Here is a 115343-nt window from a genome sequence, read left to right as displayed (position 1 = left end):
CGCAGCATCTGCGCGCCGTCTCGCCATGCCCGAACTGCCGGCGCAGATGTTCATCGATTCCATCACCGAACTGATCGACGTCGATCTCGACTGGGTTCCCGCTGCCGGCGGCGAGGACGCGCTCTACCTCCGTCCGTTCATGTTCTCCACCGAAGCCGGACTCGGCGTCCGTCCCGCCGACGAGTACCGCTACCTGCTGATCGCCTCGCCCGCCGGGGCGTACTTCCCGCGTGGGGTGAAGCCGGTCAGTGTGTGGCTGTCCACCGAATACGTTCGCGCGGCCCCCGGCGGGACCGGCGCAGCCAAGTTCGCAGGCAACTACGCCGCTTCGCTCCTCGCCCAGGCGCAAGCTGCCGACGAGGGTTGCGACCAGGTGGTCTGGCTCGACGCCATCGAGCGCACGAACGTCGAGGAAATGGGTGGAATGAACCTGTTCTTCGTCTTCGGCTCCGGTCCCGACGCTCGCCTCGTAACGCCGTCGCTGTCCGGTTCGTTGCTGCCCGGCATCACGCGCAACTCGCTGCTCGCCCTCGCTGCCGATTCCGGCTTTGCCGTCGAAGAGCGCAAGATCAGCACCGACGAATGGCGGACCAAGTGCAAGAGCGGAGAAATCACCGAGGTCTTCGCTTGTGGCACAGCAGCAGTCATCACCCCCGTCGGACGCGTCAAGTCTGCCGAGGGTGAGTTCACCATCGCCGACGGCGAGCCGGGTGAAGTGACGATGGCACTGCGCGACACCCTCACGGGTATTCAGCGCGGCACCTTCGCCGACACTCACGGCTGGATGACCAAGCTTCACTGATCGCTGGTTCGTTCCGCGAGCAATCGCTCGCGGAAGAACAGCAGAATCTCGTCTCGAGCGACGGTGGTGGGCGACCCTGCCTCGTCGACGAGATGAGCCGTCACCACGCTGTGTGGATTGGCGATGACGTGTTCGAAGAACGGTGACGTTGTCGCGTTGGCCGCTTCGTCGGGGAGTACCGTCCCGACGAAGCGCTCGCCCAAGGCCTTCGAGTAGGCCGCGAATCGTTGTGCGCGGCAGAACGGGTCACCTTGAAAGCGGTATGCCAGCACCGTGAGGTCTTCGGCCTCGAGTCTGGAGCGCACGGCTTCGAGTTCTTCTGGCCCGCTGTCGGTTTCGTCCGGTCGATCGAGCGGTAACGACGGTTGGGCGAGAACCGGTGCAACGACCGAAGGTTCTAGCATCATCGACAACGCGAAGTTACCGGTGAAGCACATCCCGATCACTCCGACGCCAGGGCCTCCGCATTCCACATGGGCCGAAGCGGCGAGTGAACGCAGCCAACGGACCGCCGGGCTCGGTTCGTCGGCAGCGAGGGCGCGAAACTCCGCACTGACGCAGGCCCTCTTGAATACCGTCAGCCCCTCGTCCACTGTGGGGACTGCTCCGTCGCGGCCGAACAGTGACGGAACAAAGACAGTGAAGCCGGCGTCGCGCACCCAGCGGGCGAATCGTGCAACATGCGGGCTGATGCCCGGCATTTCCGGCATGACAATTACCGCGGGACCGGTGCCCGCCACGTACACGGACTTCGTCACTGCGTCGATGGTGATCGTTCGACGGTCGAAGTCGTCGAGCGGATCGTCTCTGGTCATGCTCCGGTTCGGCACGGTGAGCCCTCTCGGTAGTCGAAACAATTCCTCTGCACAGTCTTTCGGCGAGGGATCAACTACAGAAGAGGGCGGTTCGCCACGTTTTCGGGCGGGCTCGCCACGTAGGGCCTATCCGGCGCCGCCGTTGCGGAATCGCTTTCGGTAGTCGGCCGGGCTCATGCCGACGCGGTCGGTGAACAGGCGACGGAAGGTTCCAGGATCCTGATAGCCGATGTGTCCCAGGATCTTTCCGAGAGGCAAGTCGGTCGATTCCAACAACCGTTTCGCTTTTCGGATCCGTGCACGCCGCAGGTAGCTGCGCGGCGACTCCCCGGCCTCGTCCTTGAACTTCCGAAGCATTGTTCGGGTGCTGAGGTGAAAAGCATCCGACAGCAGATCCAGGTCGTAGGGCTCCGCGATCCGTTCGACCAGCCAGCTTCCGACGTCGTCGGCGAACTGTGTGTGTTCGACGGGCAGTATCGAGTCGACGATGTACGGAGATTGACTGGTTCGGTTTTCCGGCGCCAGAGTAATTCTTGCGGTCGTTCGCGCAATCGTGTCGCCGAGATGCTCGCGCACGAGTGCCGTTGCGAGGTCGAGCGCGGCAGTGAACGCCGCAGTGGTGGTGACGCCGTCGTCCTGGACGATCAACGAGTCGGTTCGAACCGTCGCACCGGGGTAACGACTCGCGAGGTCGGTACCGTACAGCCACGACGTCGTACATCGGCGTCCGTCGAGCAGTCCGGCCTCGCCCAGTAGATACGCGCCGACGCAGACCGACGACACCCGAACGCCGCGAGCCTCACTGGCACGGATGAACTCGATTTCTCTGTCCCACAGCGACAAACGCGTCGTAGGGTCTTCGGACGGCACGAGGTCGAACCCCGGCACAACCAGGTGATCGAAGTCGTGATGCCAGTCCTGTGCGCCGATCGAAAATCCGCCTGCCGTAACGACGGACGTGCCGGACGCCGAGATGACCGATACCTCGAAGGGGTCCGTGGACGCTCCGTCAGCGACGCGATTGGCGATCAGGAGAAGGTCGGTGAGAACGAAGATCTCGGCCGCCAGGCAACCTTCGTACGCAAGGACTCCGACTCGCACGACGTCGGATCACAGTCCGAGAGTGAGGCCGACGGCCGTCAGCGTCACCGTGAGTTCGAGCGCGAATCCGAGAACATCTCCGTTGAGTCCGCCGAATCTGCGGACGCAGTGACGCACGCACAGCACACTGACCAGCAGCGCCGACGCGGTCACGAGAGGGCCGAGCCACCACCGGTCGGTGGCAAAGGCAGAAGCGGCGATCAGCGGAACCGACCATACGATTGCGACCCACAGCGGTTGCGAATCGGCGACGAGCGCACCGAATCCGCTCGGGCTCGATGCGAGAATGCCTCGGCGGCAGGCGAACACGACGGCCACACGACCCGCGGCGACAGATACGAGCACCGCGATCCACTGCGTGGGGGAATCGGCAACAGCGAGGACGCCGAAGGAGACCGATTGCAGCCCGAGGAAGATGAAGAGTGCCGCGACCCCGAACGGTCCGGCGCCGCCGCTGTGCATGACTTCGCGGGCGCGCTCCGGGGGACCGTAACAACCCAGTCCGTCGACGGAGTCTGCCAGTCCGTCCACGTGCATCCCGCGGGTGCCGAGAGCGAGCGCACCTACTGTCAGCAAGCCTGCGAGATAGGGATTCAGGCCGATACTGGTTGTGCCCCAGAGGACGAACGCCGCGGCAATGCCGAGAGCGATTCCGGTGAGCGGAGCTGCCGCGATGGCGCGACGACCGGCCGTGCGATCGATGTCGGAGGGGCCGCGAACCGGAAGAACCGTCAGCCACGAGAATGCGAGCGGCACTCCGGACAGCGGGCCCGCCACGCTCACTCCGCCGTATCGGTCTTGGTCAGGTCGATCGACTCGGATTCGTCGGCAGGTGCGCTGCCCTGAGTGCTGACACCGGCTTCGGAGAATGTCGCCATCTTGCTCAGGATTGCCACGGCGCCCTGAAGAATCGGGAGCGCAGTCACTGCACCTGAACCCTCGCCGAGTCGCATGTCGAACTCGACGATCGGGTCGAGACCCATTCGCGTCAATGCGATGGAGTGTGCGGGTTCGGTGGAGCGATGCCCGGCGACCCACCATTCACGTGCGCCGAAAGCCAACTCGTCGGCGACCATGGCGGCTGCGGTGACGACAACTCCGTCGAGGATCACCGGTGTACGACGCGAAGCTGCCTGGGCCAGGAAGCCGGCCATTGCAGCGAGGTCGGCACCCGAAGACGTGCGCAGCAGCGCGACTGTGTCGCGAACGTGCGGACGGGCGCGCCGGAGAGCGTCGCGAATTGCGGCGGTCTTGCGGATCCACCCGGCGTCGTCGATACCGGTACCTCGACCCACGACCGCGACAGGTTCGCTGTCCGTGAGGGCGGCGATGAGTACGGTGGCGGGCGTCGTGTTGCCGATGCCCATGTCGCCGGCGATGAGAAGATCTGCGCCCCCGTCGATTTCCTCGTCCGCGATCGCTCGGCCGGCGGCGATGGCCTTCAGTGTTTCCTCGTTCGACATGGCGTCTTCGCGGTCGATGGACCCGGAAGATCTGCGTACCTTGTGGCTCGAGACGGACGGATCGGTATCGCCGTCCACTGCGATGTCGACGACGCGAACAGTGGCGCCGGCAACCTCGGCGAGGACGTTGACCGCCGCGCCGCCTCCGAGGAAGTTCGCGACCATCTGTGCGGTCACTTCCGGGGGATAGGCGGAGACACCGTTGCGGGCGATTCCGTGATCACCGGCGAAGACGACGACGCGAGGCCGGGTGAAAGCATGTGGGGGACAAACACCTTGGCAGGCTGATGCCCAACCGGCGAGAGCCTCCAATCGGCCCAATGAGCCGGCCGGCTTGGTCAGATCACGCTGTCGTGCGTCGGCCTGCGCGCGCACGTCACGGTCGGGTGGGGTGACGGGTTCGAAGTCGGCGCTACTGACAGAAGCGACGTCAGGGTTGGCATCTGGACTGGCCTCGGTACTCACATCGCGCCTTCCGGTTGTGCAGCAGTATCTTTCAAGATGAGCGGTAACCCTGCAACCACTAGTACGACACGATCGCACACCGCGGCGATACGAGCGTTGAGGGTGCCGATCTCGTCGCGGAACAATCGTCCCGACCGAGTCTCGGGGATGACGGCCAAACCCACTTCGGGGCTGACCAGCACCAGGGGACCGCGGTAGTTCGCGACGCTGGCGACAAGGCTGTCCGCCGCGGGAGTGATGGTGCCGCGCGGTGCGTCCCAGGCGCTCTGACGATCGAATTCCGTGGTCAGCCACGTTCCCAGATCGTCGACCAACGTCGCTGTGTGTGAATCGCTTTCGAGTTGCGCCGCGAGGTCACCTGCGTCTGCGGTTTCGACCGTCGACCAATGAGAAGGCCGTCTGTTGCGGTGCTGGTCGATCCGGCTTTCCCAGTCTGCGTCGGAGACATCGCGTCTGGCTGTCGCCAGGTACCGGATCGGCGTCGAATGCTCGGGTAATTGGCCTGCACAAACCAAATCCTCGGCGTGCGCGGACTTACCAGACCGCGCGCCGCCGAGGACCAAAGTTCTATACGTGTTCGTCACGCTCAGATTGCGTCGCCCGGCCCCACACGAGGCTTCGGTGCGCGCAGCTTGCGGATCTGCGACGCGCGAACGAACGCGTACCAGCCGAGCTTGAATCCGCCGTCGGTGCTGTCGGGGAAGCGCTCGGCGACGCGGTTGTTGATCATGCGACCGAGCCAGATGCCTTCACCGACCATGAAGAGCATCATCACGAGCATTGCCAGCGTGACGATCTGCTGGAGCGCGGGCGTGACGAACATCGTCATGATGAGGATCAATGCGAGCGGCATGAACAGCCCGACGAGGTTGCGGCGAGCGTCGATGAAATCACGGACGTAGGCGCGAACCGGTCCCTTGTCGCGGGGGAGCAGGTACTTGTCCTCGCCGGCGAGCATGCGGGCGCGGCGGTCTGCCGACGAAGCGCGACGCTCGGCGGCTTCGGCCTTGCGGTCCTCCTTGGAGCCGCGGGTCGCCTTGCGGCGGGCGCGGGCTTCCTTCGCGGTCAGCGGGGCAGGAGCAACGGGGCCACGCCTCTTCGCCTCGGCGTCACGACGCTTGGGTGTAGGGCGGCCCTTGCCCACCTGCTCGATGGGTGCCTCTTCGGAGGCCGAGGATGCCTCAGTGCCCTCGACGTCACGTTTGTCGGAGTTGTCTGAGTCACCGCGGCGTAGCAATTTCACACCTCCAGGCTATTGGATAAGTGCATGGTCTGGGAAACCGACCTCGGTCTTTCTGAAAAACTCGATCGCCCGAGACGTTGAAACGCGCGAGATCGTGAAACATCGGGGTCATTCGGGACTCTTAGACTTCGGTTATGCGGGTAATAGTTGCTCCGGATTCATTCGGCGAAACCCTGACTGCCGTCGCGGCGGCCGAGTCCATTTCTGCCGGTTGGCGGCGCGGTCGACCCGGCGACGACGTCGTCACCGCGCCACAATCCGACGGCGGACCGGGATTCGTAGACGTGTTGGCAACAGCCGGAGGGGCCGTCCGGTCCGCGCGGGTGTCCGGACCGTTGACCTCGCGCGTCGACGCGCAGTGGCTGTTCGATTCGGGCACGGCGTACATCGAGTCCGCTCAGGCCGTCGGGCTCGGTCTACTCGAAGGACCGCCGACGCGCGAGAGTGCGCTCGCAGCGCACAGTCGCGGCGTCGGAGAACTGATCGCGCTCGCCCTCGATGCCGGCGCGAGGACGATTGTGGTCGGACTCGGCGGGAGTTGTTGCACGGACGGGGGACGTGGGCTGGTGGAGGCGCTGGGCGGCGTGGAGGCGGCGACGGCGGCCACGGAGGGCGTTCGGTTGGTCGCAGCCACCGACGTCGAGCACGTTCTTCTCGGCGAGCATGGTGCGGCAGCGGTGTTCGGCCCGCAGAAAGGTGCCGACGCCGCGGCTGTTGCCGTTCTCGAAGCGCGGAATGCGACGTGGGCCGAGCAATTGGAGTCCGTCACCGGACAGCGAGTGTCGGAATTTCCGGGTGCCGGCGCCGCGGGTGGTATCGGTGCTGCGTTGTTCGCGCTCGGTGCACAGCGGCGATCCGGGGCCGACGTCGTCGCCGAGCGCACCGGGCAGGCCGCGTTATTGGCATCGGCTGACCTGGTGATCACTGGTGAAGGTAAGTTCGACCACCAATCTCTGCGAGGCAAACTCGTCACTGCGCTCGCGTCGGCCGGGGCGGCGCATAGCGTTCCGACGCTCGTCTTTGCCGGTCAGGTGACGCTCGACGAGACGAACTATGGGTCGACCTCGATAGCCGCGGCGAAATCGGTGACGGAGTTCGCCGGGTCGGTGGACCGTGCGATGAAGGAAGCGTCGGCGTGTCTCGAGGGACTCGCCGAACACACGGCACGCGAGTGGAACATCTGGCGCGGCGGCCCGAGCTGAGGATCCACGAGGGTCGACGCGCCGTTGCCGTGTCGGGAAGACCGGATAGGATGAAGACGAATCGCACCCGGTAAGGACTGGCGGGAATAAGTCGGCAGCGGCGTACCGTTGAAGCGTTCACGGGTTGGTACGAACATTAGGGAGAGCCCATGACTGTGCAGAACGAGACCGCCACCCACGGCGTCAAGATGACCGAGGCCGCATCCGCCAAGGCGAAGGCCCTCTTCGATCAGGAGGGGCGCGACGACCTCGCGCTGCGTATCGCAGTGCAGCCCGGCGGCTGTGCCGGACTGAAGTACCAGCTGTTCTTCGACGACCGCACACTCGACGGTGACCTCACCGTCGACTTCAACGGCGTCAACCTGGTTGTCGACCGGATGAGCGCGCCGTACGTCGAAGGTGCGTCCATCGACTTCCTCGACACCATCGAGCAGCAGGGCTTCTCGATCGACAACCCCAATGCAACAGGCTCTTGTGCCTGCGGTGACTCGTTCAACTGAGTCCGTCGATCACAACTCAATTCACGAACAACTGGCGCGGAACCGACATTCGGTTTCGCGTCAGTTGTTTGTGGTGACTCGTACGTAGACCGTTCCGAACTGACGGCTCGGGCGCCGAAGACGGCGCTACGGGCGGTAACGTGAACTTTTGCTTCTCTTTCATTCTTGTACTCACTTCGCTGAAAGGCCACGATCCGTGACTATTGCGGTAACCGGTTCCATCGCCACCGACCACTTGATGCGCTTTCCCGGCCGCTTCGCCGATCAGCTCCTCGCCGATCAGCTCGCCCACATTTCTCTGAGTTTCCTGGTGGACGACCTCGTGATTCGCCGCGGTGGCGTCGGCGGCAACATCGCCTACGCCATGGGCGTGCTCGGTGGATCGCCGCTGCTCGTCGGCGCGGTCGGTGCGGACTTCGCCGAATACCGCACGTGGCTCGAGGACAACGGCGTCGACTGCAGTGCCGTCCGCATTTCGGACAAGGCGCACACCGCGCGTTTCGTGTGCACCACCGACGAGGACATGGCGCAGATCGCGTCGTTCTACCCCGGTGCGATGAGCGAGGCCCGCGAGATCGAACTCGCTGCGGTGTCCAAGACCGCGGGTGCGCTCGATCTCGTACTGGTCGGCGCCAACGACCCCGAGGCCATGGTTCGCCATACCGACGAATGCCGCGCGCTCGGGATTCCGTTCGCAGCGGATCCGTCGCAGCAGCTTGCCCGCTTGTCCGGTGACGAGGCCAAGGCGCTCATCCACGGCGCGAAGTACCTGTTCACCAACGAGTACGAGTGGGGTCTGCTTCAGCAGAAGACGGGTCTGAGCGAAGAAGAGATCCGCGCGCAGGTCGGTATCCGGGTCACCACCCTCGGCTCCAAGGGTGTGGAAATTGTTGATGCCGAAGGCAATTGGGTGCGCGTCGACGTAGTGCCCGAGACCGGCAAGGTTGATCCGACGGGCGTCGGCGACGGCTTCCGTGCCGGCTTCCTGCTCGCCCACGGTGCCGGCCTGAGCTTCGAGCGTGCCGCACAGCTGGGATCTCTTGTTGCTGTATTGGTCCTCGAGACCGTCGGAACCCAGGAGTGGGTGTTCAACCGCGACGAGGCGCTCAAGCGTCTCACGGAGGCGTACGGCAGCGCGGCAGCGGACGAGATCGCGACGATCCTGCCGAAGTAGCGCTCCGCCCCGTGAGTGGTTGAGGAGTCTGGAGACTCCCTAACCACTCACGGGGCCGAAGGCCTAGATGTTGACCGGGTACACCGGTTCCTGGATCTGCGGCACGATGCGCTTCTCCACGAAGATTCCGTGCCAGACCATGAAAGTCAGGACGGTCCACAGGCGTCGGCTGTGGTCGGACACGCCCTCTCGGTGATCGTTGAGCATCTTCACCACGGCCTGCTTGTCGAAGATGTGGTCGGTTCCCGACTCCTCGATCTGCAGATGTGCCCAGTCGAAGAGTTCGGTGCCGCGCAGCCAGTGGCGAAGCGGAACCGGGAATCCGAGCTTGGCGCGGTGCAGAACATGGTGCGGCACAATGCCTTCCAGGGCCTGACGAAGCGCGTACTTGGTCGTGTCCTTCGTGATTTTCTGATCGAGCGGTACGCGTGACGCGACGTCGAAGACCTCGGGATCGAGGAACGGCACACGCAGCTCCAGCGAGTTGGCCATCGTCATCTTGTCGGCCTTGACGAGGATGTCGCCTCGCAGCCACGTGAACAGGTCGAGATGCTGCATCCGGGCAACCGGATCCCAGTCCCGGGACTGCGCGTAGATCGGCGCGGTGACGTCCTGGTGAGTCCACTCGGGACGGAAATCGCGCAGGACGGCGCGGAGCTGAGCGTCGTTGAAGCTACGAGCGTTGCCGTAGTAGCGCTCCTCGAGGGTCAACGAACCGCGGTTGAGCAGACTCTTGCCGCGGGTGCCGTCCGGGATGCGTTCGGACAACTTGCCCGCAGCCCGACGCAATCCCTTGGGAAGGTACTCGAAAGGCTTGAGCGACAACGGCTCACGGTAGATCGTGTAACCGCCGAACAGCTCGTCGGCGCCCTCGCCGGACAGCACGACCTTGACGTGCTTGCGTGCTTCCTTCGCGATGAACCACAGCGGAATCAATGCCGGATCGGCCACCGGGTCGTCGAGGTACCAGACGATCTCGGGAATGGCAGCGGCGAACTCGGCGGGGGAGACCACCTTGACGACGTGCTTCGCGCCGATCGCTGCGGCGGATTCGGCCGCGACGTCGACCTCGGAATAGCCCTCACGTTCGAAACCGGTCGTGAAGGTGATCAGGTTTGGGTTGTGGCGCATCGCCAATGCCGCGATCGCGGTGGAGTCGATACCGCCGGAGAGGAACGAGCCGACGGTGACGTCGGCGCGCATGTGCTTGGCGACCGAATCCTCGAGTGCTTCGGCGATTTCCTGGTAGCGCGCCTTCTCAGTGCCCGGTGCGAAAGGCTTGGCCGGGAACTTCGGCGTGAAGTACCGCGTGAACGTGGGCTCCTCGCCCGGACGCACCCGAGCGAAGCTGCCCGACTCCAGGCGTCGGATCTCCTTGTGCAGTGTTTCCGGCTCCGGTACGTACTGCAGAACGGTGTAGTGCTCGATGGCTCGCGGATCCAGCTCGGTGCCGATGCCGATCAGATCGGTGAGTTCGAGCAGACTCTTCTTCTCACTGCCGAACGCGGTGCCGCCCGCTCCGGTCGCAATGAAGAGTGGCTTGATACCGAACGGATCGCGTGCGATGAACAGCTCGCGTGTGTCGGTGTCCCAGATCGCGAACGCGAACATTCCGCGCAGGCGCCGGACCGCATCCTCACCCCAGTAGTGGAATGCAGCGACGATGGCCTCGGAGTCGCCCTCGGTGAAGAACTTGGCGTCGTGGTCCTTGACCAGTTCGGCACGGATCTCCAAGTAGTTGTAGATCTCGCCGTTGAACGTGAGCGCATAACGCTCCGGGTTCTCCGGCGGGCCCCAACGCAGCGGCTGGTGGGAATGAGCGATGTCGATGATCGCCAGGCGGTTGAACCCGAAGACGAGGTGGTCGTCATTCCACGTCCCGTGTTCGTCCGGCCCGCGGTGACGAAGGCAATGCATCGCCTGGTCGACCCGCGAGACGGCGTCCTCGCTGGTTCCGCCAGATGTCAGTAGCCCGAGCAGTCCACACACAGCGTCCGGTTCCTCGATTCAGAATTTTTGTACAGAAGGCTCCCGGACACGAGTGTCGGGGAGAGGTCAACGAACTCTTGTCGAAAGTATGCCGCAGATCGACGTCGCTGCCGATCGCGGCGGAACGAATCGACGTGATGTGCGTCGCCGAAACGACCTGAGCCGTTCCTGAGCAGCACCTGAGAGAGCTGTGTGACGTCCGCCGCGACACGGGCGAGGACCCGAGGATGGATAGCGCCCGGCTTTGGTCTACGCTGCGTAGTAATTGGGCCTTCCCTCCGGGCATGCCCTAGTTGAATTTTGTGGCGATCAGGAAGGCGTGAACGTGGCGCAAGGTCGGATCCTTCGGCGAGCGGGGCTGGCAGTATCTCTGGGCATTGCTGCCTTGCTGCTGTCGGGTTGCTCCATCGACAACGAAGTGCTTCGTTTCGGGTGGCCTTCGGGCATCACCCCGGAGGCGACGCGCATGCGTGAGCTGTGGACGTGGTCGGTTGTAGCCGCCCTCGTCATGGGTGTGCTGGTGTGGGGGCTGGTCTTCTGGGCCGTCATCTTCCACCGTAAGAAGAAGGACTCGCCGGAATTCCCGCGCCAGACGGCATACAACGTGCCGCTCGAACTCGGTTACACGGCAGTTCCCTTCGTCATCATCGCGGTTCTCTTCTACTTCACCGTCATCGTTCAGAACCATGTTCTGGACAAGACGGACAATCCTGACGTCGTCGTAGACGTCACGGCCTTCCAGTGGAACTGGAAGTTCGGCTACCGCTCCATCGAGTTCGGTGACGGCTCCGCCAAGTACAACGGAATCGACGTCGAGGCCGAAGAGGCTGCCAAGACCGAGGGCTCCACTGTCAACGATCACGGCGAAGAAGTTCCCGGCCCGATCCACGGCAACAGCACCGAGGATCTGAGCTACCTGCACTACGACAAGATCGAGACCGTCGGCTCCAGCCAGGAGATCCCGATCCTCGTTCTGCCCACCGGCAAGCGGATCCAGTTCGAACTCGCTTCCTCGGACGTCATCCACGCTTTCTGGGTGCCTGAGTTCCTGTTCAAGCGCGACGTTCTCCCGAACCCCAAGGAGAACCACTCGGACAACATCTTCCAGATCAGTGAGATCGAGAAGGAAGGCGCGTTCGTCGGGCGTTGTGCAGAAATGTGTGGCACGTTCCACGCGATGATGAACTTCGAGGTTCGTGCGGTTTCGCCCGAGGACTTCGCCAAGTACATCGAACTGCGCAAGGGTGACGCGGAGGGCAAGGGTGGTCTGACGACCGCTGAGGCTCTGCAGGCAATCGGTCAGTCGCCGGTGGCTACGTCGACCACGCCGTTCAACACCGACCGCGAGTACCGTCAGGCAACCGTCGCCACTGCAGGCAACTGAGCCGGCCAGCCTCTTCACTGAACAAGGACAAGTGCTGATATGAAGATCGAAGCCAAGCTCTTCGAGATCCTGACGATGTTCTTCATTCTCGTCGCGATCATCTACGGAGTGTTCACCGCTCTGTCACGCACAGGTATCGAGTGGGCCGGACTGACGGCCATCGTCCTGTCTGCAGGTCTGACGCTCATCGTGGGTACCTACTTCCGCTTCGTCGCTCGTCGTCTGGACACCCGTCCCGAGGACTACGACGACGCTGAAATCTCGGATGGTGCAGGAGAACTGGGCTTCTTCAGCCCCGGTAGCTTCTGGCCGATCCTGCTTGCTGCCGCCGCTGCACTCGCAGCAGTGTCGCTGGCCTACTTCCAGCCGTGGCTCATCGCAGTCGCAGTTGTCTGTGTGCTGGCCGCCGCTGCAGGCCTGGTGTTCGAGTACTACACCGGACCCGAGAAGCACTAGTTTCACCCGCACTCGAACAGAGGCGCCGCACCCACCCGGGTACGGCGCCTCTGTTGTCGTATATGAGAGTTTCGGTGGTACGAGGGTGCGATCGACAACCGCTCAATGGTGGAGCACGTATTCGAGGTCGTAGCGATGCAGCCCGTCGACGATCTCGAGCTCGAGAGTGCCCGAGATACCCTTCAGCTCACCGGTTCCGGACCCCGGCACGATCTCGTACAGAAGCTTCTGCGTTCCGTCGATCATCTGACCGAACTGCTGCAGTGCGAACGATCCCACAGCTTCGTCGACCTGCCCGGTGACTACCTCCAGGGCGACGTAGCCGGCTTCACCGCTGCTCGGATCGCCGGCGGACAGCATGAGGCCGGTCGATGTACCTTCGATGCCGCCGATGAACGTCTTGTCGAACTCGAAGCGCCCGACGCGCCCGGAGAGCTCAGGATCGGCAGGTCGAAGATCGATCTCGAAGGTGCCGCGTGCATGAGATGTCATGGTCCGAGTATCTCACCAGCCGGCAAGGCTTCGAGGGGACTCGAGAGAACGTGCAACACTCCGTAGTTGATCCTCGAACATGCCGTCCTGCAGGTCGATCCGTCGCAGTCAGCGCAATTCGAGGCCGCGTTCGACGTGGCCCGAACCATCATCTCCGAGGTTCCCGGATTCATCAGGCTGCGGCTCTCGCACTGTCTGGAAGCGCCGGAGCGGTATCTCCTGCTCGTCGAGTGGAGCGACCTGGAATCGCACACTGTCGGGTTCCGTCAGTCCGCGGGCTACCAGCGGTGGCGAGAACTCCTCCATCACTTCTACGAGCCGTTCCCGACAGTGGAGCACTATTCGCCGGTGCTCGAAGCCTAGAAGGGTGTAAATCCCGCTGCTGCCGGGACTCAGACGTCGCGGCGGGGGAGTGGTGACCCAATGGGGGGCGTCCATACCGAATTGCTCAGAGAACGAGTGAGGCCCCGAACCGGAATCCGGTTCGGGGCCTCACTGGTCAGCTGTCGTTCCTAGTGGAGTTCTCCACTGGAACCATCGGACTTGCCGTTGGTTCGGTTCTGGTAGTCCAGAAGGATCTGAAGCTGCTCGTGCTCAGCTTCGTGATGAGCGGCTTCGAGAGCCTCACTCTCCTCGACTGGGTCAGCGGTGATCAGGCTACCGCTGCCGGGCTTGCCGGCGAGGCCGAGCTTGTTCATCTTCTTCGGGACGGCAGCACCCTGGTACTCGAGCGGGATCGGGTGTCCGTGCTCGTCGACGGGGCCGAGCGGCTGGTGGATCTCGATGTACTGGCCGTTCGGCATCCGCTTGATGATGCCGGTCTCGATGCCGTGCTCGAGGACTGCACGGTCACTGCGCTGCAGGCCGATGCAGAACCGGTACGTCACGAAGTACGCGATGGGCGGAAGGATGACCATGCCGATACGGCCGATCCACGTCATTGCGTTCAGCGAGATGTGCAGGTGGTACGCGATGATGTCGTTGATGCAGGAGATCGTGAGCACCAGGTAGAACGCGATGGACATCGCACCGATAGCGGTACGGACCGGCACGTCGCGCGGGCGCTGCAGAATGTTGTGGTGAGCGTCGTCTCCGGTGAGGCGCTTCTCGATCCACGGGTACGCGATCAACAGTGCGAAGACGAGACCCATGATCAGGGCGACGGCGAACACTGCGGGGATCGTGTAGCGGTTGAACAGGTAGATCTCCCACGCCGGCCACAGTCGAGCGAGGCCGTCCGTCCACATCATGTAGATATCGGGCTGGGAACCAGCCGAGACCTGAGACGGGTTGTACGGACCGATGTTCCACACGGGGTTGATCTGGAACAGACCACCGAGCAGTGCGAGCACGCCGAAGGTCATGGCGAAGAACGCGCCACCCTTCATTGCGAAGACGGGGAGGATGCGGACGCCTACGACGTTCTGTTCCGTACGGCCGGGGCCGGGGAACTGCGTGTGCTTCTGGTACCAGACCAACGCGAGGTGGCCGGCGATCAGGGCCAGGATGATGCCCGGGAACAGCAGCACGTGAGCGACGTAGAGGCGCGGAATGATGAGGTCGCCGGGGAAGTCGCCGTCGAAGATCAGCCAGTGCATCCAGGTACCGACGATCGGGATACTCATCGTGATACCACCGAAGGCGGCGCGAAGGCCGGTGCCCGAGAGCAGGTCGTCGGGGATGGTGTAGCCGAAGAAGCCTTCGAACATCGCCAGGATGAGCAGCAGGCAGCCGATGACCCAGTTCGCTTCACGCGGGCGACGGAATGCGCCGGTGAAGAAGATGCGAGCGAGGTGAACGATGATCGACGCCGCGAACATCAGTGCAGCCCAGTGGTGAATCTGGCGAACGAAGAGACCGCCGCGCACCTCGAAGGAGATGTTCAGGGTCGTCTCGTAGGCGCGAGACATCGTGACACCGCGAAGCGGCTGGTACGCGCCCTGGTAGACGACGTGTGCCATCGACGGATCGAAGAACAGCGTCAGGAACACACCGGAGATCAGCAGGATCACGAAGCTGTAGAGCGCGATCTCGCCGAGCATGAAGGACCAGTGCGTCGGGAAGACCTTGTTGATCTGCCGGCGCATGCCTGCAGCGAGGTGGTAGCGGGAGTCCATAGCCTCCGCTTGTCCAGCCGCTGCCGCGCTGATCTTGGACGGTTTGGTTGTTGTTGTGGTCACGGTCGACGCTCCCAAAATGCCGGGCCGAGTGCTTCGATGAAGTCACCGTCGGCGACCAGGAAGCCCTCTTCGTTCACTGTAATAGGCAACTGCGGAAGTGCGCGAGCAGCGGGACCGAAGATCGGCTTGCCGTAGGTCAGTGCGTCGAACTGCGACTGGTGGCAGGGGCACAGAATACGGTTGCTCTGCTGTTCGTAGAGCGAGGTGGGGCAACCCAGGTGGGTGCAGATCTTCGAGTACGCGAAGTAGTCGCCGTAGTTGAAGCTTTCCTGGCCCTTGCGCTTGGTGACACGTGCGGTGTCTTCCGTGCGGAGGCGGATGAGCATCACCGAGTTACGAATGCCGCGCAGTGCTGCGAGCAGAGCATGCTCGTCGCCACGGTCGGACTCGCGGAACGGGAAGACCGTTTCCATCGAACCGGCATCGAGATCTTCCGGGCGAACGAGGACGATGTCCTCGGGACGGCCGGTGTCACGACGCAGGTAGATGGTCTCGCCCGGGTAGTTCGGGGTCCAGCCGGACACCCACAGTGGTGAGTCGTCGCCCTTGGCCCACGGGTTCTTGATGAGTCCGCCGAGAGGCATGACCATCATGACGCCGAGTGCGCCGCCACCGAACATCAAGCTGCGCTTGATGGCCTTGCGGCGGGGGAGGGTGGACGTCTCGAGGGTGTCGCCGAGTTCGGCGACGATCGTGCGACGATCGACCTCGGTGGAACCACCGTCGTGGCGGTCCTGGATCGAGACCTCTTCGGGGATGAACTTCTTGGTGAACTGAACGGCACCGATGCCGACGCCGAGAATCGCCAGACCCATGGTCAAGCCGATCAGCGGGGTGTACAGGCTGTACTTGCCGTAGTTCTCGTCACCGGCGCCTGCGTACTCCCAGGGCCAGAACAGGTAGATCGCGATGAACGCGATCGCCGACACACCGGCGAGGCCGAACCAGAAGGCGACGTTGCGCTCGGCGCGCTTTTCCGCCCTGGTGCCCTTTACCGACCAACGATCACGGCGGTAGACGACGTCGACGCCATCGAGATTGGTACCCAGCTTGACCAGGTCGTCGCGTGACATCGCGTCGAGCTCTTCATCTGTGTACTTCTTAGGCGTATCGCCGCCATGCTGGCCAGCGTCGCTCATGACCTTGCTCCGATCCACAATGCTGCACCGACGACAGCGATGATTCCGACGGCCCACATGGCGAGACCCTCAGAGGCCGGACCGAGGCCACCGAGCCCGTACCCACCGGGGTCCTTCGACTCGCCCGACGACTTGACGTAGGCGATGATGTCCTTCTTCTCCTCGATCGTCAGCTGACGATCCGAGAACTTCGGCATGTTCTGGGGGCCGGTAACCATGGCAGCGTAGATCTGCTGCTCGCTGGCCGGATCCAGGACCGGGGCGTACTTGCCCGAGGACAGTGCGCCACCGCGGCCGGTGAAGTTATGGCACGACGCGCAGTTGAGCCGGAAGAGCTCACTGCCGCGTCCGACGTCGCCACCGCGCAGCGAGGACTGGGCGATTTCGCCGTTCTCGTCGCGGATGAGCGTCGGGCCGCCGCCGTTGGCCTGGATGAAAGCGCCGAGGGCGTCGGTCTGCGCAGCATCGAACTTGGGGTCCTTGCGTGCAGCCTGGGCCTCGTTGCGAGCTGCGGGCATACGACCAGAGGAGACCTGGAAGTACACGGCTGCTTCGCCGACGCCGATGAGGCTGGGACCGCGGTCCTGCACGCCCTGCAAGTTCGCGCCGTGGCACGTGATGCATGACGTGTCGTACAGCTGCTTGCCTTCACGAATCAGGGCTGCTGAATCGTCACTGGCGGTCGCAACCTGCGGAGCTGGTGTCAACGCCGAAGCGAGGAAACCTGCGCTGATCAATCCCATCATCAATACGAGCGCGCCAGTGACGCGCCGGCGGATTTTCCGCTGGCGACGCGACTTCGCGGCATTCGCTGAGTTATCGGATGCGGGAGGGGGGGATGAACTCATCTGTATCCCTTTGGTATGTCGGGACGGAACTGGACGTCAGGGGCTGCCTGGGGCGTACAGCTGATTAACGGATGAAATAAATCGTGGCAAACAGCGCGATCCACACGATGTCGACAAAGTGCCAGTAGTACGAAACAACGATCGCGGCGGTGGCCTGGGCGGGCGTGAACTTGCTGACCCGGGTACGTGCGATCAAGAAGACGAAGGCGATGAGACCGCCGATGACGTGCAGACCGTGGAAGCCGGTGGTCATGTAGAACACCGAGCCGTACACGCTGCTCGAAATCGTGGTGCCCTCGTGCACGAGGTGGTAGTACTCGTAACCCTGGCCGGTGACGAAGAACGCCCCCATGACCAAGGTGATGGTGTACCAGCGACGAAGTCCGAAGACGTCGCCACGCTCAGCCGCGAAGACACCCATCTGGCAGGTGAACGACGATGCGATAAGCACCAAAGTCACCGGCACGGCCAGATACAGGTTCAATTCGGTTGGCTCCGGCGGCCAATTTCCGTTCGCCTGAGCTCGTGCCACGAAGTACATGGCAAAGAGCCCTGCGAAGAACATGAGCTCACTTGACAACCACACGATGGTGCCAACGCTGACCATATTCGGCCGGTTCAGCGAGTGCACGCGTTGGGTGATTGCCGATCCTGAAGTCCCTACTGCGCTCGTCACAGACAGAAGTATGACGCTTCGTCGTAAGAGACGACCACTCGGGTCCACCATCGGCGCGTCGCTCGGCTCGAGTTCGCGGGATCGGGCGGCGAACGCGCTGGTGGCGTGGTCGGAATATGCTGGCGCGATGGCAGCTACACACAAGAGTAGACCGTGGTTCCTGAGAATTTTCGGCACGAAGATTCCGACACCGCTCGATGCAGGGCGGTCGGATCTGGTCGTCGTCGCCGAAGGCTTCGACGACGCCGAGGCGAGCTCGACGGCTCTCGAACGTGCCGCCTCCACCGAGCCGGAGTTCATGGCGGAGTCCGAAGTGGTTCTGCGGCACCATCTCGACCTTCCGGAGGACTCGGTTGCCGATGCCGAGAGCATCGTCGCCCAGGACGGATACGTGCGAGGCGTGAGTCGGCCCGAGGACGTGGCTCAGGCGGTCGAGAATTCGGTTCGCGTCATCTTCGAGCGGGTCCAGGTGCTCGACGCGCTGCATTGCTCCCAGGAGCGTTCACGAATGGCCGGTCTGGCGCAGCGGCTCGGTGGTTCGGTCGCCGGGTGGGACGCGCTCCAGCCCCCGGTTCTCGCGGAGGCGCCGCCCAAACGCGGTCGCCGAAAGTCCTGAGTGGCCCTATTCGGTTTCCTCGCTACCTCACTGACTAGGCTGCGAGGGTCATCGACAGCTCGAAATGAGCACGAACACAGCCCACATGGACGACAGGGGACCAAGGCACTATGGCCGGCACCGACGCAACCAACGCCGTGAACGTCGATTCGAGTGCAGTGGTGCGGTCATGGCCGATGATTCTCGGTTTGCTCACGGACGGCAGTGACTTGTCGGAAGCCGACAGTCGCTGGGCGATGGGCGAGATCATGTCGGACAATGCCACCTCCGCTCAGATCGCGGCTTTCGGCGTCGGCTTGAAGATGAAGGGCGAAACCCCCGCGGAGTTGGAAGGGCTCGCCGCCGCGATGCTCGAACACTCCAGACGCGTGCCGGTTGATTCCGACGTCGTCGACATCGTCGGCACGGGTGGTGACCGCTCCAACACGGTGAACATCTCGACGATGGCCTCGATCGTGGTTGCCGCGTCCGGTGTCCGAGTCGTCAAGCACGGCAACCGCGCTGCTTCGTCCAAGAGTGGTGGCGCTGACGTGCTCGAGGCGCTCGGAGTTCGCATCAACCTCGGGCCGGAGCAGGTTGCGAGGTGCGTCGAAGAGGTCGGCATCGGCTTCTGTTTCGCGCCGGTCTTCCATCCCGCACTGCGCTTTGCGGCGGTACCTCGCAAGGAAATCGGCATCCCGACGGCATTCAACGTGCTCGGTCCGCTGACCAATCCGGCTCGTCCGCGTGCCGGGCTGATCGGGTGCGCATTTCCGAAGCTGATCTCGGTCGTCGCGGGAGTCCTTGCGCAGCGCGGTAATTCAGCGTTGGTGGTGCGTGGGGACGACGGACTCGACGAACTGACCACATCGACGACTTCGACGGTTCACATCGTCGGGGGTGGAAGTGTGCGAACTGTCACGCTGGATCCGCGTGACCTCGGAATCGACCGCGTTCCTCTCGAAGAGTTACGCGGAGGAGACGCCGACATCAACGCCACCGTCGCCCGAACGCTGCTGTCCGGGCAGAAGGGGCCGGTCCGGGACGCGGTCTTGCTGAACGCGGGAGCCGCCATCGCGGCGTTCAACGGTGTCGGTGACGATCTCGAGGGTGCGATCTCGGCCGGGATGACTGCAGCCGCTGCCGCGATCGACAGCGGCGCGGGCGCTGAACTGCTTCACAAGTGGGCGGCACTCACCGCCCAGCTGGCCGACCAAGCCTGATCGACGGACTATTCACCCAGAGAGAATCCGGCCTCGACGTCTGCGCTGGAAAATGACTGGAAGGCAATGTGTGTGGCGGTTCGGAGAACGCCGGGCACCTTGTTGATTCCTCCGGTGACGACGTCGGCGATCTGGGCGTGGTCACGTACCTTCACGATGGCGATCAAGTCGACGTCACCTGCGCACGAGTAGACCTCCGTCACCCCGGACAGGTCGGCGACGGCCTGCGCGGTTTCCGGGATCCGAGCGGACTCGGCGTGAATCATGACGATGGCGTTGATCATTTCTCTCCTCGATTTCCCGGTGGGTTGTGATGACCCGGTGGTTTCGATCGAGCTTAGGGGTGCCGCCACCTCGTTACGTCATCGATGTTCGGATTCGGTACCGGCCCGCGCGAGTCGGCACCAGGCTTCCCACTTGCCGGCGCCGCGCACAGGTTCGACGTAGCCGGACGTCGCCGACACGATTCGGACACCGTCCGACGCGAGCCACCGTGCGATCAGTCCCAGTTCTTCGGGTGACGCGCCGCGAAACGGTGCGTCGTCGGGTAGGACGGTTTCGGCCGCCGCGGTGATGGCGTCGACGACGGGCATCGGGTGAGTCCCACGTCTGGCGAGCCCGGCCGACGCGAGACGCCCGGAACGGATCACCGACAGCTCCCAGCCGCCGTCCCCAGTGGGTCGGGCGAGTACGAGTTGTTCGATCGCAGCGACTGCGGCGAGTCGCTGAGTGCGCCGCACCGCGGTAGCGACTGCGACCGTTCGGTCACGCAGACGAGCAGCATTCTCGAACAACGCGTGTGCGGACAGCTCGTCTATCCGGGCCTGCATCTGTCGAAGGGGAGCGTCGTTGGTTCCTCGGAAGAAACCACGCACGGCCTCAGGGGCGGCCGCGTAGTCCTCTGCGTTGATTTCCGGGGTCCAGGAGGCCGGACACGCCCCCAGCTCACGAGCGGGGCAGTCAGGGCCGTGAACGGCGCCGCGCCCGAGACGCTTGGTACACGTGCGCAGACGACTGAACTCTGCGACGGTGTCCGCGACCTCGACTGCGTCGGCGCGAGAGGTGAACGGGCCGATCGAATCGATCGTGGGCGTGCGAACCACGGACAGTCTCGGAAACGCCTCGTCGGTGAGGGTGATCCACCAACCTCGCTTGGGAAACTTGGAGCGACGGTTGTACGGCGGCGCATGCGCGCTCAGCAGTCGTAGTTCACGCACCCCGGCTTCGAGAGCGTGCGCGCACTCGACATGGTCCACACGGGTGGCCAGCGCGACCATTTCCTTCATTCGGCCGCGGGTCTCCGAACCGGTGAAGTAGTTGCGGACGCGGCGTCGAAGGTCGGTAGCAGTTCCTATATAGAGGGCTTCGTCGGAAGGGCCTCGGAAAAGGTAGACACCGGGGCTTCGCGGCAGATTTGCGGCGAAGGACCGTTTGGCCCGCTGATGTGAGGAAATGTTGGGCAGGTAGTCGACGAGTTCGCTGTAACTGTGGACGCCTTGGTTCCCGACTCTGTCGATCAACCCGTGGAGGACATCGACTGTCGCACGCGCGTCGTCGAGCGCGCGGTGCGTCGGTTGGGTGGTTACCTGGAAGAGGTGGGCGAGGGCGGAGAGTTTGACCGAAGGCGCCTCGTCGCGTGTGAGCACGCGCCTGGCGAGCTTGACAGTGCACAGCACACGGAACGCAGGCCACGGGCGTGCACTGCGTGACGCCGCTGCTTTGAGAAAGCCGATGTCGAAGGGCGCGTTGTGTGCCACCAGCACCGCGCCCTCGGCGAATTCGAGAAAAGCTGGTAGGACACGTTCGATGGGAGGTGCGCCGATCAGCATGGCCGTGGTGATTCCGGTCAGTTCGACGATGTACGGCGGAATGGACCGGCCGGGATCGACGAGGGTTGCCATTTCACCGAGTACCTCGCCACCGCGGATCTTGACGGCGCCGATCTCGGTGATGGAGTCCTGGTCGGCGCTTCCACCTGTGGTCTCGAGGTCGACGACGACGAACGTCGTCTCGCTCAGCGGTGTGTCCAGCTCGTCGAAGCTCAGTTGCCGCCCGACGTCGACTTTCTCCCCGTCGGAGAACGGGGGCGGAGACGGAGATTCTCGGGCCGAGGCGGGACTCACATCGCAGACAGTAGAAGGACCCCCCGACAGGAATTGGAGAATGCCGACGCGGAATCCGGCTCACTCCGACTTCCATTGCGAAAGCAGCGGATCGGCCCCCGACAAAAGTATGAGAGACGAGGATCACACTTGCGGTGGGAACTCGCGAATGCGGACTCCTGCCTACTTGCCGGTAGGGCGATTCGGAGGGCCTTTGCTGCGTTGATCGGTGGCTGACTTCGCGCCCGTGAACGGAACAGGTTCTAGTTTCAAGTAATTGTCGTTGAACTGCGCGGAAGATCGGATTGTCGGGTTTGGTGAGCCTTGGCAGTGGGTAACGGGTGCACGTTTGCGGGCCGAGGGTGGGGCGCCGAACCGACCTGTTGTTATCTCCTCGTGACCCGCCGGGCGTATCGCGGGCGCGGCACCACGATTTCCGGCGAATCGGGCGCGATTGTCACGAAGCGGTCGACATCGTCGCGATCATTTCGTAACCTTCCTGAGACCTAACGAAGTCTTGCCGGACCAAACAGGACCGGCATCGTCAGGAACCGCCTAATCGGGATCTCCGCGAGGAACCCGAACCGGGAACCCAAGTTTCCACTGGGGTGAATCCCGCCTGGGGTGCAGCACGCAGGATCGCTGCAGACCACGCGGGTAGGGCTGATCTTCCCAGCCCGAACCCGTCAGCTAACTCGGTCGGCGGATGAATGGAAGAAATGGAGCACCCCTTAAGTGGCGTCACAGAGTTTCAAGCGTTCAGCGCAGTTGGCGGTAGCCGGCGCGCTCGCAGTCGGAGCATTCGCTGCAACCGCTGCACCTGCCTCGGCAGACCCCATCACCATCCCCGGCGTCGGCACGTTCGAGGTTCCGGGCGTTTCTATTCCTCAGTTGCCGGTCATTCCGGGCATCACCGACATCGCACCGGCTGCACCGGCCGCTCCCATCTCCAGTGTTGGTGAGCAGGCAGTTCGCGCCGCAGAGAGCAAGCTGGGCTCCCCGTACGTGTACGGCGCAGCCGGCCCGGACGCATTCGACTGCTCCGGTCTCGTCCAGTGGGCATACAAGCAGGCCGGCCTGAACCTGCCTCGCACGAGCTACGACCAGGCTGCAGCCGGCGTCGCCGTCGCACAGTCCGATCTTCAGGTCGGCGACGTGATCTCCTTCTACGGCGGATCGCACTCGGGCATCTACGCCGGCAACGGCAATGTCATCCACGCGTCGACCGCTGGTCAGCCCGTGAAGCTCGCTCCGGTGTCCTCGATGCCGTACGACGGTGCTCGCCGTTACTGATTTCTGATCACGCTCGACGGCTGTCGCCGGTAGGCAGTCGGAACGATCCGCCGCTGCAAGGTGGCGGAGCTCGGGGGAGCTCCGGATCTTCGAATGTGGGCCTCGAATCTTCGATTCGAGGCCCACATTTCTATTTCTCGACAATTCGCCCGGTACTTCACCCCGACACGCCTACCGGCGAGTAGACACAAACGTATGCCGTTCCGTAACCTTATCGAGACATTACGCGGGCGAGACAGGTACTGTAGATAGTTGACAGCCAGCTAACAGATCGTCGACCGGTCCCGGTCGACGTCGCTTCACCGAGACGGAGAGTTGCATTCCGTGGTTTCATCGAAAAACAACAGTCGAGTACGCGCCGCAGTGACCGTGGGAGTGCTGGCGTTCGGACTCGTCGCAGGGCCTTCGATGCAGGCCGGTGCCGACCCCGTCATCACCAACCCGACCGAGGCACTCGACAAGCTCGGTGAACTCTCCCGGGTATCCGAGCAGACCAACGAAGCGCTGCACAACGCGCAGATCGATCTCGACGCGAAGCTGGGCGTCGCCAACGATGCGGACGCGCGATCGGCAGCCGATCAGGGTGTTCTCGACGAGGCTTCGGCACGTGTCGCCGAATTCGCTCCGGCGGTAAACCGCATTGCCACAGCGAATTACCAGGGTGCACGAACCAATCGCCTCTTTGCGTTGATGGTCAGCGATTCGCCGCAGCAGTTGCTCGACCAGATGTCTGCGCTCGACGTGATTTCCAACGACGCGGCAGTGCAGGTCTCCCAGTTCAACGAAGCCACTGCCGCTGCCCGTGCGGCCTCGGAAGCATCGAAGCGCTCGGCCGAAGAAGCGCGGACCGCCGCCGATCAAGCCCGCGCGCTCAGTGACGACTTGCAGCGCAAGCAGAGTGAACTGCAGACGCAGATCGCCGACGTGACCAAAGCGTTCCAGAACCTCACCGACGACGAGCGTAACCAACTGAGCGGTACGCCGTTCCCTCCTGACGTCGATCTCAGCAAAATTCTAGCTAACCTTACGCCCGGCTCCGGTGCTGCAGCGCTTCAGGCAGGCCTCACGCGGATCGGTGACCCGTACGTCTGGGGCGCGACCGGCCCGAACGAGTTCGACTGCTCAGGTCTGGTCGTGTGGGCCTACAAGCAGATCGGAAAGACTCTGCCGCGTTCGAGCCAAGCGCAGGCGCAGGGCGGTGTACCGGTGTCGCGGGATCAACTACAGCCCGGTGACGTCGTGACTTTCTACAGCGACAACTCGCATGTCGGTATCTATGCCGGCGACGGAAACATTCTGCATGCGTCGACGTTCGGCGTGCCGGTGAAGGTTCAGTCGATGGCAGGCATGGAGTTCTCCACTGCGCGTCGTTACTGACGGCTTGCTGCGCCCGAGCGGCGTGTGGCCAGCCGCCGTGAAGCGTCGAGTCGAGTTCTCCTACACTCGGCACCGTGCCGACTGAACCGATGACGACGCCCGACGTCGGCGCAGATCGACCACGCCGTTGGGAGTATCCGGCCCTCGTGGCGCTCGGCGTAGCCGTGGTGCTCGTTCTCGGTTTGACGATCTTCCTGACGAACAGGTCCGATTCCGACGAAAGTGCGGCCAGCGAGCAGGACGCCGAACGAACCGCGCAGGTACAAGCATTTCTCGACGCATGGGCTGCATCGCAGATGTCCGACGATCCGTCGGGGCTGGCGAAGTTCGTCGACAATGCTGCCGCACCCGGTGTGCTCGAGGCGGAAATTCGACGAGCCACTGCAGCGGGAGCGCTCGATTTCTCCGACTGGGGATACGAGATCCCCAGCGGCGGTCTGACTCCGGCGCCGCGAACCGGTGCACCGGACGGAGACGTCGAAGTCTGGAATGCGCAAGTTCTGTTTCGGTACGCCCTCGACGGCGTCGACGCATTGCCCACTCGCAAGGCAGTGTCCATGACGCTCGCGAAACGCGGCGATCAGTGGTCGGTTCTTGCGGACGGGTCGATCGTCGGACTGGACGGCGCCCGAACGGCAGGCGAATCCTGGAACGGCCCCTGGGACTTCGGCCCGCTGGCCGTCGCCGAAAACACCGCGCGCAATGCACTCGTGATCGGTCACCCGGGTCAGCAGGCGTTCGTCGACGCTTTGGCTGCAGATGTGGACTCAGCCATCGAGAACACAACGCAGTTGTGGGGGCCGTGGTGGTCCGAGCGCGCGGTGCTCATGGTGGCGGGGTCCTCGGAGGAATTCACCGCACTGGTCGGCTCTCATCACGACGGCGCTTCGATTGCCGCAGTGTCGGTCGCGGATGCAACGACGGACGGGTCTTCCGACGTGAGCGGCCAGCGGGTGGTCTTCTCACCCGCCGCGGCTTCGAGGTTGACCGACATCACCAGGCGAACGGTATTGCGCCACGAACTCATGCACATAGCCGCCCGATCGAAAACCCGTGACGGGTCGCCGATGTGGGTGTTGGAAGGGTTCGCCGAGTACGCGGGAAATCGTGGATCCTCGCGGGCCTGGGGTGAGATAGCGCCGACTCTGGCAGCAGCGGTCCGTGCCGGCGACACACCGACGGAGTTTCCGGACGACACACAGTTCGGCGGTGTCCCGGTTGTGAGTTCGCTGGCGTACGAATCGGCGTGGTCTGTCAACGCGTATATCGCCGATCGATTCGGCGAGGCCAAGCTGACCGACCTCTTTCGCGCCCTCGCTTCCGGAAAGATGACGGCCGAAGATCTCGACTCGCGAATCCGAGCGGTCCTGGGCGTCGGAACCGAGGAACTGCGACTCGGATGGGTCGACTGGACCGACAGCCATCTGGGCTGAGTAGTTCGCGGCTGGTTGATAGCAGCGGCAGCGTGCCCTTGTCACGTCTCGAAGCGCAGCGTGCCCTTGTCACGTCTCGAAGCGCAGCGTGCCCTACGGTGGACGAATGCGCCGGACCCTCTTGGTGACCAACGACTTTCCTCCTCGCCCCGGAGGTATCCAGTCTTATCTCCACACGTTCGCCGGGCATCTGCCGCCGGACAAGTTGGTGGTGTACGCACCGCGGTGGCGGGGCGACTCGCACAAGAAGTTCGATGCGGCACAGCCTTTCGAGGTCGTTCGGCACCCGACGACACTGATGTTGCCGTCGCCCTTCGTCGCTCGTCGGGCTGCAAAGCTGGTCAAGAAGCACGACTGCGAGTCGGTCTGGTTCGGTGCGGCAGCGCCGTTGGCGTTGTTGGCGCCGGTTGTTCGGCGCGCCGGTGCGAGCCGAGTGATCGCGAGTACTCACGGCCACGAGGTCGGATGGTCGATGATTCCCGGTGCGCGGCAGTCGTTGCGTGTGATCGGTGATCACACGGATGCGGTGACGTTTGTCAGCAAGTACACCCGTGGGCGGTTCTCGGCGGCTTTCGGTCCGCAAGCGGCGCTCGAGCACCTTCCTTCCGGAGTGGACACGTCGGTGTTCCACCCGGACTCGGTTGCCCGCGCAGAACTGCGTAAGCGATACGGGCTGGGAGAGCGGCCCACGATCTTGTGCCTGTCGCGGCTCGTGCCACGCAAGGGGCAGGACATGCTCATCAAGGCGCTGCCGACGATTCGGAAGAGCATCGACGGAGCAGTGCTGGTGATCGTCGGCGGTGGGCCGTACGAGGACCATCTCCGTCAATTGGCGCGCAAGACCGGGATGGACGATCACGTCGTCTTCACCGGCACGGTGCCTGCCGCAGAGTTGGCGGCTCACCACACTGTTGCCGACGTGTTCGCCATGCCGTGCCGCACCCGAGGCGCCGGATTGGACGTCGAAGGGCTGGGAATCGTCTACCTCGAGGCCTCGGCTACCGGTGTGCCGGTCATCGCCGGGCGCAGTGGTGGCGCTCCGGAAACCGTGCAGCAGAACAAGACCGGGCTCGTGGTCGACGGCACCTCTGTTCGTGACGTCGCCGAATCCGTGATCGAGGTGCTGTCCGATCGTGATCGAGCGGCCGCGATGGGAGCAGCCGGCCGGGCGTGGGTTGCCGAAGAATGGAAGTGGGACACGCTCGCTTCGAAGCTGCGTAATCTCCTCGGCTGAGTTACCGGGACTCGAACGCGAACGGCCCGCACCGAATTCGGTGCGGGCCGTTCCTGTCGGCAGAGGACTGATCGACGAAAGGCTACTTGGCGTAGATCTTTTCGATGTCGGCGGCAAAGCTCTCGTGCACGACGTTGCGCTTGAGCTTCATCGTGGGCGTGAGTTCGCCTGTGTCCTCGGAGAAGTCGACCGGAAGAATGCGGAACTTCTTGATCGCCTCGGCGTGTGAGACGAGCTTGTTGGCCTCGTCGATGGCGTCCTGGATTTCGCCGACCAGTTCGCCGTCCGAAACCAGGTCGGCAGCTGTGGTTCCCGCGGCCTTGTTGTTGCGCTCGTTCCAAGCGGGAAGAGCTTCGGCGTCGATGGTGATGAGGGCGCCGATGAAAGGCTTCTGGTCGCCGACCACGATGGCCTGGCTGATCAGTGGGTGGGCGCGAAGGGAATCTTCGAGCTGAGCGGGGGAGACGTTCTTGCCGCCCGCCGTGACGATGATTTCCTTCTTGCGACCGGTGATGGTGATGTAGCCGTCCTTGTCGACGGTGCCGAGGTCGCCGGTGTGGAACCAGCCGTTCTCGATCGACTCGGCAGTCGCCTTCTCGTTGCGCCAGTAGCCGGTGAAGACCACCGGTCCCGAGAGGAGGATTTCGCCGTCTTCGGCGATGCGAACGGAGTTGCCGGCCAACGGCTTTCCGACCGAGCCGACCTTCTGTGCGCCGATGGTGTTGACGGCGAACGCTGCGGTGGTCTCGGTCAGTCCGTAGCCCTCGTAGATCGTGACGCCGATACCGCGGAAGAAGTGGCCGAGTCGAGCGCCCAGAGGTGCACCACCGGAAATGGCCAGCTGGCACTGCCCGCCGAGTGCAGCGCGAAGCTTCGAGTACACGAGCTTGTCGAAGAGAGCGTGCTTGGCCTTGAGAACGATGCCGGCGCCGCCCTTGTCCTGCGCCTCGCTCCAGGCAACAGCGGTGTCTGCGGCCGCGTCGAAGATCTTTCCCTTGCCGTCGCCGTGCGCCTTGGCACGTGCGCTGTTGTAGACCTTCTCGAACACTCGCGGCACCGAGAGGATGAAGTCGGGCTTGAACTCGCCGAACGTCGGAACGAGGTTCGGGATGTCGCTCGTGTGCCCCAATGTTGCACCGGCGTCGAACGACGCGATGCTGACTGCGCGAGCGAGAACGTGCGCGAGCGGCAAGAACATCAGGGTGCTGACGCCGGGAGTCTTGAGCAGCGTGCCGAGGTTGGAGTCGAGGATGCCCTTCGACTCGGCAATGAGGTTGGAGTGCGTCAGCTGGCAGCCCTTGGGTCGGCCTGTGGTGCCCGAGGTGTAGATCAGGGTCGCGGGATCGGATGCCTTCAGTGCAGCGACGCGGGCGTGGACGTCCTCGTCGGAGATGTCGGCGCCCAGTGCGGTCAATTCCTCGACTACACCTTTACCGCCTGCCGCCGCATCGATCTGGTAGACCGTACGCAGCGCGGGTGCCGCTGCAGCGACGTCCTTCACGGTCGCGGCATGCGCGTCGTTCTCGACGATGAGGTCGATTGCTTCGGAGTCCTCGAGTATCCAGCGAACCTGCTCGGCTGCGGAGGTTTCGTAGATCGGAACCGTCACGCCGCCGGCCGCCCAGATGGCGTAGTCGACGAGCGGCCATTCGAAGCGAGTCGCCGACATGAGGCCGACGCGATCGCCCTGCTTGACTCCGATCGCGATCAGGCCCTTTGCGACGCCAGTCACCTGAGCGGCGAAATCGCCTGCAGTGACATCGACCCATGCATTTCCGACTTTGCGCTTGTAGACAACCGCCGCCGGCTTCGTCTTCGCGAAGGCGAAGACCGAGTCGACCGCGGAGGCATCCTCGGGAATGGTGAACGTCTGGGGTGCGCTGAACTCAGGCACGAAATACCTCCGACACTGCGAAATACTGACGAGTAGGGTTTTCGTCTCCTACTGTAGTCGCATGTCCGACGCAGTTGTGGCCAGGCTTACAGTCTGTCCGGTATGTAGTGTTGCGACACCCCTCGACGCTTCGCCGACGCGATATGTGAAGCTACTTCGGTGAGCAGCATTCAGGTCGCAGACCAGACTTTCATCGCCGCCCCGCCCGAGCGGGTCGCCGAACTGTTGTCCTCGCGCGCGCAGTGGCGTCGCTGGTTCAGTGATCTTGCGCTCGAAGTCCGGGAAGATCGCGGTCCCGCGGGATTCCGGTGGGGAGTGTCCGGTCAGTTGGTCGGCACCATGGAGGTGTGGCTCGAACCGGTGATGGACGGGACGATCACGCACTACTTCCTGCACTGTGAACCGGTCGGCGTATCACCGTCCGATCTGGCGAACCTCGACCTCGCCGGGATGAACCGCAAGCGTCGGGTCGACGGCAAGGTCATGTCGTTCCAGCTCAAGCGCGAACTCGAAGCGGGACGCGCCGCCGGAGTAGCACCGGACTGATAATCGAAGCAGTGCACGTTGTGCAGGTTCTGGACTCTTGACGAAGGAAGGTAGCGCAGTCGTATGGCCGAGAAGACCAAGGGGTTGATCAGCATCGACGCTCCTGCCGACGCCGTGATGGACGTCATCGCCGATTTCGAGCGATACCCCGAATGGGTGGCCGCGGCGAAGTCCGTCGAGGTGACGGCGCCGGGGCAGGGCGGCCGCGCGGACCGAGTACGTTTCGTCCTCGACGCGGGGATGGTGAAGGACACCTACGAACTGCAGTATTCGTGGGCACCTGACGGTATGGCGGTGAGTTGGGAGCTGATATCGGGTGAGATTCAGAAGTCCCAATTCGGTTCGTACACACTCGAGCCCGGCCCGAACGGCACCACGTCGGTCACCTACGAGTTGACGGTCGACCTGACGATTCCGATGATCGGTCTCTTCAAACGGAAGGCCGAGAAGATCATCACCGACACAGCTCTGAAAGAACTGAAGAAGCGAGTCGAGGGCTGAGTGCCGGAGCAACGATCGCGCGTCCAACTGTTCGTCGGTAAAGGTGGAGTAGGCACGACGACGCTTGCCGCGGCGACGGCTGTGTCGGCGGCGACCTCCGGGGCCCGAGTGCTGCTGGTGTCGATCGATCAGGCAGGTTCTCTCGCGGACGTCCTGGGCGTGCCGAATCCGCGAACGACTACACCTCTCACCGAGCGCCTCGACGTCCGGCAACTCGACACGTCAGCGCTCCTCGAGGACAGGTTCCGAGGATTGTCGGGGTTGATCGACGCTGCAGGAACTTTCGGAGCGGGAGATCACGAACACGGTTCGTCGTTCGAGGGGTTGGAACCGGAAGAGTTGACGGGATCCCTGGGAATCCAGGACATGCTCGGGCTCGCCGAAATCGTCGACTTCTCGGACAGCGGTGACTACGACCTCGTGATCGTGGACTGTCCGGCTGCAGCCGAAGCGCTTCGGATACTGGGTTCGCCGTCGATGGTGTCGGAGTATCTCGAGCGATTGTGGCCGCGGCACAGGCGGATGGTCGCTGTGACGGGTACGGACATGCGGTTGCTCTTACTCGTGTCCGTCGTCGAACGTGTGCTCGCGTCGGTGGATCGAATCGCGGCTCACCTCTCGGATCGCGCGAACACCAGCGTGCGTGTGGTGACGTCGGCCGATGGCGTGTCGGTCGCGGCGACTCGTCGGACGTTGTCCGGGCTGGCTCTTGCCGGTCTGCGAGTGGACGGGATTGTGGTCAACAACCTTGTCCCGCAGTTCAACTCGCCCGCTGGGAAGGCGGTCGACGATTCGCCGGCGGCGCGGTGGCTCGCTTCGATCCAGGCGTCACAGGCGCTCGTCGTCGACGAATTGCGTGGATCAACCGATGGAATGTCCGTCACAACGGTCGAACGCGCCTGCGCCGAACCGGTAGGGTTGGCCGCTCTGGGCGAGATCGCGGCCACGTTCGAGGGTGGAACGGGCACGGATTCGGGCACCGTCGGCACCGCGGACAACATCGTGGTGTCCTTGGAGTCGGGGACCGGAGTCGATTCGGTGTACGTGATGCGGATGTACCTACCGCTCGTGGATCCGTCGTCGTTGTCGTTGGGCCGGGTGGAGGACGATGTGCTGGTGGGAGCAGACGGCGTACGACGCAGAGTTCGTTTGGCGTCGGTGCTGCGTCGTTGTGTCGTGAACGGGGCGGAGTTGGACGGCAGTTACCTGATCATTCGGTTCAGCCCGGATCCCGCGGTGTGGCCGGTATGAGCGAAGAGCACGAGCGCCTCGTCGCGGAATTTCGCGCGTTGGCGGAAACCGTTCTGACGCGCCTGGAACCGGTGTTGCTCAAGGCCGCAGCAGCGACGGCCGATGTTGCGAGTGACTCGGCGTCAGCGGACACGCAGCCGGTGTTCACCGGCTGCAGTTGGTGCCCGGTGTGCGCCCTCGCTGCACTGGTTCGCGGTGAGCACCACGAACTGTTGGCATTCCTCGCGGGTCAAGCAGCGGTATTCCTTGCGTTGCTTCGCGAGATTCTCGACGAGTTTCTCGGGGGGCCGTCAGGCCCCGATCGTGGACCGGACGGCGGCCCGACGGCGCCGGGTGCGGAGCGAACTCGGACTGCGGCATTTGTCCCGATCAACGTGACGGTCAAGGACTGACTTCGTACCCCGGGTAGAGCGAACGGTCCGCGATGAGCACAATCGACACAATGGTCACCGACGCACGAGGCACCGATACAGGGTGCGCACTCCAGCGGGCGACGCTCGCGCGGGAATTGTCGCGATGAGCGCGCGCCGCTTGAAAGCGGTCTCCGACTCCACCATGGACGACATCTTGACGGTCGGCATCGACGTCGGCGGGACGAGCATCAGAGCCTCCGTCGTGGACGTGGACGGACAAGTGCTCGAGATGATTCAAGCCCCGACCCCGCAGTCGGCCAGGGCACTCGAAGACGGTCTCGATCGCGTCGTGCGCGAATTGGTCACCAGGCACGAGGTGTCGGCCGTGGGGTTGGCGGTCGCCGGCTTCATCACCTCCGATCGAAGCTCGGTACGGTTCGCGCCGCACTTGCCGTGGGTGGACGCGCCGGTCGGAAGTGACCTGAGCAAGCGACTCGGGCTGCCGGTCGTGCTCGAACACGACGCCAACGCAGCAGCCTTCGCGGAGCACCGATTCGGAGCGGCCGCCGGGGGCCGAAATGTCGTGATGGTGGCAATCGGGACCGGAATCGGTGGTGCGCTGCTGATCAACGGTGAGTTGTACCGGGGGAGTCACGGCGTCGCCCCCGAACTGGGCCACATCCAGGTCGTTCCGGGCGGGCGTCAGTGCGCGTGTGGCAAACGTGGGTGTTGGGAGCGCTATTGCAGCGGAACGGCGCTCGTCGACACGGCCATCGAACTGCTCGCCGCCGACCCCGCCGCGTCGACCGTTCTGGCGCGTGAGGTCGCGGTGGATCCGGGTTCCCTCACCGGCCGCCGGATCGCGAACGCCGCGCAGGACGGTGACCCACTCGCGCTGGCAACCATCGCCGAGTTCACCCGTTGGCTGGCCGTCGGACTCGCCATGGTCGGTGACGTCTACGATCCCGATCTGGTGGTGATCGCCGGTGGCGTCGCGAGTTCTGCCCCACTGTTTCTCGACGACGCCCGTGAGCAGTACGCGACATTGCTGACCGGGGCGAAGCACCGACCACTGGCCCGAATCCGTTCCGCTCAGCTGGGCGAAGCTGCGGGCATGGTCGGCGCCGCCGCTTTGGCCCGATCGGTGGTGCCTCAGGATCTCGGTGGGGTCGACGGCGCTGGAACCACGTCTGCCGGACTGTGATCGGGTCGATCCTGCAGGGGCGTGTGTAGCGGGGGTTACGGGTCGGCAGTAAGGTCGTACTCAGCGAAATTCAGCTGTGAATGGGAGGGACGCCGTGTGGTATTGGCTCTTCAAGTATGTGTTGCTGGGGCCGATTCTCTGGCTGCTCGGGCGTCCGACGGTCAAGGGTCACGAGAACATTCCGACTGACGGGGCGGCCATCCTGGCCAGCAATCACCAGGCGGTTCTGGACTCGTTCTACCTTCCACTTCGCGTCAACCGCCGCATCACGTTCCTTGCCAAGAGCGAGTACTTCACCGGTTCCGGTCTCAAAGGCGCATTCCAGAAGTGGTTCTTCACCGCGGTCGGACAGGTCCCCATCGACCGAACCGGCGCGGACGCAGCGCAGGATGCGCTCAACGCCGGTCTCAAGGTTCTCGGTTCGGGCAGTCTGCTGGGTATCTACCCCGAGGGAACGCGTTCGCCTGACGGTCGCCTCTACAAGGGCAAGACCGGAATGGCGCGCCTCGCGCTCGAATCGGGCGTCAAGGTGATCCCGGTTGCGATGGTCGGTACCGACAAGATGAATCCGATCGGCTCACGGATGTGGCGTCCGGCCAAGGTCACCGTGATCGTCGGCGAACCTATCGATTTCTCCCGCTTCGAAGGCATGGGCGGGAACCGCTTCGTCGAGCGCGCTGTGACCGACGAGGTGATGTACAAGCTGATGAAACTCTCCGGCCAGGAGTACGTGGACATCTACGCGGCCAGTCTCAAGAACCAGGCACCCACGAAACCCGAAGCTGCCGTCGACGTTCCGGCGGAAAGCGGCGAGTCGGTTGTCGATCTCGTGGCCTCGGCCGAGTCCAAGGAATCCGCGAAGACCGACAAGGATTCGCTCCCGGACGCACAGGCCAGCTAGAGATTTCCCACACCTGCCGCACGCGCATTGGCCCCAGAGCCTGCGCGTGCGGCATAGTTTTCGGACGTGCGCTACTTCTACGACTGCGAATTCATCGAAGACGGTCGAACCATCGATCTCGTGTCCATCGGCGTCGTCTGCGAGGACGGCCGTGAGTACTACGCGGTCTCGACCGAGTTCGATCCTGCCCGCGCCGGTAGTTGGGTGCGCAAGAACGTGCTGCCGAAATTGCCGCAGCCGTCGTCTCCGCTGTGGAAATCACGCGAGAAGATCCGCGACGATCTCTTGAAGTTCTTCGTTCCGCGGCCGATGGTCGTTCCGGAGCTCTGGGCGTGGGTCGCCGCCTACGACCATGTCGCGCTGTGTCAATTGTGGGGCGATATGACCGAACTACCGCAGTCGATGCCGCGGTACACCCGCGAACTCCGACAGTTCTGGGAAGACAACGGCAGTCCTGCCCTCCCGTCAGCGCCCGCCGACGCACACGACGCACTTGCCGACGCCAGGCACAACCTCGTGAAGTTCGACGCGATTTCGGCAGCTTGTTCACTTCGCTGACCCAGGTTTCGGTGCGCGGGAAGTGTCCCGATTGGGCTGCGATCGAGAGCCTGTGTGACGCGCCGGCGGGCGAGCGAATATCCTGTAGAGGTGAACTGGACTGTCGACGTGCCGATCGACCGCTTGCCCGAACTCCCGCCGCTGCCTGCCGGACTGCGTAAGCAGCTCGACGAGGCGCTCGCGAAGCCCGCTGCTCAGCAGCCCTCGTGGCCCGCTGACCAGGCGGCCGCCATGCGGACTGTGCTCGAGAGCGTGCCTCCCATCACGGTGGCCAGCGAAGTCGAGGCGCTGCAAGAGCGTCTCGCGCAGGTCGCGCGTGGTGAGGCGTTCCTGCTCCAGGGCGGTGACTGCGCCGAGACCTTCGCGGACAACACCGAGCCGCACATCAAGGGAAACATCCGCACGTTGCTGCAGATGGCCGTCGTGCTCACCTACGGTTCCTCGATGCCGGTCGTCAAGGTCGCTCGCATCGCCGGCCAGTACGCCAAGCCGCGCTCTGCCGACATCGACTCGCTGGGTCTGAAGTCCTACCGCGGCGACATGATCAACTCGCTCGTCGCCGACGAGGCAGTCCGCGCCCACGATCCTTCGCGACTGGTGCGTGCATACGCCAACGCCAGCGCCGCGATGAACCTGGTTCGCGCACTCACCGGCGCCGGCATGGCCGACCTGCACAAGGTGCACGATTGGAACCGCGAATTCGTCGCAGCGTCTCCCGCGGGCGCACGCTACGAGCAACTGGCAGCCGAGATCGACCGCGGCCTGCAGTTCATGAACGCGTGTGGCGTCACCGATCCGAGCCTGCACCAGGCACAGATCTTTGCCAGCCACGAGGCCCTGGTTCTCGACTACGAGCGCGCGATGCTGCGTCTCGACAACGACAGCGATCACCCCAAGCTCTACGACCTGTCGGCTCACTTCCTCTGGATCGGTGACCGCACTCGTCAGCTCGACGGCGCGCACATCGCCTTCGCCGAGTTGGTGTCCAACCCGATCGGCCTCAAGATCGGCCCGAGCACGACGCCGGAAATGGCGGTGGAATACGTCGAGCGTCTCGACCCCACCAACAAGCCAGGTCGTCTGACTCTGATCTCGCGCATGGGCAACGGCAAGGTCCGCGACCTGCTGCCGGCGATCATCGAGAAGGTCCAAGCCACCGGTCACCAGGTCATCTGGCAGTGCGATCCGATGCACGGCAACACCCACGAAGCCTCCACCGGGTACAAGACGCGCCACTTCGACCGCATCGTCGACGAGGTCCAGGGATTCTTCGAGGTCCACAACGGTCTCGGCACGCATCCGGGTGGCATCCACGTCGAGCTGACCGGTGAGAACGTCACCGAGTGCCTCGGCGGCGCGCAGGACATCTCCGACCTCGATCTCGGCGGTCGCTACGAGACGGCGTGCGACCCCCGATTGAACACCCAACAGTCGTTGGAGCTCGCGTTCCTCGTGGCCGAGATGCTGCGAGGCTGAAACCTTGCTTCGCCGAAGCTGATTCGCGCCGGCATAGATTTTCGGCAAACGCCCTCACCCGCTCGCGCAGGTGGGGGCGTTCGCTATTGCGTGAATCGTGCGACGAATCGGCGCTGCCAGGGCATTTCGACGGCGCGAGGTGAGTAACGTGCGCGAACGTACGCGGTGGCGTCCTTACTGGGCACTCCGTCCATGACGGCAAGAGCGGCCAACGCTGTTCCGGTGCGGCCGTATCCACCACCACAAGCGATCTCGACTCTTTCGGTTTCCGAGCGCACCCACACTTCCTGCAAGGCCCTGCGCAGCGCATCGGGATCGCTCGGCAACCAGAAATCTCGCCAGCGGACCCACTCCGACTCCCACTCGGTGTCGGGAGGTTCTTTACCGGTCAGATAGACGCCGAAGGTGGGGAGAGGTCCGGAAGGAAGTGGATTGCGGAGTCCTCGACCCCGAATCGATCTCCCCGACGGCAAGTCGAGTATCCCAATGCTCTCGGGTTCCCACGTGGCCATGAATTCAGATTAGGCCGAAGCGGACTGTCAGGGAATTGCGACGACGCTGATGTCGGTGCCCTTGGCAACGAGATCGTTCTTGACGCTCTGGCTGATGATGACCGAGCTGTCGTTCTGGGTGAGCTGACGCACGGTGATCTCGAGGCCGAGGCGGCCGAGTTCTTCGCGTGCTGAGGAGACGGAGCGGCCGATCAGCGAGGGAACCTTGACGGAGTCGGAGATGAGGAGAACCACGGAGGTGCCGGCGTTGACGGAGGACCCGACTGCGGGATCGGTGCCGATCACGCTACCGCCCTCGACGGCGTCGTCGAACGTTGTTCTGGTGGTGCTGACGGAGATACCTACCTTGTCGAGGGCGGCGCGCGCAGCGTTCTCGGACATGCCCTTCACATCGGGAATGTCCACGGGCGGTGACCCTTTGGATGTGATGACCTTGACCGAGGAGCCCACGGCAACTTCGGTTCCCGGTGCCGGGTCGAGCGCGGCCACGCCGCCGATCGGGATCTTGGAGCTGAATGTGTCCCCGCCGTCGACCGCGACGAGAGTGCGATCGGCGAGTTGTGCGCCCAGGGCCGAGACGTCGCCGCCGGCCGGAATGGGCGGGACAGTCGGACGCCCGAGCGAAGTCAGCAGCGCGACGGTCGAGCCTTTGGTAACCCTGGAGCCGGAGGCCGGGTCTGTCCCGATCACCGTGTCGATGGGTTGGGCGTCGGAGTACTGACCCTGGACGTCGGGGGAGAGCCCGGCGTCCTGCAGAGCGGTGACCGCAGTGTCCTTTGTCAGCCCGTCGATCGAGGGAACGGCTGTATAGCGACCCGATCCCATCCACCATCCGCCGAAGCCCAACGCGAGCGCGAGGACCGCGATGACGAGCAGCCAGATCAGGGTGGCTCGTCGCGATTTGCGTCGTGCCTCGACAAAATGAGCATGCGGATCGTCGTGCCCCGGGTGGTCGTCGCCGAAATCGGAACCGTCGTCGAAATCCGAGTCGCCGTCGACCGTCGCCGGACGAGCAGTTTGTGCGGTGACCGCGCGAGTGTGCTGGATACCGCCAGGGGGAGGAGAGCCCGTGCCGAGCGCCGCGGTGGCTGCCACAGCCGGGGCCACGCCGGACGCCAATACCGTCGTGGCAGCAGGGTTCGGGCGCGCAGCAGAGTTCGGGTGTACCTCCGTGGGAGGCGCAGGCGCCGGTTGTGGCCGGGCCGGGGCAACTTGCGCGCTCTGGTGCTGGGCGCTTCGACGCGGAGCGGGAACGCGGTATGACGGAAGTTCCAGTTGCTCGCTCACACTGCGAAGTGCAGCTGCCATCTCACCGGCGTCGGCGAAACGATGTGCCGGCTCGCGGTGAGTGGCTTCGGCAACCAGACGATCGAACTGCGCCGGTACACCGGGGATACGTGAACCTGGGCGCGGGACATCGTCGTGGATGCGTTGGTAGGCGATGGAGAGTGACGTATCGCCGGTGAACGGTGTTGTACCGGTGAGAAGTTCGAACATCAACACGCCGGTGGAATAGACGTCGCTTCGAGTGTCGGCAATTCCTGACGTCACCTGTTCCGGCGACAGATAGGCCGCGGTGCCGAGGATCACGCTGTTGGAGGTGGTGGTTGCTGCCGCAGCTGCACGCACCAATCCGAAGTCGGCGATCTTCACTTCGCCGGTGTCCGAGATCAAGATGTTCTCGGGTTTGACGTCACGGTGCACCAGTCCCGCTCGATGCGCCACCGCCAACGCGTCCAGGACAGGTGCCACGACTGCAGCGACTGCGTGTGGCGGCATCGGTCCGCGCTCACGAAGGAGTTCACGCAAGGTTCCACCGTCGACGAGTTCCATCACGAGGAACACGTGATTGCGATCGCTGCCTTGGTCGTAGACGGCCACAAGGGCCGGATGCTTGAGTCGGGCCACGGCCCGGGCCTCGAACTCGAAACGAGTCAGGAACGCTGGATCGCCGGCGAATTGCGGGTCCATCACCTTGATCGCGACAGGTCGATCCAACCGTGTATCGAGGCCTCGATACACGGTCGACATACCGCCGCGCGCGATCGGTGCGTCCACTCGATAGCGGCGCTCGAGCATTTCGCCGATCAACCCTCGACCTCCGTAATGACTGTTCCTCCGTGCTTGCGATCTGCGTGCTTGCGATCTGTCTGCTTGCGGTCTGGGTGGTAGCTGTCAGCAATGTGGGTGGTTGTTTACCGCGTACTGGCTCCCGCAGTGAGGGCACCCATTTACATCCACCGCGAAATCCCGGTTACTGATACGCCGCATCCCGTCCATCGTAGCCAGCGATACCGACGCGGAAGTCTCGAGAACGTCACAGAGCGCTGTGACCTGAGCGGAGCGGCAGTTTCGAGCACTGCACCGGGCGGTACACAGCGGGCTCGCCGGACCGGATAAACTTCTCGCGGTGAGCGCGATTCCTTATTGTGATGATGTCCTGGATTCTTCGGTTTCCCTGTTCCAGCTGGTGGATGTGGCGAAGAACGTCGGGTTGCCGGTGAGCAAGGTTCACCAGTTGCTTCGCGATCACAAGATCATCGCAGTCAAGCGGCATGGCGTTCTCGGTGTCCCCGAAGTGTTCTTCGGCGAGGACGGCCAGATCGTCAAGTGGCTGGCCGGTCTGCTGGCGGTGCTGCACGACGGCGGCTACACCGATGTCGAAATCCTCCGCTGGTTGTTCCTGGCCGACGATTCCCTGCCGGGGCGCCCGGTGGACGCACTGCATGGTGATCTCGCGCGTGAGGTCATCCGCCGCGCACAGGCCATGGCTTTCTGAGCTGCCGGCCTTCTGACAACTCACCGCATGCGGTTTTTCGCCGCGTAGGTTGCCGACCGGACCAGACCCGGCGCAGCGACTCGAAGTCGCGTGCGTCCGGGAACGGACACACGTCGATGCAGTATCCGGAAGTCGGCGCGCTCGACCTGGTCGAGAATTGCTCCGTACAACACGAAAGCCGTGCGGATCGACGGCTGGACCCGCCGATCGAGCATCGGGATGCCAGATTCGGCAGACCGATACCGCCCCCGCGTCACGGCAATGAAGTGTGCCAGCGCGCGCTTGACCCGAACGTCCACCGTTCCGGTTCTGCGCCCGCGCTCGAGCATCTCGATGTCGACCCCGAATGCGGCGAACTCGCCCGCCGGTAGATACAGACGTCCCCGGTCGAGGTCTTCACCGACGTCGCGGATGAAGTTGGTCAGCTGAAACGCCTCACCGAGATTCGACGCGGGCACTACAGCTTCCTGCTGCGGAACGCTCACTCCGAGAATCGGGAGCATCTGCAAACCGATGACGACGGCAGAGCCGTACATGTACTCGCTGAGTTCGTCCATCGTGTTGTAAACGGGTCGAAACTTCGCCGTGTCGGGGGCGTCCATCCGCATGGACTCGAAGAAGGCGTCGAAATATGCGCGCGGGATGTCGAACGTCTTCACAGCATCCGCGAAGGCCGGGAGTACGCGTGTCAGGTCGAGGGGAACCGTCGACGGGAAGCCACCTGTCGCAGTGGGGTTGTCGAGTGCGTTGACGGCTGCACGTTCGACGTCGGCGAGCACCGTGCCGCGTTCATGCGGACCCGACGGTTCGTCGACGATGTCGTCGACGACGCGAGCAAATGCGTAGAGTGCGTGGACTGCGCGGCGTCGAGGCTCGGGTAGCAACCGCGCGGCCAGATAGTACGTTTGGCCGTGTTCCCTCGTCACGCCCTCGCAGAATCCGTAGGACGCGGTCAGCGTGTTCATGACACGTGAATCACGCGGATCATGACGTCGACGTCGCCGAGGCCGCTGTCGGGACTTCGGCCGGCTTTTCATGCCGGCGACCGCGAAGCCGGAGTGGATCTTCCGTCTGCAAGGACAGAGCCGCGACCACAGCGGCGAAGACGGCCAGAGCCACGTGCGGGAACGTGTAAAGGCCGATGGATCCGTCCGGCTGGAATACCAGCATGAGCCAAGTGGACAGTCCGGTCAGGACTGCGAGGGTGGTCGGCGACATTGCGAAACCGGCTGCTACTGCCAGCGGCCAGGAGTAGTACCAGGGGAGTGCGGCGGGGGAGAGAACGACGATGGCGACCATCACGATCACGATGCCCATGACGGCGTCGCGCTCGGTCTTGCGGTAACGCCACCACACGACGGCGATGATCGCGATCAACACAACCGCCGAGATGGTCCGGGAGACTTCGAGGATGTCGTTGAAATGGTCACCGGCGAACCAGGAGGTGGCCATGGTTCCGATGTGCGCCACGATCGTGGGCAGCGAGAGCCAGTTGATGATCTTTGCCGAACCCGAGAGTGCCGTCGTCCAGCCGAGGCCGACTCCGGCGATCAGTGAGGTGGATCCGAGTACCGCCACGAATACCGCAAAACCAGCACCGGCCGTCTTGACGAACGATCGGATCGGTGACGCCGGTTCTCGCCCGGCGGCTGCGGCGTCCTCCCGCTCGTGGATCATCCAGATCCAGACTATGAAGGGAAGTGCGACGCCTGCGGTTGCCTTGATCGCGACGGCGAGCGCGATGAGCCCTATTCCGAACAGGTGCTTGCGTTCGAGAGCGAGCGCAATGCCTGCGGCCATGAGGCCGACCATGAGCATCTCGTTGTGAACGCCGCCGATCAGGTGGATCAGGACGAGGGGATTGAGTACTGCGAGCCACAGGGCGATCGAGGTGTTTCCGCCGAGCTTCGTCGCGAGATGGGGAACGGCCCACATCATCAGGGCGAGTCCGGGGAGCATCGTGATCCGCAACAGCATCGTGCCGGCGATGACGTTCTCACCGGTCAGCCGAACGATGGCGTCGGCAAGGAGAAGGTGAACCGGACCGTACGGGGTCGTTGTCGTCGTCCACACGTTGGAGACGTTGTCGAGCAGGATTCCCGGATTGACGACCGGCCCGACGGCGTACGGGTCGAAGCCGTTGCGCAACAAGGCGCCCTGTGCCAGGTAGGAGTAGGCGTCGCGGCTGAACATGGGAACCGCGAACAGGAGCGGAAACGTCCAGACCGGAACGACGTAACGCAGACCGCGCAACGAGACGTCGCCGCGCAGAGTCGAGCGACCCAGCCGAACCCAGGCGCCGATCATGCACAGGACGCCGATCCAGACGATCGCCGCCGACAGAATCGATCCGTGTCCGAATCGGAGCCAGGACAGATGCATCGACTCGAGCAGCGGATCCTGGCGCCGGACGCTCCCGGCACCGAATCCGCCGAAAGTGATCATGGCGGCGCCGACGAAGCCGAGCAGTGCACTGTGACCTTCGGGGGTCCGAAGGAAGTTGGCGGCCCTTAGGTGCCACGGTCTTTCAGTGGCTGCGGCAGAGGACGTCATCGGTGCAGGTTCCTCCCCCGAGGAGATCGGTGTCGATCGGCGCGTGCAGCGCCCGAGTCGGTGAATCGTGGATGAATGGTCGGTTACGAGGGGCTAGTTTAGTTGCTCGCACGAGTGCTCACCGCGCTGGCTCGCTCGCGTGTACCGGTAATACGTTCGGCAGCGAGCCGTCCGGACAGCAGAACGGTCGGTACCCCTACCCCCGGAACGGTTCCCGATCCGGCGAGTACGACGTTCTCGAAACCCCGGGCGAGGTTCTTGCGTCGGAACGGCCCCGTCTGGGTGAAGGTGTGTGCTGCCGCGAACGGACTACCCGCGGCCATGCCCTTCTCGAGCCAGGTCTGTGGGGTGTCGACGTGATCGATCTCGAACCCCTCGACCAGTCCCGTATAGCCACGTTCTTGCAGCGTGAGGATGATTTCGCGCACGTAGGCCGGGCCGAGAGTCGACCAGTCGAGCGGCGCACTGTCCAGATTCGGGCACGGCGCGAGGACTGACAGCGGTTCACGGATCCGGCCGTCTCGCGAGAAGGCCAGACTCGGATCGGTCTGTGCCGGTCGGGTGACGAGCAGTGACGGATCACTCATCAATTGCCCGCGGCCGCGGCGTGCCGTGATCTCGGCGAAGGTACGCTTCCACGCCTCGCCGAAGTCGATCATGTGGTGTCGCTGCGCGGGCCATCCGTCGGCGACCGCAGAGGAAACAGTGCCGTGAATCACGACAGCCGACGGCGATGTCCGCACCGGGCGCGGTCGCAATCGCGTATGGGGACGCAGGAGCGAGTTCGTGACGGCCATGTCAGGGGTCAGGACCGCGGCGTCACAGTGGAATCGCTCACCGTCGCGTGTGTGGACGGCACGCACGCGACGATCGCTCACTTCGAGGCGTTCGACCGTGCGGCCGAGATGCAGAATTCCACCGGCGTCGGTGAAGGCGTCGGCCATCGACTCGGCGATCGTGTGCATCCCACCTTCGGGGAAGTAGACGCCGAGTGAGGTGTCCATGTGAGCGATCGCGCCGTACACCGCGAGGGCTCGAGACGGAGCAACGCCCGCATACAGCGCTTGGAAGGTGAAGATCCGCCGGAGGCGAGGGTCGCGGATCTTGCGATCCACCTGCCCGCCCAGTTTCCCGAATCCGCCCAGCGCGACGAGACGGCTCAGATCCTTGATTGCGTCACGCGAATTGACCAGTCCGAGGGGAGAATCGAAGTCGGCGTCCATGAAGCGATCGAATTCGGCGTCGAAGATACGGCTCAGCCATCGGCGCAAGGCGCGGTATCGCTGCGCTTCTTCCGGCCCGCAAACACGGGAGACTTCGGCAGCCATGTCTTCGGGGTCGGCATGAACATCGAGAGCGGTGCCGTCGGCGAATCGCGCGTGGTACGTCGGATCGAGCTTGTGCACAACGAATTTGGGGTTCGTCGAGTCGGGGTCGGCGCCCACGGCCGCGAGGGCGTCGTCGACGAGTTCGGGCATCGTGAGCACCGTTGCGCCGTTGTCGATGCTGTAGTCGCTGCCCTGGTAGACACCGACCCGCCCGCCGACCGAGCTGTTGCTCTCGAGAATCGTGACGTCGCGTCCGGCGCCTCGCAGATACAACCCGGCGGAGAGTCCCGCGAGTCCCGCACCGACGATCACGACTCGATCGGTCGGCGAGCTGACGGTTCGAGTGCGGTGCACGTCTGCCACGGTCAGTAGCTTCGCTTCGTGGCCGCGATCGCCATGTCGGTCAGACGTGACTTGGCTTCTGCCGTTGCCGTGCTCGCGTCGAGGGCGTTCGCAGCTGCCTCGACGAGGGCGTCGATCTGCGTTTCGACGTCGGTGACGGCGCCGAGATCGGTGATCGCCTGGCGCAGGCTGTCGACCTCGTTGTCGGTCAACTGGGTGCCGATTCCGTTGCGGAGCAGTTGTGCGGAGGCCGGGTCTGCGGCGTCGGCGCGGGCGAGCGCCATCGCGAACAGCACCGTCCGCTTGCCGGCAATGAGATCGTCGCCCGACGGTTTGCCCGTGACGGACGGATCTCCGAAGACACCGAGCAGGTCGTCGCGAAGTTGGAAAGCGACACCGATGTCGGTGCCGAACGTCCGGTAGGCATCGATCAACTCGGCGTCTGCACCGAACAGTGCGGCGCCGAGGTGCAGTGGGCGTTCGATCGTGTACGCGGCGGTTTTGTAGCGGTTGACCCGCATGGCTGCCTCGACGGTCTCGTCTCCTCGGGCTTCGTTGCTGATGTCGAGGAATTGGCCACCGAGAACCTCGGTGCGCATTGCCGACCAGACCGGACTGACTCGAGCGGCCGCCTCGGGGCTGATCCCGGATTCTCGGATCATGTCGTCCGCCCAGGCCAAGGCCAGATCGCCGAGAAGAATGGCGACGGCCTCGCCGAAGTGCGCGGAGTCGCCGCTCCACTCCTGGCCTCGGTGCTGGTCTTCGAATTCGACGTGAACGGTCGGGAAGCCGCGTCTGGTCGTGGATGCGTCGATGATGTCGTCGTGGACGAGCGCGCAGGCCTGCACCAGTTCGAGGGCGGCGCACGCACGAATCACAGCGTCTGCGTCCTTACCGTTCGGGTCGCCTCCGGCACCGAGCCATCCCGTCCAGGCGAAGGACGGCCGAACGCGCTTTCCTCCGCGCAGGACGAAGGCCTCGAGGGTACTGACGGCCTTCTCGTAACCACCGCCGATGGTCGAGACGAGTTCGCGGCGTGAATCGAAGAAGTCGCGGAGCGCTCCTTCGAACAGGCCCGGCAGTTCGAGTGAGGTCGGATGCGGTGCGGTGTTGGTCGAACTCTGTCCAACGCGCGCGGTTCCTGCGGACAGGGTGGCCTCCAAGATCGGTATGTTCTCGCGCCGGAGGGGTACACGGAAGCGAGCTTGGGGCCCAGCTTAGTGGGGGTTGGAATCAACGGCGGTTCGGGCCGTGAACTGCGTGATCCTGACATTCGGGATACGCAGTACTGGGCGATGAGCTTGTTTGCAGGTGGAAAACATATGCTTGACCGGTGACATTCGATCCAGTCAGGGGCCGCTCCAGCGAGGGGTGGGCCACCCGAACACCGTCGATCGTCGATCGGATCGCTTCCTCGACAGGTAGCCGTATTCCGTTCTCGGTCGAGTTTTCGCCGCCGCGTGACGCGGACGCCGAAGCGCGCCTGTGGCGTGCGGTGCGTACCTTCGAGCGGCTCGGACCGGCGTTCGTCTCGATGACCTACGGCGCAGGTGGCTCGACGCGCGATCGTACGGTGCGCGTCACCGGTGAACTGGCCGAAGAGACGACCCTGCTGCCGGTTGCTCACCTGACTGCCGTGTCGCACAGCACCGAAGAACTTCGCGCCATGGTCGGTGCCTACGCCGATCGTGGCATCAGCAACATCCTCGTGTTGCGCGGCGATCCGCCCGGCGATCCCCTCGGCGAGTGGAAGAAGCATCCCGAAGGCGTCGAGTACGCCGAGGAACTCGTGCGGATGGTCCGTGACCTGGGCGACTTCCACGTCGGCGTCGCGTCGTTCCCGGAGGGGCACTACCGCGCTCCGGACTTGGCATACGACACGAAGTACCTGGTGTCGAAGTTGCGTGCCGGCGCCGAGTACTCGATCACGCAGATGTTCTTCGACGTGGAGGACTACCTGCGTCTTCGTGACCGGGTGAGTGCTTACGACGCAGAACAGGGCGCCAAGCCGATCATCCCGGAAATCATGCCGGTCACGTCGCTGCGCTCGGTGCGGCGCATGCTCGAGCTGTCGGGTTCGTCGTTGCCCCCCGCTCTCGAGCGTCGATTCGACGCCGCGGCCGGCAGCGGCCCGGAAGAGAACCGTGCAGCCGTCCGAGAGCTCGGCATCGATCTGGCCACCGAGATGGGAGAGCGGTTGATCGCCGAAGGCGCTCCGTGCCTGCACTTCATCACGTTGAATTTCGCGCGTGCAACCAGTGAAGTCCTCGAGCGCCTCGGTCTCACCCCCGACACCTCTGTCGGGACAGCCCAAGCGGTCTGATCTCCGGTTGCCCGATCGACGACATTCGGGCAACCGCCAGAGGCTACTTCGTGGTGTTTTTCGGATTCTCGGGGTCAGGCCTCGTGACAGGTGACTTCATGGCCGGTGCTTTCGCGGCGGACGCGCGCTTGATCGGTGCTCGATTGCGCGCCATCCAGGCCATTGCGCCGACGATAATCGCGACACCGAGCGCCAGCCCGGCCATGATTCCCGCCCACCCGGCGAAGCTTCGGGTGCTGGGGTCCGCGTAGTTGACCTCGGCGCGCATCGTCGACACCTCGCCGGCGGGCAAGGTCCACGACACCCGGGAATCGCCGTCTCGTGTTCCGTTGGTCGTGCCGACCCGTGACGGGAAGGCGATGCTGACCTGGACGTCGGCGCCCTGAGTTGGGACCGTCTTCAGGTCTGCCTTGCCGTCGAGCGTGACGGTGTCCCCGGATCGCTTGAGGGTGATCTGGAACGACCCGGATCCCTCGGCATACATGGAGCCCAGTTGGGCGACGTCACCGAAGGACAGGTCGCTGAAGAACGCCTGGCTGCCGACGTATCCGTCCTTCTTGTATTCCTGAACCCGTATCTTGTCCTCGAGTGACGAAGGCGGGGTCAGCTGCGGACCCTTGTCCGCCTCGTTCGCCGGAATAGCGGCAGCTACCACCTGTCCGGTCACACGATCGTTCGCGGACACTCCCATCGACACCTGCACGCGAATACACCCTGCAAGCAAGGGAACAAGCATGAGGGCGAGCGCGGCAACCGTCAGGAATCGTTTCCGACTGGTCGGCTTGGCGGCGGGATCGGTGGACTGTTGCACAGTGGTCATCGTGCCAGCCGTGGCGTAGCCAGTCGTCGAGGCGGGGGCGTGTCGGCGGGTGAAGTTCGGCGGGTGGAGTTCAGGGCCCGCTCGTTCGACGCAGCCACCGACTCGCCTTACCCCGCCGGCTGTCGGACAGTGCGATTCGAGCGGCACTGCGACCGCTGGCTCCGGACACACCGCCACCGGGGTGTGTCGATGCTCCGGTCAGATACAACCCGTCTGCTCCCGGAACACGATGGCCGGACAGTTCCGGAAGCGGTCGCCACAACATCATCTGATCGAGTGACATCTCGACGTGCATGACATTTCCGCCGATCATCCCCAATTCCGACTCGATGTCGCGTGGAGTCTGAATGAAGCGGTCGAGGACGGAATCGGCGAATCCGGGTGCACAAGCCTCCATCTCGCCGACGATCCGGTCGGCCTCCGCCTCGGCGAGCGACGCCCAATCGCGATGACCGCTGAGGTGATACGGCTGCCACTGCGACCACAGCGTCACCTGATGCCGACCGGCTGGGGCGATCGTGGGATCGATTCCGCTGAAACTCATTCCGAGAACCGCAGGGCGAGGAGGAAGTTCCCCCGCCAGTGCTGCGCCGTGTGCAGTGCGCAAGTGGGCGCGATCGGAAACGAGTAATTGCAATCCCGAGGTACTTTCCCGTGTCGTGGCGTCGCCGCGGTAGGAGGGGAGCGCAGATGTCGCCAGTCGCAGTACCGCACCGATGCCGGGGCCGACCCTGATTTTCCGCCGCCAGTGATCGAGCGTGGTTCGGTCGAAGCCCCCGCGGCCCAGAAGGTCGAGCGTGGTCAGGATGTGGCACCCGGCGATCACCTTGCGAGCGTGAACTTCTCGACCGCTCTCGGTTGTGGCGGTCCAGTGATTCGAGTTCGGGCGGATCGACGTCACGCCGTCACCGAGCGCGACGGTGGCGCCGTCGACGGCCATACGGGAGGCCAACGCAGCACTCAGTGCGCCGCTCCCACCGACTGCTCGCCCTGGCGGCAAGACGTGCATGAGGGCCGCGAAGCCGACCATCGGAGCGGTTCCCGGTTCCGACATCGGAGGCCCGGACTGGGCGCCGAACCACGCCAGCGCAGCCTTGAGTGCCTCGCTGTCGAAATACTCGTCCAGCAGTGCGTCGCCAGGCGCGAGGAACTGCCGCGACAGTTCGCTGTTGCCGCGTGCGGTGGCAAGACCTCCGAACGCACCGATCAGGTTCGATCCTGTGGGCGGTGCGGAAAACGCTTTCATGACATGTCGACTGCGCTCCGACCAGACGGCGACGAATCGCCGGTAGGAGTCGGCGTCCTTTGTCCCGCATGCTCGTTCGATGGACCGGCAGGTTGCGTCGAGGTCGCGGTGAAACACGATGCCCGGCCCGTCGGTGCCCGGGGCGGGCGGCGCGAACGCCCACGGGTCACAGTCGATGTAGCGCAGTCCGTGCGCGCCGAGTCCGAGTTCCTCGATGATGCCGCTGTGTCGGATCATGAGGTGCGCCGACGAACCCCGGTCCACCTTGTATCCGGGAAATCGCTCGACGGTCGAGACGGCTCCGCCGAGAACCGTGTCCTTCTCCAGAACCTCGACCGACCAACCCTCGCGTGCGAGGTAGGCGGCCGAAACGAGCGCGTTGTGTCCGGAGCCGACGACGACGGCGTCGAGAAGCGCGCTCACAGCGGCAGTCCACGGCCGAGGACTGCGAACGGTCGGTTGTCGCCGGCGAAACGAAATCTGCGGAGCACGTCACGAAAGCCGAGACGACGGTACAGTCGCCAGGCACGATTGTCCTCGTCGTACACCTCGGGTGTCGACAACAGAACGCTACGTTCGGGTCGATCGACGAGGAGATGACGTAAGAGCGACTCGCCCAATCGGTGACCTTGTCCGTTCGGATGCACGTGAAGTTCGGTGAGTTCGAAGTAGTCGCTCAGAATTGCGTCGATCTCGCTCTGAGGGCGACCCGAGCGCCGAAGCCCGTGCAGTACCTGTTGATGCCACCATTGGTCCGGGCTCCCGCGATAACCGTAAGCGATCCCCACCAGCGGCAGATTTTCGTGTGACGGTTGCTGGGGAACCGCCAATGCGCCGACGGCCTTCCAGCCAGGCCGGTTCGCGTGCTCCTGCCACATCGGTGCGCGATGGAACTCGGTTCCTCGCGGATAGTCCATCGCAGTGACGTACACGGCCAGTGCCTCGTGGAGTCGACTCGCGAATTCTGCGCGATCGAGGTCGACCGTATGTGGTGTCCAGGCGATCTGCGGGTCGACCGGTCTCACCTCTTCTCTTGACGGCGTGTCGGTGGGTGCAGTTATATTGAATAGGTCGAACAGATGTTCGATGTGGGTGATCCGGAGATGCCCGAAGGGAAGCGGGCATCTCCGGCCCACCTGGTCTTGGATCCTTACGGTGCAGGAGGTGCCCCGATGTCCGAGCGTGTGAAGCCTGAACGTGTGAAGTGCCAACGAACTCTTCCTGCCGAATTGTCGAGTCCGTCGGATGCCGCAATTTCTCGATTGCCGATGTCGGCGAGGCGGTCCTTCGGCGCGACGGACGCCAGCCACCGCACTGCTCGAGCGGGAAAGTCCGGTGTGGCGTGGGGACTGCTCCGGAAGGCGGATGCGCTTCTCGAGGAAGCGATTGGGGCGGGCGATCCTGCCGACCGGTTCCGGTGTGCCTACCTGGCCGCGCTACGTGGTGCCGGGGCAGTGTTGGCCGCAGCTCCTGCCGGTGCCGGCTCGAAGCGCAAGCGAAGCGGAAACGCGTGGGTTTTGATGGACGCCGCAGCGCCCGCGTTCGGAGCGTGGTCGAAGTTCTTCGCGGGGTGGTCCGCTACGCGTGCGGCCGTGGAAACCGGTGTGTCGATCGTGATCACGGACTCCGATTCCGACGCATTCTTCGCCGAGGTCGGCCGTTTTCTCACGGCGGTCGAAGATTTCATCGGTCAGGACACGTCCGAGCATTTGCGAGCGTCGTGAACAAATGGTCCGTGTCGGCAGTTGTTTCCGGGGAATTTCCTGGTCCGTACGGGCAAATGGTGCCGAATCGGGGCCCTTCGGCACGAATACGTACGCTTGTGGCGGAACTCGTACCCGGAGTTGGTGGTCCGAGACCTAAACTGCTCGTATTATGAAAACAGGTAATCGTCCAACTTGATTACCCGCCGCCCCACACCGTGGGGTGGTTGCCAAACTTCCAGTGCCGGGGGAGGTACCGTGCCACTCTCCGAGCACGAGCAGCGCATGCTCGATCAGATCGAGAGCGCTCTCTATGCCGAAGACCCCAAGTTCGCCTCCAATGTGAGGGGCGGCCGTATGCGGGCGCCGTCGAGTAGACGGCGGTTCCAAGCAGCGGCTCTATTCGTGCTGGGTCTGGTCCTGCTGATCGCGGGGGTTGCCCTCCCGCTCAAGCCGGGCGGTTTTCCGATCATCAGCCTGTTCGGTTTCTTGTTCATGTTCGGCGCAGGGGTGTTGTTCCTCTGGGGTGGTGGACGTAAGTCCGCGCCGGCTGCCGACTCCGCTTCCGAGGGTGGCAATCATCCCTCCGGTCCGCCGGGTAGGGGTAGTGCCGGCGGATCCGGGCGGGGACGCGGCCGCAAGTCCGGCGGCGGATTCTCGTCGCGGATGGAAGATCGATTCAAACGCAGGTTCGAGCAGGACTAGCTCTCCCGCCCTTGGTCGGGCGTACTTCGAGAGTGATGCAGTTCGGACATGACGCCCTGTGTAGGGGCACGGACGACCACACGTGTGGCGGTCGGCAACCAAGGTTGCCGACCGCCACACGCCGTTGTTGTGGGTGTTGTACGTGTGTGCCGGCAATCCATCCAGTGAATCAGTGACGCGCGAGCGAATCACTCGCCACCCCGGCCGCCTCCAGCCGTTCCCGCAGGCTTCCTCCACTTCGCTCCACTCGGCCCTCCACTTTCCTCCACCCTGGTCGAACTGCGACGCGCGACGAGACATCGTCCCGCTCACGTCTATTCGAAAACCGCGCTTGTACTGCGATTTTGCCTGGGGGAGCGACAAATCGTGGCGTGCGGGGCCGATATGACGGCGGTGTGGGCCGGGACACGGTTACAAATTTCCCCCACGTCTCCCCACCTGCGCTGACCTGCTATTTGTCAGCAAATGATGCTGAATAGGGACCATGTGCTCCTTGTTTGTGGGGGAAAGTGGGGTACTGTGGGTTCGGGCGGAGAGCTGAAGCACGATCCGCTCGATAGGGAGGGTTTCAGCGCAAGCTCGCAGGAGGTGTCGAGTGTTCCTCGGTACCTTCACGCCGAAGCTCGACGACAAAGGTCGGCTCACGTTGCCGGCAAAGTTCCGAGACGAACTGGCAGGAGGATTGATGATCACCAAGAGTCAGGATCACAGCCTCGCCATCTACCCCCGGGACGAGTTCGTCAAGCTTGCTCGAAAGGCAGCGGCAGCTCCACGCAATGATCCGGCAGCTCGGGCGTATGTACGTGCCCTGGCCGCCGGCACAGATGAACAGCACGCCGATGCCCAGGGGCGAATCACCCTCTCGGCTGATCATCGGCGTTACGCAAACCTGTCCAAGGAATGCGTAGTGACCGGCTCCGTCGATTACCTCGAGATCTGGGATCTAGCAGCCTGGGAGAGGTATCTCGGAGACAACGAAGAGGACTATTCGCAGGCAACAGGCGAATCTCTCAGCGAGATCGTCTAGGCGAAGAGCCCCCGGCGAATGCCGCGAGGCCTCTGCCCGGAAAGACCCTGACGCACTTCCCCAGCGCCAGGTTCTCCTTCGGGCAGGGACCTCGAAGCATTCTCCTTCTCGAACAGTCATCGCCTTCTCGGAAAGTCAGCACCTTTTCGAAAAGTCATCGGAAATCATGAAAGTAGGAGCCGGAGCAATCATGGTGGATCACGAGGTGAACGAACCCTCGGATGCCGATGGCTTCGCGCACGTCCCCGTACTTCTGCATCGCGCCGACGATCTTCTCGGTCCTGCCATTACAGCCGTTGGCGACGGTGGCGCAGGCGCATACATGATCGATGCGACGTTGGGGCTCGGTGGCCACTCCGAATTCTTCCTCGGCAAGTACCCCGGCCTTCACCTCATCGGTCTCGATCGCGACACCAACGCACTCCGTATCGCTTCCGAGCGTCTGGCGCCGTTCGCGGACCGAACGACGTTCGTGCACACCACGTACGACGGGATCGAGGACGCGCTGGAACAGGCCGGCCTGCCGTCGACGGAGTCGGTTCACGCGATCCTTTTCGATCTGGGTGTGTCGTCGATGCAGTTGGACGAAGCCGACCGAGGTTTTGCGTACTCGATCGACGCTCCGCTCGACATGCGGATGGATCAGACGGTCGGGCTGACCGCGGCAGAGGTCCTGAACACCTACAGTCACGGCGACCTTGCTCGCATTCTGAGCACGTACGGGGAAGAGCGGTTCGCCGGAAAGATTGCGTCCGAGATCCTTCGGCAGCGTGAGCGTGAACCGTTCACCACCAGTGCAGCTCTGGTCGAATTGCTGTACCGAACAATCCCGGCAGCCACACGGCGTACGGGTGGACACCCGGCCAAGCGCACCTTCCAAGCGCTGCGGATCGAAGTCAATGCCGAGTTGGATTCGCTTCGTGCCGCCGTTCCTGCCGGACTCGACGCACTGGCAGTCGGTGGGCGAGTGGTGTTCATGTCCTACCAGTCGCTCGAGGATCGAGTTGTGAAGGCGGAGTTGGTTCCCCGCTCGAAGTCCACCAGCCCCGAAGGTCTACCGGTCGAGTTGCCGGGTATGGGGCCGGAGTTCCGCATTCTCACCCGTGGCGCAGAACGTGCGTCAGAGCAGGAAATCGAAGAGAACCCACGGTCAGCTCCGGTGCGTTTGCGTGCCGCAGAACGCATTTCCAGGAGGCGGGCATGAGTCGTCAGGGCAAATCGGGTGCAGCGCAACGCGCATACGACAAGCGCACCGCACGGGCGGCAGGCCGGACCGGAACTGTCGCTGCTGCCGGCCCGTCTATCTCTCCTCGGGCGATGCTCAAGGGGCGAGTACCGTTCGTGGCCTCCGTTATCGGACTTCTGTCCATCGGTCTCGCGGTGACTCTGCTGCTGACCACCCGCGCTGCCGAGGATTCCTACCAACTGAGCGACGCGCGTGCATACAACCAGTCTCTGGTCGAGCAGAAAGCAGCGCTCGAACGCGACTTCCAGTCGCGTAACTCGGCTCCGGAGTTGGCAAATCAGGCAAGCGCTCTCGGCATGGTCCCCGCCAAGGACCCTGCACGCCTGGTAGTTCATCCCGATGGTTCGGTCGAGGTCGTCGGAACGCCGACTCCCGCGACTGCCGGAGCGATGCCGCCGCTCGATGCGCCCACATCGGTGCCCGCACCGACCGCGACGCCTCCGCGCACAACGACACCCGTTGTTCCGGGAGCCACGCCGAGCGTTCCGAATAACACGCGAAACCTCGCGCAGAGTGAACAATTGGTTCCTGTGATCCCCACGACGACAGCACCCGCCACCACGACGGCGGTGCCTGCTCCGCCTGAGGAACGTCGGTGAGTCAGAACTCCCGTAACAACCCCGGTCGGCGTCCGCGCCGCGCGGCTACCGCTTCCTTCCCGTTTCGTCAGCGAGTCGGTCGCATCACCATGTGTGGTGCGCTCGCCGTTGCGGCATTGCAGCTCTTGTGGATTCAGGGAATCGACGCGCCGAGCCTGGCTGCGGAATCTGCCAATCAACGAACCACGACGCAGGTCGATCCTGCCGTACGCGGCTCGATTACCGATCGCAACGGAAACCCTCTCGCATTCACGATGGAAGCCAAGGCGCTGACCTTCCAGCCGGTGCGGGTACGCAAGGAACTCGAGGAAGCGCGCGCCAAGAGCATCGAGCAGGGTGCCGAGGGTGACAAGCAGGCCCCGGAAGTGAGCGATCGCCTCGCTGAGATCGCCGCCGGAATCCACGCCAAGCTCGGCGATACCGTTCCGGAAAAAGATCTGCTTCAGAAGATGAACAGCAACGAGACGTTCACGTACCTCGCACGCAGCGTGGATCCGGCAGTTGCTGCCGAGATCTCGGACAAGTTCCGGGAGGTCGGCCTGGAGCGACAGGACATCCGCGAGTACCCCGGTGGCTCCCTGGCTGCGAATCTCGTCGGCGCGACCGGCTGGGACGGGCACGGTTTGCTCGGCCTCGAGGATTCGATGGACTCCACGCTCGCCGGAACCGATGGATCCGAAACGTACGACCGCGGTTCCGACGGCGCTGTGATCCCCGGTAGCTGGCGTGACAAGCAACCGGCAGTCAACGGTTCGGGCGTCGAGCTGACCATCGATTCGGACCTCCAGTTCTACGTTCAGCAGCAGGTCCAGATCGCCAAGGACAAGTCGGGCGCAAAGAACGCTTCGGTGGTGGTCATGGACTCCAAGACGGGACAGGTGTTGGCCATGTCCAACGACAGCACCTTCAACCCCGCGATCGGCATCGACAAGAACGCGCCGACAGCCGAAATGGGCAATCCGTCGGTCAGTACGCCGTTCGAGCCCGGATCGGTGAACAAGATCGTCACCGCGGCAGCGGCCATCGAGGACGGTAAGACAACTCCGGACGAAGTTCTGCAGGTCCCGGGCAGCATCACGATGTCCGGTGCCACAGTCAAGGACGCGTGGGATCACGGTGTGGCTCCGTACACCTCTACCGGTGTGTTCGGAAAGTCCTCGAACGTCGGCACCTTGATGCTCGCTCAGCGAGTGGGCGAGGATCGCTACGCAGACATGCTGAACAGGTTCGGCCTCGGTCAACGCACCGACGTCGGGCTTCCCGGCGAGAGCGCGGGCAGCGTTCCGAGTCGTGACCAGTGGTCCGGCGGAACCTTCGCGAACTTGCCGATCGGGCAGGGTCTTTCGATGACAACCCTGCAGATGACCGGGATGTACCAGGCCATTGCCAACGACGGCGTGCGAATTCCTCCGCGGATCGTGAAGTCGACTGTCGATTCTTCCGGCACTCGGACCGAGACGCCGCAGCCCGAGGGCGTCGAGGTGGTCAGCGCCCAGACAGCGGCGACGGTTCGGGACATGTTCCGATCGGTCACTCAGGAAGACACCGGCAACCAACGAGGAACCGGTGTTGCCGCGGGCGTCGAGGGATACCAGGTCAGCGGAAAGACCGGTACCGCGCAGCAGGTGGATCCGGCATGCAAGTGCTACTCCAACTCCAACTACTGGATCACCTTCGCGGGAATCGCGCCTGCGGACAATCCTCGATTCGTGATCGGAATCATGCTCGACGCACCGGTTCGCGGCGTGGACGGCGGCGGCGGTCAATCGGCAGCACCGCTGTTCCACAACATCGCGTCGTGGATGCTCCAGCGTGACAGTGTCCCGATGTCGCCGGACCCCGGTCGCAAGTTGGTGTTGCAGGCGGACTGATTGCGGTGTGTCGGTTTCGACACGGTCTTCGGGTGAATCCCGGACACGGTAATCTCAAACGTCGCAGTAACCTCATTCATCGCAGTGCGCGGAACTTTGCTTGCGCTGCGACCGCCATAGACCTATGACAGCCATAGACCTACGACAGCCTTAGAACAACGACAGCCGTAGAACAACGACAATTGCCAGGAGTCGAGTGACAGTGCCGAATCGTTTGCAATCGTCGAACTCGGACGGCGCTCCCGGGACGCGTCCGACACAACCGGTTGCTACCGCGATCACGGCGCTCTCCGAACTGTCCGGGGCTCGCCTCGAATGGGTCGGGCAACCGGGATCACAGTCGTCCGAGGTCGTCGTCAAGGGCGTGGACCTGCGTGCGCAGGGAATCGTGAGCGATGACCTCTTCGCCGCTCTGCCCGGCGCAAGGACCCACGGCGCTCAGTTCGCCGTCGACGCTCTGGGGCGTGGTGCGACCGCGATCTTGACCGACGAGGCCGGCCTCGAATTGATCGAGGCCGCTGACAAGGCGCCCGACCGGTCCGTCCCGGTTCTCGTTCATCCGAACCCGCGGGATGTGCTCGGTGAGATCTCAGCGGAGATCTACGGACGGCCCTCGGAGAAGATGCAGGTCGTCGGCATTACCGGCACATCCGGCAAGACCACGACGTCGTACTTGCTCGAAGCGGCGATTGCCGGAGCCGGCCGCAAGCCGGGGCTGGTTGGCACCATCGAGACTCGGATCGACGGCCGTCGGGTGCCCAGCGCTCTGACCACTCCGGAAGCTCCGCAACTCCATGCTCTGTTCGCCGTGATGGCAGAGCAGGGGATCGATACCGTCGTCATGGAGGTGTCCAGTCACGCGCTAGCTCTCGGACGCGTCGACGGCATCCGCTTCGACATCGGCGCGTTCACCAATCTTTCGCAGGATCACCTGGACTTCCATCGGGACTTCGAGGAGTACTTCCAGGCCAAGGCTCGGTTGTTCGATCCCGAGTCGACGGTGCGAGCCGAGCATGCCGTCGTCTGTGTCGACGACGTCTGGGGTCGACGGATGGCTGAGCTGGCCGCGACCGACGAGAGCGATGCGGTGACCACGGTCTCGACCTCGACGGCCGAGGCCGAGTGGAAGGTCGGCGCAGTCGAGGTTGCCGAGGACGGCTCGCAGACCTTCGAATTGGTCGGGCCGGACGGACAATCGTGGCCCGTCTCGCTTCGCCTCCCGGGTCGATACAACGTGGCCAACGCAGCCTTGGCGCTGACTGTCAGCTTCGCGGCCGGACTCGATCCGGACGCTGCTGTTCGAGCACTCGGAACGGTGGATGTCCCCGGACGCGTCCAGCGGATCGACCGCGGGCAGAGCTTCTTGGCGGTGGTCGACTACGCCCACAAACCGGCAGCGCTCGAAGCCGTGATCGCCACCCTGCGCAATCAGGTTCCCGGTCGAGTGGCTGTGGTCGTCGGTGCGGGCGGTGACCGCGACGCCGGCAAACGCACCCTCATGGGCGAAGCTGGTGCGAGGGGCGCAGACCTGCTGATCGTCACCGACGACAACCCGCGCACCGAGGATCCGGCGAAAATTCGCGCTTCGGTGATGCGAGGCGCCGTCGACGTTCCCGAATCCGAACGCGGCGAGGTTCGCGAAGTGGGGGACAGGGCGCTCGCGATCGAGCAGGCGGTTCGGTGGGCGCAGCCAGGCGACGTAGTTCTGGTCGCAGGCAAAGGCCACGAAGTGGGTCAAGAAATCGACGGGGTCAAACACCCATTCGACGACCGCGAGGTGTTGGGCGAAATGATCGGCCGATTCGCGATCAACACAGCACATGGAGGCAAGCAATGATCCCGATGACGCTCTCTCGGATCGCCGAGATCGTCGGAGGAACCCTGCATGACGTCGACGATCCGTCGACTCAGGTGACAGGAACCGTCGAATTCGATTCGCGCAAGGCTGGTCCAGGTGGACTGTTCCTCGCACTCCCCGGCGCACGCGTCGACGGTCACGATCATGCGGAAGCGGCGGTGGCAGCCGGTGCTGTGGCGGTGCTCGCGGCGCGGCCGGTCGGGGTTCCGGCGATAGTTGTCCCGTCGGTACCGAACGACGGTCCGAGCGCGGTGATGTTGCTCGAACACGACACAGACGGATCGGGGGCTGCCGTCTTGCATGCCCTCGGCCTCCTGGCCAGGGCCGTGGTCGACGAACTGGCGGCGGAGGGGTCGGCTTCGGGGGGCGGGCTGACGCTGGTCGGTGTCACCGGTTCGGCAGGCAAGACCTCGACCAAGGACCTGATTGCGGCGCTGCTTCGCGAGCGCGGCGAGGTGGTCGCTCCACCAGGCTCGTTCAACAACGAACTGGGTCTGCCGTGGACCGTGCTCCGCGCCGACGAGAAGACCCGCTTCCTCGTCCTCGAGATGTCGGCCCGTGGGGTCGGTCACGTCGGCGAACTGACCAAGATCGCGCCGCCGAAGATCGGCGTCGTTCTCAACGTGGGTACCGCCCATCTCGGTGAGTTCGGTTCGCGTGAAGCGATCGCGGTCGCCAAAGGTGAACTGGTGGAAGCACTCCCGTCGGCAGCCGACGGTGGAGTTGCGGTGCTCAACGCCGACGATCGCATGGTCGCCGCAATGGCGAGTCGAACCAAGGCCCGGATCGTATTCGTCGGTCAGTCGGAAGACTGCGACGTTCGGGCGACCGACGTGGTTGTCGACGACCAGGCCAGGGCTTCGTTCACGCTGAACTGTTCAGAGGGTTCTGCACGTATTCGATTGGCCGTTCACGGCGAACATCACGTGAGCAATGCTCTTGCCGCTGCGGCCGTCGCACTCGAGAACGGCCTCACGGTTGCCGACATCGCACGTGTCCTCGAGGGCACGAGGGCAGCGTCCGCGAGGCGGATGGAAGTCACCGAGCGCGCCGACGGCGTCACCGTCGTCAACGACAGTTACAACGCCAATCCCGATTCCATGCGCGCCGCCCTCAAAGCGTTGGTGTCCATGGCGCGATCGGATCGGCACTTCGGGCGCCGTAGCTGGGCTGTGCTCGGTGAGATGGGTGAGCTCGGACCGGAATCGGTTGTCGAGCACGACGCGATCGGTCGCCTTGCCGTCAGACTCGATGTGAGCAAGTTGATCGTCGTCGGAACGGGCCGCACTTCGCGTGCGATGCATCAAGGAGCGGTGATGGAGGGGTCGTGGGGTGACGAGTCCGTCGTCGTGCCCGACGCAGCTGCGGCAATCGCCATTCTCGAAGCGGAACTCGAACCGGGCGATCTCGTCCTGGTGAAGGCGTCCAAGTCGGTCGAACTGTGGACGGTCGCCGAAGCGATTCTGGCCGCAACACCCAGCGCCGACAGCGACAACACCGGTGACGAGAACAGCGATGGCGAGAACGGCGGGGATTCGCAGTGATCCAGATTCTTCTCGCCGCAGGCATCGCGCTGGCGGTCTCCATCATGCTCACGCCGATCCTGATCAAGGCGTTCTCGAAACAAGGTTTCGGGCAGGAAATCCGAACCGAAGGTCCAGCCAGTCACCAGGCCAAGCGCGGCACTCCGACAATGGGTGGCGTCGCGATCCTGACCGGAATCTGGGCCGGCTATCTCGGCTCACACCTCATCGGTCTCGGCATGGACAACGCGGAGGGGCCATCGGCGTCCGGCCTACTCGTTCTCGGTCTGACCACCGCGCTCGGTGGAGTCGGTTTCCTCGACGACTTCATCAAGATCCGCAAGCAGCGCAATCTCGGACTGAACAAGACAGCGAAGCTGGTCGGCCAGTTCGTCGCTGCCATTGCCTTCGGAATCTTGGCCCTTCAATTCCGCGGTGACGACGGGCTGACTCCGGGCAGTGTTCATCTGTCGTACGTTCGCGACATCGCCACCGTCTCACTCGGGTCCGTGGTCTTCATCGCCTTCTGCTACCTACTGGTCAGCGCGTGGTCCAATGCCGTCAACCTGACCGACGGCCTCGACGGACTGGCCGCCGGAGCAATGAGTTTCGTTCTCGGCGCCTACGTCATCATCACGTTCTGGCAGTTCCGCTACTCGTGTGAGACCAACCCCGGCAAGGGTTGCTACGACGTCCGAGATCCCCTCGATCTTGCGGTGCTCTGCGCGGCCGGCGCCGGCGCGTGCATCGGTTTCCTCTGGTGGAATGCCGCACCCGCCAAGATCTTCATGGGCGACACCGGTTCTCTTGCCCTGGGCGGCATGCTCGCCGGATTGTCGATCACCACCAGCACGGAACTGTTGATGGTTGTCATCGGTGCGCTGTTCGTCGCGGAGGCCGCGTCGGTGGTGATCCAGGTAGCGGTGTTCCGGTCCAGCCGACGGCGGGTCTTCCGAATGGCGCCGTTCCATCACCACTTCGAACTCGCCGGGTGGGCTGAAACCACGGTGATCATCAGATTCTGGTTGCTGGCTGCTATCGCGTCGGCTATCGGATTGGCACTCTTCTACAGCGAATACCTCGCAGCGCTCGGAGGCTGAAAACCATGACCAGCTCAGCGGATTCCGAGAACGATCTGTCCTGGCTCCGCGGTACGCGAGTGCTGGTCGCCGGTGGGCGGGTGTCCGGTCAAGCGACCATCGAACCACTCGTCGCTCTCGGTGCTGTCGTGACAGTGGCCGATTCGACCTTGGACTTCGCGCAGCGCTGCGCCGAGCTCGGTGCGGACATGGTGACCACCACCTCGATCGAGGATGCCCCGGATTCGATCACCGAGTACGGGCTCGTCGTCACCAGTCCTGGCTTTCGGCCGGATGCACCGATCCTTGCAGCTGCCGCCGGTCACGGGATTCCCATCTGGGGAGACGTCGAGTTCTCGTGGCGCGTCGACCACAGCGGACACTTCGGCGGGCCCCGTAAATGGCTCGTCGTGACAGGGACGAACGGAAAGACCACGACGACGTCGATGCTGGCCTCGATTCTCGACGCCTCCGGAGTCGTCGGCCGTGCCTGCGGAAACATCGGACTGCCGATTCTCGACGCACTCGCCGAAACGTCGCCGCGCGTGGAGTACCTCGCTGTCGAACTGTCGTCGTTCCAATTGCACTGGGCACCTTCGGTGCGTCCGGATGCCGGCGTGGTCCTCAATGTCGCCGAGGACCACCTCGACTGGCACGGCGGAATGAGCGCGTACGCCGAGGCCAAGTCGCGGGCGCTGAGTGGAAAGGTTGCGGTGGTCGGCCTCGATGACGCAATCGCTTCCGAACTGGGAACTCGCGCAACGGCAGACATTGTCACCGGATTCAGATTGGGTGAACCGGGCGAAGGAGAACTGGGTGTCGAAGCGGGACACCTCGTGGACAACGCTTTCGGCGATCACGTCCGCTTGGCCGAAGCAGCTTCCATCGATCCGGCCGGCCCGGCAGGCGTCATGGACGCGCTTGCCGCTGCAGCCTTGGCGCGGGCACTCGGATTCGAAGCAGACGTCGTCGAACGCGGCCTGGCCGCACACAAGGTCGGCCCACACCGCGGCGCCCTGGTCGGCCGTGTCGGATCCGTTGTGTACATCGACGATTCCAAGGCCACCAACCCGCACGCAGCCAGACCGTCGATACTCGCGCACGACCGCGTCGTCTGGGTTGCAGGCGGTCTGCTCAAGGGAGCAAGCGTCGACCAGTTGGTGAGCGAAGTGGGACCGCGGTTGTCCGGCGCTGTACTTCTCGGCCGTGATGCCGGTGTGATCGAGGACGCGCTGGCGCGACACGCGCCCGATGTTCCCGTGGTGCACGTGCTGTCGGGGGACGATGAAGCGGTGAGCGAAACAAGCAGCAACTCGACTCTCACCATCCGGCTGCCGTCGGGTGCCGACGCGGATGCCGTCATGGCGGCAGTGGTAGTCGAAGCTGCCGAGTTGGCGTCCCCCGGTGATGCAGTTGTACTCGCCCCGGCCGCCGCGTCGCTGGACATGTTCGCGAGCTACGGACATCGTGGTGACAGCTTCGCCGCCGCAGTAGCAGCATTACCCGATCCGTTCACCGATTCGCCTGGCGAAGCCGGGAACTTGCGATGACCAAGGGTCCCAAGACCCGAATCGGTGCCTGGTTGGCGCGGCCGTTGGCGTCGTTCCACCTGGTGGTGACGATTGCCACGATGTTGACCGTCTTGGGGCTCGTGATGGTTCTCTCGGCGTCGAGCGTCGAGCAGTACGTGTCCGGTGGATCGGCATATTCGCTGTTCACTCAGCAGTTGATCTTCGCGATTCTCGGGGCGGTGCTCTTCTACGTCGCGCTGCGCATCCCGGCGAGAGTGCTCCGGCAGTATTCGTTTCCGCTGTTCGTCGTCGTGCTCATCATGCTGGTACTCGTCCTGATTCCGGGCATCGGCACCGAAGCGCAGGGCGCGCGTCGCTGGTTCAACGTCGGTGGGTTCTCGGTGCAGCCGTCGGAAATCATGAAGGTCGCATTGGCGATCTGGGGCGCGCATCTGTTGGCCTCGAGGCGGCCGGACGACCGATCCGTGAAGTCGATCCTGATTCCGCTCGTGCCCGCTGCGATGCTGGTCTTCGCCCTGGTCGTCGCGCAGCCGAACCTCAGTACGACCATCGCATTGGGAATCATCGTCGGCGCCCTGCTGTGGTTCGGTGGGCTGCCACTGAAACTCTTCGGGTCGATAGCAGTGACGGGCGTCGTCGTGGCGGGCGTGCTGGCCATGACGGCTGGTTATCGTTCCGATCGAGTTCAGGCCTTCTTCAACAAGAGCGACGACCTGCAGGGCAACAACTATCAGGCCAAGCAGGCTTTGTATTCGCTCGCCGACGGGGGCTTTTTCGGACGCGGACTCGGTCAGAGCGTCGCAAAGTGGAACTACCTACCCAACGCGCACAACGACTTCATCTTCGCGATCATCGGGGAAGAGCTGGGATTTGTCGGCTGCGCGGTCGTGATCGGTTTGTTCGCCGTATTCGTGTACACGGGATTGAGGATCGCAGCGCGCAGCATCGATCCGTTCTGGCGCCTCCTGTCGGCTACCGCGACTACGTGGATCGTCGGCCAGGCGATGATCAACATCGGTTACGTCATCGGACTGCTGCCGGTGACCGGACTCCAGTTGCCCTTGGTCTCCGCCGGTGGTTCGTCCCTGGCGATCACGCTGTTCATGTTCGGCGTCATCGCCAATGCAGCACGACACGAGCCGGAAGCAGTTGCCGCTCTGAACTCCGGGCAGGACGGCAAGATCTCGAAGTTGCTCAGACTGCCCAAGCCGGTGCTGTACCACCCGCCGTCAGGGGGTCGGCCGATCCGTCGACCGAAGCCCGCACGGCAGATCGAACCGGCACGCGGACGCGACGGCCGGCGCGCGATCGAGACGGGTGATCGACACAAGCGGGCAGATCAAGGTGCTCGCACATCCGCGGATTCCACACGAGGTGCGGCCGCTGGGTCACGGAAGCGCGCCGCGGGAGGGCAGAATGGTCAGCGTCGGCAGGCGCCGACACGTAGGGCACAAGATCCACGAGAAGTTCGAGAGCGAGGAATTCGTAGGTGAGCGGCAACAAATCGGCTCTGTCGGTAGTGGTGGCAGGGGGAGGCACGGCTGGTCACATCGAACCCGCACTTGCGGTCGCGGACGCGGTCAAGGCCGCTCAGCCCGACACCAGGATCACCGCACTCGGGACATCGCGTGGTCTCGAAACCACCTTGGTTCCTGCTCGCGGGTACACCCTCGAACTCATTCCGCCGGTTCCGCTTCCCCGTAAGCCCACGATGGATCTGGTGAAACTGCCGACACGCATCCTGGCCTCGGTGCGCAAGACGCGCGAGGTACTCGATTCCGTCGACGCTGACGTGATCGTCGGTTTCGGCGGCTACGTCGCGCTTCCGGCCTACCTTGCCGCCCGTGGTGGTGTTCTTCGGCGCCGCCGCAAGATTCCGATCGTCATCCACGAGGCGAACGCCAGTGCCGGCATCGCGAACAAGATCGGTGCCCGCTTTGCGACGCGCGTGCTTGCTGCCGTTCCGGGGTCGGGTGTGAAGAACCGCGGCGATCAGGACGCCGAGATCGTCGGCATTCCGGTGCGGGCGTCGATCGCGAATTTCGATCGAGCAGGTCTCCGCTCGCAAGCGCGCGAGTACTTCGGACTGCCGCAGGACGGTCCCGTTCTGCTCGTCTTCGGTGGATCGCAGGGCGCGAAGTCGCTCAACGACGCGGTGTCCGGAGCAGCGGAAGAGCTGGCCAAGGCCGGGATCTCGGTGCTGCACGCTCACGGTCCCAAGAACTCTCTCGAGGTCACGCAGTACTCGGAAACGGCACCGTACGTGGCTGTTCCTTATCTTTCACGGATGGATCTCGCGTACGCCGCAGCCGACGCGACCATTTGTCGTTCCGGCGCGATGACGGTTGCCGAGGTCTCTGCGGTCGGGCTTCCGGCCGTCTACGTTCCGCTGCCGCACGGCAATGGTGAGCAGGAGCTCAACGCGAAACCCGTTGTCGCAGCGGGCGGCGCGATCATCGTCTCCGACAACGAGCTCACGCCGACGTTCGTCGCCGGTACTGTCGTGCCGATGCTGAGCGACAGCGCGCGCCTCGACAAGATGAGCAGTGGCGCTGCCAATGTCGGACACCGCACCGCGGCAACCGAGATCGCACGGATAGTGCTCGACATCGCGGCAAAGGAAAACGCCGTCCAGGAAAACGCAAGGGGAAACCGATGACCGCGCTGCCCGCCCACCTCGAGCGAGTACACATGGTCGGAATCGGCGGTGCCGGTATGTCCGGCATCGCGCGAATTCTGCTTTCCCGCGGGGGCCTGGTATCGGGTTCGGACGCGAAGGAGAGCCGAGGAGTCCTGGCGCTTCGTGCACGCGGGGCGCAGGTTCGGATCGGCCACGACGCCGATGCTCTCGACCTGCTGCCCGGTGGTCCGACCGTCGTCGTCACGACGCACGCAGCCATCCCGAAGGACAACCCGGAACTCGTCGAGGCCGCTCGCCGCGGAATCCCGGTGATTCTTCGACCGGCTGTCCTTGCTTCGCTCATGCAGGGCAATCGCACGTTCCTGGTTTCGGGTACACACGGCAAGACGTCGACGACCTCGATGCTCGTGGTCGCCCTGCAGCACTGTGGTTTCGACCCGTCTTTCGCCGTCGGTGGCGAACTCAACGAGGCGGGAACGAACGCCCATCACGGTAGTGGTGACGTCTTCGTCGCCGAGGCGGACGAGAGCGACGGGTCACTGCTTCAGTACGACCCCAACGTGATCGTCGTGACCAACATCGAGGCCGATCACCTCGACTACTTCGGCAGCGTCGAAGCCTACGTGAAGGTGTTCGACGATTTTGTCGACAAGCTACGTCCGGGCGGACTCTTGATTGCCTGCCTCGACGATCCGGGATCTGCAGACCTCGCGAAGCGAATCGTGGCCTCGGGTCGTTCGGACATCCGGGTACTCGGTTACGGATCAGCAGACGCGCAGGAAGTGGAGGCGGGCACTGCCTTCGAGCCTGTCGACGGCGTCGAGGTCGGAGTCCGACTACTTGGCTTCCATGCACACGACGTCGGGGGAGTCCTGCAGTTCCAGCTCGCCGGCGAGAGCGCTGCGCGAACCGTGCGGATGGCAGTGCCGGGTCGTCACATGGCGCTCAACGCACTTGCCGCTCTGCTGGCCGCCCGTGACGCCGGCGCCGAGACGGAGGAAATCGTCGAGGGGCTCGCCGGATTCGGCGGCGTCCACCGCCGATTCCAGTTCACCGGCCGCGAGCGTGGTGTCCGGGTGTTCGACGACTACGCCCACCATCCGACCGAAGTTCGCGCGGTCCTCGGCGCGGCGGCGGATCTGGTTCGACCGGAAGACGATTCGTCGTCGACCAATTCGGCCGCCGGACGCGTGATCGTGGTCTTCCAACCTCATCTCTATTCGCGCACAGCCGCGTTTGCCGAGGAGTTCGCGCAGGCACTGGACTTGGCCGACGAGGTAGTGGTTCTCGACGTCTACGGCGCTCGCGAAGAGCCGATGCCGGGCGTCAGCGGTGCGCTGGTCGCTCAATCGGTCACCAAACCTGTTCACTATCAACCTGATCTGTCGCAGGCGCCGAAGCAGGTTGCGGCGTTGGCTCACCCCGGCGACATCGTCATCACGATGGGTGCCGGCGACGTCACCATGCTCGGCAAACAGATCCTCGATGCTTTGCGTTCGGCGCCGCATCCCGCGCCGCGATGACACCCGACGCACGAAGTCGGCGCGGGCGTCGAGACCCTCAAGCCAGACGCGCCACCAGCACGCGTCGGCGTAGTACTCGCACCGAATCGCGATACTCGACGCGGTCGACGGAGCCGGCTCCCGAACCCACACCGACTCGTAAGTGGTTCAAGCGACCGCTGATCGTGGCACCGCTGGCAATCGTGCTGGTGGTGGGGATCGCGCTGACGGCCTGGTTGTCTCCGGTGCTCTCGGTCCGGGGCACCGAAGTTCTCGGTGCGACGACCGTCAGTGAGGAACAGATCCTTTCGCTCCTGGCCGTACCGACCGGTCAGCCGTTGATGCGGGTCGACACCGGCGCCGCCGCGGCACGTGTCGCGACGATTCCGAAGGTGGCCTCTGCTCGTGTGCAGCGGATGTATCCGTCGACCATCCGCGTCACCGTCACCGAGCGGGTACCGGTTGTCTTCGTCGATTCACCTGAGGGCGCACACCTGCTGGACGAGAAGGGTGTCGATTTCGAGATGGGCGTCCCGCCGCCCGGGGTTCCGCGTCTGGTGACACCGACGCCCGGGTGGAACGACGAGCCGACGCTCGCTGCTCTCGAGGTGTTGTCGGTGTTGCCGCCGGATCTGAGATTTCAGGTGGGAGAGGTTGCCGCTCGGTCGATTTCGAGTGTCACGCTGACCCTGCTCGACGGTCGCGTCGTAAACTGGGGCGGTGTCGAGCACTCGGATCGTAAGGCTGCCGTGACGCTTCCGCTGTTGACTCAGCCGGGGCAGACGTACGACGTGTCCAGTCCTGATCTGCCGACGGTCCGATAGCGCGCGGTGCACTCGTGCGTCGGTGCGTGGCAAATACTTCGGTGTGTCCCGGCGCGCCTAATGGCGGAACGCGACGACGGTGCATAGCGTTTCGTTTCAGATCGAATACTTGACATAACTCTAACCCTGTGGTTGAGGTTTAGAGTTTATCTCGAACACCAGCAGTAACAAAGACCCAGCAGTAACTAAGACCCAGCAGTTACAAAGACAGCAGCAGTACCAAAGACAGCAGCACTGACAAGCAGCGTGAAACACGACACGGAAGGCGAGAGCCGATGACGCCCCCGCACAACTACCTCGCCGTAATCAAGGTCGTCGGCATCGGCGGCGGCGGCGTGAACGCAGTCAACCGCATGATCGAACAGGGACTCAAGGGAGTCGAGTTCATCGCGGTCAACACGGACGCGCAAGCCCTTCTGATGAGTGACGCCGACGTCAAGCTCGACGTCGGTCGTGAATTGACCCGTGGCCTCGGCGCCGGTGCTGACCCTGAAGTGGGTCGCAAGGCAGCCGAAGATCACAAGGACGAGATCGAAGAGGTCATCAAGGGCGCCGACATGGTGTTCGTGACCGCAGGCGAGGGTGGTGGCACCGGAACCGGTGGTGCCCCTGTCGTGGCAAGCATCGCCCGGAAGCTGGGCGCACTCACCGTCGGCGTCGTGACTCGGCCGTTCTCCTTCGAGGGCAAGCGTCGTGGGGGACAGGCGGATACCGGAATCCAGGCGCTCCGCGAGTCCTGCGACACGCTGATCGTCATTCCCAACGATCGCCTGCTCCAACTGGGTGACGCGGCCGTCAGCCTCATGGATGCCTTCCGCAGCGCCGACGAGGTTCTCCTCAACGGCGTCCAGGGCATCACCGACCTCATCACCACCCCGGGCCTGATCAACGTCGACTTCGCGGACGTAAAGGGTGTCATGTCCGGCGCCGGCAGCGCTTTGATGGGCATCGGATCCTCACGTGGTGAGGGACGCGCTATCAAGGCGGCAGAATCCGCGATCAATTCCCCGCTCCTCGAAGCATCGATGGAAGGCGCCCGCGGCGTTCTCCTGTCGATCGCCGGCGGCAGCGATCTGGGTCTGTTCGAGATCAACGAGGCGGCTTCGCTGGTGCAGGAAGCTGCGCACATCGACGCCAACATCATCTTCGGAACGGTCATCGACGATTCACTCGGCGACGAGGTTCGTGTGACGGTCATCGCTGCAGGATTCGACGGAGGAGCTCCGGCTCGCCGTCCCGTGGAGTCGACCGCGCAGGGACGTGGAGCAATCGGTGCCGGGCGCGCAGGTGAGGTCGGCCGGTCACCGGTGGCCGCCGAACCTGCTGGCGAGCAGCCGATTTCCGCAGCGCGCGAGACCACCGGTTCGGGCAGCTTGCCTCCGATCGGTGGCCCACGCCATGCGCCGGTCCAGGAAGACGACGGCGACGACGACGTCGATGTGCCGGTCTTCATGCGTCGCTGACGTAGGGCTACAAACAGTTTCGCGAACAGGGTGCCCGGAATTTCTGGGTACCCTGTTCTTGACTGGATGTCCGGTCACGTCTGAGCCGGACGACAACTTTCGACGTTTGTGAGCACACATATCTTGAGTACCGAGAAGTCGACCACCCGCACCCGCATTCGCCGCGTCGTGACCAGCCGAGCCGGTGGTGTTTCCGCGTCACCGTACGAGTCGTTCAATCTCGGCGATCACGTCGGAGACGATCCGGCGGCCGTCGATGCGAATCGCCGTCGCCTGGCGCGCGAAATAGGCGTCGAGCCTGACCATCTCGTATGGATGGAACAAATCCACTCGCGCAACGTCACTGTCGTGACGGAACCGACCGACGAAGTGATTCCGGTGACGGACGCTCTGGTCACCACCGTTCCCGGCCTGGCGCTCGCCACCCTCAGTGCTGACTGTGTTCCCGTTCTGCTCTCCGACGAGGAGGCCGGTGTGATCGCGGCCGTTCATGCCGGACGGATCGGTGCCCGCATCGGTATCGTCCCGCGCGTCCTCGCGGAGATGGTGCGACAGGGCGCGGACGTCTCACGTATCGGCGCCTTCCTCGGTCCGGCAGCCAGCGGACGCCAGTACGAGGTTCCCGCCGCGATGCGCGCAGACGTGGAAAAGCACTTGCCGGGCAGCGCAACTCGCACCGAGAAGGACACGCCGGGACTCGATCTACGTGCGGGACTGCGTAAGCAGTTGCTCGCCGCGGGTGTGTCCGGTGTCGCCGAGGACCCCCGGTGCACGATCGAGGATCGCGCGTTGTTCAGTCATCGCCGAGAATCTCTGACCGGGCGTCAAGCTGCAGTGATCTGGATGGAAGCGCCCGCAGCGCAGGAAACCGTCTAGGCAGAAATGCGCCAGACGGATATGCGGCTGACAGAAATATCGACGGCACTCGACTCGGTGAGGGCGCGACTGGCGGCCGCCTGCCTTGCCGCCGGTCGTGAAGTTTCCGACGTAGCACTGCTGCCAGTTACCAAATTCTTTCCGGCGTCCGACGCCCGAATCCTGTACGAACTGGGTTGCCGTGAATTCGGTGAGTCTCGTGAGCAGGAAGCAGTGGAGAAGGTTGCGGACTTCGACCGCGCTGCAGAGAGCGGCGCGATCGACGATCCGGTTCGCTGGCACATGATCGGGCAGTTGCAGCGCAACAAAGCGCGTTCGGTAGCGAAGTGGGCCTACGCAATTCACTCGGTGGACAGTGCGCGACTGGCCGATGCGCTCGATCGGGCGGCGCTCGGAGCTTTGTCCGACGGAGTGCGCACAGCGCCGCTGCGGGTGCTCATCCAGGTAAGTCTGGACGGCGACCCTGCGCGTGGCGGAGTTCCGACGGGAGAGCTAACCCCTCTTGCCGAGCGGATCGAATCAGCCGAAGGTCTCGAATTCGCGGGACTGATGGCCGTCCCGCCGCTTGGGTCAGAACCGGACGAGCAGTTCGAAATCCTCCGCAGGGCACATCTTTTGATTCTCGAATCGCATCCACGGGCAACCGAACTCTCGGCAGGAATGACCGGTGATCTGGAGGCCGCAGTGCGCCATGGATCAACCTGCGTGCGTGTCGGAACCGCACTGCTCGGCTCACGACCAGTAATCTCGAGGTGATCGCTCAGGTGATCGCCCAACCCGTCCACACCGCTGCGACCGGTCGCAGTCGGATTGATTCCGCCGCGCCAAGGAAGGTCGATCAATGAGCAACCTGCATAAGTTCAAGGCTTACTTCGGCATGGTTCCCCTCGATGACTACGAGGACGAATACGTGGAGGAGCCCGATCAGGCTCGCCGCGCACCCCGTCGTAGTCACGACGGCTATGCCGAGCGCGACGACCGCGAATTCGTCGAACCTGCCTTCTCGAAGGCGAGCTACGCGCCCAGTCGTCGTGACGAAGAGGACGCGGAGTTCGATCGCTACGATTCCCGGCCCCGCGTCGACACCGTTCCCAGTCGCAGTAGCCGCCCGGCGATGGCGCCGCGCCCGGCAAGCCGCGGCAACCTCGCGGTCGACGCTCGTGCAGAGCGTCCCGAAGCGCGACGTGCACCTGTTGTCGATGACGGCGGCCCGCTCGCCAAGATCACGACGCTGCGTCCGCAGAGCTACGCAGAGGCCCGCACCATCGGTGAGCGGTTCCGCGACGGCACTCCCGTCATCATGGATCTGGTCGACATGAGCAACGCCGACGCGAAGCGTCTGGTCGATTTCGCGGCCGGCCTGGCGTTCGCATTGCGTGGTTCTTTCGACAAGGTAGCCACCAAAGTGTTTCTTCTCTCACCGGCCGACATCGACGTTTCCGCTGAGGAACGCCGTCGGATCGCCGAGACGGGTTTCTACAGCCAGAAATGATGGTCTCGACCGCAGTCCGGCCCCTGAGCAGGGGTGACGTGAGCACATTCGAACGGCGGCCCGTCTCGGCGGGCGCCGCATTCGGACCCATCGCCGGCCGTTACAAGGCGGGCGCGATGCGGACCGGTTCCGGAATTGCTGCGGTGTGTCTGTTTTGGACACAACGCAGAAGTCAGGCAGAGTGAGGGTGTGGACGCGCTTCTCTCTGTGATCTATCTGGTGCTGGTTGTCTTCTGGCTGTTGCTGATCGGCAGAGTGATCGTCGAGTTCGTTCGTTCGTTTGCCAGAGATTGGCGACCGACCGGATTGGTCGCTGTCATTCTCGAAACCATTTTTACGATCACCGATCCTCCGGTGAAACTGCTCCGCAGGTTGATCCCCCCGATCAACCTCGGTGGAGTTCGCTTGGATCTATCCATCATGGTCTTGCTTTTCATCGTCATCATCCTGATGTCGGTTGTTCGCTGAGCGCAGTCCGAGTGAGTGGTGTGCCAGAATGGAACCCATAACTCATACGGTGGTTCGCCACTACGTAGACTGTGTTGCAACTGAATGCTTGCTAGACCGCCAAATGACGCGTGAAGGGATCCTTCCATGCCGCAACTGACTCCAGCTGACGTGCACAACGTTGCGTTCAGCAAGCCGCCTATCGGCAAGCGTGGCTACAACGAGGACGAGGTCGACGCATTCCTCGACCTCGTGGAACAGGCGCTGTCGCAGCTCATCGAAGAGAATGCGGACCTGCGCCAGCGCGTAGGTGAGCTGGATCAGGAGCTCGCGGCTGCCAAGAAGTCGCCGGCACCGGCTCAGCAAGCGGCACCCGTCGCAGCGCAGCCCAAGCCGGAGCCCGCTCGGGTCGTCGAGCCGCCCAAGCCTGCACCTGTTGCAGCACCGGTTCCCGCCGCTGCTGCCGTTGCAGCGCCGCAGAGTGGCGACACCCACATGCAGGCCGCGAAGGTCCTCGGACTGGCTCAGGAGATGGCGGATCGCCTCACCAACGATGCGAAGACCGAGTCCGAGCAGCTGCTCGGCAGTGCTCGCACCAACTCCGAGCAGCTCATGAGCGAGGCTCGCAGCAAGGCCGACGGCATGATCGCGGATGCGCGCAACAAGTCGGAGGCAATGCTCACCGACGCTCAGACCCGCTCCGAGACCCAGCTTCGCCAGGCTCAGGAGAAGGCAGACGCTCTCAAGGCGGACGCCGAGAAGAAGCACACCGAAATCATGGCGACCATCAACCAGCAGCGTTCGGTCCTCGAAGGCCGTATCGAGCAGCTGAAGACGTTCGAACGTGAGTACCGGGTGCGCCTGAAGTCCTACCTGGAATCGCAGCTCGAAGAGCTCGAACAGCGTGGCTCGGCCGTTCCGGTCGACGGCGGACAGGATTCCTACAGCCCGTCCTTCGCCAAGGGGAACAGCTGACCGAGAGCGCCCCGTCGGCTCAGCTATCGGACCGGACAAAGGTTGATACGTGCTGGTCGTGACGTTGGTTCTCGCGGGAGTTGGCTTCGCACTCCTGATCGTTGCCCTGACCACAGGGTCGCTGATCTGGGCGTGGGCATGTATCGCGATTTGTGTAGCAGGTGCCGTCCTTCTGCTGGTCAGTGCGCTGACCAGCAGGAAGGCGGTTCCTTCGTTGGATGACCCGGTATCGGGCCTTGGCATGTCGTCGCCGTACGGTCGAGGCGAGAGTTCCTCGGATTCCTCGGCCGGTGATGCAGCCACTGTCAACGACGACAATCCGGGAAACCATGGCGAAGCGTCGGGCGGCAAGACCTAAGCTCTACCGAAGTCCTAGGCTGTACCGAAGTCCTGGCCATACCGAAGTCCTGGGCATACCGAAGTCCTGGGCAGTACCGACACGTCGTAGGACAAGTATTAGACTGTCGATCACGAATACCTGGCTTTGATCCGGCAATCACCGGGGAGCTTTCGGAAGAACGGTTCTTGCCGCTTCAGGCGACGAGAACTCAGTAGAACCGAACGGGTGAGCCCGTCACAGCTCGATCGAGTGGCACCTCGGGATCCAAGCGCGGATCGGCGGGGTGCAAACGGGGTGGTACCGCGGTGTCGGCGCACAAGCGCCACGTCGTCCCCGTGCCGAGTCCGACTGGCACGAGGAGATCGCCATGGCGAGTAACGGGTATCCCAAAGTCGACTACGGTGTCCCCGCCGACACCGGAGTCAAGTTCCCCGATCTGGAACAGAAAGTCCTGAAACAGTGGGACGACGACGACACCTTCCGTGCGTCGGTTGCCAATCGGGACGGTAACGAAGAGTTCGTTTTCTACGACGGACCGCCATTCGCAAACGGTTTGCCGCATTACGGTCACCTGCTGACGGGGTACGTCAAGGACCTGGTGCCGCGCTTCCAGACCATGCGTGGACGCAAGGTCGAGCGACGCTTCGGCTGGGATTGCCACGGCCTGCCCGCGGAACTCGAAGCGGAGAAGCAACTCGGCATCAAGGACAAGGCCGAGATCGAAGTCATGGGTCTGGCCAAGTTCAACGAGTACTGCAAGGCCTCGGTGCTCAAGTACACCGACGAGTGGCGTGACTACGTCACTCGCCAGGCACGTTGGGTCGACTTCGACAACGACTACAAGACCCTGGACGTCGACTTCATGGAGTCCGTCATGTGGGCCTTCAAGGAGCTGCACGACAAGGGCCTGATCTATCAGGGCTTCCGCGTGCTGCCGTACAGCTGGTACGAGCAGACTCCGCTGTCCAATCAGGAGACTCGTCTCGACGACGCGTACAAGATGCGTCAGGATCCCGCAGTCACGGTCGACATGCCGCTGGTCGCTCCGGGTTCACCCCTCGACGGCGCAAACGCGATCATCTGGACCACGACTCCGTGGACCCTGCCGTCCAACTTGGCGACTGCGGTGCATCCCGAGGTCGACTACGTTCAGGTGCTCGGTGAGGACGGAAAGCGGTATGTGCTCGCGGAAGCGCGGGTGGCTCATTACGCACGTGAGCTGGGGGAGGACCCCGAGGTCGTTTCGCGTCACAAGGGCACCGAGTTGGTCGGACTGTCTTACACGCCGCCGTTCGACTTCTTCCTCGGACATCCGAACGCACACGTCGTGCTCTCGGCCGACTACGTGACAACCGACTCCGGAACCGGAATCGTCCACCTCGCACCGGCTTTCGGTGAAGAGGATATGGATGTCGCCACGGCAAACGGCATCGAGGTCGTGCAGCCACTCGATCCGGGTGGAAAGTTCACCTCGATGGTTCCGCCGTACGAGGGCTTGATGGTCTTCGACGCCAACCCCGTCATCATCAAGGACCTCAAGGCTGCCGGAAAGCTGCTGCGGCACGAGACGATCGAGCACTCCTACCCGCACAGTTGGCGCAGTGGGCAGCCGCTCATCTACATGGCGGTTCCGTCGTGGTTCGTCGCGGTCACCAAGTTCCGCGACCGCATGGTCGAGCTGAACAAGGACATCACCTGGGTGCCCGAGCACATCCGTGACGGCCAGTTCGGCAAGTGGCTCGAAGGTGCCCGCGACTGGAACATCAGCCGAAACCGCTACTGGGGCAGCCCGATCCCGGTGTGGGTGTCGGACGATCCGCAGTACCCGCGTACGGATGTGTACGGATCGCTCGACCAGTTGGAGGCAGACTTCGGTGTGCGTCCGGCCGATCTGCATCGGCCGATGATCGACGACCTGGTCCGCCCGAATCCGGACGATCCGACCGGGAAGTCGATGATGCGCCGTGTTCCCGAGGTGCTCGACTGCTGGTTCGAATCCGGTTCGATGCCGTATGCGCAGGTGCACTACCCATTCGAGAACCGTGAATGGTTCGAGGGCCATTTCCCGGGCGATTTCATCGTCGAGTACAACGGCCAGACTCGCGGCTGGTTCTACACGCTGCACGTGCTGGCCACCGCACTCTTCGATCGTCCGGCGTTCAAAACCGTTGCCGCGCACGGCATCGTGCTCGGCGACGACGGACTGAAGATGAGCAAGTCCAAGGGCAACTATCCGGACGTGAAGGAGGTGTTCAACCGCGACGGTAGCGATGCGATGCGATGGTTCCTGATGTCTTCGCCGATCCTGCGCGGTGGAAACCTCATCGTGACCGAGCAGGGTATCCGCGAGGGTGTGCGTCAGGCGTTGCTCCCGCTGTGGAACGCCTGGAGCTTCCTGCAGTTGTACGCGCCGGAATCCGGTGTCTGGCGTACCGATTCGGAGAACATCCTCGATCAGTACATCCTGGCCAAGCTCGCGACCACCCGCGACGTGATCACCGAGGCCCTCGAGGTCAACGACATCGCCGGCGCGTGCGACGAGCTTCGGTTGTTCTGTGACGCGCTCACCAACTGGTATGTGCGACGTTCTCGTTCGCGGTTCTGGGACGAGGATCGCGACGCGATCGACACCTTGCACACCGTGCTCGAGGTCGTGACGCGTCTCGCCGCGCCGCTGTTGCCGTTGGTGTCCGAGGTGATCTGGCGCGGGCTGACCGGGGAGCGCTCGGTTCACCTGGCTGATTGGCCGGAGGCGTCGGAGCTCCCGGCGAACCCCGAGCTGGTATCGGCGATGGACGACGTCCGGACCGTGTGCTCCACGGTGTTGAGCCTGCGCAAGGCACAGAATCTGCGTGTTCGTCTTCCGCTGCCTGAGGTCACGGTCGCGGCGCCCGACGCCGAGCGTCTGCGTCCTTTCCTCGGACTGATCGCCGACGAGGTCAATGTCAAGAAGGTCGATCTGACCGATGACGTCGACGTGCACGGGCGCTTCGAGATCGCGGTGAACGCGCGTGCTGCAGGACCGCGTCTGGGCAAGTCCGTTCAGACCGTCATCAAGGCGGTCAAGGCGGGCGACTGGACCGAGAACGCGGACGGCGTCGTGGTTGCGGCGGGCATCGAACTCCTGCCAGAGGAGTACACGCAGAAACTGGTTGCAGCCGAGCCGGATTCGACGGCTGCACTGCCCGACGGTGCGGGACTGGTCGTACTCGACTCCGCTGTGACGGAGGAACTCGAAGCCGAGGGCTGGGCCAAGGACCGTATCCGTCAGTTGCAGGATGCGCGTCGTGCCGCCGGTTTGGATGTCTCGGACCGGATCAACGTCGTGCTCGAGGTTCCGCAGGACTGCAAGGAGTGGGCGGAGCGTCATCGCGAATTGATCGCCGGTGAGGTTCTGGCCACCTCGTTCTCGGTGGGTGAAGCAGGAGACGACGCCGTCGATCTCGGTGACGGTATCCGCGCCGCGATCACGAAGGTCTAGTACCGACGCGACTACTCCGGCTCCCGATGACTGTCTGTATGTCGGGGTGCCGGAGTAGTTTGCTCTCATGGGTACGAGCAAGGAAACCGTGGCGCGCATTCTCGAGCAGTTGGAACCGCTCGACGTGCGGGCAAGGGCGATGTTCGGCGAGTACGGATTGTATTGCGACGAGAAGATCGTGGGCTTGATCTGCGGAGACGTCTTGTTCGTCAAACCCACCGAGGTCAGTGCTGATTTCGGGTCAGAGGCCGATCTGGCTCCGCCGTACCCGGGGGCAAAGGATTACTACCGGGTGCCGGAGGAACGGCTGCAGGACCTCGATCATCTGCACGCCTTCATCCAACGGACTGCTGACGTATTGCCCCTGCCGAAGAAGAAGTCGCCCAAGAAGAAGGCGCGGACGTAGATTCTGCACCTACTTTTGAGAGAACCGTAACTCCCGATGAATCAAGGTGATCCCACACGAAGTCGCAGGTGGGTGCTGCATCTCGACATGGATGCCTTTTTCGCTTCCGCCGAGCAGTTGACCCGTCCCACTCTGCGAGGTCGCCCGGTGCTGGTCGGCGGCTTGGGCGGGCGCGGAGTGGTCGCGGGGGCAAGCTACGAAGCGAGAGTTTTCGGTGCCCGTTCGGCAATGCCGATGCACCAAGCACGCCGGATGGTCGGTGGCGGAGCGGTGGTGTTGCCGCCTCGGATGTCGTTGTATTCGGTTCTGAGTAAACGCACGTTCGACGCTTTGCGCCTGCGCATGCCGATCCTCGAACAGTTGTCGGTGGACGAGGCCTTCGGAGAACCGGTGGAGTTGGCCGGCGTCGGGGCCGACGAGGTGCGCGCGTTCTGCGAAGACCTGCGGGCGTTGATCAAAGCCGAGACGGGGTTGGTGGCCTCGATCGGCGCCGGCGCAGGTAAGCAGGTTGCCAAGATCGCGTCAGGACTGGCAAAACCCGACGGCGTCGCAGTGATTCCTCCCGGGATGCAGCACGAGTTGCTCGATCCACTTCCCGTGCGAAAGCTGTGGGGGATCGGCCCTGTTGCCGAGGAAAAGCTCAAGCGTCTCGGCATCGAAACCATCGGAGGGTTTGCCCGCACCCCCATGGCGGAGGTGGCGTCGATACTCGGAACCACTGTCGGACCGGGGTTGCATCGGCTCGCGCAGGGGATCGACGACCGGCCGGTCGCCGAGCGTGCCGAATCCAAGCAGATCAGCGCGGAATCCACGTTCGCCGCAGACATCGTCACGATGGCACAATTGCGCGCGGCCGTCGAAAGTAGTGGTCGTGCAGCATTTTCCAGGCTGGAGAAGGACGGAAGAGCTGCTCGCACCGTCGTACTGAAGCTCAAGAAGTCCGACATGAGTATCTTGACTCGATCCGTGACGCTGCCGTTCGCCACCATCGACCGCCAGATCCTGATCGCGACAGCGCAGAAACAGGTCATCGATCCACAGGAATTGGGGCCGATTCGCCTGGTCGGTGTGGGATTCGCCGGTTTGTCCACGGTTCGGCAAGGATCACTTTTTCCCGAGTTGGATCAGGATGTTCCCGGCTATCCGGTCGAGACGCTCACTGGAGCTCTCGATGAGGCCGAACTCGACGCGCCGGTGGCCGCACGAGTCCCTCAGCGCTACTGGCACCCTGGTTTGGACGTGAAGCATCCAGAATACGGACACGGTTGGGTACAGGGTGCGGGGCACGGTGTGGTCACCGTTCGCTTCGAAACCCGTTCCAGCGGAACGGGAATCGCCAAGACCTTCGCCGAATCCGACGAGGTGCTCGAGGTTGCAGATGCGGTCGACAGCCTTCTCTGAGGATGTCCTTAGACTTTTTCCGCTTACCGTTGGGTAATGTTGTCGACGATCCTCGAGCAAGCACGATGTTCGACTGACGCTCGAATGTGAACACCCGAAATGGATAGGACTGAGAAGTTGAAGCTTCAGAAGATGACCGTTGCAGCCGTGGCGATCGCAGCAGCCCTGACGATGACCGCTTGTGGGTCGGATGACAAGACCGACTCACCCACAACGTCGTCCAAGACCACGACGACCACGACGGCCTCGGACTCGACAGATGCACCAGTCGCGTTGCCGACCGCCCCTGAGCTCAACGCGAAGGTCGCCCAGGCACTCGACGAGAGTGTTCCGGCCGCAGACAAGGTCAACCTCGTCCAGGGAGCTGAGGCTGATCCCGAGCTGATCAACCAGGTGGCCGCTGCCGCCAAGGCTGCCGGCGCGCAGGTCGAGATCCTCGACCCGGTCACCGACACGGGTAGCGAGACGGCCGCAGCTTCGCTGAACATCGTCGTCAACGGCCAGCCGCTGCAGCAGGGTCTGCAGGCTTCGTTCGTCTACGAGGACGGCGTCTGGAAGCTCTCGAAGACCACCGCTTGCCAGATCGTCGGCGTTGCAGGTCTGACCTCGCCTGCTTGCGCTGCTTGATCTCTGCGCAACACCTGAAACACCAGAGCGGCCGTCGACTCCCGAAAGGGAGTCGGCGGCCGCTCTTCATGCAGTGAGCGTCGTCAGTGATGGAATCCCTCGGTGACGCGTGGCCGCGGCATCGGGCTGTCGAGTTCGTCGAGGAACGCGGTTTCTTCTTCGATGATGCGCAGCAGATTGGCTGCCAGGTCCATGCTCAGTCCGTTACGAACCACGATGCGCTGCACTGTCAGATCCGCGAGATCGTCCGGCATGGGATAGGCCGGCACCAGCCATCCCTTGCCGCGTAGTCGGTCCGACAGGTCGTACAGCGTCCAGTTGGACGTGTGGCCCTCGGCGAGGCGCCACGCGAAGACCGGGATGTCGGAACCGTCGTTCCACAGTTCGAACGCGTCGAGCTTCCCGATCCCTTCGGCGAGGAATTTCGCCACGTCCTGTGAGGACTGCTGGATCGCGCGATAGCCGTCGTGGCCGAGACGCAGGAACAAGTAGAACTGCAGGATCACCTGAGCACCGGGTCGCGAGAAGTTCAGTGCGAAGGTGGGCATACTGCCGCCGAGGTAGCTCACCTTGAAGACGAGGTCGTCGGGAAGTAGATCCTGAGACCGCCACACCACCCATCCGAGGCCCGGGTAGACGAGCCCGTACTTGTGCGCCGAGGTGTTGATGGAGTGCACGCGCGGGAGGCGGAAATCCCATTCAAGTTCGGGCTGGAGGAACGGGGCGATCATTGCACCGGAAGCGCCGTCGACGTGTATGGGGACATCGAGGCCCGTCTTCTCCTGAATGGCGTCGAGAGCCTTCGAGATTTCCAGGACCGGCTCGTACATCCCGGTGTACGTGACGCCCATGATCGCGACGACGCCGATGGTGTTCTCGTCGACGTACTTGTCCAGATCGTGACCGTCGAGGGTGCGGTGTTCCTCGCTGATCGGCACGTAACGCGCTTCGACGTCCCAGTAATTGCAGAACTTCTCCCAGCACACCTGGACGGCGGAACTCATGATGAGATTTGGCGTTTCGGTGGACTTGCCCGCGGCTTTTCGCGCGTGCTGCCAGCGTCGTTTCATCGCCAGGCCACCGAGCATGCAGGCTTCGGAAGAACCGATCGTCGAGGTACCGATTGCGTCCTTGGGGGACGGTGAGTGCCAGAGATCGGCAAGGATGCGCCAGCAGTAGGTTTCGATCGCGGCGGTCTGCGGATACTCGTCCTTGTCGATCATGTTCTTGTCGAACGACTCGGCATACAGTTTGGTGGCGTGATCGTCCATCCACGTGCTGACGAACGTCGCGAGATTGAGCCGCGCATTGCCGTCGAGCATCGTTTCGTCGTGGACGATCTGATAGGCGGTCTCGGGAAGCATGCCGTCGGGTTCGAGTGTGTACTTCGATGCAACCGAATCCTCGCCAGGCCTCGAGAAGATCGGATTGACGGCTACGTAATCGGTGTGATCTGACCTTCTGGGTTCCGGCATGAACTTCTGCTCCTCACATCAGTGTGTCGCGTTGGTCTGTTTCGTACCTACTCTCACCGTTCAGTGTGGACGGGCAGTTGTCAAAGGGTCTGTGGTCCCGAATCATTCGCGTCAGGCCGAGACGGGACGAATCCGCTCGTTGTCAGGGCGTTTGTGCGCGCAGGCGATCTGCGGCGGCCGACGCCATCGAGTGCAGAACATCGGGGGCGATCGGACTCGGCGCCGTCGCGGACACCTGAGTCAACGTGGTCCCGACTGCGGCCACGATCGCATCGGCGACCAAGGTGAAACCGCCACTCTCCGTAATGATTCGGAAGGCGAAAGACGCGTCGCCGACGTTCGGGTTCGTGGCTCCGCCGACGCGATAGGTGATTGTCGTTCCGTCGGCATCGGTTCCCGAATATTCCGCACACCCGGCCAGCGTGGTCTGAAGTTTCTCGAAAGCTGCTGCTGCCGCAGCGCCGTCGGCGTACGAAGCAGAGTCCTGGTCGATGCTCGTGAAATCGGGACCGGTGAACATGTCGGAGAGGTCGGCGACCGATCCGGCAGCCTGGGTGGCTATCGGCGCCAGAACCTGGGCGCAGACGGCGGGGTCGGTGCTCGACTTGTCCGCCTCCGAACTTTCCGGCGCCGGTGCGAGGCCGAGGTCGTCGACCGGGTCGGGAACGACGTCGAAGTCGGCAGGTAGTTCGGAAAGGGTGAGCGCTGCTCGTTGCAGCGCGTCACGGTCGAGCGGAGCCCCGCTCAGCGGTGCGGCCGGAGCAGCCGTGAACGGCGCCAGACCGACGTGTGGGGCGGAAACCGGCGTCGTCGCTTCGGCACTCGGGGATTCGCCCGAGCCGCAACCGGTCACGACGAACAGTGCTGCCGTTGCCGTCAGGCCCAGTGCGAGAAGCGATCGGCGTGTCACGATTCCCACCGAATACTGTTGGAGATGGTCTGCCGGATCACCGAGGAACTGTCCGGGTCGCCGTACGCCTGGTCGCCGCCGACGGTCATCTGCCCGTCGATCGGCAAGGGGAGTGCGAGGTCGACGGTGAGGTTGCCTGTGCCGGCCATGACGTACTGATCGATGTTGAGCGTTCCGGCGTCACCGGCCAGGTTCCAGACCGGGCTCTGCGGGGTCTGCGATACGTCCACCGCGAGCGAAAGCCGATTTCCCTCCCGCGCGGTGAGCGTGACGGTGGTTGTCTGATCGAGCAGGATCTCGCTGCTGACTTGCTGCCGAACCACCCAACGTGCGCCGACACCGACCGGAGCGTCGGGGAGTGCAACGGTCCGGTAGACCGCTTGGCCCAGCGCCTGTTCGATTGCAGCGCGGGCAGCATTGGCCGAGTTGGCGGACGGCTTCAACCGTAGGGCGGTGATGGCGCCCGAATCCGTGACCGACAATCCGGCCGCAGATCCGTCGGCCCCGCTCAGCGCTGCCTGCAGCGTTGCGTCCGGCGAGGTCATCGACGACAGCGTCAGGTCCACTACAGCGGTGGGGTCGTCCGCGGTCACGTTTGCCGAGAGCGGGATCGTGATCTCCGGCGAAGAGAAATCCTGTGCCGGCTGTTGATCGATCTGCTGACTCACGACCGCCTGGGTGACGAGCGTCGCCGTCTGCGTGGTGCCGACAGGCAAGTTCATGCGCAATACCTCGCGCGGTTCGCTTCCCCCATCGAGTACCTCGACGGTGGCGGCGGTCACCGGAACAGTGACTTCGCTCGGCGACGAGGTGGGTGTGGTGGGAGGTTGATCCGAGTCGCCGCAAGCGGTGAGAACGGTGGTGAGAGCGAGGGCAGCGAGGGCGAACGGAACTCGTCGGCCGGTCGTGGACAGCAGTGGCACGCGCTCCAGGCTAGCCGCAGTTGCAGAGTGCGTGACCCGGTGCGGTGAACATGAGGGATGATGGTTGCGTGAGTACAGACCACCCAGACCGAGATGTCAACGCGGAGGATCAGCCGATTACCGAAATCTCGAAGGCCGACGAGCCCGAAACCGTGAAACCGGAAGCCGTGAAATCGGAAGACGGTGACCTGGGAGTTGCGCCGGCCGCAAAGCCCCGCCGGCTGACCATGCTCATTGCCATCGCCGCTGTCATCCTGCTCTCGGACATTCTCACGAAGGTGTGGGCCGTCGCCGCGGTCAAGCCGGGGCAGCCGATCGAAATCATCGGTGACGTCGTCACATTCACGATGGTCCGCAATCCGGGAGCAGCGTTCTCGATGGCGACCTCGATGACGTGGATCCTCACCCTCGTCGCCATCGGTGTCGTCATCGGTGTGATCAAGATCGGTCGAACGCTCCGATCACCGTGGTGGGCGCTCGGCCTCGGCCTCGTGCTCGGCGGCGCGCTGGGTAACCTCGTCGACCGATTCTTCCGCTCTCCCGGAATCATGCGCGGACATGTGGTGGACTTCGTCTCCGTCGGTTGGTGGCCCGTGTTCAACATCGCCGACTCCGCGATCGTCTGTGGCGCGATACTGCTCGTCGTACTGACTCTCTTCGGCTTCGAACCCAACGGTGAACGCCTGCGTGATCACAAGGCGGACGACAAGAAGCTCACCGAATCGAAGGCCGCAGCCGAGGGAGAAACCAAGTGAGGGAATCCCGTTCGATGCCCGTGCCCGACGGCCTCGACGCCATGCGGGTCGATGCCGGCCTCGCGCGCCTTCTCGGACTCTCGCGCACCGTGGTCGCGACACTCGCGGAAGAAGGCTCGGTACTCGTCGACGGTGTGGCGGTCGGCAAGTCCGATCGTCTGACCGCAGGGTCGTGGCTCGAGGTTGTCCTGCCCGAACCGCCGCGGCCCCTGACCATCGAGGCGACGCCCGTCGAGGGGATGGAGATCCTCTACGCCGACGACGACGTCGTGGCAGTCGACAAGCCCGTCGGAGTTGCCGCGCACGCCAGCGTCGGGTGGACGGGACCGACGGTCATCGGCGGACTTGCCGCGGCCGGTTTCCGTATCTCGACGTCTGGTGCCCACGAGCGTCAGGGCATCGTCCACCGTCTGGACGTCGGAACGTCGGGTGTCATGGTGGTTGCCACCTCCGAGCGCGCGTACACGTTGCTCAAGCGTGCGTTCAAACAGCGGACCATCGACAAGCGCTACCACGCTCTCGTTCAGGGACACCCCGACCCGAGCAGCGGAACGATCGACGCGCCCATCGGACGCCACCACGGGAACGACTGGCGGTTCACGGTCACGGCCGACGGCAAGCCCAGCGTCACGCATTACGACACCATCGAGGCGTTCCAGGCAGCAAGTCTGCTGGACGTGCACCTCGAAACCGGTCGCACACACCAGATTCGCGTCCACTTCTCGGCGTTGCGCCATCCGTGCTGCGGCGACCTGACCTACGGCGCGGACCCTCGACTTGCCGAAAGGCTCGGTCTCGAGCGCCAGTGGCTGCACGCAGTCTCGCTCGGCTTCGCACACCCGGCGGACGGTCGCTGGGTCGAGATCAAGAGCAAGTACCCGAAGGATCTCGAACACGCACTCGAAGTTCTCCGATCCTCATGACACCGCGCGGGCTCGCTCCCGCGCTGGCCGTCGTCGCAGTGGCGGCGGTGGTCGGTGTGGGGTTCGCGAATCCCGTGCCGACCCCGCCGATCAGGACGGACACTCTCGGCCCGGACAGTGGGGAAGCTGTGCCGGATTACCTCGACCGAGCGCGAGATTCGATTGCGGCCCTCGACGGGCCGGTGTGGGCGTTGGTCTCCTTCACGAAGGCACTCACCGTCGACGAGGTCATCACGACGACCAGCAGTTCTCAGGTTTCGAGTGTTCGTGTGCCCGATGTTCGGGTGGCGAGGGTCATGTACCGAGTACCGATCGAGCGCGTCCAGACGCCGCTCATGTCGGTGCCCGTTCCCGACAACGACGAAGCAGTGCGCAGATCGCCCGGTGTGGCAGCTACGCGACTGGCCTCGCTCGGCGGCGACACCGACCGTCAGCAACAGGTCGCTCTCGCGTCGGCGAAGCAACTGTCCGCAGGGTGCGCCTGTGCGGTAGGTGTACTGGTGCGAGCTACTCCCGAAGGACTCGACGCGATCGCACGTGAGTCGAACGTCCGTGCAGTGGAAGCATTGCCGTCCGACGCCTCGCCCTGGTTGGCGGCCGTCCGTCCCTTGCTGCCGGAGTACGTGGACGTCGTTGCTCCCGGTCCCGACGACGGTCCGGTCCCGTGAGCGAGGACAAACGCGCTGATTCCCGATCGTCCTCGGGAATCTTCTACGGCGTAGCGGCTTTCCTGTTGTGGGGAACGTTTCCGGCTTTCTTCGGGCTTCTCGACTTCGCCGATCCGGTCGAGATCCTTGCGCACCGAGTGGTGTGGACCCTTCTGTTGATGCTGATCGTGTTGGCCCTTGCCGGCCGTCTCGGATCGCTTCGCGGAATCAGCGCACGCACCTGGCTGTTGGTGACCGCGGCGTCAGCGGCGATCGCAGTGAACTGGGGGACGTACATCTATGCCGTGGTGTCCGGCCGCGTCGTGGAGGCGGCCCTCGGGTACTTCATCAACCCGCTGGTCACCGTTCTGCTCGGTGTCGTGATCTTCCGCGAGCGATTGCGTCCCGCGCAGATCGCTGCGCTCGTCCTCGCCGCCACGGCAGTTGTCGTGATCACGGTCGACTTCGGTAAACCCCCGATCGTCGCTTTGCTTCTCGCCGGTTCGTTTGCAACCTACGGGTTGGTCAAGAAGGTGGTTCCGCTCGATCCTCGAACCAGTTTGACCGCCGAGGGAGTTGTTGCTGCTCCGTTCGCGGTCGGCTACCTCGTGTTTCTCGGCCTGACCGGGGCCGGTGCATTCATCAGCAGCGGCGCCGGACACAGTCTGTTGCTACTTGCCGCCGGCCCGGTCACCGCGCTGCCACTGCTCCTGTTCGGCGTCGCCGCGCAGCGAGTTCCGTTGGCGACGATGGGCATGCTGCAGTACCTCACCCCGGCACTGCAGATGGCGTGGGGAGTGGCCGTCATGCACGAGGACATGCCGGCGTCACGCTGGATCGGCTTCGTTCTGATCTGGGCCGCGCTGGTGATCTTCACGACAGACACCTTCGTCGCCGGTCGGCGTTCTCGGCGTTCGATGAGGTCGAGCGTCGAACCTGAGGTTCCGGTCACGTGATCCGAGGCGGCACGCTGCGACTCCACGATGGCGGTCGCCGAACGTGTCGGCAACGCGGCATACACTCGATCTCGCTCCCAGACCTTCAGAGAGGCGCACGTGGCTGACTCGTTCGTACATCTTCACAATCACACCGAGTACTCGATGCTCGACGGTGCGGCCAAGGTCGGCGCCATGTTCGAGGAGGCCGCTCGTCTCGAAATGACCGCCGTCGGCATGACCGACCACGGAAACATGTACGGCGCCAGCCAGTTCTACAACGAGGCAAAGAGTGCCGGCATCAAGCCGATCATCGGCATCGAGGCCTACATCGCGCCGGAATCCCGCTTCAACACCAAGCGAGTTCTGTGGGGAGATCGCAGCCAGAAGTCCGACGACGTCTCCGGCAGCGGCGCGTACACCCACATGACGATGGTGGCCGAGAACGCGACCGGGCTCCGCAACCTCTTCAAGCTGTCTTCGCTCGCATCCATCGAAGGTCAGCTCGGCAAATGGCCGCGTATGGACGAAGAGCTCATCGCCGCGCACGCCGAGGGCATCATCGCCACCACGGGTTGCCCGTCCGGTGAGATCCAGACCCGTCTTCGTCTCGGCCACGATCGCGAGGCCCTCGAAGCTGCCGCGAAGTGGCAGGAGATCTGGGGACCGGACAACTTCTTCCTCGAACTGATGGATCACGGTCTCTCGATCGAGCGCCGTGTGCGCGAGGGACTGCTCGACATCGGCAAGCAACTCGGTATCCCGCCACTTGCCACCAACGACTGCCATTACGTCACCAAGGACGCAGCCGAGAACCACGAGGCGCTGCTCTGCATCCAGACCGGCAAGACGCTGTCCGATCCCACTCGCTTCAAGTTCGACGGCGACGGCTACTACCTCAAGTCCGCTGCCGAGATGCGCGCCATCTGGGACAACGAGGTACCGGGGGCATGCGACAACACCGTTGCCATCGGCGAGCGTGTGCAGTCGTACGAGGACGTCTGGGCGTTCCACGACCGCATGCCGATCTTCCCGGTCCCGGAGGGTCATACACAGCAGACCTTCCTGCGTGCCGAGGTGATGCGCGGACTCGACCGCCGCTTCCCGAGCGGACCTCCACAGGAGTACCTCGCCCGCGCCGACTACGAGATCGGCGTCATCAACGAAATGGGCTTCCCGGCCTACTTCCTCGTGGTCGGCGACCTGATCAACCACGCCAAGGACGTCGGAATCCGCGTCGGGCCCGGCCGAGGATCGGCCGCCGGTTCGTTGGTGGCCTACGCGATGGGTATCACCAACATCGACCCCATCCCGTACGGGTTGCTGTTCGAGCGATTCCTCAACCCCGAGCGCGTGTCCATGCCCGATATCGATATCGACTTCGATGATCGCCGTCGCGGCGAGATGGTGCGTTACGCGACGGACAAGTGGGGCAACGACAAGGTCGCCCAGGTCATCACCTTCGGCACCATCAAGACCAAGGCTGCCATCAAGGACTCGGCTCGCGTCCAGTTCGGCAAGCCGGGCTTCGCCATCGCTGATCAGATCACCAAGGCACTCCCGCCGCCCATCATGGCCAAGGACATCTCGGTCTCCGGTATCACCGATCCGAAGCACGAGCGGTACAAGGAGGCCGTCGAGGTTCGGGCGCTCATCGATTCCAGCCCCGACGTCGCGAAGATCTACAAGACCGCGGTGGGTCTGGAAGGGCTGATCCGTAACGCCGGCGTCCATGCCTGCGCAGTCATCATGTCGTCCGAACCGCTCACCGACGCGATCCCGGTGTGGAAGCGTGCCCAGGACGGCGCCATCATCACCGGGTGGGACTACCCCTCGTGTGAAGCCATCGGTCTGCTCAAGATGGACTTCCTGGGTCTGCGAAACCTCACGGTCATCGGCGACACGCTCGAGAACATCAAAGCCAACCGCGGCATCGACCTCGACCTCGACACATTGCCGATGGACGATGCTGCAACATACGAACTGCTCGCCCGCGGCGACACCCTCGGTGTGTTCCAGCTCGACGGCGGCGGTATGCGCGAGTTGCTGAAACTGATGCAGCCCACCGGATTCGGCGACATCGTGGCCGCATTGGCGCTGTATCGCCCGGGACCGATGGGTGTGGACGCCCACATCTCGTACGCCAAGCGTAAGAACGCCTTGGAAGACGTCAAGCCGATTCACCCCGAGCTGGAGGAGCCGCTCGCGGAAATCCTCTCCGAGACCTACGGCCTGATCATCTACCAGGAGCAGATCATGCAACTGGCGCAGAAGGTGGCCGGGTACACCCTGGGCCAGGCCGACTTGCTGCGTCGCGCCATGGGTAAGAAGAAGCTGTCCGAGCTGGAAAAGGCGTACGCCGGGTTCCGTCAGGGCATGCTGGACAACAACTTCAGCGAGGCGGCAATCAAGGCGCTGTGGGACACCGTCCTTCCGTTCGCCGGCTACGCGTTCAACAAGTCGCACTCCGCCGGATACGGCCTCGTGTCGTACTGGACTGCGTACCTCAAGGCGAACTACCCGGCCGAATACATGGCGGGTCTGCTGACCTCCGTCGGTGACGACAAGGACAAGTCCGCGATCTACCTCGCCGACTGCCGCAAGTTGGGCATCACCGTGCTCCCACCGGACGTCAACGAATCGCGAGTCGACTTCGCGACCGTCGGCGACGACATCCGTTTCGGTATGGGGTCGGTGCGCAACGTCGGCGCCAACGTCGTCGCCTCGATCATCAAGGCGCGCACCGAGAAATCGAAGTTCACCGATTTCTCCGATTACCTCGGCAAGATCGACGCGATGGCTTGCAACAAGAAGGTCACCGAATCTCTCATCAAGGCCGGTGCTTTCGACTCGTTGGGTCATCCGCGCAAGGGCCTGATGTTGGTTCATGCCGACGCCATCGATTCCGTGATGAGCACCAAGAAGGCGGAGGCGATCGGACAGTTCGATCTCTTCGGTGGTGCCGAGGCCGACGAGTCGATCACCTCGGTGTTCGACGTCAAGATTCCCGAGGAGGAGTGGGACTCCAAGCATCGCCTGGCACTCGAACGAGAGATGTTGGGGCTGTACGTCTCCGGTCACCCTCTCAACGGTGTCGAGCACATTCTTCGCCAGCAATCCGACACGTCCATCGCTGCGATACTCGAAGGCGGCGTTCAGGACGGCGCCCAGGTGACTCTCGGCGGCATCATTGCCTCGGTGGACCGCCGGGTCAACAAGAACGGTCTGACCTGGTGCATCGTGCAGCTCGAAGATCTCGTGGGTGGGATCGAGGTGCTGTTCTTCCCACAGGCGTACGCCGTGTACGGAATGGACATCGCCGAGGATGCCATCGTGTTGGTCAAGGCTCGCGTCTCGATCCGAGACGATCGGATGTCGCTGATCGGCAACGACCTCGCGGTGCCTGATATTTCGGCCATCGGCGTCGCACGCCCCCTGTCGGTCTCGCTGCCGCTTCGGCAGTGCACCCAGGACAAGCTCAGTGCTCTCAAACAGGTGCTGACCAGACATCCGGGAACGTCCGACGTCCATGTCCGGCTGATCGGCGGAACCGAGATCAGCCTGTGGAAGGTCGACGACGTCCTTCGGGTCGAACCGTCCTCGGCGCTGATGGGCGACCTGAAGGCATTGCTCGGGCCGAGCTGCCTGACGGTCTGACCACCGATCGAGCGCGCCTGAACCACACGAAGGGACCTTGCTGCATCAGCAGCAAGGTCCCTTCGTGGTCCGCTGGAGTTCGGGGAGTGAAGTGATCAGGTGGTGCGCGAGTAGTACACGCGACGCGCCCACCAGGTGATCACAGCGGCTGTTGCGGCAGTCAGCACTGCAACCTGCATCGACTGGGTGACGGCGCCTGCTATGACGAACAGCACGAAGCCAACCGCGAGAGCTTCGATTTTGTACAGCGGCCAGCGAGTACCGGCGAGATCGATGCAATGGTTGGACGAGGGGCGTGATTCGCGAGTGGAGATATCTGCGGTGGTCATCTCGTCCCTTTCTCGGTGCTGCCGGCTTCTCGGTGACGCCGGGCCGATACGGCTGTTCGAAGCTGTGGTTTCAGAGTAGCCAGAGATGAGAGTTCGGGCAAGCGAACTTTAATGATCGGCAGCTCACTTAATCGATCAACCAGGGGGAGATGTCGGCTACAGACCTGGTCGGCGCGGTTCGGTGGCCAAGGCAGTCGAGGGGGTGTTCACTGGTACACATGCCAATCACAGGTGAGTACGAACCCAGTCCAGCGTCGTGGGCCGCCGATCAGGTCGCACGCATCGAGAACTCCGGTGGCACCGAGGGAAACGACATGAACGGCATGCCCGTCGTCGTTCTCACGACAATCGGGGCAAAGTCCGGCAAGGTCAGGAAGACGCCGCTGATGCGCGTCGAGCACGACGGCTCGTATGCCGTTGTGGCTTCGCTCGGTGGTGCTCCGAAGAATCCGGTCTGGTATTACAACGTCAAGGCAGATCCGCACGTCACCCTGCGTGACGCGACGCAGGTCTTCGACCTGGTTGCTCGTGAAGTCACCGGCGACGAGAAGGCGATCTGGTGGGAGCGCGCTGTCGCTGCGTACCCCGACTACGCCGACTATCAAACGAAGACCGATCGTGAGATTCCGGTGTTCGTGCTCGAACCCAAGTAGCGCCGGCATTCCACAAGAAACCATTTCACAAGAATCACTGCATAAATCACAAGTAAAATCGTCACTCGCGGGGGGTCGGCGATCCCGACTCCCGTGAGTGTGTCATGGAGGTCTGATGAGTCCGAAAACCGTTGCAGATCAATTGGTTCAGCAGCTCGTCGACGCGGGTGTCAGTCGGATCTACGGCATTGTCGGTGACAGTCTCAATCCCATCGTCGACGCGGTACGTCGCACCGGTGGTTCCGAAAAGGGTGGAATCGACTGGATACACGTCCGTCACGAGGAAGCAGCCGCGTTTGCCGCCGCAGCGGATGCCCAGATCACCGGGAAACTCGCAGTGTGTGCAGGATCCTGCGGTCCCGGAAACCTTCACCTGATCAACGGCCTGTACGACGCTCATCGTTCGGGAGCCCCGGTCCTCGCGATCGCCTCACACATCCCCAGCGCCCAGATCGGAATGGGCTACTTCCAGGAAACGCATCCCGAGCGGATTTTCATCGAATGTTCGAGTTACACCGAACTCGTCAGCACGGCAGTCCAATCACCTCGCGTGGTGCAGTCGGCGATTCAGCATTCGGTAGCTCGAAACGGCGTCTCGGTGATCGTGCTTCCCGGGGACATCGCCGATTGTCCGGCCGAAGGAAACCCGCCGACGCTCGTTGAAACTCGTAGGCCGACAGTCGTTCCGGACGCCGGTGACGTGAAGGCGTTGGCAGACGTGATCAACGGCTCGCGCAAGGTTGCGATCTTTGCCGGCGCGGGTGTGCGAGACGCACGGGAAGAGGTGTTGGCGCTGGCCGAAACCGTCGGTGCTCCCATCGGGCATTCGCTGCGTGGCAAGGAATGGATCCAGTACGACAACCCGTACGACGTCGGGATGACCGGATTGCTCGGTTACGGTGCGGCGCACGACGGTATCCACGGCGCCGATCTCCTGCTCCTGATCGGCACGGACTTCCCCTACGATCAATTCCTGCCCGATGATGTTCGCACTGCTCAGATCGACATCGCGGCCGAGCGGTTGGGGCGTCGAACCAGCCTGGACCTGGCTGTGCACGGCGACGTCGCGAGCACATTGAGTGCACTGATTCCGCAGCTCGATCGCAAGACCGACCGCGGGTTCCTCGAGGACACCCTCGCCAAGCACAACACTCTGATGACCAAAGTGGTTGGTGCATACACGGATCCGGTCAAGCAGCGCACGCCCATCCATCCCGAGTATGCGGCCTCGATTCTCGACGATCTGGCTGCGGACGACGCGATCTTCACTGCCGACACCGGAATGTGCAATGTGTGGACGGCGCGCTACCTCAATCCGAACGGATCGCGGCGCTTCATCTCCTCGGCATTGCACGGATCCATGTCCAACGCGCTCCCACACGCGATGGGTGCGGCATGGTCGAGTCCGGGACGTCAGGTCATCTCGGTGTCCGGCGACGGCGGATTGTCGATGCTGCTCGGTGAGTTGGTCACCGTCGCGATGTACAAGTTGCCGGTCAAGATCGTGGTGTTCAACAACTCGACACTCGGAATGGTCAAGCTCGAGATGCTGGTCGACGGCCTTCCGGATTTCGGGGTCGACGTGCCCGCTGTCGACTACGCGGCGGTTGCTGCTGCGCTCGGTATCTTCTCGCGCCGAATCGAGAATCCCGCGGACATCGAAGCGGGCCTACGCGCCGCGCTCGATCACGACGGTCCGGCCTTGGTCGATCTGGTGACCGATCCGCTGGCATTGTCGTTGCCGCCCACCATCACCGGTGGTCAGATGAAGGGCTTCGCCCTGGCGATGTCGAAGATGGTGATGAACGGCGGCGTCGGCGAGGCAGTACAGATGGCCAAGTCGAATCTGCGGAACGTGCCGCGCCCCTCGCAGTTGGATCCTCGCGGCTGACCTACTCCCGCCCTGCCCTGCCGACGATGCGGGGCGGGGCGGTGGGAAGGTTGATCCCCGACGTGCGAAAATGGCGGAGTGTCTAACTCGCCCGATGTCGTAGTAACCAAGTCCGCCCTCCCCGCGCTCGACGCGCAGGAGATCGACGCGGCCATCGAGCGAATTCAGCACGTCATTGCGGCTACCCCCTTGCAGTACAGCGACCGCCTTTCGGCGTTGACCGGCGCGCACGTGTACCTCAAGCGCGAGGACCTCCAAGGCGTCCGTTCGTACAAGATTCGCGGCGCGTACAACCTGATCGCTCAGCTCAACGAGGCCGAGCGTGCGGCAGGCGTGGTGACCGCCAGCGCCGGAAACCATGCTCAGGGTGTTGCCTTCGCGTGCCGAACCATGCAGATCAAGGGTCGGATCTATGTTCCGGCCAATACCCCCAAGCAGAAGCGTGATCGCATCCGCGCCCACGGCGGAGCGTTTGTCGAACTGTTCATGATCGGCGAGACCTATGACGCCGCCGCTGCTGCGGCCGCAGAGGACGTAGCCGAAACCGGCGCAACCATGGTCCCCCCGTTCGACGACGTGCGCACCGCTGCGGGGCAAGGAACCATCGCGGCCGAGATCCTCATGCAACTGGACGCACCTCTCGACACGATCGTCGTGCCGGTCGGCGGCGGCGGTTGCATCGCGGGGATAGCAACCTACTTGCACGAGCGGTCGCCCAAGACGTCGATCGTCGGAATTGAACCGTCCGGCGCGGCATCCATGACAGCCGCTCTCGTTGCCGGCGGCCCGGTAACTCTTCCCGACGTCGATCCGTTCGTGGATGGCGCCGCCGTCAAGCGCATCGGCGACGTTCCCTACGAGGTCGTCTCACGTCTGGGTGCTGCCGTCGTGTCGCACGCGTCGTTGCCGCTCGTGGCTCGTCAACTTCAGACGCGCTCCGGTTCGGGATCGTTCGTCGTCAATCAGATCGACGAGGGCGCTATCTGCACGGCGATGCTCGAGCTCTATCAGAGCGAGGGCATCATCGCCGAACCGGCGGGGGCGCTTTCCGTTGCGGCACTTCAGAATCTGACGTTCGAGCCGGGATCGACCGTCGTGTGTCTGATTTCCGGTGGCAACAACGACGTCTCCCGTTACGGCGAAATCCTCGAGCGCTCGCTCGTTCACCTCGGGCTCAAGCACTACTTCCTGGTGGACTTTCCGCAGGAACCGGGAGCGCTCCGTCGCTTCCTCTCGGACGTGCTCGGGCCGGACGACGACATCGCCCTGTTCGAGTACGTCAAGCGAAACAATCGTGAGACGGGCGCCGCGTTGGTGGGTATCGAACTCGGTTCCGCCGACGGGTTGGCGTCGTTGCTCGAGCGGATGGAGCGCGCGCCGATGCAGTCCGAGAGGCTCGAGCCGGGAAGCCCGGCGTACCGCTATCTGACGTAAGGGACGCCCCCGGTCAGGGCCTGAGCCGCTCGACAACCTGTCGATGCAGCTCGGGGTCGGGCTGGGGGAGCCCGAGCATGGCCGCCAGGTACAGGCCGTCGCCGACGAGGCGGATGATCTCGGCCAGTACGGGATCGGCGATTTCGGTCTGGAGACCCTTGTCCCAGCTCCGCATCACATGTGTGACAGCCTTCTGGATTTCGTCGTGTTGTCCGTCGACTGTTCGGAGCGCGGCAATGATGGAGCGGAAGAGGGAGAGTTCTTCGCTTTCGTTGGCATCGGGAATCTGTAGATAGAACTCGGTGACCGTCGTACCGCCGGCAACGGCGTCCTCGAGTTGTTGATCCGAGCGTTCGCCGAGTCTGCGGACCATCGCCGCGAGGAGTGCTTCCTTGCTGGGGAAGTGATAGAGCAGCCCGCCCTTGGAAACCCCCGCCTCGGCGGCAACGCCTTCGAGCGTGACTTGGGCGACGCCGCTGACCAGCAGCAGCTTCTCCAGTGCGTCGAGAATTCGATCGCGAGTGTCGGCAGCCATGTGATGTGACCCTACCCGGAAATAACTTTACCGCTCGGACGGTTCACTGTTACCGTAGACCTACTGTACCGGCTGGACGGTTCAGTGAAATCTTTTCGAAAGAACATCAGAGAAAGTCGCAGGGGAGCAATGTCAGTGTCGGCAGATCACACGTCTGCAATCAATCCCGACGAGGTTCGGGCGACAAAGCGTGACTGGGCGGGCTTGATAGTCCTTGCCTTTGCTGTGTTGCTCATCGCAGTCGACGGCACGGTGCTCGATCTTGCGCTTCCGTTCATCAGCGCGGACCTCGAACCGAGCAGCACGCAGTTGCTGTGGATCATCGACGTCTATTCGTTCGTGCTCGCCGGTCTGCTCATCACGATGGGTACGCTCGGTGACCGGATCGGCAGGAGAAAACTGCTCCTGATCGGCGCCGTGGGCTTCGGTCTGGCCTCGATCATCGCGGCCCTCGCAGTCAGTCCGGAAATGCTCATCGCCGCCCGTGTGCTGCAGGGCATCTCCGGTGCAACGCTGATGCCGGCCACCCTCGGTCTGATCCGCACGATCTTCGTCAACCCGCGTCAGCGCACCGAAGCCATCGGCGTCTGGGGCGCGATGGCAGGTGGCGGTACCGCAGCCGGCCCGTTGGTCGGTGGTTGGTTGCTCGAGCACTTCTGGTGGGGCTCGGTCTTCTTGATCAACATCCCGGTCATGATCGCGCTGGTGGTACTCGGCCCGATTCTGATCCCGGAGTCGAAGGACCCCAATCCGGGTCGATTCGACCTCATCAGTGCAGGTCTGTCGATGGCGACCATGTTGCCGCTCGTGTACGCGGTCAAGGAATCCGTGGTGCACGGCGTCAGTGGCACGCTGCTGGTCATCGGCCTGGTTGGTCTCGCGGCGGGTTACGTGTTCGTGCGTCGTCAGCGGATGCTGAAGGATCCGATGTTGGATCTGAAACTGTTCGCCAACGCGTCGTTCTCCACCGCGGTCATCACCAACCTGCTCTCGATCTTCGCGCTGGCGGGCGTGCTGTTCTTCGGTTCGCAGTACCTGCAGTTGGTACTCGGTAACTCGGCGTTCAACGCCGGCTTGTTGATGCTTCCGGGCATGTTGCTCAGCGCGTTCACTGCGGTTGCGGCGGCATGGTTGATCCGCCGGTGGTCGGTGTCTCACGTGCTCAGCGCAGGCCTCGCGGTTGCCGGTATCGGTGCTGCGATGCTGCTCGCCCTCGGCGTCGACAGCGGCCCGCTGATGTTCGTGATCGGCTTCGGTCTGGCCGGTGCAGGTGTCGGTGTCGCACTGACACTGACGTCGGATCTTGTGGTCAGTTCGGTGGAACCCGAGCGTGCCGGTGCTGCGTCCGCGGTGTCGGAGACGGCGTACGAACTCGGTATCGCGCTCGGCGTGGCGATCCTGGGCAGCGTGGTGATGGCGATCTTCCGCAAGGGAATCGACACGTCGATGCTCGAGGCAGATCAGGCGCACGCCGCGCAGGGCACTTTGGGTGGTGCGCTGCAGGAAGCGACGTACCTGCCCGGTGAACTCGGTTCGGTGCTTGCCGATTCCGCGAAGTCGGCCTTCGTCGACGGTATGCACGTTGCTGCCGGCGCTACCGCTTTGGTTCTCTTCGTCAGTGCCGCATTGGTGTTGCGGATGCTGCGGAGTACCCCAGAGAACGCGAAGCGTTGACCCGTGTAGAAGTAGCGCTGACTCTGACGGAATCCAGGTAGTCAGCGTTCGAGTACGACGAACGAGTGCCCAGGCACGACGGTTGCGGACGCGGTCTCGTCCTGTGTCGGCGGATCCCACCATAAAATGGGGGTTCCGCCGGCCGGGACCGAGGCCGCGTCCGTTCCCAGATTGCACACGATCTGTAATGCGCCGCGGCGCAGGGTGATCCACTGGCCGTCCTCGTCGTAGTCGACGTGCAAGTGCCCAAGCCAAGGATCGGTGATCTCGATTCGCTTCTTGCGCAGGGCAAGTAAATCGCGATAGCACGCCAGGACACGAGCATGCGTCTCGTCGGCTCGCTCGTCCCAGTCGAGTTTCGATCGCAGAAATGTCTGTGGATCTTGCGGATCCGGAATGTCGTCGCTGTTCCAGCCGTGTGCCGCGAACTCCGCCTTGCGGCCTGCGGCGGTGGCTTCGCCGAGTTCCGGTTCCGGGTGCGAGGTGAAGAACTGGAACGGGGTGGTGGCTCCCCATTCTTCGCCCATGAACAGCATCGGCGTGTACGGCGAGAGCAGGACCAGCGCCGCCTTGATCGCCAATTGGCCTGGCGTCAGATAGGCGCTCGGGCGGTCGCCGATCGCGCGGTTGCCGATCTGATCGTGGGTGCACGTGTACGCGAGCAGAGCACTGGCCGGCTGATGCGTGATGTCGATCGGCCGACCGTGAACCCGCTCACGAAACGACGAATAGGTTCCGGCATGGAAGAAACCGCGCCGCAACGTATTCGCAAGTGACTCCAACGAACCGAAGTCGGCGTAGTAGCCCTGGCGTTCACCCGAGACGGCCGCGTGAATGGTGTGGTGGATGTCGTCGTCCCACTGCGCGTCCAGGCCGAACCCGCCTGCCGCGCGTGGCGTGACGAGAGTGGCGTCGTTGAGATCACTTTCGGCGATCAACGTGAGCGGTCGACCCAGATGGGTCGACAGTGTTTCCGTTCGGACGGCGAGTTCCTCGAGGATGTGCGTCCCGGTGTGATCGACCAGGGCATGGACTGCGTCGAGGCGTAGGCCGTCGATGTGGAAGTCGCGCATCCATCGCAAGGCGTTGCCGATGATGTACTCGCGAACCTCGCCCGACTGCGGGCCGCCGATGTTGATGGTTCGGCCCCAGGTGTTCGCCCCGTCCGCGATGTAGGGACCGAACCGTTCGAGATAGTTGCCCGACGGGCCCAGATGGTTGTAGACCACGTCCAGGATCACGCCGAGTCCGCGTTCGTGGGCAGCGTTCACCAGACGTTGCAATCCGTCCGGACCGCCGTAGACCTCGTGGACGGTGTACCAGAGCACACCGTCGTAGCCCCAGTTGTGAGTTCCGTTGAAGCCGTTGACCGGCATGAGCTCCACGAACCCGATGCCGAGGTCTACCAGGTGATCGAGGCGCTCGATCGCGGCGTCGAAAGTTCCTTCGGGGGTGAACGTTCCGATGTGCAGTTCGTAGACGGACGATCCCGGAAGTTGCCTTCCGGTCCAGTGAGAGTCGGTCCAGGACGACTCGTCCAACCGGTGCAGTTGGGAGCGAAGGTGCACGCCCTCGGGCTGTCGCGGTGATCGCGGGTCCGGCAGCGTTTCGCCGTCGACGACAAACCCGTAACGGGCCTGGCTGTCGCAGTCGACCTCGGCTCGCCACCACCCGTCGTCGGTGCGTTCCATGTCGTGAGTGACTCCGTTGACGTCGACCCGGACCGATTCCGGCGTGGGCGCCCAGACCTCGAAAGTATGCACACGATCAGCATGCCTTGTTCGGTCGGATGCGGCAGCCTGGCGGGGCGGGATCGGTCGTCATGGACGGTTTCTATCCGCAGGTGTTGCCGGACGGTGCGGACAGCGTGATCAGTTCCGGAGTGGGTGCGCCGCAGCATCCGCCCTCGGCTTTTCCTGTGCCGGTTTCTGCTGTGTCAGGTTCGTCGAAAACGCCTGCGCCGCCGCAGACCCCGGTCTCCGGAAGGATCAACTCGACGCGGGCCGCGGCTTCGTGATCGCCGGCGAGTTCGGCTGCGATGCTGCGAACCTGCTCGTAGCCGGTCATCGCCAGGAAGGTGGGTGCCCGGCCGTAGCTTTTCATTCCTGCCGAGTACACGCCCTGCTCCGGATGGCGAAGCTCCTTCGCACCGTGCGGATACACGGTGCCGCACGAATGGACGTTCGGGTCGATCAGCGGAGCAAGCTCGACCGGCGCCTGTAAGACCGGGTCGAGGGCGAGTCGTATTTCCGAAAGCCAGGACAGATCGGGGCGGAATCCGGTCAGTGTGACGACGTTGTCCACGTCCTGGATGTGCTCACCGGCGTCGGAGGTAAGTCTGAGTCGCCCCGACGGGATTGTTGACACAGCGGCTGTACGGAAGCCGGTGACCACCCGAAGAAATCCCGCATCGACGGCCTTCTTCGCGCGCAACCCCAGGGCGCCGCGAGCGGGGAGTTGATCAGCGTCGCCGCCGCCGAATGCCGAGCCGACGTTTCCTCGGCGGACTGCCCAGGTGATACGGGTGCTCGGATCTTTCTCTGCAAGCCCCGACAGCGCAACGATCGCGGTCAGCGCAGAGTGGCCGCTTCCGGCGACGACAGTGTGCGTGCCGGTGAACTGCGCGCGCACCGTCGGATCGTCGAGATCAGGAACTCGGTAGCTGATCGCGGACCCAGCAGAGACTTCGCCCAGTGCTGGCAGACCTTCACCGCCGAGCGGGTTGGGAGTACCCCAGGTACCGGATGCGTCGACGACGGCCTGGGCCAAGACGCGATCCTCGGTTCCGTCATGGCGGCGGAGGTGAATCGAGAGGGGTTCGGTGTCGCGACCGGCGTCGACGACCAGGTCACGCCCGCGCCGCGCTATGCCGCTCACTTCGGTGTCGAACTGGACCAGGTCGCCGAGTGCAGCGGCGAGTGGTTCGAGATAGTGCTCGCGCCATTGCCGGCCGGTCGGGTACGTCTCACCGTCGGGGGAGTCCCATCCATTCTGGTCGAGGAGTCGGCGTGCGGCTGGGGAGACGAGTTCGGACCAACGTGAGAACAGTCGAACGTGATTCCACTCGGAGATCGCGGTACCGGCTGCGCCTCCGCGCTCGAAGACGAGCGAGGTGAGTCCACGTTCGCGCAATTCGGCTGCGGCTGCCAGGCCGATCGGGCCTGCTCCGATCACGACCACGGGTAGGGGGTTCATGTCGTACCTTTCATCGACGATTATCGATCTATTCGGACTGTATCGACAATCATCAATGTAGGCAACCATCGACGGCTGTCGATATAGTGAAGCGATGACATCGCTGCAGTCGCCAACGGTGCGCGTCGGAGATTCGGGCCCGGAACAGGTGGGTACTTCCGTCCTCGCGCAGGGCGACGCCGATACCTACGCACAGTGGTTCGCCTGCCTGGCGGAGCCGATGCGGGTCCGATTGCTTCACCGGGTGGCGAGCGCGGTCGGTGGTATTACCGTCGGAGCGCTCGCCGAGGCATTGGGGATCGGGCAGCCGACGGTGTCGCACCACCTGCGCAAGCTCGCCGACGTGGGTTTCGTGAACCTGCGTAGGGAAGGGACCAGCACGGTCGTCGCGGTGAATCCGACGTGCTGTGTTGCGCTGCCGCAGGCGGCGGATGTGGTGATGGGGGTGCTCGGACCGCGTCCATGCTGCCCGAGTGATCTGCCTGACGACGTCGCTGTCCGGGCGATGGCCGACGACGACTGGGATTCGGTTCTTCGGATTTGCGGCGAGGGTATCGATACTCGAAATGCCACCTTCGCCACGGAGGTCCCCGTGCGCGAGTACCTCCAAGATCGGTGGCTGCTGCATCATCGATGGGTGGCGACTATCGAGGGCACTGTAGTCGGCTGGGCGGCGCTGAGTTCAGTCTCCGAGCGTGACTGCTATCGCGGGGTTGCGGAGAATTCCGTGTATGTCGCGGACGGCATGCGTGGTCGGGGCGTCGGAAAAGCGCTGTTGCGCAAGCAAGTCATGGCCGCCGACGCTGATGGTTTCTGGACTTTGCAGACGTCGATCTTTCCGGAGAATCGTGCCTCCATCTCACTGCATCATTCGGCTGGATTCAGAACTATCGGTCTCCGGGAAAAGATTGCCCAACTCGACGGTGTCTGGCGTGACACTGTTCTCCTCGAACGACGTGCGGTGGCCGCCCCGTTTGACGGGCCGTGGTCCGTAATCGCAAATCACTTGATTGCGCCTTGATTCGAAATCTGTCAATATCGAAGAATGTCGAATCAAGGCGCCCCGGAGTCCGAAGCGTGCTGCACCCCACTCGTGCGTGAACCGTTGACCGAGGATTGGGCCGGCGATCTGTCTCGGATGTTCAAAGCGCTCGGTGACCCGGTCCGCCTCCGTCTGCTCAGTTTGGTGGCGAGTCACGAGGGTGGTGAAGCCTGCGTCTGCGACATCTCCGACTCGTTCGACCTGTCCCAACCGACTATCTCGCATCACCTCAAGGTGTTGCGCCAGGCCGGGCTACTCGACTGTGAACGACGCGGGACCTGGGTGTACTACTGGGTGATTCCGGCTGCGCTGCAGCAGCTTTCCGCGGTACTCCTGGTTGAAGGTACGAGCGTGAGTGCTGCAGGCTCTTGCGCTGAGGTCACGGCATGAGCAAGGCTGCCGGCGTCGACCACCCTGCAGTGGTCGGCAAACTCTCCACCCTCGACCGCTGTCTACCGGTGTGGATCGGCGTCGCCATGGTTGCAGGACTCCTGCTGGGGCGGTGGATACCCGGCGTCAACACGGTCATCGAGAAGGTGCAGATCGACGGGATCTCGTTGCCGATCGCACTCGGCCTGCTGATCATGATGTACCCGGTGTTGGCGAAAGTTCGCTACGACCGACTCGACACGGTCACCGGCGACAAGAAACTACTCGCGGGCTCGCTGGTCCTGAATTGGGTTCTCGGGCCCGCATTGATGTTCGCCCTTGCCTGGCTGATGCTGCCGGATCTCCCCGAATACCGCACCGGACTGATCATCGTCGGCCTCGCTCGCTGCATCGCGATGGTCATCATCTGGAACGACCTGGCCTGTGGTGACCGTGAAGCCGCGGCTGTTCTGGTCGCGATCAACTCGGTATTCCAAGTTTTCATGTTTGCCGTTCTCGGCTGGTTCTACCTGTCCGTCCTACCCGGTTGGCTCGGCCTCGAACAAACCACGATCGACACGTCACCCTGGCAGATCGCCAAATCTGTTCTGATCTTCCTCGGAATCCCGCTGGTTGCCGGTTTCCTGTCCCGCTACTTCGGCGAAAGGGCAAGGGGGCGTGACTGGTACGACAACAGGTTCATCCCGGCGATCAGTCCGTGGGCCCTTTACGGCCTTCTGTTCACGATTGTCGTCCTCTTCGCCTTGCAGGGTGAACAGATCACCTCGCGACCATGGGACGTCGTCCGGATCGCGCTGCCGTTGCTCGCGTACTTCGCACTCATGTGGGGCGGAGGCTACATCCTCGGCGCCGCAATCGGATTGGGTTACGAACGCACCACGACCCTCGCGTTCACCGCCGCGGGCAACAACTTCGAACTTGCGATCGCCGTTGCCATCGCCACCTATGGCGCCACTTCGGGACAGGCGCTTGCCGGTGTCGTCGGCCCGCTGATCGAGGTGCCGGTGCTCGTCGGTCTGGTGTACGTCTCCCTTGCTCTACGCAAACGCTTTGCCGTCGAAGAGGTTTCACCTGGTCGAGAAAGCGCGAGGTCATGAGTACACCATCCGTGTTGTTCGTGTGCGTCCACAACGCCGGCCGATCGCAGATGGCAGCCGGGTTTCTGAGCCATCTCGCGGGTGATGCTATCGAGGTCCGTTCCGCCGGATCCGCACCCGCCGAGGCCGTCAATTCGGCAGCGGTCGAGGCGATGGCAGAGCGCGGTATCGACATCTCAGCTCAGTCTCCGAAGATCCTCACAGCCGACGCAGTCCAGGACTCGGATGTCGTCGTCACCATGGGCTGCGGCGACACGTGCCCGATCTTTCCCGGTAAGAGCTACCGAGACTGGGTTCTCGACGATCCGGCCGGACAGGGCCTCGACGCGGTTCGCCCGATCCGCGACGAAATCGAGCGTCGCGTTCGAGCCCTGATCGCCGAACTCAACCAGCTTCGCTAGGCATTGACCACGGCGACAGATTCGGACCCGCCAGACACAAACAGAACGGATGACCAGCGGGATCGAGCAGCACCCGGCAACGCTCCGGCGCGTTCTGCCGTCTACCGAGTTGGGCGCCGAGGCTGACAGCTTGCTCCTGTGCGATGTCCAGATCATCGACCACTAGATCCAGATGAATCTGCTTCGGTATTGCACCCGTCGGCCACGTGCTCGGGCGATGTTCGTCGATGCGGATTGCGGTGATCTGGCCGCCGCCTGCGCTGACGGTCGCAAACTTCTCAGTACTGTGCGTGATTTTGCCGCCCAGCATATTTCGCCAGAATTCGGCAAGGCGTTGTGGATCATTGCAATCGAGGGTGATCGATCCCAAGCGAGCTACAGGCATGGGCTCGACGCTACAGAATTCCTTGGTTCGGCTTCCTTCGCGGAGGCGTTATCCGTCGGCAGGCTCGATGTGTTCGGCACCGAGGACCGAGAGCCGGTATTCCTGTGCGTCCTGCTCGGTTTCGAAATCTTTCTCTTCGAGGAGGTTCCGATCGGCGTCGAGGTATCGGTAGGTAGTCATCCCTCCACCGTGCCATTGATGTCCGGTTCCTGCTCGGATACGGGTTCGATCTCGTCGACGATCGTTTGTACGAGTCTCCCGTACTGCTTGATCAAATCCTTCGACGACAACGAATCCTCGCCGAGAAGGTCCAGCGTTCGCATACCTGTGGCAAGCCCGAGCACGAGTGAGACGACCAGCTGGCTACGAACCAAATCCGGCGAGGTGTCGCCGATGCGTCGCGCGATCCGGTGAACGTATCGTTCCTTGATCTCAGCCCTGGCTGCGCCGGGATCCGGGGCTTCGTGAACATGTACGGCGAGCATTGCCCACGGATCGGTTTCGTCGGCTTCCCTACGGGCAACGAGTCTCTCGACCAGCCAGTAGCCGAAGCCACCTGAGGAGTCGCCGTTCGGCTCCTCGTCCATCGGAGGTGCGGACGGGATCGCCGCCGAATACAACCGAGCTTTGCTGCCGTAGATCTTCATGACCAGCGCGGGGGAGTATCCGGCGGCTGCCGCAACATCTTTGATCTTCGTCGAGGCATACCCGCGTTCCGCGAACAAGGATGTCGCGGCCGTGAGGATGCTCTCTTCAGCGGTGCTCATGGCAGGCCTGCTCATACGGTTGTCAGCGGCTCTGCATCGAGGGGAACGTCGAAGTCGACGACGGTGGACTGCGCGATGACCGCGATCTGCCTCGCGAGTGTGCCGTGTCCGCTCGCGGTCAACGCGGTGAGGATGTATCGACCGGATGTGGGGAGAGCGATTCCGTAGTGTCCGGCTCCGTCGGTGACGGTGGATGCGACGAACTCGCCGGTCGGTTTGGTGAGTGTGACGACAGTTCCCGAAGTTGTCTGCCCACCCACACCGACCTTGCCGGAGATGGTAAGGCGCTCACCGAGTTCGACGGTGTGCGTCGATTGCGCGTTGTCGAAACCGACCACCTGTGAGATCGGGGACCAGCCGTCGGCGCTCGTCACCACCAAGTACCGTCCGGGCTGCGGAAGAGCGAGGGAGAAATTGCCCTCGTTGTCGGCGCGGCTCCAGTCGATCGGACGCCCGTCCATGTCCATCACGGTGACCACGGCCTGCCTGATGGGGCGACTGTCCGCTCGGACGACGCGACCGGCAACCACTATTTCCGTATCGCTCACGGCGGCGTCGGGAAGCTCGAAACCTTCCGGTGTGACCGGGCGAAGTGCCGTTTCCGGTTTTGCGCCGCGGCGAGGAATGAAGGCAGCAGCACCGGCAGCGGCAACCGCGGCCAGGGCGGCGAGCCAGAAGATGTTCTTGAAGGCGTCGATCGACGGAAGGCCCTCGCCGGGTCCGGACGGAATAACCATCGAGGTGAGCATGGCGGCGACCACCGCGCTGGAGATCGAGGTACCGACCGAGCGAAGGAGCGAGTTGAGGCCGTTTGCCGACGCGGTTTCCGTGATCGGGACCGAGCGCATGATCAGCATCGGCATCGCGGAGTACGCGATTGCAGTTCCGATGCTGACCACCGCTGCGCTGATGATGATCAGTGCGATCGATCCGGTCAGGAACACGCGCGCGATGTAGGCGAGCGCGAGCACCGTGCCGCCGACGATCAGGGTGGTTTTCGCGCCGAATCGTTTGGTGATGTTCGCGGACACGGGAGCGAAGAAGACCATCGCGAGTCCTGCCGGAATCATGCAGAGCCCAGCCGCCATCACGCCCAGTTCGAAGCCGTAGCCGGAGATTTTCGGCATCTGAAGTTGTTGTGTCGTCGAAAGGTTGTTCGCGTACATCGAGAAGCCGACGAGGATCGACGCGACGTTGGTCAGCAGTACTGGCCGCTTGGCTGACGTGCGCAAGTCGACCATCGGCTGGGTGACGCGTAGTTCGTAGGGGAACCACAGTGCGAGCGTCACGACCCCGATGACGAACATCAGCAATGTCGGTTCACTGGTCCATCCCCAGCGGGCGCCCTTGGAAATGGCGAGGAGGAGTGCGGCGAGTGAAACCGAGAGCATGGCTGCGCCGAGGAAGTCGAACTTGCCGCGGGTGCGAACACTTGATTCCGGGACAACGACGGCCACTGCGACGATCAGTAGGACGCCCACGATCGCCGAGAGCCAGAAGATGGCGGGCCAGCCGAGGTGTTCGAAGATCAACCCTGACAGCGGGAGTCCGAGTGCGGCACCGACTCCGAGAGTGGCGCTCATCAATGCGGTTGCCGACGCCACCTTCTCCTTGGGGAGTTCGTCGCGCATGATGCTGATTCCGACCGGAATCATCGAGATGGCGAAGCCTTGAAGTCCGCGCCCGATGAGGAGGGAAACGAAGTTGCCGCCGATCGCTGCGATCAGTGATCCGACCACGATCGTGGTCATCGAGATCAGCATCATGCGTCGTTTTCCGAACATGTCCGCCAGGCGAGTGACGATCGGGGTGGCGACGGCACTGGTCAGCAGGGTGACGGTGACCAGCCATGAAGCGTCGTCCGCGCTGACGCCGAGGATCTTCGGAAACTCGGGCAGCAACGGAATGACCATGGTTTGTTGCAGTGCGACCACGGTGCCGGACAGACAGAGGATTGCGGTGATGAGCCGACTCGAACGGCGAGGGGTCGGAGACGAGTGCAATGCCAAGAGACGGTCCTTCACGAGGCGTGGGGTGAACGGTAGTTCACCCCTGAGTGAATCACTGTTCACCCCTGATTGTCACATCGGTGGATTGTGTCTTCGGTCACGACTTCGGTGATGTCACTGGTTTCCCCGCCGGTATCGCGGGAACAACGACAGTGGTGTTCTGTGCCTGCGCTTGGCGGGCAGCGAGGAGGAGTGATGCGTGCCGAAGTAGGTGACCGCCTTCATGTTCAGGGGCGAGTGGTCGGTCAGTCCGAGGTGACGGCCGAGGTCCTCGAAGTTCACGGTGAGGATGGGCGACCGCCCTATCTGGTCAGGTACGACAACGGACACGAGGCACTCGTGTTTCCCGGCAGTGACGGTTGGATCGACCACCCTGGAAAAGGCTCCTGATCTGCACGCTTCTTTCCCTGCACGGTTGTTGCATCGAATGCGGCTAAAGTGTGCGCAATGGAGGGTAAACGCCAGTATCACTCCCGTGTGCGTGAGGCTTCCGCGCAACGAACAAAGGAACTCATTCGTGATGCGGCGACGACTCTGTTCGTGCGCGACGGGTATGTCAGCGCCACCGTCAAACAGATTGCCGACGCCGCCGGTGTGGCCAATCGGACCGTGTTCACGGCGTTCCCCGGCGGAAAGCTCGAGATCTTCGAAGCGGCACTTGCTGCAGCGCTGGACGCCGAGCCTTTTCCTCTCGGTGCGCCGAGTTCGGCCTCGGACCCCGATGACGTTCGGCGGATCGTCTCGCAGATCGTCGCACAGGGCATCGGCATGCTCGAGCGTGCCGGTGCTCTCATGATGGTCACCGTGGAATCTTCAGGTGCCGATTCCGACATGCGACGTCTGTCCGAGGAGTCGGCCGAGCAATCGGCAGCCAATGCGATGTCGATAGCGGAGGGTCTGTCGGAACACGGTTTACTGAGGCCGGAGATCTCGCTCGAGAAGGCCGCGGGAATACTTGCCGCCTTCGTCTCGCCGCAGCTTCATCAACAACTGCGTCGAGTCAGTGCTTGGGATCTCGACGCATACCGCTCGTGGCTGGAGTTCAACATTCGACAGAATCTAATGTACTAATTGGTCTGTTTTGGTTAGCATGGCGAGGGTTTTTTATTCTCGGGAGGAATCGCCAGCGTGCCCTATGCCTTGTTCGGCCTCATCACGATGCTGCTCTGGATCTTTTGCATCGTCGACGCCATCACGAGAGACGACGCCTATATCCAGTACCTGCCCAAGGTCGTCTGGATTCTGATCATCATCTTCCTTCCCACTCTCGGTTCGGTGCTCTGGCTCGTGGTGGGTCGCGGGCAGAATGCACCTCGTGGGTACGTCGGCCCAACCGGCTACGGCGAATACGAGCGTCCGGGACGCGCAGTCGCGCAGGATCCGGCGGCGGACGAAGCCTTCCTTCGTCAGTGCCGTGAGCGGGCGGAGGAGCAGCGCCGAATCGCCAAGCAGCAGCGCCGCGACGGAGACGCTGATCGAATGTGAGTTATCGATACGTCATGAGCTGGTCCAGCACGAGTCGAAGTGGCGGCCAGGACGTTCGGCCACGACGGGTTACCGCGTAGGCCGTGAGGATGACGGGCGGATCGATGAGTGGTTCGACCCGCACGCCTTCGCGAGTTTTACGTTCGAGCGGCATCAGTCCGACGCCGTAGCCGCTGAGGACCAAGAGTTCGACCAAGTCGAGACTGTCGATCTGGTGAGTGATCCGTGGGGTGAATCCAGCCAGCGACGCGAGGGTTCGCACGGCGCGCTCGTCGGCAGTGTTTCGTGAGTTCACGATCCATGGGGTGTCTGCGAAGGCTCGGAGATCGATCCTGGAATTCGTTCCCTCGTCGGGCGTTCGGGCGTTGTCGGGAACGCACAGTCCCCACGGCGTCGACCAGAGCGGAACTGCTTCGAGTAGTGGACTCGGAGACGCGGGGGCGAGGTTGTAGTCGTACGTCAGTGCGAGGTCGAGGTCGTCGCGTTCGAGGAGTGTGAACGCCTCGACTGGTTCGTATTCGCAGATCACCACGTCCACCAGCGGATGACTGTGTTGCAGGCTTCGGGCGACGGGGAGCATCGCGGTTCTGATGGCAGTTGCGAATCCGCCGACTCGCAGCGTTCCCACCGGTTCGGCGTCCGGATCGAGGTCCAGTCGAGCGGCGTCGAGCGCCGCCAGGATAGTGACCGCATGATCCGCGAGTCGTTGCCCGGCGGGGGTGAGGCGAACTCGTCGGCCGTCCGGCTCGATCAACGCTGTTCCGGTTTCGGCGGTCAAAGCAGCGAGCTGTTGGGACACCGTCGACGTCGTGAGGTTGTGCGCTTCGGCGACGGCGCGCATCGAACCCAAACGCGAGAGTTCGAGAAGAAGGTGAAGTCGACGGGTTTCCATTCGTCGATCATTCACTAATTGTGAACATAATGTGGGTCGAAATCGCGTGGACGCGAACGGTGGGTGTCCCGTTCAATGCAAATTATGGATACGAGAGCGCGAGCCGGCGTCGGTCTGGCTGTTCTGGCGATGTTGTGCGTACAGCTCGGCCTCGCCGTCTCGGTGAGTCTGATCGATCAGCTCGGCGCGGACGGAGCGGCGTGGGTGCGCCTTGCCTGGGCGGGCATCATTCTTTTGATCATCGTCAGGCCCCGGCCGTCCGCGTTCACCCGCAAGGCGTTTCTGGCCTGCGTGGTCCTGGGTGTGGTGACCGCCGGGATGACGCTCTTGTTCATGGCGGCCGTGGATCGTCTTCCGCTGGGCACGGCTAGCGCCTTGGAATTCTTGGGTCCGCTGACAGTTGCTCTGCTGCGCGGGCACGGCCGTGTTCTGTGGCCGGTTCTGGCCGGTGTCGGCGTAGTCCTTCTGACCGAACCGTGGGCGGGGACGGTCGATCTGGTGGGAGTGGGGTACGCGCTCGGCGCAGCGCTCTGCTGGGCGATGTACATACTGCTCACCCAGCGTGTCGGCGACGAGGTTGCCGGTATCAACGGGCTGGCGGTGTCGATGGCCGTAGCTGGTTTGGCCGCAACAATTGCCGTGGGGCATTCGGCCATCGGGCGGCTGACCCCGCACCTGATCCTCGTGGGCCTCGGGCTCGCGATTCTGCTGCCCGTCGTGCCCTTCGTCTTGGAGATGGTCTCGCTGCGGCGGCTGTCGACGGCAGCGTTCGGCACGCTGATGAGTCTCGAACCCGCGTTCGCTCAGCTCATCGGTTTGATTGTGTTGCACCAGGTCCCGAGCCTTCTGGCCGTGGCAGGTATCGCGTGCGTCGTCGTCGCCGGTATCGGCGCGGCCCGAGGTGGCGCGAGAGATCGTGCTCAGGGGCCGGCCGCGCCACCCTCCGATTCCGAGCGAACGTACCTTTCGGCGCCTTCATGAGACCGAGAGTGCCGTTCGCTCAGTGCACGGCTGCCGCAGCGATTGCTCCGTCGAACACGTCGGCGACCTCGCCGAGTGAATCGAGAATCGGCTGACCTGATCGTTCGACGCGAGCCCGCACCAGTGAACCCTCGAGCGCGGACACTGCAAGGACGGCAAGTCGTTCCGCTCGCGTACGTGCGACGCCGGACTCGACCAGTGAGTCGCGCAGTAGCGAAGTCCACTGTCGGTAGACCGCCTGTCCGGCGGCTGTCACGCTCTCCGAATCGGGGGCAAGTTCCAACAACACCGTCGTGATCGGCGAGCCTTCGTGGAAGTCCGAATCGCTGACCCATCCGGTGAGCAACCGCGCATACTCGCGCAGCAGTGCTCCGGCGTCTGATTGGCTCTCGGCGAGTTCGGTCAGAGTGTCGGTGACCAACTGCCCGCCGACGCGGACGACCTCTTCGCCGATCTGCTCCTTGCCGCCGGGAAAGTAGTGGTAGAGCGAACCTTTCGGCGCCCCGCTCGACTTGAGGATCTCGTTGAGGCCTGTTGCCGCATATCCCTGGCGGCGAAACAGATCGGCCGCAGCTCGTACAAGTGCCTCGCGGTGTTTCGGGGGAGTCGCCACGCGTTGGAGCTTAAACACCCCAGCGAACCATCACAATCTATGTAGACTGGTCTACATGGAGAATGCGGAGATACTCGAACAATTGCGCGCGGTCAACGCGTCGGCGGCCTTCAATCGGTGGGCGGGCTTCGAGGTCACGGAAGCAGAACCGGGTCGCGTGCGCCTGCGGCTCGAATGGCGTGAAGATCTCGGCCAGTACTCCGGACACCTGCACGCTGCGCTCGTGGCGGGACTCGTGGACACCGCATGTGGGTTTGCCGCCTTCACACAGGTGGGCGTAGTGGCGGCATCCCACTGTGCGGTCAACTTCGTGAGCCCCGGAGTCGGAACCGCATTCGTCGCCACGGCACGCTCGGTCAAGGCCGGGCGTAAGCAGGTGTTCGTCACTGCCGAGGTACATGCCGAACGCGAAGGCGAATCCGTGCTCGTCGCGTTCGGCACCACTCTGTTGGTTCCACTCGCCGCTCAATCTCAGGGAACCCCAGGCAAAGTCAGGGAATGAGGATGAACTTCCCGGCGGGATGAGAACTCTGCAACTCGGTGTGAGCGAGCGCGACGTCCGTCAGTGGAAAGGTCTTGGCGATCTTCACGGTGAGATGTCCGGAACCGGCTTGTTCGACCAGTTCGGATCGTGCCTTCAAACGTGCTTCGGCACTTGCCGGATTGCCTCCGCCGACAGACGCGAAGCCGTCGGTCTGGGCGCGTCCGAACGCGACGATGGTGACGATACGGCTCTTGTCGGTGACCAACGCCAGAGATGTATCGACGGCTTCGTCAGTTCCGGCGGTGTCGAAAGCGGCGTCGACACCGTTCGGTGCTAGTTCACGAACGCGGGCTTCGAGGCCGTTGCCGTAGACCACCGGGGTAGCGCCGAGTGAACGCACGTACTCCTGATTGGAGGCTCCCGCAGTGCCGATCACGGTGGCCCCGCGAGCTACTGCCAGCTGGACGGCAATCGCGCCGACGCCGCCGGACGCGCCGTGGATGAGAACGGTATCGCCGGAGCCGACTCTAATCGTGTCGAGGGCGTCGACTGCAGTTCCGCCGACGAGAAGGAGTCCGGCCGCCTGCTCCCAGCCGATGCCGGCGGGCTTCGCGGTCACCGAGGAGGCCGGAACGACAACCTGTTCGGAATAGAGACCGTTGCCCGGGCTGACGATCACCTCGTCGCCGACTGCCACGTCCGCGACAGCGTCACCGACGGCAGAGACGACGCCCGCCGCCTCGCCGCCGAGGCGGATCGGAAGTTTCTCGGGATCGGTGCCGAAAGCACCGCTGTAGAGCTTGAAGTCGAAGGGATTCACCCCGATCGCCTTCACGTCGACCAGGACTTCACCTGATTTCGGCGCCGGTAAATCGATGTCCACCAGCTCCAGGACCTCGGGCGTGCCGTACGTCTGCGCTACAACAGTTTTGGTCATGTCTCGCGCAACCGTCCTCGGGGAAGCGATATTCCCCGAGGACGGGAAAAACTCGAGAAGATTCGATCAGCGAATCAAGGTGCCCAGATCGAGCGGCATCGCGATGCCGGTGATGTGATGGGCCTCGTCGGAACCGAGGAACGCGACGGCTGCGGCGATGTCCTCCGGCTGGCTGACCGGGTCTGGCAAGGTCTGCATGAAGATCGGACCGAGGGTGTGAGCGTTGGCGTCGATGAGCGGCCGCATGTCCGTCATCTGCATTCCGGTTTCCACGCCGTGCGGGTGGATGGTGTTGACCCGAATGTTGTACTGCCCCAATTCCGAGGCCATCGTCTTGGCCAGACCGGTGATGCCGTGTTTGCTCGCGACGTAGTGGCCGAGGAAGGGGAGCCCACGCAGGCCGGCGACGGAGCTGGTGAAGATGATCGAGCCACCGGTGCCTTGCTTGATCAGGTGCGGGATCGCTGCCTTGGCGGTGTGGAAGACTCCGGTCAGGTTGACGTCGAGCGTTTCCTGCCACTGCTCGGGCGTGATTTCCCAGGACATGTTGGCAGAACAGATTCCGGCGTTCGCGACGACGACGTCGAGGCGTCCCAGTTCGTCGATGCCGGCATCGAGTGCCGCGGACAGCGCAGAGAAGTCGCGGACGTCGGTCTTGGTAGCGACAATTCGACGGTCCAGAGCCTTGACCAGTTCGACTGTCTCGGCCAGGTCGTCTTCGGTGGCGCCGGCGTAAGACGTGGATTCGAATTGAACACACGCGTCGACGGCGATGATGTCTGCGCCCTCATCTGCCAGCCGGACAGCTTCCGCCCGCCCCTGACCGCGGGCTGCTCCGGTGATGAAGGCAACTTTTCCGGTGTATCGATTGGCAGTCATGCTCAAACCTCCGAATAGTGGTGACGATCTGCTCTTCGGAAGTTAGCGCGACGAAGTTCTTTTCGGGGGTGAATGTCCAGTCAGCGGAAACCGCTCAGCACACCCTGGTCAACAGGGCACATGGTCCGTCGGCGAAGACATCGCGCGCATCTGCGGACGTGACGGGTTGTCCGCTCAGTGCGTCGACCCATTCGCCTTCGGGAAGGTCGATTCGTGTGTCTCGCCAGCCGTGCGACGAGAGTCCGAGCGAATGTCGCGTCGCCAGAGCAACGACCATGGGTGGATCTCCCGCGGGGCCCCGCGAGAAGCCGACCAGATGACCGGATCCGGAACCTGAGGCGAAGACCGGCCGATACGCGCCGCGTTCGAACCACGCGGGGTTCTCACGCCGCAGTGTCAGTGCCGTGCGAACGAGGTGCAATTTTGCAGTTCCTGTCGCGTCGATCGGCGTGCCACCGGTATCGAGGAGGGAACGCCTCGCCGCGTAGTCGACAACGCGCCGGTTGTCCGGGTCGACCAACGAGTCCTCCCAGAGCTCAGTGCCCTGGTAGACATCGGGAACGCCGGGCCCGAGGAGTTGGAGCAACTTTTGGCCCAGAGAGTCCGACCAGCCGTGACGCGCTATCCGGCGGACGAATTCGCTGACCGAATCAGCGACAGGACCGTCGATCACCTGGTCGATCCAGTGATGCACCGCCGACTCGAAGCCGACGTCGGGATCGTTCCAGGACGTCTTTGCGCCGGATTCACGGACGGCCTTTTCTGCATAGGCGTGTAAACGTTCGCGCAGTTCTGGAAGCGAAGACGCGGGGCTACCGTCGGCCGGCCACACACCGATGACGTTCTGCCACAGAAACAATCCGGTCAGCGGATCAGGGCTGGGGCACACGCCTTCCCACTCGCGAATCATCCTGGACCACAGGGTAGGCACCTGAGACACAACACCGATCCGTGCCCGCACGTCCTCGCCGCGTTTGGTGTCGTGAGTGGACAGACTCGTCATCGCGCGCGGCCACCGCTTCGCTCGGTCCGCGTTGTGGAGATGGAATTCGGCGACGGAGACGGCAAGCGACGCCGGATTGCCGCCGACTTCCTGACGTGAGACCAGGCGCGCCGTCCGATAGAAGAGACGATCCTCGACGGACTTGGCCATGACAGCGCCGCACACCTGCTGGAAGCGAACTGCCGCTTCACCTCCGTTCACCAGTGACTGCGCCAACACGTTGAACGCTGCTTCATGCCCGGGAGCCAATTCGTGCATGTCGCCGACGATACGAGCGGCCAAACCGGCGAGGGGACTGTAATCGGATCGGTACACCGGCATCCGAGCGATCGCGACCACCACGGCGTCGTTCAGTTCGGTCTCACTGCAACGACTTCCGGTTTCACGTCGGATTGCGCGCACGAGCCTGCGAACCTCGGGGGCAAGGTCACCGCGCCCGGTGTCGCGTTTGAACTGACGTTCGGTGTGATGCAACCACGTACTGTCCCCGTCGTCGCCGGTCAGATCTGCCGAGAGTTCGGTCAATTCGAGTTCGGCGGCGGGATCGACGAAAATGCCGCCCAATTGATTGAGCGCGTCGTATCCGGTGGTGCCGTCGATCGGGAGCAGCGGATCGAGTGGTTCAGTGTGGCCGAGGATCTTCTCGATCACGAGCCACTGATCTGGTCCGATCAGTTCTCGCAGGCGCCCGAGATATTCCGCCGGATTTGCGAGTCCGTCCGGGTGATCGATGCGAACGCCGTCGATCAGTCCTTCGTCGACCCACGACTTCACTTGCCGATGGCAGAGTTCGAAGACTTTGGGGTCCTCCTGGCGCACTGCAGCGAGTTCGTTGACGGCAAAGAACCGTCGGTAGTTGATGATCCCGGCGTTCCACGGTACGAGTCGGTAGGACTGCCTGGCGTGGACCTCCTGTGGAGATCCGAGTTCGGTGCCCGCCGCGACGGGGAAGCGGTGCTCGTAGAAAGCGAGAAGTGTTTCCTCACCGTCTTTCTCGACGGTCAGTGCGTCGAGATCGTCCGGGCTGCCCAGTACCGGGAGCGAGAGCTTGCCCTCGGCGCCGTCGGCTCCGTTGTCGTCGGCCCAATCGATGTCGAAGAAGTCCGCGTACTCCGACGACTGCCCGTGCGTGAGAACGTCCCACCACCAGGCATTTTCGCGAGGTTTGGCGACACCGACATGGTTGGGGACCAGATCGACGATCAGGCCCATCCCACGTGATCGAACCGCGTGCGAGAGCTCCACCAACGCCTCGCGGCCACCAAGTCCTTCGGACACGGTTGTCGGATCGGTGACGTCGTAGCCGTGCGTCGACCCGGATGTTGCCGTGAGGATGGGGGAGAGATAGAGGTGCGAGACCCCCAACGCCTCGAAGTAGTCCACTTGCGCGGCCGCATCACGAAGGGTGAACGCGTCCGGGCGCAACTGCAGTCGGTAGGTGCTGGTTATCGGGGCCATCTGCACGTCTCCCTCAGGCCGTTCTGCGAAGTACCGTCAATGCTCGCGCTTTTACATCCAAAGTCGTTCCGGCTTTGACCACGGTGTCGCTCTCACCGGTGGGGACCGAGGTGTCGAGTACGACGGTCCACTCCGACGCGTAGTCCGCGTTGGGGGTGGAGAATTCGAGATCTTCGTAGTGGGCGTTGAAACAGAGAAGGAACGAATCTCCCGTGACGCGCTCGCCGCGGTAGTTCGGTTCCGGGATCGCGTCACCGTTGAGAAAGACGGCCAACGACTTTCCGAAACCGCTGTCCCAGTCGGCCGGAGTCATCTCCTCGCCCGACGGCGTGAGCCAGGCGATGTCGCGACTTTGATCGCCACTTCGAATAGGTCGACCCTCGAAGAATCGACGACGCCGGAAGACCGGGTTCTTGGCGCGCAAGGCAATTGCGCGCTTGGTGAACTCGACGAGATCCGCGTTGGTTTCCGCGAGAGTCCAGTCCATCCAGGACAGTTCCGAATCCTGGCAGTAGACGTTGTTGTTGCCCTGCTGAGTTCGGCCCATCTCGTCGCCGTGAGCGAGCATCGGGGTGCCCTGGCTGAGCATCAGCGTCGCGAGAATATTCCGGCTCTGACGTCCACGCAGTTCGAGGATCTCCGGGTCGTCGGTGGGGCCTTCGACGCCGCAGTTCCACGATCGGTTGTGCGACTCGCCGTCGTTGTTGTTCTCGCCGTTGGCTTCGTTGTGCTTCTCGTTGTACGAGACGAGGTCGTGCAGGGTGAAACCGTCGTGAGCGATGACGAAATTGATGCTCGCGCCAGGGCGACGTCCGGTGGCCTCGTAGAGATCAGAGGATCCGGTGAGGCGGGAAGCGAACTCGCCCAGCGTTGCCGGTTCACCGCGCCAGTAGTCACGGACGGTATCGCGGTACTTGCCGTTCCATTCGGTCCACAGGCCGGGGAAGTTGCCGACCTGGTAACCGCCCTCGCCGACATCCCACGGTTCGGCGATCAGCTTCACCTGACTGACGATCGGATCCTGTTGCACCAGATCGAAGAAGGCGGAGAGGCGGTCCACGTCGTGCAGCTCACGGGCGAGTGTCGAGGCGAGGTCGAAGCGGAAACCGTCGACATGCATTTCCGTGACCCAGTACCGCAGCGAGTCCATGATCAGCTGCAGTGTGTGCGGATGACGGGCGTTGAGGCTGTTGCCCGTTCCGGTGTAGTCCATGTAATGCGCTTCGTCGCCGTCGACCAGGCGGTAGTAGGCAGCATTGTCGATGCCGCGGAAGCTGATGGTCGGCCCCATGTGGTTGCCCTCGGCGGTGTGGTTGTAGACCACGTCGAGGATCACCTCGATGCCTGCCTGGTGGAAGCTGCGCACCATCGCTTTGAATTCCGCTACGGACGCATCGGGTTTTGTGGCCGACGAGTAGTCGGTATGCGGAGCGAGAAAACCGAAGGTGTTGTAACCCCAGTAGTTTCGCAGTCCTTGGTCGAGAAGCACCTGATCGTGCATGAACTGGTGGACCGGCATCAGTTCGATAGCAGTGACACCCAGATTGGTGAGGTGCTCGATGATCACCGGATGCGCGAGTCCGGCGTAGGTGCCGCGCAGTTCCTCCGGAATTCCGGGGTGCGTCGCGGTCATACCCTTGACGTGCGCTTCGTAGATGACCGTCTCGTGGTACGGGCGCTTCGGCGAGCGATCGGACGCCCAGTCGAAGAAGGGATTGATGACGACGGTCGACATCGTGTGGCCGAGCGAATCATGTTGGGGGAAAGGGATGGTGGCGGGTTCGTCCGCGAGTGGGGCGGGATCGAAGGGTTCGGGGTCGAGGATCTCGTCGGATTCCTGATCGCCCGTGGGTGACGCGTCTTCCACCTCGTCCTCGAGGACCACCTCACCCGATTCGGCTTCCGAACTCGTCTCGTCGGTCGTGTCTTCCGGCTCCACTGCAGGAGTGTCGTCGTCTCCCGAAGGTTCGGGATCGCCTGCCGACTCGACGTCGTACGAGAACAGTGAACGGTCTCCGTCGAAGTCTCCGTCGAATGCTTTTCCGTACGGGTCCAGCAACAGTTTGCTCGGATCGCACCGCAGGCCTGCCGCCGGATCGTACGGTCCGTGGACGCGGTAGCCGTATCGCTGGCCGGGGGATACGGACGGAAGGTATGCATGCCAGACGTAACCGTCGACCTCGTCCATCCGAATCCGGGTTTCGGTTCCGTCCTTGGCGATCAGGCACAGTTCCACGGCTTCGGCGACCTCGGAGAAGAGCGAGAAATTGGTCCCCGCACCGTCGTAGGTGGCACCGAGTGGGTACGCACTGCCAGGCCATACCGGGATGGGAGTGGCTGAGGTCTCGCTCGGCGGTTGATCCATGAATCAGACCCTATCGGGTGCAGCCGATCGAATCTTGTCGACTGTCTACGGCGCTGATCACCGTTTTGCCTGGCTGCGGGCGGTTGCCAGCATTCCGGCTGTGATCTGTTCCACCTCCGCCTCCGAACACAGGTACGGAGGCATCGCGTAGACGAGGTTTCGGAACGGTCGCAGCCACACTCCGGAGTCGACGGCTGCATCAGTGGCGCTCTGCATCTCGACCGGCTGCTCGAGTTCGATCACTCCGATCCCGCCTTTGACGCGGACATCGACGACCCCGGGAATTGTGACGGCTTCGGCGAGGCCGCGAACGAGGCCATATTCGAGGGATGCGACATCACGCCGCCAATCCGTCGCGAGCAGCAGTTCGGTCGATGCGACTGCGACGGCGCACGCGAGTGGATTGCCCATGAAAGTGGGGCCGTGCATCAGCCCGCCGCCTTCGCCGGCGGTGATCGCCTCCGCTATCTCCGTGGTGCACAGGGTCGCCGCCAGGCTCATGTATCCGCCGGTCAGTGCCTTGCCGACGCACATGACGTCGGGGCTGACGCCGGCGTGATCGGCGGCGAACAGTTCGCCGGTGCGTCCGAATCCGGTGGCGATCTCGTCGAAGACCAGGAGGACTTGGTACTTGTCGCAGAGATTACGTAGGTCGATCAGGTAGGCGGGGTCGTGGAAGCGCATTCCGCCGGCGCCCTGGACTACCGGTTCGACGATCACCGCGGCCAGTTCTTCGTGATGCTCGGCCAGCAGTGCTTCCAGCTCCTGTGCGTACTCGGGTCGATAGTCCGCGGGGGGAGTCTGCGCGAAGACCTGCGCGCGCAGGAC

108 protein-coding genes and 1 riboswitch (2 of these 109 cut by a window edge) are annotated in these 115343 nt (G+C 63.5%); of the genes, 66 read left to right on the top strand and 42 right to left on the bottom strand.

All coding sequences use genetic code 11. The features are described 5' to 3' along the window. On the top strand, window positions 1–802 hold the 3' portion of the coding sequence (locus ABWI03_RS18330) for a branched-chain amino acid aminotransferase (protein WP_298773328.1). The gene continues 302 nt to the left of window position 1, outside the view; 802 of the gene's 1104 nt are visible here — the last part of the coding sequence; the start codon falls outside the window, past its left edge; its stop codon occupies window positions 800–802. On the opposite strand, the gene ABWI03_RS18325 is transcribed toward ABWI03_RS18330, so the two are convergent. The 6 genes from ABWI03_RS18325 to ABWI03_RS18300 form a co-directional block, all read right to left on the bottom strand. Beyond that, window positions 796–1617 carry a dienelactone hydrolase family protein gene (locus ABWI03_RS18325; protein ID WP_095969851.1) on the bottom strand — a complete coding sequence of 274 codons (822 nt, stop codon included), beginning with the start codon at window positions 1615–1617 and terminating at the stop codon, window positions 796–798. The genes ABWI03_RS18330 and ABWI03_RS18325 overlap by 7 nt on opposite strands. A 126-nt stretch (window positions 1618–1743) precedes the next feature. Continuing rightward, entirely contained in the window at window positions 1744–2718 is a 975-nt protein-coding gene (locus ABWI03_RS18320) for a GlxA family transcriptional regulator (RefSeq protein WP_298773325.1), read from the bottom strand. Window positions 2719–2727: 9 nt separating this feature from the next. Further along, entirely contained in the window at window positions 2728–3495 is a 768-nt protein-coding gene (locus tag ABWI03_RS18315; RefSeq protein ID WP_298773323.1) for an adenosylcobinamide-GDP ribazoletransferase, read from the bottom strand. A gap of 2 nt (window positions 3496–3497) precedes the next feature. Next, on the bottom strand, window positions 3498–4646 hold the full coding sequence (gene cobT / locus ABWI03_RS18310; protein WP_298773321.1) for a nicotinate-nucleotide--dimethylbenzimidazole phosphoribosyltransferase: 1149 nt from the start codon (window positions 4644–4646) through the stop codon (window positions 3498–3500). Further along, a complete protein-coding gene (locus ABWI03_RS18305) occupies window positions 4643–5230 on the bottom strand; it encodes a bifunctional adenosylcobinamide kinase/adenosylcobinamide-phosphate guanylyltransferase (RefSeq protein WP_298773319.1) in 588 nt (195 codons plus the stop codon). The genes cobT and ABWI03_RS18305 overlap by 4 nt, the downstream gene beginning before the upstream one ends. Before the next feature lie 2 nt (window positions 5231–5232). Continuing rightward, window positions 5233–5889 (bottom strand): DUF3043 domain-containing protein, encoded by a 657-nt coding sequence (locus ABWI03_RS18300; protein ID WP_007730051.1) that lies wholly within the window; start codon window positions 5887–5889, stop codon window positions 5233–5235. 134 nt (window positions 5890–6023) lie between these two features. On the opposite strand from ABWI03_RS18300, the gene ABWI03_RS18295 reads away from it, so the two are divergent. The 3 genes from ABWI03_RS18295 to ABWI03_RS18285 all read left to right on the top strand — a co-directional run bounded on the left by ABWI03_RS18295 (window position 6024) and on the right by ABWI03_RS18285 (window position 8765). After that, entirely contained in the window at window positions 6024–7091 is a 1068-nt protein-coding gene (locus tag ABWI03_RS18295) for a glycerate kinase family protein (RefSeq protein WP_298773316.1), read from the top strand. 149 nt (window positions 7092–7240) lie between these two features. Beyond that, on the top strand, window positions 7241–7591 hold the full coding sequence (locus tag ABWI03_RS18290) for a HesB/IscA family protein (RefSeq protein ID WP_007730053.1): 351 nt from the start codon (window positions 7241–7243) through the stop codon (window positions 7589–7591). 196 nt (window positions 7592–7787) lie between these two features. Then, complete coding sequence (locus tag ABWI03_RS18285) at window positions 7788–8765, top strand: carbohydrate kinase family protein (RefSeq protein ID WP_095969856.1); 978 nt, start codon at window positions 7788–7790, stop codon at window positions 8763–8765. 63 nt (window positions 8766–8828) lie between these two features. Here the strand turns inward: ABWI03_RS18285 and asnB are convergent, their stop codons facing one another. Continuing rightward, window positions 8829–10754: an asparagine synthase (glutamine-hydrolyzing) gene (gene asnB / locus ABWI03_RS18280; RefSeq protein WP_019748911.1), complete on the bottom strand. Its 1926-nt coding sequence runs from the start codon at window positions 10752–10754 to the stop codon at window positions 8829–8831. A 319-nt stretch (window positions 10755–11073) separates the two neighbouring features. Here asnB and ctaC point away from each other — a divergent pair, with 319 nt between their 5' ends. Together ctaC and ABWI03_RS18270 are read left to right on the top strand one after the other, a co-directional pair. Further along, window positions 11074–12138 carry an aa3-type cytochrome oxidase subunit II gene (ctaC, locus tag ABWI03_RS18275; RefSeq protein WP_007730054.1) on the top strand — a complete coding sequence of 355 codons (1065 nt, stop codon included), beginning with the start codon at window positions 11074–11076 and terminating at the stop codon, window positions 12136–12138. A 39-nt stretch (window positions 12139–12177) separates the two neighbouring features. Then, window positions 12178–12594 (top strand): cytochrome c oxidase subunit 4, encoded by a 417-nt coding sequence (locus ABWI03_RS18270; protein ID WP_003941723.1) that lies wholly within the window; start codon window positions 12178–12180, stop codon window positions 12592–12594. Between the two features lie 102 nt (window positions 12595–12696). On the opposite strand, the gene ABWI03_RS18265 is transcribed toward ABWI03_RS18270, so the two are convergent. Continuing rightward, window positions 12697–13086, bottom strand: a complete 390-nt coding sequence (locus tag ABWI03_RS18265) for a DUF3224 domain-containing protein (protein ID WP_095969857.1) — start codon at window positions 13084–13086, stop codon at window positions 12697–12699. A 66-nt stretch (window positions 13087–13152) separates the two neighbouring features. Here ABWI03_RS18265 and ABWI03_RS18260 point away from each other — a divergent pair, with 66 nt between their 5' ends. After that, window positions 13153–13449, top strand: a complete 297-nt coding sequence (locus ABWI03_RS18260; RefSeq protein WP_124569341.1) for an antibiotic biosynthesis monooxygenase family protein — start codon at window positions 13153–13155, stop codon at window positions 13447–13449. Between the two features lie 149 nt (window positions 13450–13598). Here ABWI03_RS18260 and qcrB read toward each other — a convergent pair whose 3' ends face one another. The 4 genes from qcrB to ctaE form a co-directional block, all read right to left on the bottom strand. Then, entirely contained in the window at window positions 13599–15203 is a 1605-nt protein-coding gene (gene qcrB / locus ABWI03_RS18255) for a cytochrome bc1 complex cytochrome b subunit (RefSeq protein WP_007730057.1), read from the bottom strand. A 59-nt stretch (window positions 15204–15262) separates the two neighbouring features. Then, on the bottom strand, window positions 15263–16405 hold the full coding sequence (gene qcrA, locus ABWI03_RS18250; RefSeq protein WP_007730058.1) for a cytochrome bc1 complex Rieske iron-sulfur subunit: 1143 nt from the start codon (window positions 16403–16405) through the stop codon (window positions 15263–15265). Further along, on the bottom strand, window positions 16402–17253 hold the full coding sequence (gene qcrC / locus ABWI03_RS18245) for a cytochrome bc1 complex diheme cytochrome c subunit (protein ID WP_003941682.1): 852 nt from the start codon (window positions 17251–17253) through the stop codon (window positions 16402–16404). Before qcrC ends, qcrA begins: the two co-directional genes overlap by 4 nt. Window positions 17254–17317: 64 nt before the next feature. After that, entirely contained in the window at window positions 17318–17929 is a 612-nt protein-coding gene (ctaE, locus tag ABWI03_RS18240; RefSeq protein ID WP_095969859.1) for an aa3-type cytochrome oxidase subunit III, read from the bottom strand. Window positions 17930–18056: 127 nt separating this feature from the next. Here ctaE and ABWI03_RS18235 point away from each other — a divergent pair, with 127 nt between their 5' ends. Together ABWI03_RS18235 and trpD are read left to right on the top strand one after the other, a co-directional pair. Further along, window positions 18057–18545 (top strand): hypothetical protein, encoded by a 489-nt coding sequence (locus tag ABWI03_RS18235; protein ID WP_095970000.1) that lies wholly within the window; start codon window positions 18057–18059, stop codon window positions 18543–18545. A gap of 110 nt (window positions 18546–18655) precedes the next feature. Continuing rightward, complete coding sequence (gene trpD / locus ABWI03_RS18230; protein ID WP_095969860.1) at window positions 18656–19747, top strand: anthranilate phosphoribosyltransferase; 1092 nt, start codon at window positions 18656–18658, stop codon at window positions 19745–19747. A gap of 8 nt (window positions 19748–19755) precedes the next feature. Here trpD and ABWI03_RS18225 read toward each other — a convergent pair whose 3' ends face one another. Continuing rightward, on the bottom strand, window positions 19756–20031 hold the full coding sequence (locus ABWI03_RS18225; protein WP_003941677.1) for an Lrp/AsnC family transcriptional regulator: 276 nt from the start codon (window positions 20029–20031) through the stop codon (window positions 19756–19758). A gap of 78 nt (window positions 20032–20109) precedes the next feature. Beyond that, entirely contained in the window at window positions 20110–21870 is a 1761-nt protein-coding gene (locus tag ABWI03_RS18220) for a DEDD exonuclease domain-containing protein (protein WP_298773310.1), read from the bottom strand. 521 nt (window positions 21871–22391) lie between these two features. Continuing rightward, window positions 22392–22570, top strand: a riboswitch (cyclic di-AMP (ydaO/yuaA leader). Between the two features lie 14 nt (window positions 22571–22584). Between ABWI03_RS18220 and ABWI03_RS18215 the strand changes: the two genes are divergently transcribed. From ABWI03_RS18215 to ABWI03_RS18200, 4 genes are all read left to right on the top strand, one after another. Then, on the top strand, window positions 22585–23142 hold the full coding sequence (locus ABWI03_RS18215) for a C40 family peptidase (RefSeq protein WP_003941754.1): 558 nt from the start codon (window positions 22585–22587) through the stop codon (window positions 23140–23142). 324 nt (window positions 23143–23466) lie between these two features. After that, complete coding sequence (locus ABWI03_RS18210; protein ID WP_095969862.1) at window positions 23467–24519, top strand: C40 family peptidase; 1053 nt, start codon at window positions 23467–23469, stop codon at window positions 24517–24519. Window positions 24520–24593: 74 nt separating this feature from the next. After that, window positions 24594–25952 (top strand): hypothetical protein, encoded by a 1359-nt coding sequence (locus ABWI03_RS18205; protein ID WP_296554664.1) that lies wholly within the window; start codon window positions 24594–24596, stop codon window positions 25950–25952. Between the two features lie 106 nt (window positions 25953–26058). Then, window positions 26059–27186 carry a glycosyltransferase family 4 protein gene (locus tag ABWI03_RS18200; RefSeq protein WP_095969863.1) on the top strand — a complete coding sequence of 376 codons (1128 nt, stop codon included), beginning with the start codon at window positions 26059–26061 and terminating at the stop codon, window positions 27184–27186. A gap of 82 nt (window positions 27187–27268) precedes the next feature. Here the strand turns inward: ABWI03_RS18200 and ABWI03_RS18195 are convergent, their stop codons facing one another. Further along, window positions 27269–29080 (bottom strand): AMP-dependent synthetase/ligase, encoded by a 1812-nt coding sequence (locus ABWI03_RS18195; protein WP_095969864.1) that lies wholly within the window; start codon window positions 29078–29080, stop codon window positions 27269–27271. A 159-nt stretch (window positions 29081–29239) separates the two neighbouring features. Between ABWI03_RS18195 and ABWI03_RS18190 the strand changes: the two genes are divergently transcribed. The 8 genes from ABWI03_RS18190 to ABWI03_RS18155 all read left to right on the top strand — a co-directional run bounded on the left by ABWI03_RS18190 (window position 29240) and on the right by ABWI03_RS18155 (window position 35870). Next, entirely contained in the window at window positions 29240–29626 is a 387-nt protein-coding gene (locus ABWI03_RS18190; RefSeq protein WP_296554668.1) for an SRPBCC family protein, read from the top strand. Between the two features lie 63 nt (window positions 29627–29689). Then, window positions 29690–30127: an SRPBCC family protein gene (locus ABWI03_RS18185; RefSeq protein ID WP_003941701.1), complete on the top strand. Its 438-nt coding sequence runs from the start codon at window positions 29690–29692 to the stop codon at window positions 30125–30127. Further along, window positions 30128–31378: an ArsA family ATPase gene (locus ABWI03_RS18180; RefSeq protein WP_298773305.1), complete on the top strand. Its 1251-nt coding sequence runs from the start codon at window positions 30128–30130 to the stop codon at window positions 31376–31378. Further along, on the top strand, window positions 31375–31770 hold the full coding sequence (locus tag ABWI03_RS18175) for a hypothetical protein (RefSeq protein ID WP_298773303.1): 396 nt from the start codon (window positions 31375–31377) through the stop codon (window positions 31768–31770). The genes ABWI03_RS18180 and ABWI03_RS18175 overlap by 4 nt, the downstream gene beginning before the upstream one ends. A 124-nt stretch (window positions 31771–31894) precedes the next feature. Further along, window positions 31895–32935 (top strand): ROK family protein, encoded by a 1041-nt coding sequence (locus tag ABWI03_RS18170; RefSeq protein WP_020969875.1) that lies wholly within the window; start codon window positions 31895–31897, stop codon window positions 32933–32935. A gap of 94 nt (window positions 32936–33029) precedes the next feature. Beyond that, window positions 33030–33836 carry a lysophospholipid acyltransferase family protein gene (locus ABWI03_RS18165; protein ID WP_095969868.1) on the top strand — a complete coding sequence of 269 codons (807 nt, stop codon included), beginning with the start codon at window positions 33030–33032 and terminating at the stop codon, window positions 33834–33836. Between the two features lie 66 nt (window positions 33837–33902). Beyond that, complete coding sequence (locus tag ABWI03_RS18160; protein WP_353798834.1) at window positions 33903–34394, top strand: polyadenylate-specific 3'-exoribonuclease AS; 492 nt, start codon at window positions 33903–33905, stop codon at window positions 34392–34394. Window positions 34395–34484: 90 nt separating this feature from the next. After that, a complete protein-coding gene (locus ABWI03_RS18155) occupies window positions 34485–35870 on the top strand; it encodes a class II 3-deoxy-7-phosphoheptulonate synthase (RefSeq protein WP_007730070.1) in 1386 nt (461 codons plus the stop codon). A gap of 83 nt (window positions 35871–35953) precedes the next feature. Here ABWI03_RS18155 and ABWI03_RS18150 read toward each other — a convergent pair whose 3' ends face one another. Together ABWI03_RS18150 and pknB are read right to left on the bottom strand one after the other, a co-directional pair. Beyond that, on the bottom strand, window positions 35954–36382 hold the full coding sequence (locus tag ABWI03_RS18150; RefSeq protein ID WP_298773300.1) for a protein-tyrosine phosphatase family protein: 429 nt from the start codon (window positions 36380–36382) through the stop codon (window positions 35954–35956). A gap of 27 nt (window positions 36383–36409) precedes the next feature. Further along, on the bottom strand, window positions 36410–38473 hold the full coding sequence (gene pknB / locus ABWI03_RS18145) for a Stk1 family PASTA domain-containing Ser/Thr kinase (protein ID WP_298773298.1): 2064 nt from the start codon (window positions 38471–38473) through the stop codon (window positions 36410–36412). A gap of 319 nt (window positions 38474–38792) precedes the next feature. Here pknB and ABWI03_RS18140 point away from each other — a divergent pair, with 319 nt between their 5' ends. Next, the gene (locus tag ABWI03_RS18140) at window positions 38793–39161 is read left to right on the top strand and encodes an Rv2175c family DNA-binding protein (RefSeq protein WP_298773296.1); all 369 of its coding nucleotides are present in this window, start codon (window positions 38793–38795) and stop codon (window positions 39159–39161) included. A 20-nt stretch (window positions 39162–39181) separates the two neighbouring features. On the opposite strand, the gene ABWI03_RS18135 is transcribed toward ABWI03_RS18140, so the two are convergent. The 4 genes from ABWI03_RS18135 to ABWI03_RS18120 form a co-directional block, all read right to left on the bottom strand. Beyond that, the gene (locus ABWI03_RS18135) at window positions 39182–40126 is read right to left on the bottom strand and encodes a phytoene/squalene synthase family protein (protein ID WP_298773294.1); all 945 of its coding nucleotides are present in this window, start codon (window positions 40124–40126) and stop codon (window positions 39182–39184) included. A gap of 19 nt (window positions 40127–40145) precedes the next feature. Then, window positions 40146–41714 (bottom strand): alpha-(1->6)-mannopyranosyltransferase A, encoded by a 1569-nt coding sequence (locus ABWI03_RS18130; protein ID WP_124569352.1) that lies wholly within the window; start codon window positions 41712–41714, stop codon window positions 40146–40148. Between the two features lie 98 nt (window positions 41715–41812). Then, window positions 41813–43405, bottom strand: coding sequence for a phytoene desaturase family protein (gene crtI / locus ABWI03_RS18125; protein ID WP_095969875.1), 1593 nt, complete (start codon window positions 43403–43405; stop codon window positions 41813–41815). A 2-nt stretch (window positions 43406–43407) separates the two neighbouring features. After that, window positions 43408–44547, bottom strand: coding sequence for a polyprenyl synthetase family protein (locus ABWI03_RS18120; protein ID WP_200313381.1), 1140 nt, complete (start codon window positions 44545–44547; stop codon window positions 43408–43410). A 170-nt stretch (window positions 44548–44717) separates the two neighbouring features. On the opposite strand from ABWI03_RS18120, the gene ABWI03_RS18115 reads away from it, so the two are divergent. Continuing rightward, on the top strand, window positions 44718–45707 hold the full coding sequence (locus ABWI03_RS18115; RefSeq protein WP_020908084.1) for a methylenetetrahydrofolate reductase: 990 nt from the start codon (window positions 44718–44720) through the stop codon (window positions 45705–45707). Between the two features lie 43 nt (window positions 45708–45750). Here ABWI03_RS18115 and ABWI03_RS18110 read toward each other — a convergent pair whose 3' ends face one another. The 3 genes from ABWI03_RS18110 to ABWI03_RS18100 form a co-directional block, all read right to left on the bottom strand. After that, on the bottom strand, window positions 45751–46527 hold the full coding sequence (locus ABWI03_RS18110; protein WP_298773289.1) for an LppM family (lipo)protein: 777 nt from the start codon (window positions 46525–46527) through the stop codon (window positions 45751–45753). A 70-nt stretch (window positions 46528–46597) separates the two neighbouring features. Beyond that, the gene (locus tag ABWI03_RS18105; RefSeq protein WP_298773287.1) at window positions 46598–48196 is read right to left on the bottom strand and encodes a phytoene desaturase family protein; all 1599 of its coding nucleotides are present in this window, start codon (window positions 48194–48196) and stop codon (window positions 46598–46600) included. Next, window positions 48193–48798 carry a GNAT family N-acetyltransferase gene (locus tag ABWI03_RS18100; RefSeq protein WP_003941672.1) on the bottom strand — a complete coding sequence of 202 codons (606 nt, stop codon included), beginning with the start codon at window positions 48796–48798 and terminating at the stop codon, window positions 48193–48195. The genes ABWI03_RS18105 and ABWI03_RS18100 overlap by 4 nt, the downstream gene beginning before the upstream one ends. A 147-nt stretch (window positions 48799–48945) precedes the next feature. Here ABWI03_RS18100 and ABWI03_RS18095 point away from each other — a divergent pair, with 147 nt between their 5' ends. The 25 genes from ABWI03_RS18095 (at window position 48946) to ABWI03_RS17975 (ending at window position 77391) form a co-directional block, all read left to right on the top strand. Continuing rightward, entirely contained in the window at window positions 48946–49497 is a 552-nt protein-coding gene (locus ABWI03_RS18095; RefSeq protein WP_235169621.1) for an SAV_6107 family HEPN domain-containing protein, read from the top strand. A gap of 237 nt (window positions 49498–49734) precedes the next feature. Beyond that, the gene (locus ABWI03_RS18090) at window positions 49735–50181 is read left to right on the top strand and encodes an SCO2097 family morphological protein (RefSeq protein ID WP_003941660.1); all 447 of its coding nucleotides are present in this window, start codon (window positions 49735–49737) and stop codon (window positions 50179–50181) included. 595 nt (window positions 50182–50776) lie between these two features. Then, a complete protein-coding gene (gene mraZ / locus ABWI03_RS18085; RefSeq protein WP_003941779.1) occupies window positions 50777–51208 on the top strand; it encodes a division/cell wall cluster transcriptional repressor MraZ in 432 nt (143 codons plus the stop codon). Between the two features lie 190 nt (window positions 51209–51398). Continuing rightward, window positions 51399–52412: a 16S rRNA (cytosine(1402)-N(4))-methyltransferase RsmH gene (gene rsmH / locus ABWI03_RS18080; RefSeq protein WP_007730079.1), complete on the top strand. Its 1014-nt coding sequence runs from the start codon at window positions 51399–51401 to the stop codon at window positions 52410–52412. Continuing rightward, window positions 52409–53053, top strand: a complete 645-nt coding sequence (gene ftsL / locus ABWI03_RS18075; protein ID WP_095969880.1) for a cell division protein FtsL — start codon at window positions 52409–52411, stop codon at window positions 53051–53053. Before rsmH ends, ftsL begins: the two co-directional genes overlap by 4 nt. Then, window positions 53050–54924 (top strand): peptidoglycan D,D-transpeptidase FtsI family protein, encoded by a 1875-nt coding sequence (locus ABWI03_RS18070; protein ID WP_095969881.1) that lies wholly within the window; start codon window positions 53050–53052, stop codon window positions 54922–54924. The genes ftsL and ABWI03_RS18070 overlap by 4 nt, the downstream gene beginning before the upstream one ends. A gap of 202 nt (window positions 54925–55126) precedes the next feature. Continuing rightward, entirely contained in the window at window positions 55127–56761 is a 1635-nt protein-coding gene (locus ABWI03_RS18065; protein ID WP_124569357.1) for a UDP-N-acetylmuramoyl-L-alanyl-D-glutamate--2,6-diaminopimelate ligase, read from the top strand. Further along, window positions 56758–58326 carry a UDP-N-acetylmuramoyl-tripeptide--D-alanyl-D-alanine ligase gene (locus ABWI03_RS18060; RefSeq protein ID WP_298773282.1) on the top strand — a complete coding sequence of 523 codons (1569 nt, stop codon included), beginning with the start codon at window positions 56758–56760 and terminating at the stop codon, window positions 58324–58326. The genes ABWI03_RS18065 and ABWI03_RS18060 overlap by 4 nt, the downstream gene beginning before the upstream one ends. Continuing rightward, window positions 58323–59405, top strand: coding sequence for a phospho-N-acetylmuramoyl-pentapeptide-transferase (gene mraY, locus ABWI03_RS18055; RefSeq protein ID WP_003941699.1), 1083 nt, complete (start codon window positions 58323–58325; stop codon window positions 59403–59405). The genes ABWI03_RS18060 and mraY overlap by 4 nt, the downstream gene beginning before the upstream one ends. Before the next feature lie 5 nt (window positions 59406–59410). Beyond that, the gene (gene murD / locus ABWI03_RS18050) at window positions 59411–60934 is read left to right on the top strand and encodes a UDP-N-acetylmuramoyl-L-alanine--D-glutamate ligase (protein ID WP_298773279.1); all 1524 of its coding nucleotides are present in this window, start codon (window positions 59411–59413) and stop codon (window positions 60932–60934) included. Continuing rightward, the gene (ftsW, locus tag ABWI03_RS18045) at window positions 60931–62409 is read left to right on the top strand and encodes a putative lipid II flippase FtsW (protein ID WP_298773277.1); all 1479 of its coding nucleotides are present in this window, start codon (window positions 60931–60933) and stop codon (window positions 62407–62409) included. The genes murD and ftsW overlap by 4 nt, the downstream gene beginning before the upstream one ends. Next, on the top strand, window positions 62406–63575 hold the full coding sequence (gene murG / locus ABWI03_RS18040; protein WP_296554698.1) for an undecaprenyldiphospho-muramoylpentapeptide beta-N-acetylglucosaminyltransferase: 1170 nt from the start codon (window positions 62406–62408) through the stop codon (window positions 63573–63575). The genes ftsW and murG overlap by 4 nt, the downstream gene beginning before the upstream one ends. Beyond that, the gene (gene murC / locus ABWI03_RS18035; RefSeq protein WP_095969886.1) at window positions 63572–65080 is read left to right on the top strand and encodes a UDP-N-acetylmuramate--L-alanine ligase; all 1509 of its coding nucleotides are present in this window, start codon (window positions 63572–63574) and stop codon (window positions 65078–65080) included. Before murG ends, murC begins: the two co-directional genes overlap by 4 nt. After that, window positions 65077–65883, top strand: a complete 807-nt coding sequence (locus ABWI03_RS18030; RefSeq protein ID WP_019748870.1) for a cell division protein FtsQ/DivIB — start codon at window positions 65077–65079, stop codon at window positions 65881–65883. The genes murC and ABWI03_RS18030 overlap by 4 nt, the downstream gene beginning before the upstream one ends. 275 nt (window positions 65884–66158) lie before the next feature. Next, on the top strand, window positions 66159–67346 hold the full coding sequence (gene ftsZ, locus ABWI03_RS18025) for a cell division protein FtsZ (protein ID WP_095969887.1): 1188 nt from the start codon (window positions 66159–66161) through the stop codon (window positions 67344–67346). A gap of 108 nt (window positions 67347–67454) precedes the next feature. Further along, window positions 67455–68222: a peptidoglycan editing factor PgeF gene (pgeF, locus tag ABWI03_RS18020; protein ID WP_298773274.1), complete on the top strand. Its 768-nt coding sequence runs from the start codon at window positions 67455–67457 to the stop codon at window positions 68220–68222. Window positions 68223–68228: 6 nt separating this feature from the next. Further along, complete coding sequence (locus tag ABWI03_RS18015) at window positions 68229–68978, top strand: YggS family pyridoxal phosphate-dependent enzyme (RefSeq protein WP_298773272.1); 750 nt, start codon at window positions 68229–68231, stop codon at window positions 68976–68978. Between the two features lie 85 nt (window positions 68979–69063). Continuing rightward, window positions 69064–69714 (top strand): cell division protein SepF, encoded by a 651-nt coding sequence (locus tag ABWI03_RS18010; protein WP_003941752.1) that lies wholly within the window; start codon window positions 69064–69066, stop codon window positions 69712–69714. A gap of 189 nt (window positions 69715–69903) precedes the next feature. Then, entirely contained in the window at window positions 69904–70182 is a 279-nt protein-coding gene (locus tag ABWI03_RS18005; protein WP_003941780.1) for a YggT family protein, read from the top strand. A 126-nt stretch (window positions 70183–70308) separates the two neighbouring features. Then, window positions 70309–71136: a DivIVA-like cell division protein Wag31 gene (gene wag31 / locus ABWI03_RS18000; RefSeq protein WP_003941722.1), complete on the top strand. Its 828-nt coding sequence runs from the start codon at window positions 70309–70311 to the stop codon at window positions 71134–71136. Between the two features lie 49 nt (window positions 71137–71185). Next, a complete protein-coding gene (locus ABWI03_RS17995) occupies window positions 71186–71494 on the top strand; it encodes a hypothetical protein (protein WP_298773270.1) in 309 nt (102 codons plus the stop codon). Window positions 71495–71843: 349 nt separating this feature from the next. Continuing rightward, window positions 71844–74957, top strand: coding sequence for an isoleucine--tRNA ligase (ileS, locus tag ABWI03_RS17990; protein ID WP_298773268.1), 3114 nt, complete (start codon window positions 71844–71846; stop codon window positions 74955–74957). Window positions 74958–75024: 67 nt separating this feature from the next. Then, the gene (locus ABWI03_RS17985) at window positions 75025–75363 is read left to right on the top strand and encodes a TfoX/Sxy family protein (RefSeq protein WP_095969892.1); all 339 of its coding nucleotides are present in this window, start codon (window positions 75025–75027) and stop codon (window positions 75361–75363) included. A gap of 36 nt (window positions 75364–75399) precedes the next feature. After that, window positions 75400–76764: a DNA polymerase IV gene (locus ABWI03_RS17980; RefSeq protein ID WP_095969893.1), complete on the top strand. Its 1365-nt coding sequence runs from the start codon at window positions 75400–75402 to the stop codon at window positions 76762–76764. Between the two features lie 117 nt (window positions 76765–76881). Continuing rightward, on the top strand, window positions 76882–77391 hold the full coding sequence (locus ABWI03_RS17975; RefSeq protein WP_029538256.1) for a WKL family lipoprotein: 510 nt from the start codon (window positions 76882–76884) through the stop codon (window positions 77389–77391). A gap of 83 nt (window positions 77392–77474) precedes the next feature. Here the strand turns inward: ABWI03_RS17975 and gad are convergent, their stop codons facing one another. From gad to ABWI03_RS17960, 3 genes are all read right to left on the bottom strand, one after another. Further along, complete coding sequence (gad, locus tag ABWI03_RS17970) at window positions 77475–78866, bottom strand: glutamate decarboxylase (RefSeq protein ID WP_200313388.1); 1392 nt, start codon at window positions 78864–78866, stop codon at window positions 77475–77477. A gap of 142 nt (window positions 78867–79008) precedes the next feature. Beyond that, window positions 79009–79785 carry a sensor domain-containing protein gene (locus ABWI03_RS17965; protein ID WP_387415132.1) on the bottom strand — a complete coding sequence of 259 codons (777 nt, stop codon included), beginning with the start codon at window positions 79783–79785 and terminating at the stop codon, window positions 79009–79011. Continuing rightward, on the bottom strand, window positions 79773–80699 hold the full coding sequence (locus ABWI03_RS17960; protein WP_298773258.1) for a hypothetical protein: 927 nt from the start codon (window positions 80697–80699) through the stop codon (window positions 79773–79775). The genes ABWI03_RS17965 and ABWI03_RS17960 overlap by 13 nt, the downstream gene beginning before the upstream one ends. A 152-nt stretch (window positions 80700–80851) precedes the next feature. Between ABWI03_RS17960 and lspA the strand changes: the two genes are divergently transcribed. The 5 genes from lspA to dnaE all read left to right on the top strand — a co-directional run bounded on the left by lspA (window position 80852) and on the right by dnaE (window position 87616). Continuing rightward, window positions 80852–81454: a signal peptidase II gene (gene lspA, locus ABWI03_RS17955; RefSeq protein WP_435054198.1), complete on the top strand. Its 603-nt coding sequence runs from the start codon at window positions 80852–80854 to the stop codon at window positions 81452–81454. After that, entirely contained in the window at window positions 81451–82377 is a 927-nt protein-coding gene (locus tag ABWI03_RS17950; protein ID WP_007733161.1) for an RluA family pseudouridine synthase, read from the top strand. The genes lspA and ABWI03_RS17950 overlap by 4 nt, the downstream gene beginning before the upstream one ends. Beyond that, the gene (locus ABWI03_RS17945) at window positions 82374–83045 is read left to right on the top strand and encodes a hypothetical protein (RefSeq protein ID WP_095969897.1); all 672 of its coding nucleotides are present in this window, start codon (window positions 82374–82376) and stop codon (window positions 83043–83045) included. Before ABWI03_RS17950 ends, ABWI03_RS17945 begins: the two co-directional genes overlap by 4 nt. After that, window positions 83042–83980, top strand: a complete 939-nt coding sequence (gene rarD, locus ABWI03_RS17940) for an EamA family transporter RarD (protein ID WP_298773255.1) — start codon at window positions 83042–83044, stop codon at window positions 83978–83980. The genes ABWI03_RS17945 and rarD overlap by 4 nt, the downstream gene beginning before the upstream one ends. A gap of 99 nt (window positions 83981–84079) precedes the next feature. Next, window positions 84080–87616, top strand: a complete 3537-nt coding sequence (gene dnaE, locus ABWI03_RS17935; protein WP_298773253.1) for a DNA polymerase III subunit alpha — start codon at window positions 84080–84082, stop codon at window positions 87614–87616. A 95-nt stretch (window positions 87617–87711) separates the two neighbouring features. Here dnaE and ABWI03_RS17930 read toward each other — a convergent pair whose 3' ends face one another. Further along, on the bottom strand, window positions 87712–87945 hold the full coding sequence (locus tag ABWI03_RS17930) for a hypothetical protein (protein ID WP_298773251.1): 234 nt from the start codon (window positions 87943–87945) through the stop codon (window positions 87712–87714). Window positions 87946–88163: 218 nt separating this feature from the next. Here ABWI03_RS17930 and ABWI03_RS17925 point away from each other — a divergent pair, with 218 nt between their 5' ends. The 3 genes from ABWI03_RS17925 to ilvA all read left to right on the top strand — a co-directional run bounded on the left by ABWI03_RS17925 (window position 88164) and on the right by ilvA (window position 91923). Next, window positions 88164–88598 (top strand): nitroreductase family deazaflavin-dependent oxidoreductase, encoded by a 435-nt coding sequence (locus tag ABWI03_RS17925; RefSeq protein ID WP_065456581.1) that lies wholly within the window; start codon window positions 88164–88166, stop codon window positions 88596–88598. Window positions 88599–88713: 115 nt separating this feature from the next. After that, on the top strand, window positions 88714–90489 hold the full coding sequence (locus tag ABWI03_RS17920) for a pyruvate dehydrogenase (RefSeq protein ID WP_298773248.1): 1776 nt from the start codon (window positions 88714–88716) through the stop codon (window positions 90487–90489). 78 nt (window positions 90490–90567) lie between these two features. After that, window positions 90568–91923, top strand: a complete 1356-nt coding sequence (gene ilvA, locus ABWI03_RS17915) for a threonine ammonia-lyase IlvA (protein ID WP_298773245.1) — start codon at window positions 90568–90570, stop codon at window positions 91921–91923. Window positions 91924–91936: 13 nt separating this feature from the next. On the opposite strand, the gene ABWI03_RS17910 is transcribed toward ilvA, so the two are convergent. Beyond that, window positions 91937–92458: a TetR/AcrR family transcriptional regulator gene (locus tag ABWI03_RS17910; protein WP_095969902.1), complete on the bottom strand. Its 522-nt coding sequence runs from the start codon at window positions 92456–92458 to the stop codon at window positions 91937–91939. A 129-nt stretch (window positions 92459–92587) separates the two neighbouring features. On the opposite strand from ABWI03_RS17910, the gene ABWI03_RS17905 reads away from it, so the two are divergent. Further along, window positions 92588–94132 (top strand): MFS transporter, encoded by a 1545-nt coding sequence (locus tag ABWI03_RS17905; protein WP_095969903.1) that lies wholly within the window; start codon window positions 92588–92590, stop codon window positions 94130–94132. A 41-nt stretch (window positions 94133–94173) separates the two neighbouring features. On the opposite strand, the gene treZ is transcribed toward ABWI03_RS17905, so the two are convergent. Continuing rightward, window positions 94174–95895, bottom strand: coding sequence for a malto-oligosyltrehalose trehalohydrolase (treZ, locus tag ABWI03_RS17900; protein WP_298773241.1), 1722 nt, complete (start codon window positions 95893–95895; stop codon window positions 94174–94176). A gap of 70 nt (window positions 95896–95965) precedes the next feature. Then, window positions 95966–97327, bottom strand: coding sequence for an NAD(P)-binding domain-containing protein (locus tag ABWI03_RS17895; protein WP_298773239.1), 1362 nt, complete (start codon window positions 97325–97327; stop codon window positions 95966–95968). A 94-nt stretch (window positions 97328–97421) separates the two neighbouring features. On the opposite strand from ABWI03_RS17895, the gene ABWI03_RS17890 reads away from it, so the two are divergent. Genes ABWI03_RS17890 through ABWI03_RS17875 form a run of 4 tightly spaced genes read left to right on the top strand, consistent with a single transcriptional unit; the run spans window position 97422 to window position 100257 of the window. Beyond that, complete coding sequence (locus tag ABWI03_RS17890) at window positions 97422–98348, top strand: helix-turn-helix domain-containing GNAT family N-acetyltransferase (protein ID WP_298773237.1); 927 nt, start codon at window positions 97422–97424, stop codon at window positions 98346–98348. Between the two features lie 24 nt (window positions 98349–98372). Continuing rightward, window positions 98373–98759: an ArsR/SmtB family transcription factor gene (locus ABWI03_RS17885; protein WP_166810492.1), complete on the top strand. Its 387-nt coding sequence runs from the start codon at window positions 98373–98375 to the stop codon at window positions 98757–98759. Further along, window positions 98756–99856, top strand: a complete 1101-nt coding sequence (gene arsB / locus ABWI03_RS17880) for an ACR3 family arsenite efflux transporter (protein WP_298773234.1) — start codon at window positions 98756–98758, stop codon at window positions 99854–99856. The genes ABWI03_RS17885 and arsB overlap by 4 nt, the downstream gene beginning before the upstream one ends. Then, window positions 99853–100257, top strand: a complete 405-nt coding sequence (locus ABWI03_RS17875; RefSeq protein ID WP_298773233.1) for an arsenate reductase ArsC — start codon at window positions 99853–99855, stop codon at window positions 100255–100257. The genes arsB and ABWI03_RS17875 overlap by 4 nt, the downstream gene beginning before the upstream one ends. Here ABWI03_RS17875 and ABWI03_RS17870 read toward each other — a convergent pair. The 4 genes from ABWI03_RS17870 to ABWI03_RS17855 are packed head-to-tail and all read right to left on the bottom strand — an operon-like array spanning window position 100241 to window position 103433. Further along, entirely contained in the window at window positions 100241–100642 is a 402-nt protein-coding gene (locus ABWI03_RS17870) for a VOC family protein (protein WP_166810489.1), read from the bottom strand. The genes ABWI03_RS17875 and ABWI03_RS17870 overlap by 17 nt on opposite strands. Window positions 100643–100690: 48 nt before the next feature. After that, window positions 100691–100822 (bottom strand): hypothetical protein, encoded by a 132-nt coding sequence (locus tag ABWI03_RS17865; RefSeq protein ID WP_260395768.1) that lies wholly within the window; start codon window positions 100820–100822, stop codon window positions 100691–100693. Further along, entirely contained in the window at window positions 100819–101409 is a 591-nt protein-coding gene (locus ABWI03_RS17860) for a TetR/AcrR family transcriptional regulator (protein ID WP_298773230.1), read from the bottom strand. The genes ABWI03_RS17865 and ABWI03_RS17860 overlap by 4 nt, the downstream gene beginning before the upstream one ends. An 11-nt stretch (window positions 101410–101420) precedes the next feature. After that, window positions 101421–103433, bottom strand: coding sequence for an MFS transporter (locus ABWI03_RS17855; protein ID WP_298773228.1), 2013 nt, complete (start codon window positions 103431–103433; stop codon window positions 101421–101423). 180 nt (window positions 103434–103613) lie between these two features. Here ABWI03_RS17855 and ABWI03_RS17850 point away from each other — a divergent pair, with 180 nt between their 5' ends. From ABWI03_RS17850 to ABWI03_RS17840, 3 genes are read left to right on the top strand one after another with little or no spacing between them, the layout of a single operon-like run. Then, window positions 103614–103808 (top strand): DUF1918 domain-containing protein, encoded by a 195-nt coding sequence (locus ABWI03_RS17850; protein WP_298773225.1) that lies wholly within the window; start codon window positions 103614–103616, stop codon window positions 103806–103808. Between the two features lie 57 nt (window positions 103809–103865). Beyond that, window positions 103866–104489 (top strand): TetR/AcrR family transcriptional regulator, encoded by a 624-nt coding sequence (locus tag ABWI03_RS17845; RefSeq protein WP_298773223.1) that lies wholly within the window; start codon window positions 103866–103868, stop codon window positions 104487–104489. Window positions 104490–104546: 57 nt separating this feature from the next. After that, window positions 104547–104903 carry a PLD nuclease N-terminal domain-containing protein gene (locus tag ABWI03_RS17840; protein ID WP_003941757.1) on the top strand — a complete coding sequence of 119 codons (357 nt, stop codon included), beginning with the start codon at window positions 104547–104549 and terminating at the stop codon, window positions 104901–104903. Between the two features lies 1 nt (window position 104904). Here ABWI03_RS17840 and ABWI03_RS17835 read toward each other — a convergent pair whose 3' ends face one another. After that, the gene (locus ABWI03_RS17835; protein WP_235169600.1) at window positions 104905–105795 is read right to left on the bottom strand and encodes a LysR family transcriptional regulator; all 891 of its coding nucleotides are present in this window, start codon (window positions 105793–105795) and stop codon (window positions 104905–104907) included. A gap of 84 nt (window positions 105796–105879) precedes the next feature. Here ABWI03_RS17835 and ABWI03_RS17830 point away from each other — a divergent pair, with 84 nt between their 5' ends. Continuing rightward, on the top strand, window positions 105880–106776 hold the full coding sequence (locus tag ABWI03_RS17830) for an EamA family transporter (protein ID WP_298773220.1): 897 nt from the start codon (window positions 105880–105882) through the stop codon (window positions 106774–106776). Window positions 106777–106795: 19 nt separating this feature from the next. On the opposite strand, the gene ABWI03_RS17825 is transcribed toward ABWI03_RS17830, so the two are convergent. After that, window positions 106796–107389, bottom strand: coding sequence for a TetR/AcrR family transcriptional regulator (locus ABWI03_RS17825; RefSeq protein ID WP_298773218.1), 594 nt, complete (start codon window positions 107387–107389; stop codon window positions 106796–106798). Window positions 107390–107444: 55 nt separating this feature from the next. Between ABWI03_RS17825 and ABWI03_RS17820 the strand changes: the two genes are divergently transcribed. Next, entirely contained in the window at window positions 107445–107891 is a 447-nt protein-coding gene (locus ABWI03_RS17820; protein ID WP_253252834.1) for a PaaI family thioesterase, read from the top strand. Here the strand turns inward: ABWI03_RS17820 and ABWI03_RS17815 are convergent. The 5 genes from ABWI03_RS17815 to ABWI03_RS17795 form a co-directional block, all read right to left on the bottom strand. After that, window positions 107881–108810 carry an NADP-dependent oxidoreductase gene (locus ABWI03_RS17815; protein ID WP_235169598.1) on the bottom strand — a complete coding sequence of 310 codons (930 nt, stop codon included), beginning with the start codon at window positions 108808–108810 and terminating at the stop codon, window positions 107881–107883. The two genes, ABWI03_RS17820 and ABWI03_RS17815, sit on opposite strands and share 11 nt — an antisense overlap. A 66-nt stretch (window positions 108811–108876) precedes the next feature. Further along, window positions 108877–109689, bottom strand: a complete 813-nt coding sequence (locus tag ABWI03_RS17810) for a mycofactocin-coupled SDR family oxidoreductase (RefSeq protein WP_298773214.1) — start codon at window positions 109687–109689, stop codon at window positions 108877–108879. A gap of 94 nt (window positions 109690–109783) precedes the next feature. Continuing rightward, window positions 109784–112150 (bottom strand): malto-oligosyltrehalose synthase, encoded by a 2367-nt coding sequence (treY, locus tag ABWI03_RS17805; RefSeq protein ID WP_298773211.1) that lies wholly within the window; start codon window positions 112148–112150, stop codon window positions 109784–109786. Window positions 112151–112163: 13 nt separating this feature from the next. Next, complete coding sequence (gene glgX, locus ABWI03_RS17800) at window positions 112164–114515, bottom strand: glycogen debranching protein GlgX (protein ID WP_298773208.1); 2352 nt, start codon at window positions 114513–114515, stop codon at window positions 112164–112166. Between the two features lie 57 nt (window positions 114516–114572). Then, window positions 114573–115343 carry the 3' portion of an adenosylmethionine--8-amino-7-oxononanoate transaminase gene (locus tag ABWI03_RS17795; protein ID WP_298773206.1) on the bottom strand. Its footprint extends 522 nt past the window's final position, so 771 of the gene's 1293 nt are visible here — the last part of the coding sequence; the start codon falls outside the window, past its right edge — the gene reads right to left on this strand; the stop codon is at window positions 114573–114575.

This window comes from Rhodococcus baikonurensis (genome assembly GCF_040489275.1).
Taxonomy (GTDB): domain Bacteria; phylum Actinomycetota; class Actinomycetes; order Mycobacteriales; family Mycobacteriaceae; genus Rhodococcus_F; species Rhodococcus_F baikonurensis.
The sequence above is the reverse complement of the archived record's forward strand: the minus strand, read 5'-3'. Positions and strand labels throughout refer to the sequence as shown.

Bases quoted from the DNA above. Each gene is read 5' to 3' on its own strand.
- ABWI03_RS18325 (WP_095969851.1), bottom strand. From the start codon at position 1,617: ATGACCAGAGACGATCCGCTCGACGACTTCGACCGTCGAACGATCACC.
- ABWI03_RS18295 (WP_298773316.1), top strand. From the start codon at position 6,024: ATGCGGGTAATAGTTGCTCCGGATTCATTCGGCGAAACCCTGACTGCC.
- ABWI03_RS18290 (WP_007730053.1), top strand. From the start codon at position 7,241: ATGACTGTGCAGAACGAGACCGCCACCCACGGCGTCAAGATGACCGAG.
- ABWI03_RS18270 (WP_003941723.1), top strand. From the start codon at position 12,178: ATGAAGATCGAAGCCAAGCTCTTCGAGATCCTGACGATGTTCTTCATT.
- ABWI03_RS18265 (WP_095969857.1), bottom strand. From the start codon at position 13,086: ATGACATCTCATGCACGCGGCACCTTCGAGATCGATCTTCGACCTGCC.
- qcrB (WP_007730057.1), bottom strand. From the start codon at position 15,203: ATGGACTCCCGCTACCACCTCGCTGCAGGCATGCGCCGGCAGATCAAC.
- qcrA (WP_007730058.1), bottom strand. From the start codon at position 16,405: ATGAGCGACGCTGGCCAGCATGGCGGCGATACGCCTAAGAAGTACACA.
- qcrC (WP_003941682.1), bottom strand. From the start codon at position 17,253: ATGAGTTCATCCCCCCCTCCCGCATCCGATAACTCAGCGAATGCCGCG.
- ABWI03_RS18235 (WP_095970000.1), top strand. From the start codon at position 18,057: ATGGCAGCTACACACAAGAGTAGACCGTGGTTCCTGAGAATTTTCGGC.
- trpD (WP_095969860.1), top strand. From the start codon at position 18,656: ATGGCCGGCACCGACGCAACCAACGCCGTGAACGTCGATTCGAGTGCA.
- ABWI03_RS18225 (WP_003941677.1), bottom strand. From the start codon at position 20,031: ATGATCAACGCCATCGTCATGATTCACGCCGAGTCCGCTCGGATCCCG.
- ABWI03_RS18200 (WP_095969863.1), top strand. From the start codon at position 26,059: ATGCGCCGGACCCTCTTGGTGACCAACGACTTTCCTCCTCGCCCCGGA.
- ABWI03_RS18185 (WP_003941701.1), top strand. From the start codon at position 29,690: ATGGCCGAGAAGACCAAGGGGTTGATCAGCATCGACGCTCCTGCCGAC.
- ABWI03_RS18175 (WP_298773303.1), top strand. From the start codon at position 31,375: ATGAGCGAAGAGCACGAGCGCCTCGTCGCGGAATTTCGCGCGTTGGCG.
- ABWI03_RS18170 (WP_020969875.1), top strand. From the start codon at position 31,895: ATGAGCGCGCGCCGCTTGAAAGCGGTCTCCGACTCCACCATGGACGAC.
- ABWI03_RS18150 (WP_298773300.1), bottom strand. From the start codon at position 36,382: ATGGCCACGTGGGAACCCGAGAGCATTGGGATACTCGACTTGCCGTCG.
- ABWI03_RS18135 (WP_298773294.1), bottom strand. From the start codon at position 40,126: ATGAACACGCTGACCGCGTCCTACGGATTCTGCGAGGGCGTGACGAGG.
- ABWI03_RS18130 (WP_124569352.1), bottom strand. From the start codon at position 41,714: ATGACGTCCTCTGCCGCAGCCACTGAAAGACCGTGGCACCTAAGGGCC.
- ABWI03_RS18110 (WP_298773289.1), bottom strand. From the start codon at position 46,527: ATGACCACTGTGCAACAGTCCACCGATCCCGCCGCCAAGCCGACCAGT.
- ABWI03_RS18095 (WP_235169621.1), top strand. From the start codon at position 48,946: ATGTCCGAGCGTGTGAAGCCTGAACGTGTGAAGTGCCAACGAACTCTT.
- rsmH (WP_007730079.1), top strand. From the start codon at position 51,399: ATGGTGGATCACGAGGTGAACGAACCCTCGGATGCCGATGGCTTCGCG.
- ftsL (WP_095969880.1), top strand. From the start codon at position 52,409: ATGAGTCGTCAGGGCAAATCGGGTGCAGCGCAACGCGCATACGACAAG.
- ABWI03_RS18060 (WP_298773282.1), top strand. From the start codon at position 56,758: ATGATCCCGATGACGCTCTCTCGGATCGCCGAGATCGTCGGAGGAACC.
- murD (WP_298773279.1), top strand. From the start codon at position 59,411: ATGACCAGCTCAGCGGATTCCGAGAACGATCTGTCCTGGCTCCGCGGT.
- ftsW (WP_298773277.1), top strand. From the start codon at position 60,931: ATGACCAAGGGTCCCAAGACCCGAATCGGTGCCTGGTTGGCGCGGCCG.
- murC (WP_095969886.1), top strand. From the start codon at position 63,572: ATGACCGCGCTGCCCGCCCACCTCGAGCGAGTACACATGGTCGGAATC.
- ABWI03_RS18030 (WP_019748870.1), top strand. From the start codon at position 65,077: ATGACACCCGACGCACGAAGTCGGCGCGGGCGTCGAGACCCTCAAGCC.
- ftsZ (WP_095969887.1), top strand. From the start codon at position 66,159: ATGACGCCCCCGCACAACTACCTCGCCGTAATCAAGGTCGTCGGCATC.
- ABWI03_RS18015 (WP_298773272.1), top strand. From the start codon at position 68,229: ATGCGCCAGACGGATATGCGGCTGACAGAAATATCGACGGCACTCGAC.
- ABWI03_RS18010 (WP_003941752.1), top strand. From the start codon at position 69,064: ATGAGCAACCTGCATAAGTTCAAGGCTTACTTCGGCATGGTTCCCCTC.
- wag31 (WP_003941722.1), top strand. From the start codon at position 70,309: ATGCCGCAACTGACTCCAGCTGACGTGCACAACGTTGCGTTCAGCAAG.
- ileS (WP_298773268.1), top strand. From the start codon at position 71,844: ATGGCGAGTAACGGGTATCCCAAAGTCGACTACGGTGTCCCCGCCGAC.
- ABWI03_RS17985 (WP_095969892.1), top strand. From the start codon at position 75,025: ATGGGTACGAGCAAGGAAACCGTGGCGCGCATTCTCGAGCAGTTGGAA.
- ABWI03_RS17980 (WP_095969893.1), top strand. From the start codon at position 75,400: ATGAATCAAGGTGATCCCACACGAAGTCGCAGGTGGGTGCTGCATCTC.
- gad (WP_200313388.1), bottom strand. From the start codon at position 78,866: ATGCCGGAACCCAGAAGGTCAGATCACACCGATTACGTAGCCGTCAAT.
- ABWI03_RS17945 (WP_095969897.1), top strand. From the start codon at position 82,374: ATGACACCGCGCGGGCTCGCTCCCGCGCTGGCCGTCGTCGCAGTGGCG.
- ABWI03_RS17930 (WP_298773251.1), bottom strand. From the start codon at position 87,945: ATGACCACCGCAGATATCTCCACTCGCGAATCACGCCCCTCGTCCAAC.
- ABWI03_RS17925 (WP_065456581.1), top strand. From the start codon at position 88,164: ATGCCAATCACAGGTGAGTACGAACCCAGTCCAGCGTCGTGGGCCGCC.
- ABWI03_RS17920 (WP_298773248.1), top strand. From the start codon at position 88,714: ATGAGTCCGAAAACCGTTGCAGATCAATTGGTTCAGCAGCTCGTCGAC.
- ABWI03_RS17910 (WP_095969902.1), bottom strand. From the start codon at position 92,458: ATGGCTGCCGACACTCGCGATCGAATTCTCGACGCACTGGAGAAGCTG.
- ABWI03_RS17905 (WP_095969903.1), top strand. From the start codon at position 92,588: ATGTCAGTGTCGGCAGATCACACGTCTGCAATCAATCCCGACGAGGTT.
- ABWI03_RS17895 (WP_298773239.1), bottom strand. From the start codon at position 97,327: ATGAACCCCCTACCCGTGGTCGTGATCGGAGCAGGCCCGATCGGCCTG.
- ABWI03_RS17890 (WP_298773237.1), top strand. From the start codon at position 97,422: ATGACATCGCTGCAGTCGCCAACGGTGCGCGTCGGAGATTCGGGCCCG.
- ABWI03_RS17885 (WP_166810492.1), top strand. From the start codon at position 98,373: ATGTCGAATCAAGGCGCCCCGGAGTCCGAAGCGTGCTGCACCCCACTC.
- arsB (WP_298773234.1), top strand. From the start codon at position 98,756: ATGAGCAAGGCTGCCGGCGTCGACCACCCTGCAGTGGTCGGCAAACTC.
- ABWI03_RS17875 (WP_298773233.1), top strand. From the start codon at position 99,853: ATGAGTACACCATCCGTGTTGTTCGTGTGCGTCCACAACGCCGGCCGA.
- ABWI03_RS17870 (WP_166810489.1), bottom strand. From the start codon at position 100,642: ATGCCTGTAGCTCGCTTGGGATCGATCACCCTCGATTGCAATGATCCA.
- ABWI03_RS17865 (WP_260395768.1), bottom strand. From the start codon at position 100,822: ATGACTACCTACCGATACCTCGACGCCGATCGGAACCTCCTCGAAGAG.
- ABWI03_RS17860 (WP_298773230.1), bottom strand. From the start codon at position 101,409: ATGAGCACCGCTGAAGAGAGCATCCTCACGGCCGCGACATCCTTGTTC.
- ABWI03_RS17850 (WP_298773225.1), top strand. From the start codon at position 103,614: ATGCGTGCCGAAGTAGGTGACCGCCTTCATGTTCAGGGGCGAGTGGTC.
- ABWI03_RS17845 (WP_298773223.1), top strand. From the start codon at position 103,866: ATGGAGGGTAAACGCCAGTATCACTCCCGTGTGCGTGAGGCTTCCGCG.
- ABWI03_RS17835 (WP_235169600.1), bottom strand. From the start codon at position 105,795: ATGGAAACCCGTCGACTTCACCTTCTTCTCGAACTCTCGCGTTTGGGT.
- ABWI03_RS17830 (WP_298773220.1), top strand. From the start codon at position 105,880: ATGGATACGAGAGCGCGAGCCGGCGTCGGTCTGGCTGTTCTGGCGATG.
- ABWI03_RS17820 (WP_253252834.1), top strand. From the start codon at position 107,445: ATGGAGAATGCGGAGATACTCGAACAATTGCGCGCGGTCAACGCGTCG.
- ABWI03_RS17815 (WP_235169598.1), bottom strand. From the start codon at position 108,810: ATGACCAAAACTGTTGTAGCGCAGACGTACGGCACGCCCGAGGTCCTG.
- ABWI03_RS17810 (WP_298773214.1), bottom strand. From the start codon at position 109,689: ATGACTGCCAATCGATACACCGGAAAAGTTGCCTTCATCACCGGAGCA.
- treY (WP_298773211.1), bottom strand. From the start codon at position 112,150: ATGGCCCCGATAACCAGCACCTACCGACTGCAGTTGCGCCCGGACGCG.
- glgX (WP_298773208.1), bottom strand. From the start codon at position 114,515: ATGGATCAACCGCCGAGCGAGACCTCAGCCACTCCCATCCCGGTATGG.